This window comes from Micromonospora sp. WMMD734 (assembly GCF_049178975.1).
In the GTDB taxonomy this organism is placed as follows: Bacteria; Actinomycetota; Actinomycetes; order Mycobacteriales; family Micromonosporaceae; genus Micromonospora; species Micromonospora wenchangensis.
The window spans coordinates 628,632-743,245 of sequence record NZ_JBMHMK010000001.1; the positions used below are offsets into that span (position 1 = coordinate 628,632).

At 73.1% G+C, this 114,614-nt stretch carries 102 protein-coding genes (2 of these 102 cut by a window edge); 63 read left to right on the plus strand and 39 right to left on the minus strand.

Annotated features, from left to right (window positions below; all coding sequences use genetic code 11):
• A protein-coding gene (locus tag ACN267_RS02845) for an ATP-grasp domain-containing protein (protein WP_204959141.1) crosses the window boundary here: on the plus strand, positions 1–241 show its end. The gene continues 674 nt to the left of window position 1, outside the view; only the last 241 of its 915 coding nucleotides appear in the window; the start codon falls outside the window, past its left edge; the stop codon is at positions 239–241.
• Positions 242–294: 53 nt separating this feature from the next.
• Here ACN267_RS02845 and ACN267_RS02850 read toward each other — a convergent pair whose 3' ends face one another.
• Positions 295–1,278, minus strand: a complete 984-nt coding sequence (locus ACN267_RS02850) for a COX15/CtaA family protein (RefSeq protein WP_421487844.1) — start codon at positions 1,276–1,278, stop codon at positions 295–297.
• Between the two features lie 196 nt (positions 1,279–1,474).
• Here ACN267_RS02850 and ACN267_RS02855 point away from each other — a divergent pair, with 196 nt between their 5' ends.
• The 10 genes from ACN267_RS02855 to ACN267_RS02900 all read left to right on the plus strand — a co-directional run bounded on the left by ACN267_RS02855 (position 1,475) and on the right by ACN267_RS02900 (position 9,933).
• Complete coding sequence (locus ACN267_RS02855) at positions 1,475–2,218, plus strand: helix-turn-helix transcriptional regulator (RefSeq protein WP_204959616.1); 744 nt, start codon at positions 1,475–1,477, stop codon at positions 2,216–2,218.
• The gene (gene sufB / locus ACN267_RS02860; RefSeq protein WP_204959140.1) at positions 2,215–3,645 is read left to right on the plus strand and encodes a Fe-S cluster assembly protein SufB; all 1,431 of its coding nucleotides are present in this window, start codon (positions 2,215–2,217) and stop codon (positions 3,643–3,645) included. Before ACN267_RS02855 ends, sufB begins: the two co-directional genes overlap by 4 nt.
• A gap of 54 nt (positions 3,646–3,699) precedes the next feature.
• Complete coding sequence (gene sufD, locus ACN267_RS02865; protein ID WP_204959139.1) at positions 3,700–4,842, plus strand: Fe-S cluster assembly protein SufD; 1,143 nt, start codon at positions 3,700–3,702, stop codon at positions 4,840–4,842.
• Position 4,843: 1 nt separating this feature from the next.
• Entirely contained in the window at positions 4,844–5,188 is a 345-nt protein-coding gene (locus tag ACN267_RS02870) for a non-heme iron oxygenase ferredoxin subunit (protein ID WP_204959138.1), read from the plus strand.
• Positions 5,188–5,961 carry a Fe-S cluster assembly ATPase SufC gene (sufC, locus tag ACN267_RS02875; protein ID WP_088645041.1) on the plus strand — a complete coding sequence of 258 codons (774 nt, stop codon included), beginning with the start codon at positions 5,188–5,190 and terminating at the stop codon, positions 5,959–5,961. The genes ACN267_RS02870 and sufC overlap by 1 nt, the downstream gene beginning before the upstream one ends.
• A gap of 25 nt (positions 5,962–5,986) precedes the next feature.
• Entirely contained in the window at positions 5,987–7,291 is a 1,305-nt protein-coding gene (locus tag ACN267_RS02880) for a cysteine desulfurase (RefSeq protein ID WP_204959137.1), read from the plus strand.
• Positions 7,291–7,767 carry a Fe-S cluster assembly sulfur transfer protein SufU gene (gene sufU / locus ACN267_RS02885; RefSeq protein ID WP_204959136.1) on the plus strand — a complete coding sequence of 159 codons (477 nt, stop codon included), beginning with the start codon at positions 7,291–7,293 and terminating at the stop codon, positions 7,765–7,767. Before ACN267_RS02880 ends, sufU begins: the two co-directional genes overlap by 1 nt.
• Entirely contained in the window at positions 7,764–8,252 is a 489-nt protein-coding gene (locus tag ACN267_RS02890) for a metal-sulfur cluster assembly factor (protein ID WP_204959135.1), read from the plus strand. The genes sufU and ACN267_RS02890 overlap by 4 nt, the downstream gene beginning before the upstream one ends.
• Positions 8,253–8,549: 297 nt before the next feature.
• Positions 8,550–9,224, plus strand: a complete 675-nt coding sequence (locus ACN267_RS02895; protein ID WP_421487845.1) for a LysE family transporter — start codon at positions 8,550–8,552, stop codon at positions 9,222–9,224.
• Positions 9,225–9,267: 43 nt separating this feature from the next.
• A complete protein-coding gene (locus tag ACN267_RS02900; RefSeq protein WP_204959134.1) occupies positions 9,268–9,933 on the plus strand; it encodes an acVLRF1 family peptidyl-tRNA hydrolase in 666 nt (221 codons plus the stop codon).
• Between the two features lie 152 nt (positions 9,934–10,085).
• Here ACN267_RS02900 and ACN267_RS02905 read toward each other — a convergent pair whose 3' ends face one another.
• On the minus strand, positions 10,086–11,003 hold the full coding sequence (locus tag ACN267_RS02905; protein ID WP_281902965.1) for a neutral zinc metallopeptidase: 918 nt from the start codon (positions 11,001–11,003) through the stop codon (positions 10,086–10,088).
• 246 nt (positions 11,004–11,249) lie between these two features.
• On the opposite strand from ACN267_RS02905, the gene ACN267_RS02910 reads away from it, so the two are divergent.
• Positions 11,250–12,854, plus strand: a complete 1,605-nt coding sequence (locus tag ACN267_RS02910) for an ABC-F family ATP-binding cassette domain-containing protein (RefSeq protein WP_204959133.1) — start codon at positions 11,250–11,252, stop codon at positions 12,852–12,854.
• Between the two features lie 53 nt (positions 12,855–12,907).
• On the opposite strand, the gene ACN267_RS02915 is transcribed toward ACN267_RS02910, so the two are convergent.
• Positions 12,908–13,510, minus strand: a complete 603-nt coding sequence (locus ACN267_RS02915; protein ID WP_204959132.1) for a cadmium resistance transporter — start codon at positions 13,508–13,510, stop codon at positions 12,908–12,910.
• A 203-nt stretch (positions 13,511–13,713) separates the two neighbouring features.
• On the opposite strand from ACN267_RS02915, the gene ACN267_RS02920 reads away from it, so the two are divergent.
• The 3 genes from ACN267_RS02920 to ACN267_RS02930 all read left to right on the plus strand — a co-directional run bounded on the left by ACN267_RS02920 (position 13,714) and on the right by ACN267_RS02930 (position 16,864).
• Positions 13,714–13,941: a helix-turn-helix domain-containing protein gene (locus ACN267_RS02920; protein ID WP_007072022.1), complete on the plus strand. Its 228-nt coding sequence runs from the start codon at positions 13,714–13,716 to the stop codon at positions 13,939–13,941.
• A gap of 43 nt (positions 13,942–13,984) precedes the next feature.
• Positions 13,985–14,752: an enoyl-CoA hydratase/isomerase family protein gene (locus ACN267_RS02925; RefSeq protein WP_421487846.1), complete on the plus strand. Its 768-nt coding sequence runs from the start codon at positions 13,985–13,987 to the stop codon at positions 14,750–14,752.
• A gap of 126 nt (positions 14,753–14,878) precedes the next feature.
• Positions 14,879–16,864: an ABC transporter ATP-binding protein gene (locus tag ACN267_RS02930; RefSeq protein WP_421490378.1), complete on the plus strand. Its 1,986-nt coding sequence runs from the start codon at positions 14,879–14,881 to the stop codon at positions 16,862–16,864.
• Positions 16,865–17,091: 227 nt separating this feature from the next.
• Here the strand turns inward: ACN267_RS02930 and ACN267_RS02935 are convergent, their stop codons facing one another.
• The 7 genes from ACN267_RS02935 to ACN267_RS02965 all read right to left on the minus strand — a co-directional run bounded on the left by ACN267_RS02935 (position 17,092) and on the right by ACN267_RS02965 (position 22,146).
• Positions 17,092–17,526 carry a hypothetical protein gene (locus ACN267_RS02935; protein WP_421487847.1) on the minus strand — a complete coding sequence of 145 codons (435 nt, stop codon included), beginning with the start codon at positions 17,524–17,526 and terminating at the stop codon, positions 17,092–17,094.
• 215 nt (positions 17,527–17,741) lie between these two features.
• The gene (mug, locus tag ACN267_RS02940; protein WP_281902969.1) at positions 17,742–18,308 is read right to left on the minus strand and encodes a G/U mismatch-specific DNA glycosylase; all 567 of its coding nucleotides are present in this window, start codon (positions 18,306–18,308) and stop codon (positions 17,742–17,744) included.
• Between the two features lie 98 nt (positions 18,309–18,406).
• On the minus strand, positions 18,407–19,159 hold the full coding sequence (locus ACN267_RS02945) for an SDR family oxidoreductase (protein ID WP_204959128.1): 753 nt from the start codon (positions 19,157–19,159) through the stop codon (positions 18,407–18,409).
• 49 nt (positions 19,160–19,208) lie between these two features.
• Entirely contained in the window at positions 19,209–19,700 is a 492-nt protein-coding gene (locus tag ACN267_RS02950; RefSeq protein ID WP_421487848.1) for a hypothetical protein, read from the minus strand.
• On the minus strand, positions 19,697–20,515 hold the full coding sequence (locus ACN267_RS02955) for a DUF692 domain-containing protein (protein ID WP_421487849.1): 819 nt from the start codon (positions 20,513–20,515) through the stop codon (positions 19,697–19,699). Before ACN267_RS02955 ends, ACN267_RS02950 begins: the two co-directional genes overlap by 4 nt.
• Complete coding sequence (locus ACN267_RS02960) at positions 20,512–21,456, minus strand: TIGR04222 domain-containing membrane protein (protein WP_421487850.1); 945 nt, start codon at positions 21,454–21,456, stop codon at positions 20,512–20,514. Before ACN267_RS02960 ends, ACN267_RS02955 begins: the two co-directional genes overlap by 4 nt.
• A 117-nt stretch (positions 21,457–21,573) precedes the next feature.
• The gene (locus ACN267_RS02965; protein WP_204959124.1) at positions 21,574–22,146 is read right to left on the minus strand and encodes a TetR/AcrR family transcriptional regulator; all 573 of its coding nucleotides are present in this window, start codon (positions 22,144–22,146) and stop codon (positions 21,574–21,576) included.
• A 231-nt stretch (positions 22,147–22,377) separates the two neighbouring features.
• Here ACN267_RS02965 and ACN267_RS02970 point away from each other — a divergent pair, with 231 nt between their 5' ends.
• Together ACN267_RS02970 and ACN267_RS02975 are read left to right on the plus strand one after the other, a co-directional pair.
• Positions 22,378–23,025: an HAD family hydrolase gene (locus ACN267_RS02970; protein ID WP_088645027.1), complete on the plus strand. Its 648-nt coding sequence runs from the start codon at positions 22,378–22,380 to the stop codon at positions 23,023–23,025.
• Between the two features lie 155 nt (positions 23,026–23,180).
• The gene (locus ACN267_RS02975) at positions 23,181–24,110 is read left to right on the plus strand and encodes a serine protein kinase RIO (protein WP_421487851.1); all 930 of its coding nucleotides are present in this window, start codon (positions 23,181–23,183) and stop codon (positions 24,108–24,110) included.
• A 47-nt stretch (positions 24,111–24,157) separates the two neighbouring features.
• On the opposite strand, the gene ACN267_RS02980 is transcribed toward ACN267_RS02975, so the two are convergent.
• Complete coding sequence (locus ACN267_RS02980; protein ID WP_088645025.1) at positions 24,158–24,406, minus strand: DUF2630 family protein; 249 nt, start codon at positions 24,404–24,406, stop codon at positions 24,158–24,160.
• Between the two features lie 275 nt (positions 24,407–24,681).
• Here ACN267_RS02980 and ACN267_RS02985 point away from each other — a divergent pair, with 275 nt between their 5' ends.
• The 4 genes from ACN267_RS02985 to ACN267_RS03000 all read left to right on the plus strand — a co-directional run bounded on the left by ACN267_RS02985 (position 24,682) and on the right by ACN267_RS03000 (position 28,860).
• Positions 24,682–27,363 (plus strand): nitrate- and nitrite sensing domain-containing protein, encoded by a 2,682-nt coding sequence (locus ACN267_RS02985; RefSeq protein ID WP_421487852.1) that lies wholly within the window; start codon positions 24,682–24,684, stop codon positions 27,361–27,363.
• Between the two features lie 93 nt (positions 27,364–27,456).
• Complete coding sequence (locus ACN267_RS02990; protein WP_204959121.1) at positions 27,457–27,879, plus strand: roadblock/LC7 domain-containing protein; 423 nt, start codon at positions 27,457–27,459, stop codon at positions 27,877–27,879.
• 5 nt (positions 27,880–27,884) lie between these two features.
• On the plus strand, positions 27,885–28,271 hold the full coding sequence (locus tag ACN267_RS02995) for a DUF742 domain-containing protein (protein ID WP_088645633.1): 387 nt from the start codon (positions 27,885–27,887) through the stop codon (positions 28,269–28,271).
• A complete protein-coding gene (locus tag ACN267_RS03000; protein ID WP_204959120.1) occupies positions 28,252–28,860 on the plus strand; it encodes a GTP-binding protein in 609 nt (202 codons plus the stop codon). The genes ACN267_RS02995 and ACN267_RS03000 overlap by 20 nt, the downstream gene beginning before the upstream one ends.
• Positions 28,861–28,936: 76 nt before the next feature.
• Here ACN267_RS03000 and ACN267_RS03005 read toward each other — a convergent pair whose 3' ends face one another.
• Positions 28,937–31,789, minus strand: a complete 2,853-nt coding sequence (locus tag ACN267_RS03005; RefSeq protein ID WP_204959119.1) for an aconitate hydratase — start codon at positions 31,787–31,789, stop codon at positions 28,937–28,939.
• A 162-nt stretch (positions 31,790–31,951) separates the two neighbouring features.
• On the opposite strand from ACN267_RS03005, the gene ACN267_RS03010 reads away from it, so the two are divergent.
• The 3 genes from ACN267_RS03010 to ACN267_RS03020 are packed head-to-tail and all read left to right on the plus strand — an operon-like array spanning position 31,952 to position 33,333.
• Positions 31,952–32,341, plus strand: coding sequence for a VOC family protein (locus tag ACN267_RS03010; RefSeq protein ID WP_421487853.1), 390 nt, complete (start codon positions 31,952–31,954; stop codon positions 32,339–32,341).
• A gap of 37 nt (positions 32,342–32,378) precedes the next feature.
• Positions 32,379–32,813 (plus strand): VOC family protein, encoded by a 435-nt coding sequence (locus tag ACN267_RS03015; protein WP_421487854.1) that lies wholly within the window; start codon positions 32,379–32,381, stop codon positions 32,811–32,813.
• 34 nt (positions 32,814–32,847) lie between these two features.
• Entirely contained in the window at positions 32,848–33,333 is a 486-nt protein-coding gene (locus ACN267_RS03020; protein ID WP_421487855.1) for a YcxB family protein, read from the plus strand.
• A 204-nt stretch (positions 33,334–33,537) separates the two neighbouring features.
• On the opposite strand, the gene ACN267_RS03025 is transcribed toward ACN267_RS03020, so the two are convergent.
• Entirely contained in the window at positions 33,538–34,356 is an 819-nt protein-coding gene (locus ACN267_RS03025; RefSeq protein WP_421487856.1) for a hypothetical protein, read from the minus strand.
• Between the two features lie 446 nt (positions 34,357–34,802).
• Between ACN267_RS03025 and ACN267_RS03030 the strand changes: the two genes are divergently transcribed.
• The gene (locus ACN267_RS03030; protein WP_281895856.1) at positions 34,803–35,435 is read left to right on the plus strand and encodes a DedA family protein; all 633 of its coding nucleotides are present in this window, start codon (positions 34,803–34,805) and stop codon (positions 35,433–35,435) included.
• Positions 35,436–35,499: 64 nt separating this feature from the next.
• Here the strand turns inward: ACN267_RS03030 and ACN267_RS03035 are convergent, their stop codons facing one another.
• The 3 genes from ACN267_RS03035 to ACN267_RS03045 all read right to left on the minus strand — a co-directional run bounded on the left by ACN267_RS03035 (position 35,500) and on the right by ACN267_RS03045 (position 37,522).
• Positions 35,500–36,156, minus strand: a complete 657-nt coding sequence (locus tag ACN267_RS03035) for a C39 family peptidase (RefSeq protein WP_204959114.1) — start codon at positions 36,154–36,156, stop codon at positions 35,500–35,502.
• A gap of 360 nt (positions 36,157–36,516) precedes the next feature.
• Positions 36,517–37,242, minus strand: a complete 726-nt coding sequence (locus ACN267_RS03040) for an alpha/beta hydrolase (RefSeq protein WP_204959113.1) — start codon at positions 37,240–37,242, stop codon at positions 36,517–36,519.
• Positions 37,243–37,339: 97 nt separating this feature from the next.
• Entirely contained in the window at positions 37,340–37,522 is a 183-nt protein-coding gene (locus ACN267_RS03045) for a hypothetical protein (RefSeq protein ID WP_088645642.1), read from the minus strand.
• A 19-nt stretch (positions 37,523–37,541) separates the two neighbouring features.
• Here ACN267_RS03045 and ACN267_RS03050 point away from each other — a divergent pair, with 19 nt between their 5' ends.
• The 5 genes from ACN267_RS03050 to pulA all read left to right on the plus strand — a co-directional run bounded on the left by ACN267_RS03050 (position 37,542) and on the right by pulA (position 46,030).
• Positions 37,542–38,228, plus strand: a complete 687-nt coding sequence (locus ACN267_RS03050; protein ID WP_421487857.1) for a hypothetical protein — start codon at positions 37,542–37,544, stop codon at positions 38,226–38,228.
• Positions 38,229–38,265: 37 nt separating this feature from the next.
• Complete coding sequence (locus ACN267_RS03055; RefSeq protein ID WP_204959111.1) at positions 38,266–38,655, plus strand: hypothetical protein; 390 nt, start codon at positions 38,266–38,268, stop codon at positions 38,653–38,655.
• An 87-nt stretch (positions 38,656–38,742) separates the two neighbouring features.
• On the plus strand, positions 38,743–39,501 hold the full coding sequence (locus ACN267_RS03060; RefSeq protein ID WP_281895868.1) for a hypothetical protein: 759 nt from the start codon (positions 38,743–38,745) through the stop codon (positions 39,499–39,501).
• Between the two features lie 105 nt (positions 39,502–39,606).
• Entirely contained in the window at positions 39,607–40,380 is a 774-nt protein-coding gene (locus ACN267_RS03065; RefSeq protein ID WP_421487858.1) for a cellulose-binding protein, read from the plus strand.
• A 154-nt stretch (positions 40,381–40,534) separates the two neighbouring features.
• Entirely contained in the window at positions 40,535–46,030 is a 5,496-nt protein-coding gene (gene pulA, locus ACN267_RS03070; RefSeq protein WP_421487859.1) for a pullulanase-type alpha-1,6-glucosidase, read from the plus strand.
• 131 nt (positions 46,031–46,161) lie between these two features.
• On the opposite strand, the gene ACN267_RS03075 is transcribed toward pulA, so the two are convergent.
• Positions 46,162–47,820 (minus strand): right-handed parallel beta-helix repeat-containing protein, encoded by a 1,659-nt coding sequence (locus tag ACN267_RS03075; RefSeq protein WP_421487860.1) that lies wholly within the window; start codon positions 47,818–47,820, stop codon positions 46,162–46,164.
• Positions 47,821–48,526: 706 nt separating this feature from the next.
• Entirely contained in the window at positions 48,527–50,008 is a 1,482-nt protein-coding gene (locus ACN267_RS03080; protein WP_204959106.1) for an aminopeptidase P family protein, read from the minus strand.
• A 221-nt stretch (positions 50,009–50,229) separates the two neighbouring features.
• On the opposite strand from ACN267_RS03080, the gene asnB reads away from it, so the two are divergent.
• Positions 50,230–52,191: an asparagine synthase (glutamine-hydrolyzing) gene (gene asnB, locus ACN267_RS03085; RefSeq protein WP_204959105.1), complete on the plus strand. Its 1,962-nt coding sequence runs from the start codon at positions 50,230–50,232 to the stop codon at positions 52,189–52,191.
• 111 nt (positions 52,192–52,302) lie between these two features.
• On the opposite strand, the gene ACN267_RS03090 is transcribed toward asnB, so the two are convergent.
• A complete protein-coding gene (locus ACN267_RS03090; RefSeq protein WP_421487861.1) occupies positions 52,303–53,436 on the minus strand; it encodes a lytic polysaccharide monooxygenase auxiliary activity family 9 protein in 1,134 nt (377 codons plus the stop codon).
• 342 nt (positions 53,437–53,778) lie between these two features.
• Here ACN267_RS03090 and ACN267_RS03095 point away from each other — a divergent pair, with 342 nt between their 5' ends.
• The gene (locus tag ACN267_RS03095; protein WP_204959103.1) at positions 53,779–54,711 is read left to right on the plus strand and encodes a carbohydrate kinase family protein; all 933 of its coding nucleotides are present in this window, start codon (positions 53,779–53,781) and stop codon (positions 54,709–54,711) included.
• Between the two features lie 79 nt (positions 54,712–54,790).
• On the opposite strand, the gene ACN267_RS03100 is transcribed toward ACN267_RS03095, so the two are convergent.
• Positions 54,791–55,621, minus strand: a complete 831-nt coding sequence (locus tag ACN267_RS03100; protein WP_281895876.1) for an MBL fold metallo-hydrolase — start codon at positions 55,619–55,621, stop codon at positions 54,791–54,793.
• Positions 55,618–56,022, minus strand: coding sequence for a thioesterase family protein (locus ACN267_RS03105; RefSeq protein ID WP_204959101.1), 405 nt, complete (start codon positions 56,020–56,022; stop codon positions 55,618–55,620). Before ACN267_RS03105 ends, ACN267_RS03100 begins: the two co-directional genes overlap by 4 nt.
• 123 nt (positions 56,023–56,145) lie before the next feature.
• On the opposite strand from ACN267_RS03105, the gene ACN267_RS03110 reads away from it, so the two are divergent.
• Positions 56,146–57,183, plus strand: a complete 1,038-nt coding sequence (locus tag ACN267_RS03110; protein ID WP_421487862.1) for a phosphatase PAP2 family protein — start codon at positions 56,146–56,148, stop codon at positions 57,181–57,183.
• On the opposite strand, the gene ACN267_RS03115 is transcribed toward ACN267_RS03110, so the two are convergent.
• The 3 genes from ACN267_RS03115 to ACN267_RS03125 are packed head-to-tail and all read right to left on the minus strand — an operon-like array spanning position 57,184 to position 59,410.
• Entirely contained in the window at positions 57,184–58,680 is a 1,497-nt protein-coding gene (locus tag ACN267_RS03115) for a PH domain-containing protein (protein WP_204959099.1), read from the minus strand. It lies immediately after the preceding gene.
• Complete coding sequence (locus ACN267_RS03120) at positions 58,677–59,195, minus strand: PH domain-containing protein (RefSeq protein WP_281895881.1); 519 nt, start codon at positions 59,193–59,195, stop codon at positions 58,677–58,679. The genes ACN267_RS03115 and ACN267_RS03120 overlap by 4 nt, the downstream gene beginning before the upstream one ends.
• A complete protein-coding gene (locus ACN267_RS03125; RefSeq protein ID WP_204959098.1) occupies positions 59,192–59,410 on the minus strand; it encodes a hypothetical protein in 219 nt (72 codons plus the stop codon). Before ACN267_RS03125 ends, ACN267_RS03120 begins: the two co-directional genes overlap by 4 nt.
• Positions 59,411–59,676: 266 nt before the next feature.
• Between ACN267_RS03125 and ACN267_RS03130 the strand changes: the two genes are divergently transcribed.
• The 7 genes from ACN267_RS03130 to ACN267_RS03160 all read left to right on the plus strand — a co-directional run bounded on the left by ACN267_RS03130 (position 59,677) and on the right by ACN267_RS03160 (position 66,888).
• Positions 59,677–60,786, plus strand: a complete 1,110-nt coding sequence (locus tag ACN267_RS03130; protein ID WP_281895883.1) for an AAA family ATPase — start codon at positions 59,677–59,679, stop codon at positions 60,784–60,786.
• Complete coding sequence (locus tag ACN267_RS03135; RefSeq protein WP_421490379.1) at positions 60,765–61,775, plus strand: DUF58 domain-containing protein; 1,011 nt, start codon at positions 60,765–60,767, stop codon at positions 61,773–61,775. The genes ACN267_RS03130 and ACN267_RS03135 overlap by 22 nt, the downstream gene beginning before the upstream one ends.
• Positions 61,772–62,722 (plus strand): VWA domain-containing protein, encoded by a 951-nt coding sequence (locus tag ACN267_RS03140; protein WP_204959096.1) that lies wholly within the window; start codon positions 61,772–61,774, stop codon positions 62,720–62,722. Before ACN267_RS03135 ends, ACN267_RS03140 begins: the two co-directional genes overlap by 4 nt.
• 721 nt (positions 62,723–63,443) lie before the next feature.
• On the plus strand, positions 63,444–64,148 hold the full coding sequence (gene fabG / locus ACN267_RS03145) for a beta-ketoacyl-ACP reductase (RefSeq protein WP_281895886.1): 705 nt from the start codon (positions 63,444–63,446) through the stop codon (positions 64,146–64,148).
• A 23-nt stretch (positions 64,149–64,171) separates the two neighbouring features.
• Positions 64,172–64,939, plus strand: coding sequence for an enoyl-ACP reductase FabI (fabI, locus tag ACN267_RS03150; RefSeq protein WP_281895888.1), 768 nt, complete (start codon positions 64,172–64,174; stop codon positions 64,937–64,939).
• A 95-nt stretch (positions 64,940–65,034) separates the two neighbouring features.
• Positions 65,035–66,066 (plus strand): ferrochelatase, encoded by a 1,032-nt coding sequence (locus ACN267_RS03155; RefSeq protein ID WP_421487863.1) that lies wholly within the window; start codon positions 65,035–65,037, stop codon positions 66,064–66,066.
• Positions 66,067–66,108: 42 nt separating this feature from the next.
• Complete coding sequence (locus ACN267_RS03160; protein WP_088645665.1) at positions 66,109–66,888, plus strand: HAD-IIA family hydrolase; 780 nt, start codon at positions 66,109–66,111, stop codon at positions 66,886–66,888.
• Between the two features lie 34 nt (positions 66,889–66,922).
• Here ACN267_RS03160 and ACN267_RS03165 read toward each other — a convergent pair whose 3' ends face one another.
• On the minus strand, positions 66,923–67,717 hold the full coding sequence (locus ACN267_RS03165; protein WP_204959092.1) for a hypothetical protein: 795 nt from the start codon (positions 67,715–67,717) through the stop codon (positions 66,923–66,925).
• A gap of 146 nt (positions 67,718–67,863) precedes the next feature.
• Here ACN267_RS03165 and ACN267_RS03170 point away from each other — a divergent pair, with 146 nt between their 5' ends.
• Positions 67,864–68,676 carry a DUF3097 domain-containing protein gene (locus ACN267_RS03170; RefSeq protein ID WP_421487864.1) on the plus strand — a complete coding sequence of 271 codons (813 nt, stop codon included), beginning with the start codon at positions 67,864–67,866 and terminating at the stop codon, positions 68,674–68,676.
• 40 nt (positions 68,677–68,716) lie between these two features.
• Here ACN267_RS03170 and ACN267_RS03175 read toward each other — a convergent pair whose 3' ends face one another.
• A complete protein-coding gene (locus ACN267_RS03175; RefSeq protein WP_421487865.1) occupies positions 68,717–70,030 on the minus strand; it encodes a serine hydrolase domain-containing protein in 1,314 nt (437 codons plus the stop codon).
• 94 nt (positions 70,031–70,124) lie between these two features.
• Between ACN267_RS03175 and ACN267_RS03180 the strand changes: the two genes are divergently transcribed.
• From ACN267_RS03180 to ACN267_RS03195, 4 genes are all read left to right on the plus strand, one after another.
• Positions 70,125–70,598 carry an NfeD family protein gene (locus ACN267_RS03180; protein ID WP_204959089.1) on the plus strand — a complete coding sequence of 158 codons (474 nt, stop codon included), beginning with the start codon at positions 70,125–70,127 and terminating at the stop codon, positions 70,596–70,598.
• Positions 70,599–70,602: 4 nt separating this feature from the next.
• The gene (locus ACN267_RS03185) at positions 70,603–71,709 is read left to right on the plus strand and encodes an SPFH domain-containing protein (protein ID WP_281895897.1); all 1,107 of its coding nucleotides are present in this window, start codon (positions 70,603–70,605) and stop codon (positions 71,707–71,709) included.
• Between the two features lie 206 nt (positions 71,710–71,915).
• Entirely contained in the window at positions 71,916–72,677 is a 762-nt protein-coding gene (locus ACN267_RS03190; RefSeq protein WP_421487866.1) for a hypothetical protein, read from the plus strand.
• A gap of 182 nt (positions 72,678–72,859) precedes the next feature.
• Positions 72,860–75,091 carry a transglycosylase domain-containing protein gene (locus ACN267_RS03195; RefSeq protein WP_421487867.1) on the plus strand — a complete coding sequence of 744 codons (2,232 nt, stop codon included), beginning with the start codon at positions 72,860–72,862 and terminating at the stop codon, positions 75,089–75,091.
• Between the two features lie 166 nt (positions 75,092–75,257).
• Here the strand turns inward: ACN267_RS03195 and ACN267_RS03200 are convergent, their stop codons facing one another.
• Both ACN267_RS03200 and ACN267_RS03205 read right to left on the minus strand, forming a co-directional pair.
• A complete protein-coding gene (locus ACN267_RS03200) occupies positions 75,258–75,863 on the minus strand; it encodes a dTMP kinase (RefSeq protein ID WP_281895903.1) in 606 nt (201 codons plus the stop codon).
• Between the two features lie 273 nt (positions 75,864–76,136).
• Positions 76,137–77,969, minus strand: coding sequence for a thiamine pyrophosphate-requiring protein (locus ACN267_RS03205; protein ID WP_421487868.1), 1,833 nt, complete (start codon positions 77,967–77,969; stop codon positions 76,137–76,139).
• 179 nt (positions 77,970–78,148) lie between these two features.
• On the opposite strand from ACN267_RS03205, the gene ACN267_RS03210 reads away from it, so the two are divergent.
• The 3 genes from ACN267_RS03210 (at position 78,149) to ACN267_RS03220 (ending at position 82,301) form a co-directional block, all read left to right on the plus strand.
• Positions 78,149–78,964, plus strand: a complete 816-nt coding sequence (locus ACN267_RS03210) for a TrmH family RNA methyltransferase (protein ID WP_204959083.1) — start codon at positions 78,149–78,151, stop codon at positions 78,962–78,964.
• Between the two features lie 56 nt (positions 78,965–79,020).
• Entirely contained in the window at positions 79,021–80,472 is a 1,452-nt protein-coding gene (gene argG, locus ACN267_RS03215) for an argininosuccinate synthase (protein WP_204959082.1), read from the plus strand.
• A gap of 152 nt (positions 80,473–80,624) precedes the next feature.
• Positions 80,625–82,301 (plus strand): PucR family transcriptional regulator, encoded by a 1,677-nt coding sequence (locus ACN267_RS03220; protein ID WP_281895908.1) that lies wholly within the window; start codon positions 80,625–80,627, stop codon positions 82,299–82,301.
• Positions 82,302–82,649: 348 nt separating this feature from the next.
• Here ACN267_RS03220 and ACN267_RS03225 read toward each other — a convergent pair whose 3' ends face one another.
• Entirely contained in the window at positions 82,650–83,999 is a 1,350-nt protein-coding gene (locus tag ACN267_RS03225; RefSeq protein ID WP_204959080.1) for a hypothetical protein, read from the minus strand.
• An 87-nt stretch (positions 84,000–84,086) separates the two neighbouring features.
• Here ACN267_RS03225 and murD point away from each other — a divergent pair, with 87 nt between their 5' ends.
• From murD to ACN267_RS03240, 3 genes are all read left to right on the plus strand, one after another.
• A complete protein-coding gene (gene murD / locus ACN267_RS03230) occupies positions 84,087–85,436 on the plus strand; it encodes a UDP-N-acetylmuramoyl-L-alanine--D-glutamate ligase (protein WP_204959079.1) in 1,350 nt (449 codons plus the stop codon).
• Positions 85,437–85,636: 200 nt separating this feature from the next.
• Positions 85,637–86,944: an aspartate aminotransferase family protein gene (locus tag ACN267_RS03235; protein WP_204959078.1), complete on the plus strand. Its 1,308-nt coding sequence runs from the start codon at positions 85,637–85,639 to the stop codon at positions 86,942–86,944.
• 56 nt (positions 86,945–87,000) lie between these two features.
• The gene (locus ACN267_RS03240; RefSeq protein ID WP_421490380.1) at positions 87,001–88,482 is read left to right on the plus strand and encodes a CoA-acylating methylmalonate-semialdehyde dehydrogenase; all 1,482 of its coding nucleotides are present in this window, start codon (positions 87,001–87,003) and stop codon (positions 88,480–88,482) included.
• A 73-nt stretch (positions 88,483–88,555) separates the two neighbouring features.
• Here the strand turns inward: ACN267_RS03240 and ACN267_RS03245 are convergent, their stop codons facing one another.
• On the minus strand, positions 88,556–89,545 hold the full coding sequence (locus tag ACN267_RS03245; protein ID WP_421487869.1) for an N-acetylglucosamine kinase: 990 nt from the start codon (positions 89,543–89,545) through the stop codon (positions 88,556–88,558).
• Between the two features lie 201 nt (positions 89,546–89,746).
• Between ACN267_RS03245 and ACN267_RS03250 the strand changes: the two genes are divergently transcribed.
• From ACN267_RS03250 to ACN267_RS03280, 7 genes are all read left to right on the plus strand, one after another.
• Positions 89,747–90,694 carry a MurR/RpiR family transcriptional regulator gene (locus ACN267_RS03250; protein ID WP_204959076.1) on the plus strand — a complete coding sequence of 316 codons (948 nt, stop codon included), beginning with the start codon at positions 89,747–89,749 and terminating at the stop codon, positions 90,692–90,694.
• Positions 90,691–91,440: an SIS domain-containing protein gene (locus tag ACN267_RS03255; protein ID WP_281895915.1), complete on the plus strand. Its 750-nt coding sequence runs from the start codon at positions 90,691–90,693 to the stop codon at positions 91,438–91,440. Before ACN267_RS03250 ends, ACN267_RS03255 begins: the two co-directional genes overlap by 4 nt.
• Before the next feature lie 25 nt (positions 91,441–91,465).
• On the plus strand, positions 91,466–92,902 hold the full coding sequence (gene ngcE, locus ACN267_RS03260; protein WP_421487870.1) for an N-acetylglucosamine/diacetylchitobiose ABC transporter substrate-binding protein: 1,437 nt from the start codon (positions 91,466–91,468) through the stop codon (positions 92,900–92,902).
• Positions 92,903–92,922: 20 nt separating this feature from the next.
• Entirely contained in the window at positions 92,923–93,831 is a 909-nt protein-coding gene (locus ACN267_RS03265) for a carbohydrate ABC transporter permease (protein WP_204959073.1), read from the plus strand.
• 1 nt (position 93,832) lies between these two features.
• Positions 93,833–94,753, plus strand: coding sequence for a carbohydrate ABC transporter permease (locus ACN267_RS03270; protein WP_421487871.1), 921 nt, complete (start codon positions 93,833–93,835; stop codon positions 94,751–94,753).
• Between the two features lie 86 nt (positions 94,754–94,839).
• Complete coding sequence (locus tag ACN267_RS03275) at positions 94,840–96,534, plus strand: bifunctional 3'-5' exonuclease/DNA polymerase (RefSeq protein ID WP_281895923.1); 1,695 nt, start codon at positions 94,840–94,842, stop codon at positions 96,532–96,534.
• Between the two features lie 434 nt (positions 96,535–96,968).
• Positions 96,969–97,562, plus strand: a complete 594-nt coding sequence (locus ACN267_RS03280) for a nucleotidyltransferase family protein (RefSeq protein ID WP_204959610.1) — start codon at positions 96,969–96,971, stop codon at positions 97,560–97,562.
• Positions 97,563–97,687: 125 nt separating this feature from the next.
• On the opposite strand, the gene ACN267_RS03285 is transcribed toward ACN267_RS03280, so the two are convergent.
• The 6 genes from ACN267_RS03285 to ACN267_RS03310 all read right to left on the minus strand — a co-directional run bounded on the left by ACN267_RS03285 (position 97,688) and on the right by ACN267_RS03310 (position 106,674).
• Entirely contained in the window at positions 97,688–98,338 is a 651-nt protein-coding gene (locus ACN267_RS03285) for a hypothetical protein (protein ID WP_204959070.1), read from the minus strand.
• Between the two features lie 77 nt (positions 98,339–98,415).
• Complete coding sequence (locus tag ACN267_RS03290) at positions 98,416–99,225, minus strand: metal-dependent hydrolase (protein ID WP_145920781.1); 810 nt, start codon at positions 99,223–99,225, stop codon at positions 98,416–98,418.
• A gap of 102 nt (positions 99,226–99,327) precedes the next feature.
• Positions 99,328–100,881: a serine/threonine-protein kinase gene (locus tag ACN267_RS03295; protein ID WP_421490381.1), complete on the minus strand. Its 1,554-nt coding sequence runs from the start codon at positions 100,879–100,881 to the stop codon at positions 99,328–99,330.
• A gap of 172 nt (positions 100,882–101,053) precedes the next feature.
• The gene (locus ACN267_RS03300; RefSeq protein ID WP_421490382.1) at positions 101,054–103,120 is read right to left on the minus strand and encodes a protein kinase domain-containing protein; all 2,067 of its coding nucleotides are present in this window, start codon (positions 103,118–103,120) and stop codon (positions 101,054–101,056) included.
• A gap of 139 nt (positions 103,121–103,259) precedes the next feature.
• A complete protein-coding gene (locus tag ACN267_RS03305) occupies positions 103,260–104,591 on the minus strand; it encodes a glycosyltransferase family 4 protein (protein WP_421487872.1) in 1,332 nt (443 codons plus the stop codon).
• A gap of 142 nt (positions 104,592–104,733) precedes the next feature.
• On the minus strand, positions 104,734–106,674 hold the full coding sequence (locus ACN267_RS03310) for an amylo-alpha-1,6-glucosidase (RefSeq protein ID WP_421487873.1): 1,941 nt from the start codon (positions 106,672–106,674) through the stop codon (positions 104,734–104,736).
• A 45-nt stretch (positions 106,675–106,719) separates the two neighbouring features.
• Between ACN267_RS03310 and ACN267_RS03315 the strand changes: the two genes are divergently transcribed.
• From ACN267_RS03315 to ACN267_RS03325, 3 genes are all read left to right on the plus strand, one after another.
• Positions 106,720–109,458 (plus strand): MGH1-like glycoside hydrolase domain-containing protein, encoded by a 2,739-nt coding sequence (locus ACN267_RS03315; RefSeq protein ID WP_421487874.1) that lies wholly within the window; start codon positions 106,720–106,722, stop codon positions 109,456–109,458.
• Between the two features lie 52 nt (positions 109,459–109,510).
• Positions 109,511–110,251 (plus strand): HAD family hydrolase, encoded by a 741-nt coding sequence (locus ACN267_RS03320; protein WP_281895941.1) that lies wholly within the window; start codon positions 109,511–109,513, stop codon positions 110,249–110,251.
• Between the two features lie 457 nt (positions 110,252–110,708).
• A complete protein-coding gene (locus ACN267_RS03325) occupies positions 110,709–111,413 on the plus strand; it encodes a L,D-transpeptidase family protein (RefSeq protein WP_281895944.1) in 705 nt (234 codons plus the stop codon).
• A 78-nt stretch (positions 111,414–111,491) separates the two neighbouring features.
• Here ACN267_RS03325 and ACN267_RS03330 read toward each other — a convergent pair whose 3' ends face one another.
• From ACN267_RS03330 to ACN267_RS03340, 3 genes are all read right to left on the minus strand, one after another.
• Positions 111,492–111,767, minus strand: a complete 276-nt coding sequence (locus tag ACN267_RS03330) for a hypothetical protein (RefSeq protein WP_281895947.1) — start codon at positions 111,765–111,767, stop codon at positions 111,492–111,494.
• Between the two features lie 47 nt (positions 111,768–111,814).
• Positions 111,815–112,246 (minus strand): hypothetical protein, encoded by a 432-nt coding sequence (locus tag ACN267_RS03335; protein ID WP_088647574.1) that lies wholly within the window; start codon positions 112,244–112,246, stop codon positions 111,815–111,817.
• A gap of 445 nt (positions 112,247–112,691) precedes the next feature.
• Entirely contained in the window at positions 112,692–112,874 is a 183-nt protein-coding gene (locus ACN267_RS03340) for a DUF397 domain-containing protein (RefSeq protein WP_421490383.1), read from the minus strand.
• Positions 112,875–113,234: 360 nt separating this feature from the next.
• Here ACN267_RS03340 and ACN267_RS03345 point away from each other — a divergent pair, with 360 nt between their 5' ends.
• Both ACN267_RS03345 and ACN267_RS03350 read left to right on the plus strand, forming a co-directional pair.
• Positions 113,235–114,524 carry an ABC transporter substrate-binding protein gene (locus ACN267_RS03345; RefSeq protein WP_421487875.1) on the plus strand — a complete coding sequence of 430 codons (1,290 nt, stop codon included), beginning with the start codon at positions 113,235–113,237 and terminating at the stop codon, positions 114,522–114,524.
• Positions 114,521–114,614, plus strand: partial view of a carbohydrate ABC transporter permease gene (locus tag ACN267_RS03350; protein ID WP_067308257.1) — the beginning only. 806 nt of this gene lie beyond the right edge of the window; the window shows 94 of its 900 coding nt (coding positions 1–94); it begins with the start codon at positions 114,521–114,523; its stop codon lies off the right edge, out of view. Before ACN267_RS03345 ends, ACN267_RS03350 begins: the two co-directional genes overlap by 4 nt.

Below are 114,614 nucleotides of genomic sequence, written 5' to 3' on the forward strand. Positions count from 1 at the left end.
GCGGATCGACGCGCGCACCCCCACCGGGGAGCAGTTGGCCGTCGCCGGGCGGGTGCTGGCCGAGGTCCCCGGTGGCGCGCGGCGGCTGCTCTACGCCCGGGTGGACCTGATCCCCGGCCCGGACGGCGCACCCGTGCTGATCGAGCTGGAGCTGACCGAGCCGTCACTGTTCCTCGGCCACGCCGACGGCGCCGCCGAGCGGCTGGCCGACGCGGTGCTGGTCCACCTCGCCCGCCACTGACCCGGCCGGGCCCGGCGCCCGCGCCGCTTCGCCCCGGCCGGCCCCGGGAAGGCTCAGACGGCGGCCGGCACCCGCTGCTCGGCTGGCGGTGCCACCGGGTCGCCGGCGACCGGCCGGCGCTCCCGGGTCGACCAGAGCACCGCCAGGGTGGTCAGCAGCACCAGGCAGGAACCCAGCATGTGTGCGGCGACCAGCACGCCCGGCAGGTGGGTGAAGTACTGCACGAAGCCGATCAGGCCCTGCCCCAGCTCCACCGCGACCAGTACCAGCGCGGCGCGGGCCGGGCCGGCCGCGCCGACCGCCCGCAACGCCAGGACCAGCGCGACGGAGAGGCCGATCAGCAGGAACACCCCGTCGGCGTGGACCTGGGAGATCGTCTCCGGGTCCAGCCCGTTGCGGGCCGCCCCGTGGTCACCGGCGTGCGGCCCGCTGCCGGTCACCCAGGTACCGACCACCAGCACCGCGACGCTGACGGCGGTGGTCAGCCGGGCGAGGGTACGCAGCGGTCCGGGCACCACCGGCACCGCCGGCCCGTCCGGGTCGACGATCCGCCGCCAGAGGGCGTACGCGGCGGCGATGACCGCCATCGAGGCGAGGAAGTGCAGCCCCACCACCCACGGGTTGAGGTCGGTCAGCACGGTGATCCCGCCGAGCACGGCCTGCGCGGGGATGCCGAGGAACACCGCCACCGCCAGCGGACGCAGCCCGGCGCGGCGGGGCCGGTGGGCCAGCACGGCCAGCAGGGTGGCCAGCGCGATCGCCCCGACGGCGAAGGTGAGCAGCCGGTTGCCGAACTCGATCACCCCGTGCACGCCCATCTCGGCCGTCGTGGTGTACGACGCGTCGGTGCACCGGGGCCAGGTCGGGCAGCCCAGCCCGGACGCGGTGAGCCGGACGGCCCCGCCGGTCACCACGATGGCCACGTTGGCCACGATCGAGGCGTACGCGAGGCGGCGCAGCAGGGTGGTCGAGACCGGGCGGCGATCGAGCAGGCGGGCCAGCGCGGCGGGGACCGGAAACCGGACGGATCGCTTCACGCCGCGAATCCTACGCACCGTAGTTGATCCCGATCGGGTGACTCCGCCACCCCGGTGGGCGGAATCACCGGGGTCGGGTTTGCGGGCCCCCGGCGAATTACGTAACGTTGGCGTTGTGAAAAACGCGGCGGCGCTCTCCGGGCATTCGCCGACGGCCACCCCGGCCGTCGGCGTCGGTGTGCGCTCCCGCCGTGCCGTGCTACGGGGTGCGGAGGCCGCGCGGCGTGCCACTGCCGCCCCGGCACCGGAGGCCCCCACCGACCTGTCCACCCGTGACCGGGTGACCCGGCTCCTGCTGGAGCAGGGGGCGGCCACCGCCGGCCAACTCGGCTCGGCGCTCGGTCTCAGCCCGGCCGCGATCCGCCGGCACCTCGACGCGATGCTCGCCGACGGCGACGTGGTCGCCCGGGAGCAGACCGTGCGGGGCAGCCGGGGGCGGGGTCGACCGGCGAAGGTCTTCCTGCTCACCGACGCGGCCCGGGGGCGTTGCGGCACCCACCACTACGACAACATGGCCACCGCCGCGCTGCGCTGGATCGCCCGCAACGGCGGCCCGGACGCGGTCGAGGCGTTCGCCGCCGACCAGGTCGCCGCGCTGGAGGCCCGCTGCCGGGCCGCCATGGAAGACGCCGGCGACGATCCGCTGGCCCGGTCCGAGGCTCTCGCCGGTGCGCTCACCGCCGAGGGCTACGCTGCCAACGCGTCGACGATCGCCTCGGGCGGGCAGCTCTGCCAGCACCACTGCCCGGTGGCGCACGTGGCCGCCGAGTTCCCCCAGCTGTGCGAGGCCGAGACGGCGGTCATCTCCCGTCTGGTCGGCACCCACGTGCAGCGTCTGGCCACCATCGCGCACGGCGACGGGGTGTGCACCACGCACATTCCGGCCCAGCCGCGCGCCCAGTCCGGTAACACCGTCACCACTGTGAGGACAGATAGATGACCGAGCAGATCGTCCAGCCCCTGACCCAGGAAGAGCAGCTCGCCGCCCTCGGTCGCTACGAGTACGGCTGGGCCGACCCCGACGTCGCCGGGGCCGCCGCCCAGCGCGGCCTCAGCGAGGCGGTGGTGCGGGACATCTCGGCCAAGAAGAACGAGCCGGCCTGGATGCTCGACCTGCGGCTCAAGGGTCTGCGGCTGTTCGGCCGCAAGCCGATGCCGTCCTGGGGCGCCGACCTCACCGGGATCGACTTCGACAACATCAAGTACTTCGTGCGTTCCACCGAGAAGCAGGCCACCAGCTGGGAGGACCTGCCGGAGGACATCAAGAACACCTACGACCGGCTGGGCATCCCGGAGGCCGAGAAGCAGCGGCTGGTCGCCGGGGTCGCGGCGCAGTACGAGTCCGAGGTGGTCTACCACAAGATCCGCGAGGACCTGGAGGAGCAGGGTGTCCTCTTCCTGGACACCGACACCGCCCTCAAGGAGCACGAGGACGTCTTCAAGGAGTACTTCGGCACGGTGATCCCGGTCGGCGACAACAAGTTCGCCGCGCTGAACACCTCCGTGTGGTCGGGTGGGTCGTTCATCTACGTGCCGAAGGGCGTGCACGTGGAGATCCCGCTGCAGGCGTACTTCCGGATCAACACCGAGAACATGGGCCAGTTCGAGCGGACGCTGATCATCGTCGACGAGGGCGCGTACGTGCACTACGTCGAGGGCTGCACCGCGCCGCTCTACTCGTCCGACTCGCTGCACAGCGCGGTCGTCGAGATCGTCGTCAAGAAGAACGCGCGCTGCCGCTACACGACCATCCAGAACTGGTCGAACAACGTCTACAACCTGGTCACCAAGCGGGCCGTCTGCCACGAGGGCGCCACCATGGAGTGGGTCGACGGCAACATCGGCTCGAAGGTGACCATGAAGTACCCGGCGGTCTACATGACCGGTGAGCACGCCAAGGGCGAGGTGCTCTCGGTGGCGATGGCCGGTGAGGGCCAGCACCAGGACGCCGGGGCCAAGATGGTGCACGCCGCGCCGCACACCAGCAGCACCATCGTGTCGAAGTCGATCGCCCGGGGCGGCGGCCGTACCTCGTACCGGGGGCTGGTGCAGGTGCTGGAGGGCTCGCACCACAGCCGCAGCACGGTCAAGTGCGACGCGCTGCTGGTCGACACCGTCTCCCGCTCGGACACCTACCCGTACGTCGACATCCGCGAGGACGACGTGTCGATGGGGCACGAGGCGACCGTCTCCAAGATCAGCGACGACCAGCTCTTCTACCTGATGAGTCGGGGGCTGAGCGAGGACGAGGCGATGGCGATGATCGTGCGCGGCTTCATCGAGCCGATCGCCAAGGAACTCCCGATGGAGTACGCCCTGGAGCTCAACCGCCTGATCGAACTCCAGATGGAGGGCGCGGTCGGCTGACGCCGCCCGCCGCCCCACGACACCGTCGTCCCGGACAGACAGACCAAGGAAGAGATGACTATCCAGGCTTCCGCGCCGCCCAGCACCAAGTCGCAGGCGCTCCGCTCGTACGACGTCGCCGACTTCCCGGCCCTGACCGGCCTGGAGGAGGAGTGGCGCTTCACCCCGCTCAAGCGGCTCCGTGGGCTGACCGGCGGGGCGCAGGCCGCCACCGGCACGGTCCGCCACGAGTACGCCGACCTGCCGGCCGGCGTCACCGTCGGGCGGATCGGCCGGGACGACCCCCGGGTGGGCAGCGTGCTCACCCCGGTCGACCGGGTCAGCGCGCTGGCCTACGGCGGTGCCGGTGAGGCGCTGCTGGTCGAGGTCGCGGCCGAGGCCGTGCTCGACGCGCCGGTGAGCCTGCGGGTGGTCGGGGACGACGCCGCCGCGCTGGCCTTCGGGCACACGTTCGTCGACGTGGGCCGGTTCGCCGAGGTGGTGCTGGTGCTGGAGCACGTCGGCGCGACGACGCTCGCCGACAACGTCGAGGTGGCGGTGGCCGACGGGGCGAAGCTGACCCTGGTCACGGTGGCCGACTGGGCCGCCGACGCGGTGCAGGCGCAGCACCTGAAGGTCCGCCTCGGCCGCGACGCCAAGGTGTCGCACATCCAGGTCAGCCTGGGCGGGGATCTGGTCCGCCAGTCCACCACCGTCGAGTACACCGGCCGGGGTGGCGAGGCCGAGCTGTACGGCGTCTACTTCGCCGACGGCGGCCAGCACCTGGAGCACCGCCAGCTCGTCGACCACAACGTGCCGGACTGCCGCTCGTACGTCGGCTACCGGGGCGCGTTGCAGGGCGAGCAGGCGCACACCGTCTGGGTGGGCGACGTGCTGATCCGGGCCGAGGCGACCGGCACCGACACGTACGAGATCAACCGGAACCTGTTGCTCTCCGACGGCGCGCGGGCGGACTCCGTACCCAATCTGGAGATCGAGACCGGCGAGATCGCCGGCGCCGGCCACGCCAGCGCGACCGGCCGGTTCGACGACGAGCAGCTGTTCTACCTGATGGCCCGGGGCATCCCGGCGGACGAGGCGCGTCGCCTGGTGGTCCGGGGCTTCTTCGCCGAGGTGATCAACAAGATCCCGGTCGAGTCGCTGCGCGAGCGGCTGGGGGACGCCATCGAGGCCCGGCTCTCGAAGGCCGGGGCCTGACATGATCCGGATCTGCGCGACGGAGGACGTGCCGAAAGGCACCGTGATCAGCGCCGACGTCGACGGCACCCCGATCGCCGTGGTGCACGGCACCGACGGCGGGTTCTACGCCGTCCACGACGAGTGCTCGCACGCCTCGGTGGCCCTCTCCGAGGGTGAGGTCGAGGGCTGCACGCTGGAGTGCTGGCTGCACGGTTCCCGGTTCGACCTGCGCACGGGCGAGCCCAGCGGGCTGCCCGCCACCGAACCCGTTCCCGTCTACGCCGTCGAGGTCCGCGACGGCGACATCTACCTTCCCGTGGGCGCCGACGGCCGCCCGACGCCGAGCAATGGAGTGACCCGATAATGAGCACCCTGGAGATCCGCGACCTGAAGGTGTCGGTCAAGCTGCCCGAGGGTGAGCTCAAGCCGATCCTGTCCGGTGTCGACCTGACCGTGCGGTCGGGGGAGACCCACGCGATCATGGGCCCGAACGGCTCCGGCAAGTCGACCCTGGCGTACTCGATCGCCGGTCACCCCAAGTACGAGATCACCGGTGGTTCGGTGACCCTCGACGGCGTCGACGTGCTGGAGATGACCGTCGACGAGCGGGCCCGCGCCGGCCTCTTCCTGGCCATGCAGTACCCGGTCGAGGTGCCCGGCGTCTCGGTGGCGAACTTCCTGCGGACCGCCAAGACCGCCATCGACGGCGCGGCCCCGAAGCTGCGTACCTGGGGCGGCGAGCTGCGCGGGGCGATGGAGAAGCTCCAGATGGACCCGGCGTTCGCCCAGCGCAACGTCAACGAGGGCTTCTCCGGCGGCGAGAAGAAGCGGCACGAGATCGTGCAGCTGGAGCTGCTCAAGCCCAAGATCGCCATCCTCGACGAGACCGACTCCGGCCTCGACGTGGACGCGCTGCGGGTGGTCAGCGAGGGGGTCAACCGGGTCCGCGACACCGGCGACACCGGCCTGCTGCTGATCACCCACTACACCCGCATCCTGCGCTACATCAAGCCCGACTTCGTGCACGTCTTCGTGGCCGGCCGGATCGTCGAGCAGGGCGGCCCGGAGCTGGCCGACAAGCTCGAGGACGAGGGCTACGAGCGGTACGTCGCCGGGGCCGGCGCGGCGCGGGCCTGAGCACACACGGACGGGGACCGCTGAGATGACCACCATCGCCATCCCGGACGGGATGCCGCAGTACGACGACGTGCCGCGCTTCGACGTGGCCGCGGTGCGGGCCGACTTCCCGATCCTCGACCGGCAGGTCAACGGGCACCGGCTGGTCTACCTCGACAGCGCCAACACCTCGCACAAGCCCCGGCAGGTGCTCGACGTGCTCGCCGGGCACTACGCGATGCACAACGCCAACGTGTCGCGCTCGGTGCACACCCTGGGCACCGAGGCGACCGAGGCGTACGAGGGGGCGCGGGCGAAGATCGCCGCGTTCGTCAACGCGCCGAGCGTCGACGAGGTGGTGTTCACCAAGAACTCCACCGAGGCGATCAACATCGTGGCGTACGCCTTCTCCAACGCCTCGCTGCGCGCGGACGCCGACGAGCGGTTCCGGCTCGGCCCCGGCGACGAGATCGTGATCTCCGAGATGGAGCACCACTCGAACATCGTCCCGTGGCAGTTGCTGGCCGAGCGGACCGGCGCGACGCTGCGCTGGTTCCCGGTCACCGACACCGGCCGGCTGGACGAGTCGGGGCTGGCGGACCTGGTCACCGAGCGGACGAAGATCGTCGCGCTGGTGCACACCTCCAACATCCTCGGCACGGTCAACGCCACCGCCCGGATCACCGAACGGGTCCGTCAGGTGGGTGCGCTGCTGCTGCTCGACTGCTCGCAGTCGGTGCCGCACCAGCCGATCGACGTGGTCGACCTGGACGCCGACTTCATCGTCTTCACCGGGCACAAGATGTGCGGGCCGACCGGCATCGGCGTGCTGTGGGGCCGGGGCGAGCTGCTCGCCGCGATGCCCCCGGTCATGGGCGGCGGTTCGATGATCGAGACGGTGTCGATGGCCCGGTCCACGTTCGCCGCGCCGCCGGCCCGGTTCGAGGCGGGCACCCCGCCGATCGCCGAGGCGGTCGCGCTGGGCGCGGCGGTCGACTACCTCACCGGCGTCGGGATGCGGGCGATCCAGTGGCACGAGAAGGAGCTGACCGCGTACGCGCTGGACGCCCTCGCGACCGTGCCGGGTCTGCGGATCTTCGGCCCGACGGTGCCGGTCGGCCGGGGCGGCACCATCTCGTTCGCGCTCGGCGACGTGCACCCGCACGACGTCGGGCAGGTCCTCGACTCGCTCGGCGTGCAGGTGCGGGTGGGCCACCACTGCGCCAAGCCGGTCTGCACCCGGTTCGGGGTGCCGGCGATGACCCGGGCGTCGTTCTACCTGTACACCACCACGGAGGAGATCGACGCCCTGGTGGCGGGTCTCGAACAGGTGCGGAGGATCTTCGACTGATGCAGCTGGACCAGCTCTACCAGGAGATCATCCTGGATCACTACAAGCGCCCGCAGGGGCGTGGGCTGCGCGACGCCGACGACCCCGACGCCGAGGTGGGCGAGGCGCACCACGTCAACCCGACCTGCGGCGACGAGGTCACCGTACGGGTGGCCGCCGTCGACGACATCGTGGTCGACATCTCCTACGACGGGGTCGGCTGTTCGATCAGCCAGGCGTCGGCGAGCGTGCTGTACGACCGGCTCTCCGGCCGGTGCGCGGAGGAGATCGCCGCCGTGCACGCGGGATTCGTGGCGTTGATGTCCGGCCGTGGCCAGGTCACGCCGGACGAGGAACTACTCGGTGACGGGGTGGCGTTCGCGGGTGTCGCCCGCTACCCGGCCCGGGTCAAGTGCGCGCTGCTGCCGTGGATGGCGTTCAAGGACGCCGCGGCACGCGCGGGGGTGGGCGTGAGCCCGACGGAGGTGGAGGCATGAGCGAGAACACCGCTACCGCGGCGACGCCGGAGACCGGCGACGCCAGCACGACGACCGACGCGGTGACGCCGCCGGCCACCAACGGTGCCACCGGCCCGGCGGACACCGCCGCGACCCCGGTCGCCGACGGTCCGGTGGAGGCCGCCGCGTCGGCCGGTGCCCGGGCGGCCGTCGCCGACATCGAGGAGGCGATGAAGGACGTCGTCGACCCCGAACTCGGCATCAACGTGGTCGACCTCGGCCTGGTGTACGGCGTGCACGTGGACGACCAGAACGTCGCCACCCTGGACATGACGCTGACCTCGGCGGCCTGCCCGCTCACCGACGTGATCGAGGACCAGGCCCGGCAGGCGTTGACCACCGGCCCCGGTGGGGGACTGGTCGACGACATCCGGATCAACTGGGTCTGGCTGCCGCCGTGGGGGCCGGACAAGATCACCGACGAGGGGCGGGACCAGCTCCGTTCCCTCGGCTTCAACGTCTGACCTCCGGTCCGACTCACGGGCGCGGCACCCACCCGGGTGCCGCGCCCGTGAGTCGGTGGGGTGATCGACTCGCCGGGGCCGATGTCGGGGTGTCCGGCCCCCGTCGCCAGCGCTCTTTCGCCCAGGTGAGTCGATCAACCAGCGGCGGAGGGTAATCCGGTGGCGGGGCGTCGGGCGCGGGGTCGATGATGGGCCGGTGATCGAGACGTACCCGGCGCAGGGGCCTGTCCGCGCGAGCACCACCGCGCGTCGACAGCAGGCCCGTCCGGGGTGCGGCTCGGCCCGTCACCTGCCGTCATGACCGCCGCCCTCCTGGCCGGGCTGGTGGCCGGCTACGGGGTCGCCGTCCCGGTCGGCGCGATCGCGGTGCTCATCCTCGGGCTCAGCGCCCGTACCTCGTTGCGGGTCGGCGCGGGTGCCGCATTCGGCGTCGCCACCGCCGACGGGCTCTACGCCGCCGTGGCGGTGCTCGGCGGTGCGGCGGTGGCCGGCGTGGTGGCCCCGGTCGCCGGGCCGCTGCGGGTGGCGGCGGCGGTGGTGCTGCTGACGCTCGCCGTTCACGGCGGGTGGCGGAGCTGGCGCTCCCGACCGCCGTCGAGCGGGCCGTGGCCGGGTCGTGTGGAGTCGGATCAGCCTGATCTGGCCGTCCGGGGCCGGGCGGGTCGGGGGATGGACACGCCGGGCCGCGCGTTCGCCGGGGTGCTGGCGTTGACCCTGCTCAACCCGGCCACGGTGGTCTACTTCGCGGCGCTGGTCCTCGGCCGTGCCGACGCGGCACGGGCGGCACCGGCAGCCGCCGCGCTGTTCGTCCTGGGGGTCTTCGTCGCGTCGGCGAGTTGGCAGTTGCTGATCGCCGGCAGCGGCACCCTGGTCGGCCGGATGCTGGCCGGCCCGCGTGGTCGACTGGTGACCGGCCTGCTGTCCAGCCTGATCATCGCCGCCCTGGCGGTCTCCATGCTGATCGTGCGGTGAGCCGCCCGCCGGGCGGTCGCCTGTCGTGCCGTACGGTCGGGTGATGAGCAGCCGACCCGCGGCCGGTGGCGGCCGGTGGATCGAGGTCGATCCGACCCGCGTCGCCCGCTGGGTGGAGGGTTTCGCCGACCGGCACGGCCCGCCCGTCGTCTCCCCGCAGGGGTACGGCCTGCTGCTCGCCGCCGCCGACGGGGCGACCGCCGAGCTGCACCTCCCACCGGGCGGCGGCACCGGGGAGGCGGCCCGGCCGGTCGACGACGTGCCGGGGTTCGTCGACGCCGCCGTCGCACCCCGCCGGCTCGGGCTGCTGCTCGCCCGCAAGGGCGCGGTGGCGGTCGGGGTGGCGCTCGGCACCGAACTGCTGGTCTCCAAGGTGGACACCCGATACGTGCAGGGTCGTACCGCCGCCGGGGGCTGGTCGCAGCAGCGGTTCGCCAGGCGGCGGGACAACCAGGCCAGGGCGGCCCTGGGCGACGCGGCGGAACTGGCCGTACGGCTGCTGCTGCCGGAGGCGGCGACGCTGGCGGCGTTGGTCTGCGGCGGCGACCGGCGGGCCGTCGACACGGTCCTGGCCGACCGGCGGCTGGCCCCGCTCGCCGGGTTGCGGGCCGAGCGGTTGCTCGACGTGCCCGAACCCCGGCATGCGGTGCTGGTCGGCGCGATCGCCGCCGCCCGCGCGGTGCACGTCCTGGTCCGCGACCCGGCCTGATCCCGGCCCCCCCGCCCCCGCACCGGCCCACGTCCCGGCCGGCGCACGCCCCCGCGCCGGCCACACCCCGGCCCACCCTCGCCCGGGAACGACGACGGCGGCCGGGGGGCGTTTAGCCCCGCCGACCGCCGTGACCTGCCGACCGGTACCGGTCAGAGGCTGCCGCCGAAGGTGTCGCAGGACTTCGGGTCACCTGTGGTGTAGCCCTTGGTGAACCACTGCTTGCGCTGCTCGGAGGAGCCGTGGGTGAACTCCTCCGGGTTGACCGGGCGGTTGGCCCGCTTGGAGATGGCGTCGTCGCCGATCTTCTCGGCGGTGTCGATCGCCTGCGCGATGTCCTGCTCGGTGATGCTCTTGAAGATCTTCTGGCCCTGCTCGTCGGCGGTGCCGGTGGCGTTCTTGGCCCACGCGCCCGCGTAGCAGTCGGCCTGGAGTTCCAGCTTGACCGAGAGCGCGTTGGCGCTGCCCGGGTCCCGCTGCTGCTGGCGGCGCATCTGCGCCTCGGTGCCGAGCAGGTCCTGTACGTGGTGGCCGTACTCGTGGGCCAGCACGTACGGCTGGGCGAACTCACCCTCCGCGCCGAGCTGGTCGGCGAGGGTCTGGTAGAAGGTCAGGTCGATGTAGACCAGGTCGTCGGCGGGGCAGTAGAACGGCCCGACGCCGGAGTCGGCCTGGCCGCAGCCGGTGTTGACACCCTGGCTGAAGAAGACCGTCTTGGATGGCTGGTACTGCTGGCCGAACCGCTCCGGCAGTGCGGTGCGCCAGTACGCCTGGATCGAGTTGACGTAGAGGGTGTTGCGGCAGTCCAGCTGCTTGAGCGCGTCGTCGGCGGAGCACTTCTGCTCCAGCGCCGTGTTGTCGCCCGTTTCGGACCCGCCACCGGTCATGGCGTTCAGCCCGAAACCGCCGCCCACCAGGGCCACCAGCACGGCGATGATGAGGCCGACGATGCCGCCGCGCCCGCCGCCGCCCGGGAGGGGTATCGGGATGCCCGCCCCGCCGCCCCCGCCGGACCCCCGCCGGTCGTCCACCTGGCCGGTGTCGACCTGCGCGTTCTCGTTCAGCTCCATGTTGACCCCGATCACCGATTCGTCACGTTTGAGGGTTGCGGTACCGGACCGGGTCCGGACGGTGTTTTCGGTACCCGATGATCTTGTGCGGTAATCCGGACGGTGTGCGTCGGGCCGCCCGGTACACTTGTCGGGTGCTGCGCTGCGAAGGCTGAACCGCCCCGCGCCGACGGGAACCACCGACCCGCCGGCGCTTTCGCGTGCCCTGAGTCAGCCCTTCCAGACCCCCGAGAGCGAGTACCGGAAATGATCAGTGTCACCGGCCTGGAACTACGCGCCGGCTCCCGGATCCTCCTGTCCGACACCACCCTGCGGGTGCAGCCCGGTGACCGGATCGGACTGGTCGGGCGCAACGGTGCCGGCAAGACCACGACCCTCAAGGTACTGGCCGGCGAGGGGCAGCCGTACGCCGGGCAGATCGACAGGCGCAGCGCCATCGGGTACCTGCCGCAGGACCCGCGTACGGGCGACCTGGAGGTCACCGGCCGGGACCGGGTGCTCTCCGCCCGGGGGCTGGACGTGCTGATGGCCCAGATGTCGGAGATCGAGCAGCGGCTCGCCGACGGCGCCGACGACAAACTGGTCCGCCGCTACGGCGCGCTGGAGGACCAGTTCGCCTCGCTGGGCGGGTACGCGGCCGAGGCCGAGGCCGCCCGGATCTGCGCCAACCTGGGGCTGCCCGACCGGGCCCTCGCCCAGACCATCGGCACCCTCTCCGGCGGTCAGCGCCGCCGCATCGAGCTGGCCCGCATCCTGTTCCGCGACGCGGGCGAGAACGGCGGCGGCATCCTGCTGCTCGACGAGCCCACCAACCACCTCGACGCCGACTCGATCACCTGGCTGCGCGGTTTCCTCGCCAACCACAAGGGCGGGCTGATCGTGATCTCCCACGACGGTTCGCTGTTGGAGTCGGTGGTCAACAAGGTCTGGTTCCTCGACGCCACCCGTTCCGTGGTCGACGTCTACAACCTGGGCTGGAAGGCGTACCTGGCGGCGCGGGAGACCGACGAGCGTCGCCGCCGCCGGGAGCGGGCCAACGCCGAGAAGAAGGCCGGCGCCCTGATGGCGCAGGCCGACAAGATGCGGGCCAAGGCCACCAAGACCGTCGCCGCGCAGAACATGGCCCGGCGGGCCGAGAAGCTGATCTCGGGCCTGGAGGAGGTACGCGTCTCCGACAGGGTGGCGAAGGTCCGGTTCCCCAACCCCGCGCCGTGCGGCAAGACCCCGCTGACCGCGACCGGCCTGTCCAAGTCGTACGGCTCGCTGGAGATCTTCGCCGACGTGAACGTCGCGGTGGACCGGGGTTCCCGGGTGGCCATCCTCGGGCTCAACGGCGCCGGCAAGACCACGCTGCTGCGGATGCTCGGTGGACTGCTCCCGCCGGACACCGGCGAGGTGCACGCCGGGCACGGCCTGCGGCTGGGCTACTACGCCCAGGAGCACGAGACGCTGGACGTGGAGCGCACGGTCCTGGAGAACATGCGGGCGGCGGCGATCGAGCAGTCCGACACCGACCTGCGCAAGATCCTCGGTGCCTTCCTGTTCTCCGGCGAGGACGTGAACAAGCCCGCCGGGGTGCTCTCCGGTGGCGAGAAGACCCGGCTCGCCCTGTCGACCCTGGTCTGCTCCGGCGCGAACGTGCTGCTGCTGGACGAGCCGACGAACAACCTGGATCCGGTCAGCCGGGAGCAGGTGCTCGACGCCATCGCCAACTATCCCGGCGCGATCGTGCTGGTCACCCACGACCCTGGTGCGGTGCTCGCGCTCAAGCCGGACCGGGCGATCCTGCTCCCCGACGGCGACGAGGACGCCTGGAGCGACGACCTCCTCGAACTGGTCGAACTGGCCTGACCCGACCCCGCCCACGACGACAGGTGTGGTCGACGGGCGGGGCCGGCCGGTGGTCAGTGGGCGTCCGCGGCCAGCCGGCCGAGGACGCCCGAGCTGACCAGGATCACCAGGCCGATGCCCACGAAGATGACGGGGACCAGCCGGTGCCCGGCCCGGCCGACCAGGCGGACCACCCGGGGGTGCCCGCCGAGCAGCGCGGCAGCACCGCACCAGACGGCGACCAGGAGCGCGAAGACCAGCAGGTAGACCAGTCCGGTGGTCGGGTCGAGGGAGCGGAACACCGGGACGTAGACGGCGATGTTGTCCGCGCCGTTGGCGACCGTCACCCCGGCGACCCCGAGCAGACCGCCGACCACGGCCGGCGGCGTGTCGTCGTCGGTGCGGGCCAGCAGCGCACGGACCCCGAGCCCGATCGGCAGCAGCCCGAGCAGGCCGGTCCACGGGTCGGGCACCACCAGCAGGCCGGCGGCGACCACCAGGGCGGCCGCGACGAGGGCGGCGATGCCCAGGTACTGGCCGGTGACGATCTGCCACGGGCGGGGTCGTCCCGTACCGCGGGCGGTCACGAAGAGTACGGTCAGCACCACGATGTCGTCGAGGTTGGTGGCGCCGAAGACGGCCGCCGCCCCGCTCACGTCGCCCAGGAGGTCGGTCACGACCGGGAAGGGTACGGGCCGTTCACCAGGTCCGTCACGGCGTGCTAGCAGCCGCGGGCCGGGATGAGGGTCACTCTATCGGGTTGACGACACTGCATAGCGTGTCGGTTGGCGAAGAGTTGATATCTGGCGCATGATCGTTCGAGACGGTCTAATAGGTGGGACCGTATCGAACCGCACAGTCTGGGACGTGAGGAATCAGCATGGCAGCCACTGGCACAGCCACCAGCACTGAGAAGGGTCGCCGGATCGTCGGAGCCGAGCGTCAGACGCTCGCCAAGGACCTGGTAAAGCGGTACACCGGCGGGGAGAGCATCCGCGCGCTCGCCGCCTCGACCGGGCGATCCTACGGGTTCATCCACCGCGTGCTCACCGAGTCCGGTGTGCAGCTGCGACAGCGCGGCGGCGCCCGGCGTCGCAAGAAGGCGTGACCCGCCCACCAGCGTCGTCCGTCAGCACGCCCCGGGCGGTCCGGTGACCGCCGAGACGACCGGGGTGCTACTGCACTGTGACGGGCCGGTCGCGACGGTCACGTTGTGCCGGCCCGACGTGCTCAACGCCCAGACTCCGGCGATATGGCGCGCGATGAGCGACTTCTCCCGGGATCTCCCCGGCGACGTGCGCGTCGTGGTGGTACGCGGCGAGGGGCGGTCGTTCTCCGCCGGCCTCGACCTGTCGGTGGCCGGTGCCCAGGGGCCTGGTTCCTTCGCCGAGCTGTCCACCCTGCCCGAGCAGGAGTGTGCCGACCGTATCGCCGGTTACCAGCAGGGCTTCACCTGGCTGCACCGCCCCGACGTGATCTCGGTGGCGGCCGTCCAGGGCCATGCCATCGGCGCGGGCTTCCAGCTCGCGCTCGCCTGCGACCTGCGGGTCCTCGCCGAGGACGCCAAGCTGTCGATGGCCGAGGTGACCCTCGGTCTGGTCCCCGACCTGGCCGGCACCAAGCGGCTGGTCGAGTTGGTCGGCTATGCCCGCGCCCTGGAGTTGTGCGCCACCGGCCGGCGGATGGACGCCGCCGAGGCCGACCGGATCGGCCTGGCCAACCTGGTGGTGCCGAACGCCGAGCTGGACGCGGCGGTCCGTGACCTCACCGCCGGCCTGCTCGCCGGCGACCGGGACGCGGTGGTGGAGATCAAGGCGCTGCTCGCCGGTGCCGCCGGCCGCTCCCACACCGAACAGCAGCGGGCCGAGCGTGAGGCGCAGACCCGCCGGCTGCGTGACCTCGCGGGCCGGGGTGAGTAGCCGGCCGGCGGTCGGTAAGGACTGCCCGGGAAGAGCCGGGTTACCACCGAGGTTGTCGTAGGCGTCGGGAGAATCGACCTGACGGCGCGTGCTGCCCCGACCCGGAGGTGACCGATGTCCAACCCGATGACGGGCGGCAACATGGCCGGCTGGAGCATGCTCCGCTCGATCCGCCACGGCGACGAGGTCTCCTCCCACCGGCTCAAGCGCGGCACCGCCAAACGGATCATGGCGTTCGCCCATCCCTACCGGCGGGACATCGTCGTCTTCCTGGTGACCGTGGTGGTCGCCGCCGTGATCGGGGTGGCCACCCCGGTGCTCGCCGGCCACGTGATCAATGCGATCAGCGGCGGCGGGCCGGAGGCCGGTGCCGCGGTCGTGCGGCTCGCCCTGGTCATCGGCGGGCTGGCCGTCGCCGACGCGGTCCTCTCCCTCGTCCAACGCTGGTATTCGGCCCGCATCGGCGAGGGCATCATCCTCGACCTGCGTACGAAGGTCTACGACCACGTGCAGCGGATGCCGTTGCAGTTCTTCACCCGGACCCAGACCGGGGCCCTGGTCAGCCGGCTCAACAACGACGTGATGGGCGCCCAGCGGGCGTTCACCTCCACCCTGTCCGGGGTGGTCAGCAATGTCATCCAGCTGGTGCTCACCGCCGGGGTGATGTTCACCCTCTCCTGGCAGATCACCACGCTCTCGCTGATCCTGCTGCCGATCTTCGTGATCCCGGCCCGGCGGGTGGGCCGGCGGCTGGCCGAGATCACCAGGGAGTCCTACAACCTCGACGCCAAGATGAACGCCACCATGACCGAGCGGTTCGGGGTGGCCGGGGCGCTGCTGGTCAAGCTGTTCGGCTCGCCCGACGTGGAGGCCGGCCGGTTCGCCGCGCGGGCCGAGCGGGTGCGCGACATCGGCATCCAGTCGGCGATGTACTCACGCACCTTCTTCGTGGCGATGCTGCTGGTCGCCTCGCTGGCCCAGGCGCTCACCTACGGCCTCGGCGGTTGGTTGGCGGTCAACGGGGCGGTCAGCGCCGGCACCGTGGTCACGCTCGCCCTGCTGCTGACCCGCCTCTACGGCCCGCTGACCGCGCTGTCCAACGTCCGGGTCGACGTGATGAGCGCGCTGGTCTCGTTCGACCGGGTCTTCGAGGTGCTCGACCTGCGTCCCGGCATCGAGGAGAAGCCCGACGCGGTGCCGGTGCCCCGGGGTGCCGGGCGGGTCGAGTTCCGCGACGTCCGGTTCCGCTACCCGGCCGCCGCCGACGTCTCGTTGGCCTCGCTGGAGGAGGTCGCCACCCTCGACCGGACGGTCGGCGAGCCGGTGCTCAAGGGGGTGTCCTTCCGGGTCGAGGCGGGGCAGATGGTGGCCCTGGTCGGGCCGTCGGGGGCCGGCAAGTCGACCCTGTCCATGCTGATCTCCCGGATCTACGACGTCACCGACGGCGAGGTGCGGGTCGGTGGGGTCGACGTCCGGGACGCCACCCTCGCCTCGCTGCGCGACGAGATCGGCGTGGTCACCCAGGATTCCCACCTGTTCCACGAGACGATCGCGGAGAACCTGCGGTACGCCAAGCCGGACGCCACCGACGACGAGATCTGGGCGGCGCTGGCCGGCGCCCAGGTGGCCGACCTGGTACGTGCCCTGCCCGACGGGTTGGAGACGACCGTCGGTGAGCGCGGCTACCGCTTCTCCGGCGGGGAGAAGCAACGCATCGCCATCGCCCGGCTGCTGCTCAAGGCCCCGTCGATCGTGATCCTCGACGAGGCCACCGCCCACCTCGACTCGGAGAGCGAGGCGGCGGTGCAGCGGGCGCTGGCCGTGGCGCTGACCGGGCGGACGGCGCTGGTGATCGCGCACCGGCTCTCCACGGTCCGCGACGCCGACCAGATCCTCGTCCTCGACGACGGCCGGATCGTCGAGCGGGGCCGGCACGACGAGCTGGTCGCGGTGGGTGGGCTCTACGCCGAGCTGTACCGCACCCAGTTCGCGGTCGCCGAGTCGCCCACGCCATACCTGGAAGCCGCCGAGCCGGCCGAGCCGATCGTCACCACCGTGCCGATGGGCACCTACGTCGCCCAGGAAGCGCGACCCCCGGCCGTGGCCAACTGACGTCCCCGGTCGGGGGCGGTCGGCGGTGTCCGTGCGGACCGTCGGGTGGCGGGTGCGCCGGGCGGCGTGCTGCCGGCGGCGGTACGGGACCGGGCCGAGGGGGAGCGGCCCCGACCCGGTCCCTATTCTGACGCGGTTCCCACGCCGGGCGTCGGAGTGCGGTTCACCGGCTGGCTGAGCCGGTGGTCGTCAATTCGGTGCCCGTTTCGTCATGTCGCGCGTGCAACTCAGAAGTAGATCGTGCGGGCCCTCGTGTACGTCGTGTACTGGTTGCCCGGGTAGAAGGTGGAACCGGACACCGTGACCTCGATGCTGGTAAATCCGTAGGCGGAGACGAGGTCGCCGGTGAACGTCTCGCAGTTCTGGTAGTAGACGGTGTGGTAAGCGGTGGCGGTGCCGCCCTTGATGGTCACCTGGGAACTCGGGTAGGTGCTCTGCCCGCACAGCGTCACCGAGTAGCTCGCCTGGTTGCTGCCCGTCCCGGTGACGGTTCCGGTGGCGGTGCCGAGGGACTGGCTGTTGTTGTAGCCACCCTTGACCGAGACGTTGATCGGTGCGGTGCCCGCCTGGGCGCTGACCGCGGGCAGCGCGGCCACCACGGCGGCCCCGGCGGCACCGGCGGCGAGCAGGCGGATGAAGCGGGAAGAACGGACTTGTGGCATAACTGCTCCCGAGACGAGGGGAAATGCGTTATCGGCGTGTTGCCGATTGCGTGGCCAATGTTAGACCAACGTGAACTCGAAAGCACGCTCGAAATAAATCTGTGTCAATGGTGATGCGATCCGTCGTGCACAATTCATTGCCTTAATGTCGGCATTTACACGACACATCGTGAACGCGCGACGCGACGTACCGTGAGTGCCCGGCGCGACGGCGGTCAGCCGGCGGGGGACGGCGGGAGGCCGGTCACCGCCGTGCGCAGCTCGCCGAAGGCGGCCCCCAGGGTCTGCGGGGTGAAGTGGGCGTTCAGGCCGCTCGGGTTGGGCAGCACCCACAGCCGCGCGCCGGCCAGCGGTTCCGGCTGCGGGCCGAAGCCCGCCCGGGGCCTGGCGAATCCGATCCGGTACGCGGTCACCCCGACCACGGCCACCCAGGCCGGCTGGTACCGGGTCACCTTGTCGACCAGCGTCCGCGCGCCCGCCACCAGCTCCGCCGGGGTCAGCTCGTCGGCCCGGGCACTGGCCCGCGCCACCATGTTGGTGATGCCCAGGCCGTAGCCGGGCAGCGTGTCCTGCTCACTGGGGTGCAGTTGGCGTGGGGTGAAGCCACCCCGGTGCAGGGCCGGCCAGAACCGGTTGCCCGGCCGGGCGAAGTGCCATCCGGTGGCCGCCGACCACAGGCCCGGGTTGATCCCGACGAAGAGCACCGTCAGCCCGGGACCGATCACGTCGGGGATGGTGCGGTCCGCTGCCGCGGCCAGCTCCGCCCGGTCCGGCCGCCGGATCTGGGGCGTGCCCGGCCGGGTCGGGCCGGCGGCGGGGCTGGGCGGTGCTGGTCTCCCCCCGTGACCACCAGCCGCCCCCGCTGAGCGGCGGCGCGGGGTCACAGGCTGCGCAGCGCGCCGCCGTCGACCGGCACGCTGACCCCGGTGACGTAGCCGGCGGCGGGGGAGAGCAGGAACGCGGCGACCCGCCCGAACTCGGCCGGATCGCCGATGCGGCGCAGCGGGATGCCCGCCTCGGCGGCGGCGCGGGCCGTCTCGTCGTCGCCGAGCAGTTCCCGGTTACGGTCGGTCAGGAAGCGACCGGGCAGCAGGCCCAGCACCCGTACGCCGCGCGGGCCGTGCTCGTCGGCCAGGTCCTTGGCCACCCCGGCGAGGCCGGGTCGCAGCCCGTTGGAGATGCCGAGGCCGGTGATCGGGGTCCGGGCCGAGGTGGACAGCACCAGCCCGATCGCACCGCCGTCGGTGAGCGCGGCGGCCACCGTCCGGGCCGTGCGCACGGTGCCCAGGAACACCGTCTCGAAGGACTCCCGCCACTGCGCGTCGCTGACCTGCGCGGCCGTGCCGGCGGGCGGCCCACCCACCGAGACGAGCGCGCCGTCGAGCCGGCCGAAGTGTTCCCGCGCGGCGATCACCAGCCGCTCGGGCAGACTCGGGTCGGCCAGGTCGGCGACGAGGCCGATGGCGTGCCCGGGTCCACCCAGCAGGTCGACCGCCCCGGCTACCCGCTCCGGCGTCCGGGCCGACAGGACCACCCGCGCCCCGTCGGCGACCAGGCACCGTGCGGTCGCGAAGCCGAGCCCGCGGGAAGCGCCGGTCAACACGTACACCCGATCGGTGAGTCCGAGATCCATGCCACCGATCCTGCCGTATCCGGCGGGGGGCGGCGCGGCGGCCCGGTGGTCAGCGGGAGGTGGGGCGCAGCAGGCGTACCCGGCCGGCGAGCTGGAGGGCGACGGCGTCGCCGCTGCGGGCCAGGGCCGGGAACCGGCGGCGGCGGGGCGGGTTCCGTCCGTCGTAGCGGTGGGCGGCCTCGCGGACGGCCAGCTCCTCCGCGCCGAGCGGGGGAAGGGTGCCCCGGTCGCGCAGCGCGCGGGCGAGGTCCCAGCCGTCGCGCAGCGATCCGGCGGTGGGCCGGCCGGCCGCCCAGCCGGCGAAGGTGGCCGGCCAGGCGTCGCCGAGGCCGGCGGCGAGCAGCGGCCAGTGGCGGGCGACCTCCCCGGCCCGTTTGCGCAGCAGTGCCCGCCGGGCGGCGTCGACCCGGTCGGTGGCGAAGCCGGCCGGCAGCGGAGCCCCCGCGACCAGGGCGGCGACCAGCGCGGCCTGTCGGGCGGCCAGCCCCGTCGGCGAGGTGGGGCCGGTCGGGCCAGGCTCGGCGGCGGGCGCGGCGCTCACGTGACGACCGGGTGGCCGGCGACGGAGGCGAGGGCGTCCAGTTCGGCCCGCAGCACGTCGGCGGCCGGGTAGTGGCCGTCGCGTTCCAGCAGCAGCGCGGGTGGGCGGCGGCCGGCGCAGAGCGCGCCGACCAGCTCCAGCACCTCGGTGGGCACCGGATCGGTGTGCGTGTCGTGGTAGAGCCCGCCGTGCTCGGCCCCGCCGGCCACGTGCACGTAGGCGATCCGGTCCAGCGGCAGCCGGTCCAGCAGGGCCTGCGGGTCCTGGCCCCGGTTGCGGGCGTTGGCATAGACGTTGGCCACGTCGAGCAGCAGCTCGGCGTCGGTGGCGTCGAGGATCTCGGTGAGGAAGTCCGCCTCGTCCAGCTCGTCGTCGGGCCAGTCGAACAGCGCGGCGATCGGCTCCAACGCCAGCGGCACCGGCAGCTCCGCCCGGGCCCGGCGGACGTTCGCCGTCACCGCCGCCACCGCCTCCCGGGTGCGGGGCAGCGGCAGCAGGTGCCCGGCCTCCAGCCCACCGGCCCGGACGAACGCGATGTGCTCGCTGACCAGCGGCGCGTCGACCAGTTCGGCGACCCGGGCCAGGTGCGTCACCCGGGCCGGGTCGACGGGCTCCGCGCCGCCGAGGGAGAGCCGCACCCCGTGCGGTACGACGGTGACGTCGCGCCCCCGCAGCGCGGCCAGCCCCGGTGGGAGGGGACCGTCGGGGGCGAGCGACTCCGCCACCACCTCGACGAAGCGCAGGCCGGGCAGCGCGCCGACGAAACCGGCGATCTCCGGCCGCCAGCCGATGCCCACCCCCTGCGGCCGGGTCATCCGCCGCACCCGCCACCGCCGCATCCGCCGCCACCGCCGCAGGAGCTGCCACCGCCGCACGACGACCCGCTGTCGCCCGACGAGGTGCCGCCGCCGCACGTGACCCCCGAGGAACCGGTGTAGCCACTGCCGCTGCTCGCGTTCAACGCCTGCCGCTGGATCTCCGCCTGCGCGGCGAAGCCAGGGTCGAGCGCGTAGAGGGAGACGGTGCCGAACAGGGCCACCCCCATCGCCGCGCCGGCCGGACCGTAGGTCGCGTAGGCCGGGGAGGCGTCGGGGGCGAGGTGGTGGTTGTCGCTGCGCAGGCGGCCCATCATCACGTTCGCCGTCCTGGTCCGTCGGGGCGTACGGGCCACCAGGGCGAACGCCACCCCGAGTCCGGCCAGGGCGAGCAGCAGCCAGCCGACCGGCCGGCCGTTGATCAGGCCGGAGGCCAGCCGCACCACGCCCAGGGCCAGCAGCACCAGCAGCAGGTTCCGTCCGCGCCGCAGGGCCCGTACCCCGTCGGCGTCGATCAGCAGGCCGCGCTGCTCCAACCCCTGCCGCAGCTCCTCCAGAGCGCGGGTCACCCCGCCGTTGCGGCGCAGCTCGCGGGCGGCGACCGACCGGCGGGCGGCGTGCCGGATCGCGTGGTCGAGCGGAGTGAGCCCGCTGGGTGCCGACTCGGTGGCGACCAACCGGCCGTTCGACTTGACGTCGATCGCGCCGGCGCCGCGCAGCCCACCCAGCGCCGCCCAGATGGCGAGCTGGTCGCCGCCGTTGAGGTAGGCGACCTGCTGCGGACCGAGCTGTTCGGCACCGGTCGCGTCGGGGCCGGCGGTCGTGCGCCGCCGGTGCACCAGTACGCCGACCACGGCGACGACGGCCACCAGAAGGTAGAGCTTCAGGAAGAGCGGGCCGGGGATGCCCCAGGTGTCGCCCGCTGCGGCAAGGGTGTTCATGGGCTGCTCCTGTCGCGCGAGGGGGGATCGCGGCCCCATTGTGGGACAGCCCCGCCACGCCGGCACGGCGGCGGTGGGTGAGTTACCGAGCCGAGACCTGCCGAGCCACGGGCAAGGTCAGCGGCGGCGGACGGCCTCCTCGACCAGGTCCAGCACCGGACCGAGATCGCCGGCGGGCCGGCCCATCGCCAGGTGCAGCACCAGCCCGTCGTACGCCAGCTCCAGGAACTGGGCCAGCACGTCGATGTCGATGTCCTCGCGGAGCACTCCGGCCTCGCGTTGCCGCACGAGCCGGTCCCGGGTCGCCTCGGCGATGGCGGCCGACCGTTGCGCCCACCGGCTGGCGAACGCCGGGTCGGTGCGGAGCCGGCGGGACACCTCCAGTTGGCTGCCCAGCCAGCCGGTGGTGTCCGGGGAGACCGCGCGGGCCAGCAGGTCCCGCATCACCTGGACGAGGCCGTTGCGGGCCACCGTGGAGACCATCACGGCGGCGTCGTCCTCGGCGACGGCGAGGAAGAGGGAGTCCTTGTCGCGGAAGTGGTGGAAGATGGCGCCCCGGGACAGCCCGGTGGCCTCCTCCAGCCGGCGCACGGTGGCGCCCTCGTAGCCGTGCCTGGCGAAACAGGCCCGGGCCGCGCCGAGGATCTCCTGGCGGCGCGCGTCGAGCTGGTCCTGACTTACTCTGGGCACGGGTTGATCGTTGCAGGTGACCGTGCGCAAGGCAAACCGTACGTACGGCTTGCTATTGATCCGTCACCTCGGCCTGCCGGACGCGCGTCCGGTTAGGATCGGCAGGTGGCGACAGCCCCGGTCACCTCCCCCCACCCGTGCACCGCCCCCGCCCGCCCCCGGCTGCCCGACGGTCGACGAGGGGCGGCTCGACCCTGTCGGCGGCGGTCCCCTCTCCCGTAAGGTGCCTCAGTGCCGTTGCTCCTGCTCGACCTGGACAACACCCTGCTCGACCGGGCCGGGCCGTTCCGCGCCTGGGCCGAGGGTTTCCTGGCCGAGATCGGCGCGCCGGCCGCCGACATCGACTGGCTGCTGTCCATCGACGCCGACGGCCTGACCGACAGGTGGGACATCGCCGACGCCATCCGGGACCGGTACGCGCTGCGCATCCCCTCCATCGACCTGGTCGAGGAACTGCACGACGGGGTGGTCGGCTACACCCGGCTCGACCCGCTGGTGGCCTGCGCGCTGCGGATCGCCGACGACGCCGGATGGCTGCCGGTGGTGGTCACCAACGGCTCGGTGCGGCTGGAGGACGCCAAGATCCGGCAGACCGGCCTGGACCGCTACGTCGCCGACTGGGTGATCTCCGAGGAGGCCGGCGTCAGCAAGCCCAACCCCCGGATCTTCGCGCTGGCCGCCCAGCGGGCCCGGCTGCCGCTACGCGGCGCGTGGGTGGTGGGGGACAGCCCGGAGGCGGACATCGGCGGGGCCGCCGCGGTCGGCCTGCCCAGCGTCTGGCTGCACCGGGGCCGGAGCTGGACCGACACCCGGTTCGCCCCCACCCGAACCGTCGACTCGTTGATCGCGGCGGTCTCGGTGGTGCTCGCCGGCGGGTAAATCGGTTGTGCCCCGGTCGGGGCGTCGGCCAGCATGGGCCGGCGCGCACGCGCAGCCGGGCGGGGCCCGGTCGAGGAAGGGGGGTCGGTCATGGCCGTCTTCGCAGGGTCGTACCACCTGCCTCCATCAGCCTCGATCAAGGGATCACCAGCACCGTGCGCGAACACGACCTCCCGGCGCCGCAGCGCCGTGGCCGCGGCAGGAGCCGCTTCGACGACGACGAGACACCCTTCCTGACGTACGGCCGGCAGCCGGCCCGTACCGCACCCGAGGACGAACCCGGACCCGAGCCGGAGGACGACTGGTCCTCCTGGGACCAGGCCGTGCACGGACCCGAGCCGCACCCGCGGTGGCTGGTCACCGAGCTGGCCGCCCGGGACACCGACCTCGGCGTGCTCAAGACCGGCAAGGAGGCGGACGTCCACCTCGTCCGCCGGGCGGTGCCCGACACCGACCGGTCCTGCCTGCTGGCCGCCAAGCGGTACCGCGACGCCCAGCACCGGCTCTTCCACCGCGACGCCGGCTACCTGGAGGGACGCCGGGTGCGCCGGTCCCGGGAGAACCGGGCGATGGCCGGCCGGACGGCGTTCGGCCGGCAGATGATCGCCGGACAGTGGGCGGCGGCCGAGTTCGCCGCGCTGTCCCGGCTCTGGGAGATCGGGACGGAATCCGGACGGATCGCCGTGCCGTACCCGGTGCAGCTGCTCGGCACCGAGCTGATGCTGGAGTTCGTCGGCGACCCCGACGAGGGGACCGCCGCGCCCCGGCTGGCCCAGCTGCGCCCCGACCCGGCCCCGCTGCGCTCCCTGTGGGAGCAACTGGTGGACGCCCTGGTGGTGCTGGCCCGGGCCGGCTACGCCCACGGCGACCTGTCGCCGTACAACCTGCTGGTGCACGCGGGGCGGCTCGTCATGATCGATCTCCCGCAGGTGATCGACGTGGTGGCCAACCCGCAGGGGCCGGAGTTCCTCGCCCGCGACGTGCGGGTGATGGCCACCTGGTTCACCGCCCGGGGGCTCCCCGCCGCCGACACCGACCCGGCCACCCTCACCGGGCTGCTGCTGCGGGAGGCGGGGGTGCGCTGACGCGGCGACGCCCCGGGCGGCTGCCGGCCGTCCGGGGCGTCGGGCGTTCACTGGAGGTAACGCTCGACCTCCGACACCGGTCGGGCGCCCTGCGCCTCCGGGTCGCCGTGCGCCTCCCGGGCCGCCCGGCGGCGACGCAGCAGGTCCCAGCACTGGTCCAGGGACTCCTCCAGCGCGCGCAGTTGTTCCTTGGCCTCGTCGTCGGTGCCGGATTCGTGGGCCTGGGCCGCCGACCGGAGCCGGTGCTCCTCGTCGACCAGTTCCGAGATCCGGTGCAGGATGCTCTTGTCGTCCATGCCCCTGAGCCTGGCACAGCGGGGTCGGTCGCGCCCGCGATCGGGGCCGGCCGCAGCGGCGACCGACCCGTCCGTTGTGCCGGCGGGCCCGCCCCCACCGTCGGTCGGTACCATCCATGGTGGTCACCATCGCCTCCGACCTGCGGCACCGGCCCCGCCTCCATGATCAGCATGGCTTGAGCGATGGTGGTGCCGACTGCTAGCGTGCGCCGGGTTCAGGTGTGTCGTGACGCGTCGGGCGTCCGGCGGCCACGGTCCGGCCCGGGGGCGGTGTGATGGGTTCCGGCAGCACGCGTCTGCGTACCAAAATCGTCGCCCTGCTCACCTCGCTCGTCGCGCTCTGGTCCTTCGCGGCCTGGGTGACCGTCCGTGACGGCTTCACCCTGCTGTTCGTCCAGACGCTCAACAGCCGGGTGGCCGACCCGGGCCAGTCGTTGCTCACCGCGTTGCAGGACGAGCGTCGGCTCGCCAACGCCTACCTGGGCGAACGCGGCCAGCCGCAGCTCGACGCGCTGACCGCCCAGTGGCAGCGCACCGACCGGGTGTCGGAGGACTTCGGCACGTCGGTGGGCAGTTGGCAGGCCGAACTGGCCACCGGGGAGGACACCCGCCGCCGGGTGGACGAGGTGCTGACCGGGCTCAGTGGCCTCACCGGCGTCCGGGAGTCGGTGCGCGACGCCGGGGTGAACCGGGTCGAGGCGTCGGCCGCGTACACCGCCATCCTCGCCGCGGTGCTGCGGATGTACGGCTCGCTCGGCCAGCTCGACGACCCGCGGATCGCCGCGGAGAGCGAGACCCTGGTCGACCTCTACCAGGTTCGCGAGCTCATCTCCCAGCAGGACGCGCTGATCACCGGGGTGCTCGCGGCGGGCCGGATGACCGGCGACGAGTACGCCCGCTTCGCCCAACTGGTCGGCGCCCAGCGCTACCAGACCGCGGAGGCGGCCGGCGAACTGTCCCCGGCCGACCGGGTCCGCTACGACCAGCTCGCCGGCTCCGACGCGGTGACCCGGTTCCGGGTCCTGGAGGACCGGGTGATCCAGCAGTCCCGGTCGGGGAGCACCCTGCCGTTGACCGCGCAGGAGTGGCAGTCGACCGTCGGGCCGGCGATGCAGGCCCAGGTGGACTTCGGGGTGATCATCGGCGACGCGTTGATCGACCGGGCCACTCCGGTCGCGGTGGGCGTCATCGTCCGGCTGGTGCTCGCCGCCGGCCTCGGCCTGATCGCCGTGATCGCCTCCATCGTGGTGTCGATCAGCACCGCCCGGCACCTGGTCCGCCAGGTGGCCCGGCTACGTGACGCCGCGCTGCGGCTGGCCCACGAGCGGCTGCCCGGGGTGGTGGACCGGCTCGGCCGTGGCGAGGACGTCGACGTGGCCCGCGAGGCCCCACCCCTGGACTTCGGCGACGACGAGATCGGCCAGCTCGGGCGGGCGTTCAACGCCGTGCAGGAGACCGCCGTCCGGACGGCCGTGGAGCAGGCCGAGCTGCGGCGCAACGTACGCGGGGTGTTCCTCAGCCTGGCCCGGCGCACCCAGGCGCTGGTGCACCGCCAGCTCACCCTGCTCGACGCGATGGAACGGCGCGAACACGACGCCGGGGAGCTTGAAGACCTGTTCCGGGTGGACCATCTGGCCACCCGGATGCGACGCAACGCGGAGAACCTGATCGTGCTCTCCGGCGCCACCCCGGGCCGGGCGTGGCGGCGCAACGTGCCCATGGTGGACGTGGTGCGTGGCGCGGTCGCCGAGGTCGAGGACTACACCCGGGTGGACGTGCTGCCGCTCGGGCCGGTCGCGCTAGCCGGCCGGGCGGTCGGTGACGTGATCCACCTGCTCGCCGAGCTGATAGAGAACGGACTGTCCTTCTCGCCGCCGACCACCACGGTGGAGGTGCGGGGTCAACTCGTGACCGCCGGGTACGCCATCGAGATCGAGGACCGTGGCCTGGGGCTGACCGGTGAGGAACTGGCCGCGGCGAACCGCCGGATCGGCGACCGTTCCGAGTTGAACCTGGCCGACGCCGCCCGCCTCGGCCTGTACGTGGTGAGCCGGCTGACCGAGCGGCACGGGGTGAAGGTACAGCTCAAGGAGTCCGCGTACGGGGGCACGACCGCCGTGGTGCTGATCCCGTCGGAGCTGGTCGTGCCCGGTGATCCGAGCCCGTCCGGCGCCCAGCCGGTCCTCGCCGCCGGCCCGGCCACCCCCGCCGCCCCGTCGGCCGGTGAGGCCCCGTCGCAGGTCACCCCGTCGCCGGTCACCGTGGCAGCGCCGGTCACCCCGTCGCTGGGCGTGGAGGTTCCGTCACCGGCCGGCGGGACCACGTCGTCGACGGCCCCGTGGGCCGTCCCGCCGTCGGGCGCGCTGACCCCGGCCGGGCTGCCGGCCCGCTCCCGCAAGCGGCCGCCGCGCCAGCCGGACGGTCCGACCTCCGCGCCGCCGGTCAGTGACGCGCTGCACGGGCCGACCGTCCCGACCGGCCTGCCGATCACCGGCGTCCGACCGTCCACCCCGGACCCTGCGGCCACCGGCCCGGCCCGACCCGGCGACCCGTGGCCGGCGGCCCCCGGACCCGTCCCCGCGGCTGCCGGGCCGGTCGGCACCGGGCCGGCCACGGACCGGTCGGGCAGTCCCGACCCGGCCGACCGGGCGACCGGGGACGGGCGGACGGCGGACGACGGCGTCGACCCGCCGTCGCCTACTGTGGAGGGGCCGGTGACCGACGCGGGCCTGCCGGTGCGGGTGCGTCAGGCGAGCCTGGCACCCGAGCTGCGGGCCGCCCCGAGCACCGGGGAGACCGCGGCCGCGGGTGCCCCGCGGCGCGCCCCCGAGCAGGTACGCCAACTGATGAGCGCCTACCAGTCGGGTACCCGACGCGGCCGCAGCGACGCGGCCCGGCTGTCGGAGGGCACCCGTTCCGGCGAGCGGCCGGACGACGCGGACAACCCGGCGGGCTGACGGCGTCGCGACGGCTGCGACACCGCCGACGGGACGGCAACGGGCACGGGACGGCAACGAGCACGGCGTACGCGCCGGGGAAGAGGACGACGAGTGGGCCAGACGACGGCATCCGGTGCCGACCTGACGTGGTTGCTCGACGATCTGGTCAGCCGGGTCAAGCAGGCCGAGCACGCCGTCGCGCTCTCCACGGACGGCCTGCTGATGGCCGCGTCCGAGGGGATGGGGCGGGACGACGGCGAACACCTCGCCGCAATGGCCGCCGGCATCCAGAGCCTGGCCCGGGGTGCCGGGAAACGGTTCGGCGGCGGGCAGGTCCAGCAGACCATCATCGAGATGGAGTCCTCGTTCCTGTTCGTCACCGCGGCCGGGCCGAACGCGTGCCTGGCGGTGCTGGCCGGCACGGACGCCGACGTCGGCCTGATCGCGTACGAGATGGCGATGCTCGTCGCCCGGGTGGGCAAGTACGTGGCGTCGCCGGCCCGGGGCATCGATCAGCCGTCCGGTGGGAACTGACCGCGATGGCCGGTGACGGCGACCCCGCAGACGAACAGTGGGTCGACGAGCACGCGGGCCCGGTGGTCCGCCCGTACGCGGTCACCCGGGGTCGGGCCCGCCCGGTGACCGGCTCGTTCGACCTGATCTCGCTGGTCACGGCGACCCGGACGAACGCGGTCGAGGAGGCCGGGCTGGGCCCGGAGCACGTGGCGATCGTGGCGCTGACCCAACGCATGCAGTCGGTGGCCGAGATCGCCGCCCGACTGGACCTGCCGGTGGGCACCGTACGGGTGCTCCTCGGTGACCTGGTGGCGCGGGACCTGGTCCGGGTACAGGAACCCCGGGAGCCGGCCGGTGTCAACGACGAGAGCATCTACGAGGCGGTGATCAATGGACTACGGGCACTCTGAACGTCCGGCGGGGGCGCGGGTGCTGCCCACCGCGCTCAAGGTTCTGGTGGCGGGCGGTTTCGGGGCCGGCAAGACGACGTTGGTCGGGGCGGTCAGCGAGAGCCGTCCACTGCGTACCGAGGAGGTGCTGACCGAGACCGGGATCGGCGTCGACGACCTGTCCGGTGTGGAACGTAAGAGCACCACCACGGTGGCGATGGACTTCGGCCGGATCACCATCAGCAACGACCTGGTCCTCTACGTCTTCGGCACCCCCGGGCAGGACCGGTTCTGGTTCCTGTGGGACGAGTTGGCGGTGGGGGCGCTGGGCGCGGTGGTGCTGGCCGACACCAGGCGGTTGGCCGACTGCTTCCCGTCCATCGACTACTTCGAGGGGCGGGGCACCCCGTTCGTGGTGGCGGTGAACTGCTTCGAGGGCGCGCGCCGGTTCGGCCTCGACGAGATCCGCGCGGCGCTGGACCTGGACCCGGAGGTGCCGCTGCTGCTCTGCGACGCCCGGCAGCGGGAGTCCGGCCGTGGCGTGCTGATCACCCTGCTGGAGCACGCGATGAAGACCCGCGAGTCCCGCCGGCGCGCGGGTGGCGGCTGAGCACGGACCGCACCGCGCGCCGACGCGACGGGCCCCCTCCGCGACCGGAGGGGGCCCGTTCCGTGCAGGGGGTACGTCAGCTGGCGATCATGCGGCGCAGCACGTACTGGAGGATGCCGCCGTGGCGGTAGTAGTCCGCCTCGCCCGGGGTGTCGATCCGGACCACCGCGTCGAACTCCACGCCGGTGTCGGTGCTGACCCGCACCGTACGCGGGGTGTCGCCGTCGTTGAGCGCGGTCACTCCGGTGATGGAGAAGGTCTCCGTGCCGGTGAGGCCGAGCGACTCGGCGGTGGTGTCCACCGGGAACTGCAACGGCAGCACACCCATCCCGATCAGGTTGGACCGGTGGATGCGCTCGTAGGACTCGGCGATGACCGCCCGGACGCCGAGCAGCATGGTGCCCTTGGCCGCCCAGTCCCGCGACGAGCCGGAGCCGTACTCCTTGCCGGCCAGGATGACCAGCGGGACGCCGGCGGCCTGGTAGGCGGTGGAGGCGTCGTAGATGGTGGTCTGCTCGCCGGTCAGGTGGTTGACGGTGAAGCCACCCTCCACACCCGGGACGAGCTGGTTCCGCAGCCGGATGTTGGCGAAGGTGCCCCGGATCATCACCTCGTGGTTGCCCCGGCGGGAGCCGTACGAGTTGAACTCGTGGCGCGGCACGCCGTGCTCGGCGAGGTACCGGCCGGCGGGGGAGTCGGCCTTGATCGCGCCGGCCGGGGAGATGTGGTCGGTGGTCACCGAGTCGCCCAGCTTGGCCAGCACCCGGGCGTCGGCGATGTCGACCACCGGGCTCGGCTCCTGCCGCATGCCCTCGAAGTACGGGGGCTTGCGCACGTAGGTGGAGTCGTCGGCCCAGGCGAACGTGTCGCCGGTCGGGGTGGGCAGCGACTGCCAGCGCTCGTCCCCGGCGAACACGTCGGCGTACGCGGCGCTGAACCCGGTCGCGCCGATCGCCTGGGCGATGACGTCCTGGATCTCGGCGGTGTTGGGCCAGATGTCGCGCAGGAACACCGGGTTGCCCTCGGTGTCCTCGCCGAGCGGCTCGTTGGCCAGGTCGATGTCCATCGTGCCGGCCAGCGCGTACGCCACCACCAGCGGCGGAGACGCCAGGTAGTTCATCTTGACGTCCGGGTTGATCCGGCCCTCGAAGTTCCGGTTGCCGGACAGCACCGACACGACGGCCAGGTCGCCGGAGTTGACGGCGGCGGAGACCTCCTCCGGCAGCGGGCCGGAGTTGCCGATGCAGGTGGTGCAGCCGTAGCCGACCAGGTTGAAGCCGAGCTTGTCGAGGTACGGCGTGAGGCCGGCCCGCTCGTAGTAGTCCATGACGACCTTGGAGCCGGGCGCGAGCGTGGTCTTGACCCATGGCTTGCGGCTCAGGCCCTTGTCGACGGCGTTGCGGGCCAGCAGCGCGGCACCGATCATCACCTGCGGGTTGGAGGTGTTGGTGCACGAGGTGATCGCGGCGATGACCACCGCGCCGTGGTCCAGCTCGTATTCCACGCCGTCGCTGCCGGTGACCCGGACCGGGTTGCTGGCCCGGCCCCCGGCGCCGACGGCGGCGGTCTCCAGGTCGCGCGGCTCGTCGGCGGGGTCGCTGAAGTCGTTGGCCGGCGGGTCGCTGGCCGGGAACGACTCGGCGCTGGCCTGGTCGGCCGGGCCGTTCGCGCCCCGGGGCAGCTGCTCGCGGGCGACGCCGGGCTTGAGGTCGCGCTCGCCGGCGGAGTCGTCGGCGACGTAGTCGGTCAGCGCCGAGCGGAACAGCGTCTTGGCGGTCCCGAGCGGCACCCGGTCCTGCGGGCGCTTGGGCCCGGCCAGGGACGGCTCGATGGTGCCCAGGTCCAGCTCCAGGCGCTCGGAGTACGCCGGCTCGTGGTCCGGGTCGTGCCAGAGGCCCTGCTCCTTGGCGTACGCCTCGACCAGCGCCACCTGGGACGCGTCCCGGCCGGTCAGCTCCAGGTAGCGGACGGTCTCGGCGTCGATCGGGAAGATCGCGACGGTGGAGCCGTACTCGGGGGACATGTTGCCGATGGTGGCCCGGTTGGCCAGTGGTACGGCGCTGACGCCGGGGCCGTAGAACTCGACGAACTTGCCGACCACGCCGTGCTTGCGCAGCATCTCGGTGATGGTGAGCACCAGGTCGGTGGCGGTGGTGCCGGCCGGCATCTCGCCGGACAGCTTGAAGCCGACGACCCGGGGGATCAGCATGCTGACCGGCTGGCCGAGCATCGCGGCCTCGGCCTCGATGCCGCCGACGCCCCAGCCCAGCACGCCCAGGCCGTTGACCATGGTGGTGTGCGAGTCGGTGCCGACGACGGTGTCCGGGTAGGCCTGGCCGTTGCGCTCCATGATCGTCCGGGCCAGGTACTCGATGTTGACCTGGTGCACGATGCCGGTGCCGGGCGGGACGACCTTGAACTCGTTGAACGCGGTCTGGCCCCAGCGCAGGAACTGGTAGCGCTCCCTGTTGCGCTCGTACTCCAGCTCGACGTTGCGGGCGAAGGCGTCCTCCCGGCCGAACAGGTCGGCGATGACCGAGTGGTCGATGACCAGCTCGGCCGGGGCCAGCGGGTTGACCTTGGTGGCGTCGCCGCCGAGTTCGCGGACCGCCTCACGCATGGTGGCCAGGTCGACCACGCAGGGTACGCCGGTGAAGTCCTGCATCAGCACCCGCGCCGGGGTGAACTGGATTTCCACGCTCGGGTCGGCGGTGGGGTCCCAGGAGCCGAGCTGGGAGATGTGGTCGGCGGTGATGTTCGCGCCGTCCTCGGTCCGCAGCAGGTTCTCCAGCAGGATCTTCAAGCTGTAGGGCAGTCTGTCGTGCCCCGGCACCTGGCTGATCCTGAAAATCTCGTAGCTCGCGTCTCCGACGCGTAGCTGGGTCTTCGCACCGAAGGTGTCGAGGCTCGCCACGTCGTACTCCTTCACACCAGCGACCGTGAGTAGTCCTGAGCAGTCTGTCGCACCGGGCGGAGGGCCGCCCAGGTTAGGTGACACTTACTGCCGATTCGTCGTCTTCCAACAAAACCGTACGTCCGTCTTGCTATTCGTGCAACCTCGTGCCAGGGTTCGGGACGAGGAGGTGCCACCATGATCCATCATGTGTTGCTCGCCTGTCCGCCCGGTTCCGAGGATTCCTCCCGGGCCTTCTACGTGGGCATCCTCGGTCTGACCGAGAAACCCAAACCGCCGGCCCTCGCCGCCCGTGGCGGCTGCTGGTTCACCGGGTACGACGCCGAACTGCACCTCGGCGTCGAGGTCGACTTCCGGCCGGCCCGCAAGGCGCACCCCGCCCTGCTGCGTCCCGACCTCGACGCGCTCGCCGACCGGTTGGCCCGCGCCGGCCACCCGGTCACCTGGGGTGACGACGAACTGCCCGGGATGCGCCGCTTCCACACCGCCGACCCGCACGGCAACCGGCTGGAGTTCGTCGCCCCGCTGCCCGACCGGACGGCGCGTCAGGCGGCCCCCGGTCGCTGAGCGCCACCGTGTCGGACCCGGCCACTACGGTGTGCCGATGGTGTCGGTCAGGCAGGTCCAGATCACCTTCGACTGCGCGCAGCCCGAGCGGGTCGCCCGCTTCTGGTGCGCGGTGCTCGGTTACGTGGTCCCCCCACCCCCGCCGGGGTTCGCCGACTGGGGCGCGTTCGACAGTGCCCTGCCGCCCGAGCGGCAGGGCTCCGCGTTCGCCTGCGTCGACCCCACCGGCGCGGGCCCACGCCTGTTCTTCCAGCGGGTGCCCGAGGGCAAGGTGGTCAAGAACCGGCTGCACCTCGACGTGCGGGTCGGCCCCGGCCTGGTCGGTGAACAGCGGTTGGCCGCGCTGGAGGCGGAGTGCGCCCGGCTGGTCGCCCTCGGCGCGACCCGGATACGCCTGCTGACCGCCGACGGGCACAACGAGTCGTGCCTGGTGATGCAGGATGTCGAGGGCAACGAGTTCTGCCTCGACTGAGCCACCGCCGTCGCGCCGCACTATCGTTTCCGCCGTGCACATCCGTTTCGACGTACCCGCCGACCCCGCCTACCCGGGCCGGGTGGCCGCCGCGCTCAGCAGCGTCCGGCTGCGCCGGTTCACCCTCATCGGCGCGGCGCTGGCGGCGGCCGGGGCGGCCGGCCTGCTCGTCTCCCGGGGCGGCCGGTTCTCGTCGCTGTGGCTGGTGCTGCTCGTGGGCGGGCTGCTGTCGATGCTCTACGCGCCCTGGGTGCGTTGGCGGGCCCGCCGCCGTTCCGACGACTACGCGGTCGAGGGCGGCTACGACATCACCGACGACAACATCATGATGCGCAGCGGCTCGGAGTCCGGCGGCATCGCCTGGGACGGGGTGGCCCAGGTGCGGGAGGCCGGCGACTTCTGGATCGTGTACGTCGGCCGGATGCCGGCGACGGTGATCCCCCGCTGGCTGATGTCCGCCGAGGACGCCGCGACGTTGCACGCCTTCATGACCGCCCGGGGCCTGCTCGCACCCCGCTGACCGCACCGCACCGTGTCGCCGAGGGGGACGGCGCCGAGGACGTGACCCCGTCGCGTCCAGGGCGGCGTAGCGCGTCTCGTCGTCCAGGTCGACATGGGCGGCGACGGGCCACGGTTCGCCACGCGATGGCGATCCGCTCGGTCAGGAGGTGGTCGAGGCGCTGGCGCGCAGTGCCCACACCCTGTGCCAACCAAGGGATTGTCCCTAACCGCGCAGGTCGGCGAGCGCAGACCGGATCGCTGCGGCCTTGCGGGTGCCGAGCAGGTCGAGTACCTCGGTCACGAGCGGCGTCGGGTGTGCGGACAGCGCCTTTGCGGCATCGGCGGCGGATAAGCGATCCACTCTTTCGGCGAGCTGCTCGGCGGGCGACGGCTCGGCCGGTGAGGACGGGGCGACGGCGATCGCTGGCCGTGCCTTCGGCGTACTTCCGACGGCCTTCTGCTCCGCCGGTGCCGCTGACAGGAACGCCGGCGGGTTGTGTCCGGGCGGCCAGGCCGCCCGGTGGACCAGCTTCGATGTCATTATGCACAGCCACGGTGCCCATGGTCCGGCGAACGCCAGCGGCACGCCGCCGGTGAAAGCGAGCACCACGGACAAGCCGTCTGGTGCCGGTGTGACCGAGACCAGGTGTTCCAGCCAGTACACCTCGACGCCGCTACCGAAAAAGAGCACCAGGCGTTGGTTCGTGAGCACGACCCGTATGTCGCCTTCGGCGCGCCACTGGGCGGCGGCCATCCGTTCGGCCTCACGGCGCGCCCTGCTGTTGTTCAGCTCGCCACGGAGGATGCCGAACACGGTGAATAACGGACCACCCTGCACGGCGTATCCACTCGCCCACGAGACCTCCGCCCCGTAATAGGCGAAGGTGGTGACGACGATGTCGGTGTACGCGACCTCGTCATCCCGCGTCACCAGCGGCGGCGCGATCGGAATCAGTTGCCCGCCGGTACGCAGATGATCGATGAGCCGGCGGGTGCTCGCCGCCGGGGAGTCGACACGGTCGCGCTTGTTGAGCCAGGCCATCACCTGATGATGTCTTTACCCGGGCCGCCTCGGTAGCACCCGACCCTCCGGCAACCTAAGGCCGTTCCACCGATGTCAGAACCCTCTTCCGTGCTATGCCGACACTCGGCGGACTGAGATTTGCCGTGACGATATCAATCGGCGGTCGAATAGCCGACAAAAGCAATCCCGCCCTGTTCCGGAGAATCTGCGTGTCCACGCTTGTTGCCACAGCTGAACCGCCTTCCTGCACCCGCCGCTCAATCCACGGGAGCGGGTGGTCCCGGTGAGGCGTAACCCGACACCGGGTGGGGAGGCGCAGGCGTGTCCGCGTCGCAGGTCGGGTGCTCGGTGCCCGTCCGGAGCTGACGCCACCACGTGTGCCCCGTCCCGGCCCATCCGGCGCGGGTAGGGTTCGAGGTCGGGTCGGAAGGGGTGCGGCAGTGGTCGACGTTCAGCACTGGCTCGTGGCACTTCCCCCGGGGGTGGTCTACCTGATCGTCGCCGGGGTGATCGGCGTCGAGAGCATGGGTGTCCCGTTGCCGGGCGAGATCGTGCTGGTCAGCGCAGCCCTGCTGGCGGCGACCGGGGTGGTCGAGCCGCACTGGGTCGCTACCGCGGCGGCGTTCGGCGCGATCGTCGGCGACTCCGTCGGCTACGCGGTGGGCCGCCGGGGCGGTCGTCCGCTGCTGGCCCGGCTGGGTCGGCGCTTCCCGAAGCACCTGGGGCCCGCACAACTCGCCCGCGCCGAGCAGAGCTTCGCCCGGCACGGCGTCTGGGCGGTGTTCTTCGGCCGGTTCGTCGCCCTGCTGCGCATCCTGGCCGGGCCGCTGGCCGGCGCGCTGCACGTGCCGTACCGGCGGTTCCTGGTGGCCAACGCGGCCGGCGGCCTGGTCTGGGCCTTCGGCACGACCTACCTGCTCTACACCCTGGGCCGGGCAGCCGAGCACTGGCTCAAGGACATCTCCTGGGCCGGCCTGGTCCTGGCCGTGCTCGGCGGGGTGGCCAGCACCTGGTGGCTGCGCCGCCGCGCCCGCCGGCTGGAGTCGACGACGACCACCGACGAGGCCGAACCGGTGGCGGCCGGCACCGACCGCTAACCGCGCGGGTGCCGACGACGATCGGGCCGCCCCCGGGTGGGGGCGGCCCGATCGGTGTACGGGGTCAGGACGAGTAGCCGCGGGTGGCGATCCAGTCGGCGAGGTTGTCCACGCTCATCCGGTAGGAAGCGGTGTCCGGGTTGGCCGAGTCACCGATGGTGACGGTCTTCCCACCGTCGCGGTAGCCGATGACGCTGATGTAGTGGCCACCCTCGAAGGAGTGGGTGTTGCCGTCGGTGTCCACGGCGGTGCCGGCGATGTTGGCCACCACGGCCCGGCCGTCGTCGACGGCACGCACGATGTCGGCGCGCAGTTCGTCGGTCTGCCTGTCGTCGGCCTTGGCGCTGCGGATCTCGGTGCTCTCGTACACCTTGCGGCCGGTCTCCTTGTTCAGCACGGGGGTGATGTCGTTGATGCTGTCGGTGCCGGCCTCGGTGGTGCGCATCTCCTTGGCCATGGCGTCGACGTCGATCTTCTTGCCCTGGACGGACAGGGCGTTGCGGGTCGCGGCGGGGCCGCAGTAGTAGAAGTTCGGCTGCGCCTGGTAGTCCATCGTCAGCTCACGCTCACCGGCGGGCCGGCGCTCGGCCTGCACCGAGGCGGGTGCGCCGGTGCGGGCCTCGGCGGCGTAGGCGGCGGTCAGCGGGCCGGCGATGGCGCCGGTGGTGAAGGCGAGGCCGGCAGCGGTCAGGGCGGTCCTGCGGATCAGATCGGTACGCATGGTCGCGTGCTCCTCTGCATCGGGGGTGTTGACGCACGCCCACCGGGGGTGGGGCGTCGCCGGAAGTCCAGGGGATCGCCGGGCGATCACTGGGACCTGCTCGGGCGTCCGGGGATTGTCAACCGACCCGGTGGCGACCGCATTCCGCGATCGGGGTTCCGGGGCCGTCCCGCCGGGGGCGGGGGAGTGGCGGTGGTATGCCGGGTACAACGCCCCGCCCCCGGCAGCGATTCCGCCGTGCGGGTGGCCCCGGCCACGGGACGATCGGGGACGAACGGGTCTGTCCGGTGCGGGACCTCCCGCCCCGAACCGGACATCCGGCCCGGGACCGGACCCGGCGCGGTGGGCGGTCGACCTGGTTCAGTCGGCGCGGATCAGGTCGATCACCGCGTCCCGGGCCGCCCGGACGGCGTCGCGGGACCGCTCGGTGTGGTCCAGGATGTCGAAGGCGTGCTGGCCGTCCGGCACCTCCACCAGGCGCACCTGTCGACCGACCCGGGCGGCGGCGTCGAGGAATGCCGCGATGCCGGCCAGCAGGCCGGGGAGCTTGTCCTGCCCGGCCCGGGTCAGCACCACCGGCGTCGTCGAGCCGGCACCGAGGGCGTCGATCGGCAGGAACCGTGCCGGCACCTCCCAGCCGGGCAGCGGGACGAGCAGCGGATAGGTCAACGCGATCCCCCGCACCCAGTCCGGTGCGGCGCGCAGCCAGTCGGCCGACAGCAGGCTCCCGCCGGAGAAGAACCAGAGCACCACCCGCTGCGGGTCGACCCGGGGATCGGCCCGGACGGACTCGACCAGGCCGGCGATCTCGTCGGCGGTGGCGGGCAGCCCGGCGAGGTCGGTCACCCGGTAGCTGATGACGGCGGCGACCAGGCCCTGCTCGGCGAGGAGCGCCCCGTATCCCCGGTAGAGCAGCCAGTCCCGGGGGTCCGGCGCGCCCGGTGGAAGCGGGGCGCCGTGCACCACGACCACCACGGGGTGGGGGCCGGGGCCGGCCGGCAGGTGCAGGTCGACCTGGCCGTGCCGCTCCACCGGCGCGGCGGGCGGTGCCAACACGAAGGGCTGCTGCTCGACCGCGTCGTCCATGCCGGGGAGCCTAGCCGTCGGCGGCCCGTCCGGCCGCCCCTCGGGGCCACCGTGGACCCCGCCGGTGGCCGACCGTCGGTGGTCGGACGCGGGTAGGTCAGGCCGGCTCGTCGCCGGACGTCGCGGCCTGGGCGTGCCGCTCCCGCAGCCGGTCCCGGATCTCCTCCGGGGTGTACGCGCGACGCCGCCGCTCGGCCCGGGCGACGACCACCCCGGTCGCGGCGACCCCCGCGAGACCCGCCAGGCCGAGGACCTTCCACCACTGCATCCGTTGCCGCATCGGCCTAGGGTAGACGCTCATGAGCATCAGCCTGGACGAGGCCGTCGACCTGACCCGCACCGGTGACGTCTGGGTGTTCCGGGGGCGCAGCGTGCCGGACCGGGCCATCCAGTTCACCACCAACAGTCCCGTCAACCACGTCGGCATGGCGGTGGTGCTGGACGACATGCCCCCGCTGATGTGGCACGCCGAACTGGGCCGGTCGCTGCGGGACATGTGGACCGGCACCCCCCACCGCGGCGTCCAACTGCACGACCTGCGGGACGCGGTCTGCGTCTGGGCCAACCGGTACGGCCAGCGGGCCTGGCTGCGTCAGCTCGAACCGTCGGCCGGTCCGACGATGGAGCAGGCGGTGCTGCGGACGGTGGCCCGGCTCGACGGCACCCCGTTCCCGTCCACCGCCCAGCTGGCCTGGCGGTGGGCCCGGGGCCGGGTGCCCCAGCTGCGCCTGCCGCTGCCGCTGCCCTTGCCGGGTCGGCGGGACCGGGACGACGAGCCGGCCGGTCGGGCGGACGGGGACCGTGCGCTGGAGACCGCGTACTGCGCCGAGGTGGTGGCGGTGACCTACGAGGCGATGGGCCTGTTGCCGGCCGGCCGGCGGCCCAACTGGTACGACCCGGGTCGGTTCTGGAGCGGCGACGACCTGGACCTGGCCGGCGACGCGCGGCTGGGCGCGGAGATCGAGGTGCGTATCCCGCCCCGGTGAGGTTTGCCGGTGGCCGGGGACGGCAATTGGTGACGCCGTGAGAGCTTCCACCGACCTCGACACGTTGAGCGACTTCTTCGACCGGTACGGGGTGGCGCTCACCACCGGCGACGTGCCCGCCATCGCCGGCTGCTACGCCCTGCCGGGGCTGGTGGTCGCCGACACCTACAGTTTCTCGTTCAGCACGATGGCGGCGGTCGCGCTGTCCTTCGTGGGTGCCGCGCCCGACTACCGGGAACGGGAACTGGTCGCGGCCCACGCGCTGATCGAGGAGGTGGAACCGGTGTCCGCCCTGCTGACCATGGTCGCCGTGCGCTGGGAGTTCCTGGACAGCCAGGGCCGGGCGGTGCCCGGGGAACGCTACCGCTACCTGCTGCGCGGCACCGAGGACGGCCCGGCGATCTGCACCGTCGTCCGGACGGGCTGACCGTTCGGCCGCCCCTGCCACGCCCCCGGTGATCATCCCTACCGGACGGTCGCTAATCTCTGCGTACAGGGTCGACCGAGGAGGGCCATGCCTGGCACGCGTGGGACGCGGTGGACGTCCCGACTGCCCCAGGCGGTCGCCGCGACGCCCTGGCTGCTCGCCTCGATCGGGGTGATCGTGCTGCTCCTGCTGCTGGTCAAGGCGTTGGTAGCGGTGCTGGGCCACGATCGTTACGCCACGCACGATGCCGGGTCACGCAGCGAGGCCGTGATGGTGCCCGGGGTGCCGGCGGTGACCGAGTCGGCGTCGGCGTCGGCCTCACCGTCGCCCACCCCCACCCGGCGGGCCACCGGCGGCGGGACCGGCGTGGCCCCACCGGCGATAGTCCGGACGCCCGCCGCGTCCCGGTCGGCCAGCCCGTCGGCGTCCGTGTCGCCGTCGCCCCTGGCCCTTCCGCCGTCGCCGGCCACGCTGCTCAACGACGACGCCCCGGGCATCACCTACCGGGGGCGGTGGGCGGTCTCGCGGAACCGGCCGTTCGGCGACCACCGCGACGACGTGCACTACACCATCCATGACGGGGACTCGTTCAGCTTCACGTTCACCGGCACCGGCCTGGACTACATCACGTCGCGCGACCCCGAGTACGGTGACGCCGACGTGTGGATCGTCGACTCCGGTGGGCGACCGGTGAAGCAGCAGCGGGTGAGCGCGCGGGCGCAGCGTTACCAACCGCAGCAGACCGTGTTCAGCGTGCAGGACCTGCCGGTCGGGCGCTACACCATCCGGGCGGTCAAGCGCAGCGGGGTCTACTTCCAGGTGGACGCGCTGCGGGTGCGCGGCTGACGGGACAAACAAACTGTCCGGTTAGGACAAACTCCGGACGTTGGGCACTTTCCGACAATCGCCTGAATCGTTACTCTTCTCGGACGGGGCCGACCAGGGAGGGTCATGTCCGGCATGCGTCGCGCGCAACCGCGGGCACACGGAGCGGGTGCGCTGGCGTCGTCGCCATGGGTCGTGGTCGCCACCGGTGTGCTGGTGATGGTGGTGCTCCTGATCGTCGCGTTGGCGTCGTACCGCAGCCGGGGGCCGGCGTTCGAGGCCCGGCCGGCCGATCCGCTGCCGACCTACTCGCTGCCCGGATCGGGGGCGACCAACCCGGCCCGGGTGGCGGCGAACCTCCCTGAGCCGGTCGTCCCCGGGCTGACGCCCCGCCGTACCGATCCGCCCCCGGTCGAGGTGCCCGTGGTGGTCGTCCCGGGCGGGCCGTCGGCCGATGGCGGCGTGCCCGAACCGCCGGCCGGCGGGGTCGTGCCACCGCCAGGCGAGCCGGCCGGCGGGCAGCCCCGGCCGACCACGCAGCCACCGCCACCTCCGCCGCCGGCCACGCCGTCGTCGCCGGTGAGCGGCCGGTTCAGCGTGCGGGACAGCTGGAACAACGAGGCGTTCATCGGTGAGGTGCTGCTCTACAACCGCGACCGGGTGTCCCGGCCGTGGACGGTGCGGTTGGTGCCGCCGCCGGGCAGCCGGCTGGTCACCTCGTGGGTCGAGGGTGCCCCGCAGGGCACCCCCCGGATGTCCGGCGGGGTGTTCACGTACACCAGCGGGGTGAACGTCGGGCCCGGCGCCTCGGTGCCGTTGCGGTTCCACTTCGAGAACACCGGCGGCAGCATCCGGCCGTCGCGGTGCACCGTCGACGGGGTGCCCTGCTCCGGTCTCTGACCCACCGGCCGGGTCACCGGTCGCCGCCCGGGCCATCGGTCATGCCGCGTTCTGCAAGATTGCTGCCGTATTGCCGCAGTGTTTGCAAGGTATTGCAGAATGTTTCGGCAAGGGCTAGCGTGCGGGCGAATCAGCGACCATAGGAAGGCCGTCGATGAAACCCCCGCTGCCGCGCAAGGCGCTGCTCGCCCTGGTCTCCACCCTCACCCTCGCCCTCGTCGGCGTCCCGGTCGCCGTCCACCACCTCGGCGCCGACGCCACCGACCGACCGTCCACCATCGACGCCCTCGCCGCGGCCGGCGCCGCCCAGTGGGACGCCGAACCCGCCACCGAGGCGCTGCTCGCCGCCGGCACCGGCCGGGGACGGGCCGAACAGTTCTACTTCGTCCTGCCCGACCGGTTCGCCAACGGCGACCGCCGCAACGACACCGGCGGTCTCACCGGGGACCGGCTGCGCACCGGCCTCGACCCGACCGACAAGGGCTTCTACCACGGCGGCGACCTCAAGGGCGTGATCGACAAGCTCGACTACATCCAGGGTCTCGGCACCACCGCCATCTGGCTCGCGCCGATCTTCAAGAACCGTCCCGTGCAGGGCAGCGGCGCGGACGTCTCCGCCGGCTACCACGGCTACTGGATCACCGACTTCACCCAGGTCGACCCGCACTTCGGCACCAACGAGGAGATGAAGCGGCTGGTCAAGCTGGCCCACCAGCGGGGGATCAAGGTCTACCTCGACGTCATCGTCAACCACACCGCCGACGTCATCTCCTACGCCGAGGGCAGGTACGCCTACATCGACAAGAAGACGTCGCCGTACACCGACGCGCAGGGACGGGAGTTCGAGGACCGCAACTACGCCGACGGCACCCGGGCCTTCCCGACGGTGAACCGGGACTCCGGGGCGTACACGCCCACCTTCGCCAGCCCCGCCGACGCGAAGGTCAAGGTGCCGGCCTGGCTGAACGACCCGACGATGTACCACAACCGGGGCGACTCCACCTTCACCGGCGAGAACAGCGAGTACGGCGACTTCTACGGCCTCGACGACCTGTGGACCGAGCGGCCCGAGGTGGTCCGGGGTCTGACCAAGGCGTACGGCGACTGGATCGCCAGCACCGACGTCGACGGGTTCCGGCTGGACACCGTCAAGCACGTCAACCTCGACTTCTGGCCGCAGTTCAGCCAGGGCATCAAGCGCGCCGCCGACAAGGCGGGGAAGAAGGACTTCTTCATGTTCGGCGAGGTCTACAGCGCCGATCAGGAGGTCACCTCCACCTACGTGCGGCGCGGCGGGCTGCCGGCCACCCTCGACTTCTCCTTCCAGGAGGCGGCCCGCGCCTACACCGCCGCCGACGGGCCGGCGAAGGCGCTGGCCGACGTCTACGCCAAGGATTCGCTGTACGCCGCGCGGGACACCGACGCCGGCCGGCTGACCACCTTCCTCGGCAACCACGACATGGGCCGGATCGGCTCGTTCGTCGCCGCCGCCGGTGGTGACGACGCCCGCCAGCTCGGCCGGGACCGGCTCGCCCACCAGCTGATGTTCCTCACCCGGGGGCAGCCGGTCGTCTACTCCGGCGACGAGCAGGGCTTCACCGGGCCGGGCGGGGACAAGGACGCCCGGCAGGACATGTTCGCCAGCCGCACGGCGGACTACCTCGACGACGACCTGATCGGCACCACCCGCACCCACGCCAGCGACCAGTACGACACCACCCACCCGCTCTACCGCACCATCGCCGAGCTGGGCCGGCTGCGGGCCGCGCACCCCGGCCTGCGCGACGGCGTGCAGGTCACCCGGTACGCCGCCGACGGGCCGGGTGTCTTCGCCTTCTCCCGGATCTCCCCGGCCGACCGCACCGAGTACCTCGCCGCGGTGAACAACGCCGGCACCCCGCAGACTGTCACCGTGCAGACCTGGTCACCCGGCACCACCTTTACCGGCATCTACGGCGGCACGGCCACCCCGGCCGCCGGCTCCGACGGAAAGCTGAGCCTGACCGTGCCCGCCGGGTCGGCCGTGGTGTTCCGGGCCGGTCGGCCCGTGCCGCAGGCCACCGCCAAGCCGGCCGTCACCCTCACCGAGCCGGGCGTCGACCCGGTCGCCACCCGGGCCGCCGTCACCGCGCAGGTGACAGGTGACCCGCTGGCCACCGTCACCGTCGCCGCCCGGGTCGCGGGTGGGAAGTGGACCCTGCTGGGCAGCGCGCACACCGCGCCGTACACCGTGCACCACGACCTGACCGGGCTGGCCGGGGGCACCCGGGTCGAGTACAAGGCGGTCGTCCGCGACGGGAAGGGACGCACCGCCGCCACCCGGTCGACCGGGGTGGTCGGCACCCCGGCGCAGGGCGCGTCCCGGGACTGGGTGGTGGTGCACTACCAGCGCCCCGCCGGGGACTACGCCGACTGGGGGCTCTACGCCTGGGGTGACCTCGACCCGGCGTACGTCACGCAGTGGCCCGCCGGGCAGCCGTTCGCCGGCGAGGACTCGTACGGCCGGTTCGCCTGGGTGAAGCTCAAGCCCGGCGCGAAGTCCGTCGGGTTCCTCGTGGTCGACAAGACGGGCACCAAGGACGTCGCCAACGACCGCACCGTCGACGTGACCACCACCGGCGAGGTCTGGGTCAAGCAGGGCGACCCGGCGCTCTATCCCACCCGGCAGGCCGCCACCGGCGAACCCGACCCGCCCGCCGACCCGAACACGGCGGTCATCCACTGGCGCAAGGCCGACAACGACTACGCCGGCTGGGGCCTGCACCTGTGGGACGGGGCGGCCACCCCGACCGACTGGTCGAGCCCGCTCCTGCCCGAGAAGATCGACTCCTTCGGCGCGCTGTTCCGGGTGCCGCTGGCGGCCGGCGCGACCGGGCTCAACTACATCATCCACCGGGGCGACACCAAGGACCAGCCCGACGACCAGCGACTCGACCTGACCGGGGTCGGCCACGAGGTCTGGCTGCTGGGCGGGGTGCCCGGCCGGCTGCTGCCCGCCACCGCCACCGGGACGACCAAGGACCTCGACATCACGAAACAGCAGGCACAGTGGATCGACAGGTCCACCCTCACCTGGGCCGTCGGTGCGACCGACGGCAAGGCGTACGCCCTGGTGGCGGCATCGGCGGGTGGGCTGGGTGTGGTCGACGGGGAGCTGTCCGGGACGTACACCTCGCTGCCGTTGCGGGCGCAGCGCAACGGGCTCACCGAGACCCAGCGGGCGGCCTTCCCGCACCTGTGGGCCCACCAGGCGTTCCACCTCGACCGGGCCGACCTGGCGAAGGTGCCGGCGGCGCTGCGCGGGCAGCTCGTGGTCACCGAGCGGGACGCCAAGGGCGCGCTGCTGCGCGCGACCGGGGTGCAGATCCCCGGGGTGCTCGACGACGTCTACCGGGCCGCCACCGACGCCACGCTGGGTGTCAGCTTCGCCGGCAAGGTGCCCACCCTCGCGGTCTGGGCGCCCACCGCCCGCACCGTCACCCTCGAACTGTCCGACACCCCGTCGGCGCAGCCGCGCACGGTGGCGATGCGCCGCGACGACCGCACCGGCGTCTGGTCGGCACGCGGCAGCCGCGACTGGACCGGCCGGTACTACCGCTACCGGGTGCAAGCCTGGCAGCCGGCCGCCCAGAAGATCGTCACCGCCTCGGTCACCGACCCCTACTCGGTGGCGCTCGCGGCCGACTCCACGCACAGCCAGATCGTCGACCTGGCCGACCCGGCGCTCGCCCCGCCCGGCTGGTCCGGGCTGCGCAAGCCGGCCGCGCCGCCCGCGTCGCAGGCGCAGATCTCCGAGCTGTCGGTACGCGACTTCTCCATCGCCGACACCACCGTGCCGGCCGACCGGCGGGGCACCTACCTGGCCTTCACCGACCCGGACACGGCCGGCATGCGACACCTCAAGGCGCTCGGCGACGCCGGGGTCAACTACCTGCACCTGCTGCCGGTGTTCGACTTCGCCACCATCCCGGAGAAGCGGGCCGACCAGCGGCAGCCCGACTGCGACCTGGCGGCGCTGCCGCCGGACTCCGACCGGCAGCAGGCGTGCGTCGCGGCGGTCGCCGACACCGACGGCTACAACTGGGGGTACGACCCGCTGCACTACACCGTCCCCGAGGGCGGCTACGCCGTCGACCCGGACGGGGCGCGGCGGACCGCCGAGTTCCGCCGGATGGTCGCCGGGGTCAACGGCGCCGGCCTGCGGGTGGTGCTGGACGTGGTCTACAACCACACCTCCGCCGCCGGCACCGACGAGAAGTCGGTGCTGGACCAGGTGGTGCCCGGCTACTACCACCGGCTGCTCGACGACGGCACCGTCGCCAACTCGACCTGCTGCGCCAACACCGCCCCCGAGCACGCCATGATGGGCAAGCTGGTGGTCGACTCGCTGGTCACCTGGGCGAAGCAGTACAAGGTGGACGGCTTCCGGTTCGACCTGATGGGCCACCACCCGAAGGCGAACATCCTGGCCGTCCGGGCCGCGCTGGACAAGCTGACCCTCGCCCGCGACGGTGTCGACGGGAAGAAGATCCTGCTCTACGGCGAGGGCTGGAACTTCGGCGAGGTCGCCGACGACGCCCGGTTCGTGCAGGCCACCCAGGCCAACATGGCCGGCACCGGGATCGGCACCTTCAACGACCGGCTCCGCGACGCGGTCCGCGGTGGCGGCCCGTTCGACGGCAACCCGCGCGTGCAGGGCTTCGCCTCCGGCCTGTACACCGACCCCAACGGCGACGACGTCAACGGCACCGCCGCCGAGCAGCAGGCCCGGCTGCTGCGCCACCAGGACCTGATCAAGGTCGGGTTGACCGGCAACCTGCGCGACTACCGGTTCACCGACTCCGCCGGCCGGCAGGTCACCGGGGCGCAGGTCGACTACAACGGCTCCCCGGCCGGCTACACCGCCGCCCCCGGCGAGGCGGTCACCTACGTCGACGCGCACGACAACGAGATCCTGTACGACGCGCTGGCGTACAAGCTGCCCACCGGCACCTCGGCGACGGACCGGGCCCGGATGCAGGTGCTGGCCCTGGCCACCACCGCGCTCGGGCAGGGCACCGGGTTCGTGGCGGCCGGGTCCGAGCGGCTGCGCTCGAAGTCGCTGGACCGCAACTCCTACAACTCCGGTGACTGGTTCAACCAGATCCGCTGGGACTGCGCCCGGGGCAACGGGTTCGGTGCCGGGCTGCCCCCGGCGGCCGACAACCAGGACAAGTGGCCGTACGCCAAGCCGCTGCTGGCCGACCCGGCCCTGGTGCCCGGCTGCGCCGCGATCGACCTGGCCGACGCCCGGTACGCGGAACTGCTGGAGATCCGGCGGTCCTCGCCGGTGTTCGGGCTGACCACCGCCGCGCAGGTGCAGCAGCGGGTCGCGTTCCCGCTGTCCGGGGCGAAGGAGACCCCGGGGGTGCTCACCATGACCCTCGACGCCCGGGGGCTCGATGGCCGGTGGAAGACGGTGACCGTGGTCTTCAACGCCACCCCGACGACGGCGAAGCAGACGGTGGCCGGGCTGCGGGGCACGGACACCACCCTGCACCCGGTGCTTGCCGACTCGGCCGACCCGGTGCTGCGGACCGCCTCGTTCGACCGGGCGGCGGGCACCTTCACCGTTCCGGCGCGCAGCGTGGCGGTCTTCGTCCGACGCTGACCCGGCCGGGCGTGGTCCGGCGGTGTGGACGGCACGACGACGACCGGCCCCCCTCCGCGTGTCGCGGAGGGGGGCCGGTGCGTGTCCTGCCCGGTGTGCCGCCGTCACCGGCCGCACGTCACCCGGGGTGCTCAGCCGAAGCAGTTCGGGATGGTGTCACCCGGGATGGCCAGGCAGTTGGTCGGACGGTTCGCGACGATCGCGGACTTGTCGTCCACGTTCACCACGCCCTCGAAGGTGAACACACCGCCGGGGGCGAGGGTGGCGAAGTTGTTGGCGACCTTCGTCCGGCTGAGGTTGACCTCGCCGAAGATGTTGAAGATGCCGCCGCCGACACCGATCGGACCGAGGGCCCGGTTGGCGACGACCTCGGACTCGCGCACCGTGGTGACGCTGTCCGCGTTGAACAGCCCGCCGCCGAAGAAGCCGGCGGTGTTCTCCTTCAGGTAGCTCTTCTCGATGGTGACCGCGCTGTCGAACGCGACGGCCACGCCGCCGCCGACGCCCGCGGTGCTGTTCTTGGCCACCGTCGAGTGGTGCACGTTGACCTGGGCGTCCGCCGCCGCGAGACCGCCACCGGCGAGCACCGCGGTGTTCGACAGCAGTTCGGAGTAGCGCACGGTGGTGTTGCCGCCGATGTCGAGCACGCCACCGCCGAAGCCGAGCGTCTCGTTGTCGGTGATCTTGGACTTGTCGATCAGGACGGTGCCACCGTCGACGTCCTCGGTGAAGATCTCCGCGGCGCCGTTGGCGACACCGCCACCACCGACGATGGCGGTGTTGTCGGTGATCGTGGACTCCTCGACCTGGAGCAGGCCGGCGTTGAAGACGCCTCCGCCGAAGAAGAAGGCGGTGTTGTGGGCAACCTCGGTGTGCCGCAGCGACGTGGTGCCGAAGTTGGCCAGCCCGCCGCCGTTGCCGCCGGACTGGTTCAGCACCACCGAGGTGTCGAACAGGTTGGCGGTACCGCCGGGCTGCACCAGGATCCCCGCGCCGTCGTTGACGCCCGGCTCCTCGACCAGCGTGCCGACCTTGCCCGGCTTCGCCTTCGGCGCGGCCTTCACCGCGGCCTTGCGGGCGGCCTTCGGCGCGGCCTTCAGGCCGGCCTTCGGGTTCGCCTTACGGGCGGCGAGCGCCTGGGCCAGCGGGGTGCCGGCCTTGACCTGGGCGGCGATCGCCTGCGAGTCCGAGTAGGCCCCCCACACCGCGGCCGGCGAGACCGGCTGCAACGCCTCGATGGTCTGCCCACCCTTGATGGTCAGGCCCTTGAGGCTCAGGTGACCGCCGGGACCCACGTTGAGGATCCGGAAGTAGTCGGCGGTGGCGTCCCGGGTGATCGTGGTGTGCTCACCCCGCAGGGTGATGTCCTGGGTGATCACCGGCAGGCCGTTGCCGTCCTGGTTGCGGGTCAGGTTGTAGGTGCAGCCCTTGGCCAGGTCCAGCACACCGCCGTCGCGGCTGTTGGCGAAGACGATGGCCTGGATGAGCCGGTCGGTGTCGCAGGGCACCTCCTTCCCGCGCTCGCGGTCCTTACCGTCGTAGTCGTCCTTGCCGCCACGGTCCGGGCCCTCGTCGCCACGACCCTCGCCGCCGTCCTTGGTGACCTGCTGAGTGGTGTTCCACTTCAGTCCGCTCACCCCGACCGCCCCGGCGCTGCCGGCGACGCCCACCGCGGCGAGACTGACCACACCTGTCAACCCGGCGACGCCACTGGCGAGCCAGAGCTTGCGACGGCTCCTGCTCCCCGTCGCCCGCGCGGAGGCTTCGTTGTTCGTTAGGTAGTTGGACATCGGAGCTCTCTGCCCTCTCCTCGTACCAGACAGGGTCGCCGCGCCTGAGCGGACGTCCCCTGCTACAAATCGGTTGTAGCTCCCGAAACCCACGGTATGAGAAGGTTCCTCGCTATGAGGTCAAAAACGAAGAAAGCCCGCTTTGGGGACGTGGCGCTTCGGTCAGGCGCTTTCCCGGACGGCCGGGCGTCGCATGCCACCGCCACCCACCACCGCAGGATCGTGCTGAAAGCACGAAGTAGTGGCCTCGGTAGTTCCGAAGGCCACTACTTCGTGGTTCGAGCGTGATCGTGACGGTGTGCGCCCGACGTGACGACGCGGGGCAACCTGGAGGTGATCAGCTCGTGATCATGTGCGCGCGGGTGACTCGGCGCGCCGTGCGGTCGTCTCGGTGTCGTGTCGCGCCTGTCGGGTGGTGGGTCGGGTGTCGTGTCGCCGCTGGCCGGCGATGTGCCCGCCGATGTGAGCCGGGAGCGGGGTGGCCCGCTTGGCGATCATGGAGTTGTGGTGCCGATTTTGGGGCTTTGTAGGCGTTTTGTTGCCCACTGCAACTCCATGATCGACGAGGCAGCGCTGGTGGGCGCGAACAGCCGTGCCAGGTGAGGCAACGGTGTTGCCCATGATGTAGTCGGCCCCGCCGCCGGTGCGCGTCACCCGATCGGGGAACGCGTCCGGCGGTGGGGCCGTCGGCGGTGGGTGCGGAAGATCAGCCGGGCAGGCGGGGGCCTGCCTCACGCTGCTCGGCCAGCCAGGTCTCCACCTCGTCCGAGCGGCGGGGCAGACCCGCCGACAGGTTCACCGAGCCGGTCGCGGTGACCAGGATGTCGTCCTCGATCCGGACGCCGATGCCGCGCAGCTCCTCGGGGACCAGCTCGTCCTCCGGCTGGAAGTACAGCCCCGGCTCGACGGTGAGCACGTAGCCCTCGCCCAGCGCGCCGTCGCGGTACTTCTCCTTGCGGGCGTTCGAGCAGTCGTGCACGTCGATGCCGAGCATGTGGCTGGTGCCGTGCAGGGTCCACCGCCGGTAGACCGTGGAGGCCGGGTCCATCGCCTCGTCGACGCTCACCGGGAGCAGACCGAGATCCTTCAACGCCTCGGCGAGCACCCGCATCGAGGTCAGGTGCACCTCACGGAAGCCGACCCCCGGGCGGATCGCGTCGATGCCGGCCTGCTGGGCGGCGTACACCGCGTCGTAGACCTGGCGTTGCAGCGGGGTGAACCGGCCGTCGACCGGCAGCACCCGGGTCACGTCGGCGGTGTAGAGGTTGCGGTTCTCCACACCCATGTCCATCAGCAGCAGCTCACCCGGGCGGGTCGCGCCGTGGTTGTGCACCCAGTGCAGGATCGTCGCGTGCTCGCCCGCGCCGACGATCGAGCCGTAGCCGACGTCGTTGCCGTCGTGCCGGGCCCGCAGCGCGAAGATCCCCTCCAACAGCCGCTCGGAGACGCCCCGGTCGGCCGGCAGCGCGCGGGCCACGTCCTCGAAACCGCGGACGGTGGCGTCGACCGCCTCCTGGAGCTGAGCGACCTCCCACTCGTCCTTGACCAGCTTCAACTCGGCGATCGTGATCGCCAGCTCCCGGTCCCGGCCCGGCTGCCCCTCCTCGCGGGCGCCGTCCCACGGGCGCACCGCGGCGTCGACCCGTTGGTCGAAGCCGCGCAGCACCCGGGTCCGCCCCGGCGCCATCCGGGCCAGCGCCCCGTCCAGCGCGGACAGGTCCTCGGTGGCCAGGCCCAGCTCGGTGGACTTCTCGGCCAGCGTGTGCCGCCGCCCCACCCACAGCTCGCCGTGCCGGCTGCGGAAGAACTCGTCGGTCTCCCGCGAGGACCGGGGACGCATGTACAACGTCGCGTCGTGCCCCGAGCCGTTGGGCCGCAGCACCAGGACGCTGTCCGGGTCGTGGTCACCGGTCAGGTAGGCGAAGTCGCTGCCCGGCCGGAACGGGTGGTCGGTGTCGTTGGCGCGTACCTTCTCGGTGCCGGTGGGGATGACCAGCGTCTCGCCCGGGAAGGCGGCGGACAGGGCTTCCCGCCGCTTGGCGTGGTGCGGGACCTCCGGCCGGGGGCCGACCGGCAGGCTGGTGTCCCGCCAGCCCTGCCGCATGAAGGACAGGAACGCCTCCGGAAAGTCCGGATCGTGCGATTCGGTGCCGTCCGCCGGCTTGCCGTCCGTCCGTTCCTCGGCCATGTCGGCTCCCTTCGCCTCGTCGCTCGTCCAGACGGTACTCCGGCTCCGCCCGGACGGGGTGCCTGCGGTCCCGCACCCGACGTCCCGCCGGCCCGACCCCGTCCGGGTGACTCGATGCTGTCCGGGGCCCGGGGCCGGGCCCGGCGGATCGTGTCGTGGGGAGGGGGACAGAGCCTGCGGTGCCGCGCGGGCGGATTGCGCCGCGTGGAAAGATGTCGGCCATGTGCGGACTCCTGGCCTTCTTCAGCGCGAACGGCAACGCCGCCGCCCACCGCGACAACATCGCGGGGGCGTTGGAATGCCTGCACCACCGCGGACCGGACGAGACAGGGGTCGAGGTGGTCGGTGACGCCACCGGCCACTACGCCGACGGGGTGTTCGCGCACAAGCGGCTGGCCATCATCGACGTGGCGTCCAGCCACGAGCCGCTGCCCTACGCGGGCGGTCGCTACCTGCTGACCTTCAACGGCGAGATCTACAACTACATCGAGCTGCGCGAGGAGCTGGTCCGCACCTTCGGCGCCCAGTTCGCCACCGCCGGGGACGGCGAGGTGATCGTCGCCGGCTACCACTACTGGGGCGAGCAGGTGCTCACCCGGCTGCGCGGCATGTTCGCCTTCGTCATCTGGGACCGGCAGGAGCGCCGGGCGTTCGGCGCGCGGGACTACTTCGGCATCAAGCCGCTGCACTACCTGGAGACCGCCGACGGGCTCTACCTCGCCTCCGAGAAGAAGGCGCTGCTGCCCTTCGCGCACTCCTACTACCAGGGCGACGCCGGCATCGACACCGCCAACCTCAGCCACTACCTGACCCTCCAGTACGTCCCCGAGCCCGGCACCCTGCACCAGGGCATCAGCCGGATCGGTTCCGGGGAGTACCTGACCTGGTCGCCGGGGGGCCGGCTGGACGTGCGGCGCTGGTACCGGCCGGTGTTCCGGCCCGCCCCGGTCGCCGACGAACAGCGGCTGTACCACGAGATCCGGGAGACGCTGCGGGAGAGCGTCCGGATGCACATGCGCTCCGACGTGCCGGTCGGCTCGTTCCTGTCCAGCGGCATCGACTCCACCGCCGTGGTGGCCCTGGCCCGCGAGTTCAACCCCAACATCCTCACCTTCACCGTCGGCTACGACGTGCCCGGCTACTCCGAGATCGACGTGGCCCAGGACTCGGCCCGGCACCTCGACGTGACCACCATCGCCACCAAGATCGGGCCGCAGGACATGATCGAGGCGCTGCCGAAGATCGTCTGGCACCTGGACGACCCGGTGGCCGACCCGGCGCTGGTCCCGCTGTACTTCGTGGCCAAGAAGGCCGCCGAGCACGTCACGGTGGTGCTCTCCGGCGAGGGGGCCGACGAGTTCTTCGGCGGCTACACCATCTACCGCGAGCCGCTCTCCCTGGGCACCGTCAACGGCCTGCCCGGCGGGGTGCAGAAGGGCCTGCGGGCGGTCTCCAAGGCGATCCCGCAGGGGGTCAAGGGCAAGAGCTTCCTGGAGCGCGGCACCACCCCGATCGAGCAGCGCTACTACGGCAACGCCCGGATGTTCACCGAGGAGGAGAAGCGGCACCTGCTGCGCCGCTACGACCCGTCGGTGCGCTACACCGACGTCACCGCCCCGATCTACGCCGAGTGCACCGAACTCGACGACGTCACCAAGATGCAGTACGTCGACCTCTACACCTGGCTGCGCGGCGACATCCTGGTCAAGGCGGACCGGATCTCGATGTCGCACTCGCTGGAGGTCCGGGTGCCGTTCCTGGACCGGATGGTGTTCGACGTGGCCTCCACCATCCCGGTCGACCTGAAGCTGCCGCCCCGCTCCGACGCCACCAAGTACGCCATGCGCCAGGCGTTGCAGGGGGTCGTGCCGCCGGCCATCGTCAACCGCAGGAAGCTGGGCTTTCCCACCCCGACCCGGGTCTGGCTGCGCGGCGAGATGTACGAGTGGGCCCGGCACGTGCTGTCCACCTCCGGTGCCGGCGACCTGATCGACCTGTCGTACGCGATGCGGCTGCTGGAGGAGCACAAGCGCGAGGAGGCGGACAACTCCCGCAAGGTGTGGACGGTGCTGATCTTCTGCATCTGGCACGCCATCTTCGTGGCCAAGACCCTCGACCCGGGCATCCAGCGCAACCAGTCGGCGCTGCTCACCAAGCCGGTGGTCGGCAGCATGGTCCGCTGACCCCGGCCCGGTCCCCGTCGGCACGTCGCGGCGGACACCGGGCCCCGGACAGGCCGGAGGCCCCCGCCCGATCGGGCGGGGGCCTCCGGTGTGTGCGCGTTCAGCGTCGGGTCACCGGCCGGAGCAGGAGACCGTCGGCAGCCCGTTGGTGCCGGTGCTGCTGGCCGTGAAGCCGAACGTGGTCGTCTTCTCCGGCGCGATCGAGCCGTTGTACGCGGCGTTGGTGACGGTCACCGTCGACCCGCTGGTGCTCAACGTGCCGTTCCAGACCTGCGAGATCACCTGCCCGTTGGGCCAGGTCCAGCTCGCCGTCCAGCCCCCGTAGGTGCGGGTGCTGTGGTTCATGATGGTGACCTCACCCTGGAACCCACCGGACCAGGCGCTGACCACCTTGTAGACCGCCATGCAGTCGCTGTTGCCCGGCGGCGGGGTCGTGGTCGGCGGCGGCGGAGTGGTGGTCGGCGGCGGGGTCGTGGTCGGCGGCGGGGTGGTGGTCGGCGGCGGCGTCGTGGTCGGCGGGGGCGTGGTGGGGTTGTTGCCACTGCCGACCCCGGTCACCTGACCGTTGCCACCGTCGAAGGTGACGTCCGAGCAGCCGAAGAAGTTCTCCTGGCTGTCCGAGCGCACCCAGCGGGAGTAGATGATGTGCCGGCCGGACTTGCCCGACGGCAGGTTCCCGCTGAAGTAGTAGTGCCCGTCGTTGGTGCCCGACGCGCCCCGCTGGGGCGGGTTGGTCACCGTGAGGAAGGGCTCCTCCAGGTCGCTCCAGGCCAGCGGCCGGGTCGGGCTCCAGCTGTCCTTCGTCACATAGAAGTAGAAGGTGCCCGGGTGGTGCGCCCAGTTGCTGTACTTGAAGTCGAGCCGCGCGCCGGACGTCAGGTGGGTCAGCGGCCAGTCGGTGCGGGCCAGGTCGTACCCGGCGAAACCGGTGTTGCCGCCGCTGCACAGCTTGCCGTCGGGGATGAACCCGACGGTGCGGCCCCCGGCGTCCGAGCGGAGCACGCTGAACCAGTTGTAGAGGGAGTTGGTGCCGCTCTGGGCGACCGCGGCGGAGCAGGCCGGGTTGTTCGGCCTGATCTCGCCGGTGGTGGTCAGGCCGTCCTGCCAGCACAGGTACGTCCGGCTACCCGGCACGATCGGCGTGCCGTGGGCGGCAGCCGGTTCGGCCTGCACTGTCAGGGCCACGGCCCCGAAGGCGAGGGTGGCGGCCGCGGTGAACAACGCGGCCGTACGGGAACGGAGCACGAGCTTCTCCTGATCTGCGGGGTGGCGCGAGCGCGCCCGCCCCGCACGAGGGTGGGGGATGCGTCGATCGCGGCTCGGGCCGGCGGCCCCGCGGGGCCGACAGGCGCGTGCCGTCGACGGTCCGTGCCCACGGACCGGTGCCTCTCGCGTCGAGCCCCCAGCTGATCACCGGACGGGTGCGGCAGCCCTCCGCGCCGGCCCGGCACCCCAATACCATCACGTCCGGACGAACCCTGCAATAGCCGCTGCTCGATGGATGTGGCCGGGATGCCTGGCCGGCCCCGATCGGCGGGGGCCGTTGTGCCAGCCTGGTAGCCGGACGACGAGGTGCCGGGAGGCGACATGGGATACGCGGTGGTGCTCGGCGAGGCGCTGATCGACCTGCTGGACGCCGAGTCCGGCGGCGGGCCGGTGTTCCGGCAGGCGATCGGCGGCGGCCCGCTCAACGTCGCCGTCGGGGTGGCCCGGCTCGGCGGCACGGCCGAGTTCGTCGGCTCCCTCGGCGACGACGTGCTCGCCGGCCGCATCCGGACCTTCCTCGCCGCCGCCGGGGTCGGGCTGACCGGCGTGGTCACCGTGCCCGCACCCACCACGCTGGCGGTCACCACCCACACCGGGGCGGAGCCGGACTTCCGGTTCTACGGCGAACCACCGTCGTACGGCCTGCTCGCCGCCGACGACCTGGACGTGGCGCTGGTCGAGGGCGCGGACGTGCTCTACTGCGGTTCGATCGTGCTGCTGCGCCCACCGACGCTCGCCGCCGCCCGGCGGGCCTGGTCGCTCGCGCCCGGCCTGCGGGTCTTCGACCCCAACGTCCGACCCCGCCTGCTGTCCGGCCCGGCGGAGCTGGCCGCCCTGCGCCAGGTGGTGGTGGAGTTCGCCGCCGGGGCGCACCTGGTGAAGCTCAGCGGCGCCGACGCCGCCCTGCTCTGGCCCGACGAGCCGGCCGAGGGGGTCGCGGCGTACCTGCGGGAGGTGGGCGCGGGCACGGTGGTGGTGACCCTCGGCGCGGACGGCGCGCTGGTCGCCGCCGGCCCCGACCCGGTCCGGGTGCCCGCCCCGACGGTGCACGCGGTGGACGCCACCGGCGCGGGCGACTCGGTGATGGCCGCGCTCGTCGCCGAACTGCTGGCCGACGGCGAGCCGGGCACGCCTGACGACTGGCACCGACGGGTCGCGTTCGCCCTGCGGGTCGCCGGTCTGGTCTGCGAGTCGCCCGGCGGCGCGGTCGCCATGCCCACCCGGGACGCGGTCCGCCGCCGCTTCGCCGACTGAGCGCCACCCGGTCGCCGGGCCGCCCGGCCGTGCCCGGCGCGGTGCCGGCCCGTCCGGGCCGCCCGCGACGGCCGGCGACTCAGGGCGTGCCGTCGAGTTCCCGGTAGCCCCGGCGGGCGGCGACGAGACCGGGGCGGGCACCGAACGGAGAGTCGGCGGCCACCCGCTCCGGCGGGGCCCCGCCGGTGTGCGCAGCCCGGATCAACCAGGCCAGCTCCACCAGCCGGGCGTGCTGGGCCCGGACGAACCCCACGTCCACCGGCGTGCCGTGACCCGGCACGACCACCGTGTCGGGCGTGGCCATCCGCAGCAGGTCGGCCACCGCGTCCGGCCACTGCAACGGGTACGACTCCTCGAACGCCGGCGGCCCGGACTGCTCCACCAGGTCCCCGGCGACCAGCACGTCGGCGTCCGGCACGTGCACCACCAGATCCGCGTCGGTGTGCCCGTGGCCCGGGTGTCGCAGCACGACCCGCCGGCCACCGACGTCCAGCACCGTCTCGGTGTGCACGGTGTGGGTCGGGGCCAGCAGGGTCGTCCCGGCCAACTCGTCGGCGAGCGCCGGCTGGGCCGACCGCATCTCCTCGTACGCCGCCCGGCGCAGCCGGTCCGGCCGGTCACGCATGGCGGCGGCGGCCACCTCGTGGGCGTACACCGGGCGGGGCGGGTCGGCGGCGAGCGTCGCGTTGCCGAAGCAGTGGTCGAAGTGGTGGTGGGTGTTGACAAGCGTCCACGGATACGGGGTGACCGCCCGCGCGGCGTCGGCCAGCGCGGCGGCCTGCCCGGCGGTGGACAGGGTGTCCACCAGCAGCGCCGCGCCGTCACCGACCACCAGTGTGACGTTGACGTCGAGCAGCGGCTCGCGCAGCACGTGGACCCCGTCGGCGACCGCCGTGAACCGGAACGTCACGACGCCCGCTCCGCCCGTGCCACGAAACGCTGCCTGTCGACCAGGGCCCGTTCCACCCGGCCCGAGGCCACGGTGGTGTCGCCGTCGGTCACCGTCACCTCGAACAGCAGCCGTCGGCCGTCGGCCCCGACCAGCCGGGCGTCGGCCACCACCGTCCGCCCGACGGGGGTGGCGGCCAGGTGTGCCAGCTCCACCCGGACCCCGACCGTGGTGCTCCCGGCGGGCATCCCGGGGGCCGTCGCGGCCACCGTGGCCGCCTCGGCAAGGGCCAACACCCGGGGGGTGGCCAGCACCGGCACGTCACCGGAGCCGACGGCCGCCGCGGTGTCGGCCTCGGTGACGGTCAGCTCGACCCGGGCGGTCAGCCCCGGCGGGAACGGGTCGTCCGGTTGTTCCTGCATGCGCTCAGCCTAGTGGGGGGTCACCGGGGCCGACCGGACGACGGGCCGGCCGGGACACCCACCCGTCGGTGCACCGGTGGTCGGCGGTGGTCGATGCGTCGCCCACCGTTAACCTTGACCGCGATGGCCGTTGTGACTGAGCCCCCGCCCCCCGTCCCGACCGACACCCCCGACCCGTCCGTCGGTGGGCGACGGCGGGTGACAGCGATGTCCGTCTGGGGCGTCGCCTTCGTCGTGACCTGGCTGGCCATCGGCCTGCCGACCGACCCGGCGTACGCCTTCCTGTGGATCTGGGCCGGTACCGTCGCCTGGAACTGGGGCCGGCCGTGGCGCAGTCACCTGCGCTTCGCCCGGGACTGGATCCCGGTCGTGCTGCTGCTCGCCGTCTATAACCTGTCCCGGGGCTTCGCCGACAACGGCCGTACCCCGTACGCCTACGAGCTGATCGTCGCCGACCGGCTGATGTTCGGCTGGGCGACCGGGGGCGAGGTGCCGACGGTCTGGCTCCAGCAGCACCTCTACCAGCCCGACGTGCGCTGGTGGGACGTGCTGGTGAGCTGGGTCTACTTCTCCCACTTCGTGGTGACGCTGGCCGCCGCCGCCGTGCTCTGGCTGCGTAGCCGTGAGCGCTGGGGGGCGTACATGCGGCGCTGGGGCTTCCTGTGCGCGGCGGGCCTGGTCACCTACTTCGCCTACCCGGCCGCGCCGCCGTGGTGGGCGGCGCAGAACGGCCTGCTCAGCGAGGTGGCCCGGATCTCCACCCGGGGGTGGAAGGAGTTCGGCATGCACGGCGCGGGCAACCTGCTCAACGCCGGGCAGATCGCCTCGAACCCGGTCGCCGCGATGCCGTCGCTGCACACCGCCTGGGCGTTGTTCGTGGTGCTGTTCTTCCTGCGGTCGACCCGTCGCCGCTGGTGGCCGCTGCTGCTGGCGTATCCGCTGGCGATGACCTTCACGCTGGTCTACAGCGGCGAGCACTACGTCATCGACGTCCTGGTCGGCTGGGCGTACGTGGGGATGACGTTCCTGGTGGTCGGGCTGGCCGAGCGGGCCTGGCGGGCCCACCGCGCCCGGCGCGGTGCCCCCGCCGACGGTCCGCCGCCCGGCGGACCCGCCCCCACCCCGGCCACCGTCACCCCGGCGGGCGGCGTCGGACGCTGATCAGCGGGCCCGGCGGGCGGCGTGCGCCCGCGCGGTCAGTTCGGCGGCGAGCGCCCACGCCTGCGTCAGGTCACGGTCGTGCGCGGCGGCCCCCGAACCGCCGGCCGTGTCGACGTGCACGGTGGCCAGCCGCAGCCGGCGCTGCGCCGGCCCCTGCACCACCCGGACGCTCTGCATCCGGGCGTACGGCACCAGCGTCAACTGCCGGGTGAGCAGGCCGGAGCGGACGGCGAAGACCCGCTCGTGCAGCCCCGCCCCGAGCACCCGGGCGCTGAGCGGGTGCAACCAGCGGGCCCGGGTCGGCGGGGGCGTCAGCGGCAGCGCGGTCAGCGTCACCCCGGGCAGCACCTCGTCGACGATCGCCGCCCCGACGGCCAGGTCACCGACGGGCAGCAGCCGGTCGGGCCGGTTGCGGTCGTCAGCCTCGCCGCCCGAGTAGCCGGCGACCTCCAGCCGCAGCCGCAGCCATCCCTTCATCCGCCAGAGCAGCGGCCAGGTCACCCCGACGGTCTGCACCCGCTCCAGCGGCACGGTCTGCATCCGCGTCTCCAGCAGGCCGTTGTGGATGCGCAGCCGGTCGGACTCGCGGGCCAGCCGGAAGTTCCAGTCGTCGAGGACCCGGCGGACCGGTTGCAGCAGCACGCCGGCCATCGCGGTCAGGGTGCTGGCCACCGCGATGAACGACCAGGAGCCCTCGGAGAGGAACTGCGCCACCACGAAGGCCACCCCGAACGGCAGCAGGAACGCCTGCGGGGTGAGTAACTGGCTGACCAGCAGGTCGGTGTTCGGCACCGCGTGCAACGACCGGCCGGCCGGCTCCCGGTCGTCGGCCGGCGCGGCGACGTCCCCGCCCGGCTGGGGGAGGCCCGCCGGCTGCGCGGCGGGGCCGGTGGTCGCGCCGTCGGGCAGGCCGGCGGCCACGGCGAGCAGCCGTTGCCGCAGCCGGGCCGCGTCGGCGACCGACAGGTACGCCAGCGGCGCTTCGGTCTTGCCGCCGCCGACCACCTCCAGACGCAGCTCGGCCAGGCCGGTGAGCTGCGCCAGCAGGGGGCGCACCACCTCCACCGCCTGCAACCGCTCCAGCGGGATCGCCCGGGTCCGCCGCCACAGCAACCCCTCGTGCACCCGCAGTTCCCGCCCGACGATGTGGTAGCCGGTGTTGTACCAGCTCACCACCGCCAGCACCGTCGCACCCAGGGCGAGCACCGCCACCAGCACCGCGAACCAGCCGAAGCCGACCCGGGACAGCGTCGACCAGGAGAGCCCGGCGATCACCACGACCAGGGACTTCGCCCCCTGCAACACCGGGCTCAGCGGGTGCAGCCGCTGCCGCGGCTCGGCACCGGTCGGCCCGCCCGTCCCCACCGGTGCAGCCTCCGGGGCCGCCGGGACGTCCGTGGCCACCGGCGGATGCGACGCCTGCGGCGTGCCGGGAACCGCCGGAACCTCAGGGGCCGCCGGGTGGGGGGCGGCGGGGCCGGGCGAATCGTCGGTCACAGCCCCTCCGCCCGGTCCTCACCGAGGGCGGTGAGCCGGTCGCGGAGCCGGGCCGCCTCGGCCGGCCGCAGGCCGGGCACCCGGGCGTCGCTGGCCGCCGCGGCGGTGTGCAGCTGCACGGTGGCGAGGTCGAAGGCGCGTTCCAGCGGGCCCGCGCTGACGTCGACGAACTGCATCCGCGAGTACGGCACGATGGACAACCGGCGGACCAGCAGCCCGTGCCGGACCAGCAGGTCGTCGGCGCGTTCGGCGTACCCCCAGGCGTGGACGGCGCGGACGATCGTCGCCACCCGCCAGCCGCCGCCGAGCAGCACCACGGCGCAGCCGGCACCGAACAGCCAGTGCCCGGTGAACGCCCAGCCCAGCGCCAGCCCGACCAGCAGCACCGCCAGGCCCATTGCCAGGCGGAGCAGTTCGACCCAGATCAGGTCGGTCGAGATGCGCTGCCAGTGGACCGTGTCCGGCCAGGGTTCCAGGGCGCTCACCGGGGACTGGGGTGGCTCGGCAGCGTTCACGCTTCGAGGGTATGCGATTCGGGGAGCGCGGTGACCTCACGGAGGAACCCGCGGGCGTCGAGGAAGTCGCCGAGGCTGCCCCGGTGGGCCGGGCAGGCGAGCCAGGTCTTGCGCCGCTCGGGGTCGTGCAACCGGGGATTGTTCCAGCGCAGCGCCCACACGGCTGGCGCACGGCAGCCCCGGGACGAACAGACGGCGGGGGTGGGATCGGTCACCAGGGGAGTCTAGGCGCGCACCGGGACCGGAGAGTGCGCACCGGGACCGGAGGAGAGATGAGCGCCGGGCGGCCACGGGGGGAGCCGCCCGGCGACGGGGTGAATCGTACACGCGGCAGACCCCTTCGTGTCCAGCCTCGTTCAGCGATTCGGTGATCCGGACGGCGTACCCGAAATCGGGTTCTCCCCGCCTCGGCTCTCAGCCGGGCATGCGAGTCTTGTTACCGCACCACGCCACGACGACCCGATCATGCTGTGGAGGACCGGTGGCCCAGCCGACCACGCCCGACGCCCCGACCCCGAACGGGACGGCCCCCGAGACACCCGCGGCGGTGACCACCCCCGCCCAGGACGCCACGCTGTTGGAGCGGGCCCTGTTCGAGATCAAACGGGTGATCGTCGGTCAGGACCGGATGGTGGAGCGGATGTTCGTGGCGCTCCTGGCCCGGGGACACTGCCTGCTGGAGGGGGTGCCCGGGGTGGCGAAGACCCTCGCGGTGGAGACGATGGCCCGGGTGGTGGGCGGGCAGTTCGCCCGGGTGCAGTTCACCCCGGACCTGGTGCCGGCCGACATCATGGGCACCCGGATCTACCGGCAGTCGAGTGAGAAGTTCGACGTCGAGCTGGGCCCGGTCTTCGTGAACTTCCTGCTCGCCGACGAGATCAACCGGGCTCCGGCCAAGGTGCAGTCGGCGCTGCTGGAGGTGATGAGCGAGCGGCAGGTCTCGATCGGCGGCCAGAGCCACCGGGTGCCCGACCCGTTCCTGGTGATGGCGACCCAGAACCCGATCGAGCAGGAGGGCGTCTATCCGCTGCCGGAGGCGCAACGGGACCGTTTCCTGATGAAGATCGTCGTCGGGTATCCGACCGACGCCGAGGAACGGGAGATCGTCTACCGGATGGGGGTCGCCGCGCCCGAGCCGGCGCAGGTGTTCAGCACCGACGACCTGCTCGCCCTGCAACGCAAGGCCGACCAGGTCTTCGTGCACAACGCCCTGGTCGACTACGCCGTACGGCTGGTGCTGGCCACCCGCAGTCCCGCCGAGCACGGGATGCCCGACGTGGCCCGGCTGATCCAGTACGGGGCCAGCCCGCGTGCCTCGCTCGGCCTGGTCCGGGCCACCCGGGCGCTGGCCCTGCTGCGCGGCCGGGACTACGCGCTGCCCCAGGACGTCCAGGACATCGCGCCGGACATCCTGCGCCACCGGTTGGTGCTCAGCTATGACGCGCTCGCCGACGACGTGCCCGCCGACCACGTGGTGCACCGGGTGATGTCGACCATCCCGCCGCCCTCGGTCGCACCCCGGCAACAGGCGTCCGGGCCGCCGCCGGTCAGCGGCCCGCCGGCCGCCGGCTGGCCCGGGCAGCACCCGTGACCGCACCGGTACGCCCGGCCGACGCCGGTGGGGAGCGGACCGAGGCGGTGCTGTCCCGCCTGCAACTGCTGGTGACCCGCAAACTCGACGGGCTGCTCCAGGGCGACTACGCGGGTCTGCTGCCCGGTCCGGGCAGCGAGGCGGGGGAGTCCCGCGAGTACCGACCCGGCGACGACGTACGCCGGATGGACTGGCCGGTGACCGCCCGCACCACCACCCCGCACGTGCGGCGTACGGTGGCCGACCGGGAGCTGGAGACCTGGCTGGCGGTGGACCTGTCGGCGAGCCTGGACTTCGGCACCGGCCGGTGGCTCAAGCGGGACGTGGTGGTCGCCGCGACCGCCGCGCTGACCCACCTGACGGTGCGCGGCGGCAACCGGATCGGCGCGGTGATCGGCACCGGGGAGCAACCACCGCCCGCGCCCGCGCGTCGGTGGCGGTCCGCGCCGCCGGTGCCGCCCGCCGGGCCGGGGGTGCTGACCCGGGTGCCGGCCCGCTCCGGCCGGCGGGAGGCGCAGGCGCTGCTACGCGCCGTGGCGCACGCCCCGCTGCGCCCCGGGCGCGGCGACCTGGGCGCGCTGATCGACCTGCTCAACCGGCCGCCGCGTAGGCGGGGCCTGGCGGTGGTGATCTCGGACTTCCTCGCGTCGCCCGAACAGTGGGGCCGGCCGCTGCGTAAGCTGCGGGTCCGGCACGACGTGCTGGCCATCGAGGTGGTCGACCCGCGCGAGCTGGAGTTGCCCGACGTGGGGGTGCTGCCGGTGGTGGACCCGGAGACCGGGGAACTGCACGAGGTGCAGACCGCCGACCCGCGGCTGCGTCGCCGCTACGCCGAGGCGGCCGCCGCCCAGCGCGGCGCGATCGCCGCCGAGCTGCGGGCCGCCGGCGCCGGGCACCTGATGCTGCGTACCGACCGAGACTGGCTGCTGGACATGGTGCGATTCGTGGCCGCCCAGCGGCACGCCCGCACCCGGGGGACGACGCGATGATCCGTTTCATGCAACCGTGGTGGCTGCTGACGCTGGTGCCGGTGCTGGCCCTGGCCGCCGCCTACGTCTGGCGGCAGCGCCACCGCCGGGCGTACGCGATGCGGTTCACCAACGTGGACCTGCTGCGTACCCTCGCGCCGAAGGGGTTGGGGTGGCGGCGGCACGCCGCGGCGACCGCGCTGCTGCTGGCGATGGTGGCGCTGGCCACCGGGATGGCCCGCCCGGCGATCGACACCCAGGAGCCGCTGGAGCGGGCGACCGTGATGCTCGCCATCGACGTGTCGTTGTCGATGCAGGCCGACGACGTGTCGCCGAACCGGTTGGAGGCGGCCCAGGAGGCGGCGAAGCAGTTCGTCGGCGAGCTGCCGGCCAGCTACAACCTGGGGCTGGTCTCCTTCGCCAAGGCGGCGAACGTGCTGGTGGCGCCCACCAAGGACCGGGCCGCGGTGACGGCGGCGATCGACGGGCTGACCCTGGCCGAGGCGACCGCCACCGGCGAGGCGGTCTTCACCTGCCTGGAGGCGATCCGGTCGGTGCCGGCCGACGGCGCGGCCGGTATCCCGCCGGCCCGGATCGTGCTGCTCTCCGACGGGTTCCGCACGTCGGGCCGGTCGGTGGAGGAGGCCGCGGCGGCGGCGCAGGCGGCGAACGTGCCGGTCTCCACGATCGCGTTCGGCACCGACTCGGGGCAGGTCGACATCGGTGGTCAGTTGCAGCGGGTGCCGGTGGACCGGCTGGCGCTGGCCCAGCTTGCCGAGACCACCGAGGGTTACTTCTACGAGGCGGCCTCGGTGGCCGAGCTGAAGCAGGTCTACCAGGACATGGGCTCGTCGATCGGGTTCCGCACCGAGCCCCGCGAGATCACCCAGTGGTACGCGGGGGTGGCGCTGCTGCTGGCGCTCTGCGCGGGCGGGCTGAGCCTGCTCTGGACGTCCCGGATGCTCTGAGGCCGGCCCGGACGTCCCGGGTGTGGTGACTCGTACCCCGGACGTCCCGGGTGCGGTGATCCGGGGCCGGGGCCGGGGCGGGGTGCGCGGGTCGGCGCGGCGGCCGGTGGCGGTCTCAGTGACCGCCGCCGGCCAGGACGAACACGACGGCCACCCAGACGGCGGCGAGGGTGAAGCCCAGCGGGGCGACGTAGCGGCTCATGAATGGCTCCGGTGGCGACTGGACGGTCCGCGGGGCGGGCGGAACCGCAGGGATGGGTCAGGGCGCGCACACGAAGTCGTGACCGGGCTGCTCCACCGGGGCGTCCCGGCGCGGGACGGCAGCACCGACCGGTCCGCCGGCCGGGGCCGGGAACGGGTGGTGACGGGGGAGCGGGAGCTGGGTCAGCTCGACCGACTGAGTCGTGGCTCAGCGGGGCTGACGGACGGCCCGGCCACGACTGGGAGGATCGCTATCTCGCACAGCGATCACCTCCTGCGGTCGGCGGGGCCAAAACGCGAGTCGCATTCGGCTCGCGGACGCCGATCATCGTACAACGGGGACACCCGCACCGCGCATTCGGCCGTCCCGCCCCGGACGGTGTCCGGCCGCTCCCGGAGGGTGGTCGCACCGCGATTCCTCCCGGCCGCCGCGCCGGGTCCGGTGGCGCACCGTTAGCGGTTACCTGTCGGTAACGCCTAGGCTCCGACCGGAATGATCAGCGGAACCGAAGGGGGACCCGTGGCCCGTACCGTGCTGGTGACCGGCGGCAACCGGGGAATCGGACTGGCCATCGCGCAGGCCTTCGCCCGGCAGGGCGACCGGGTTGCGGTCACCCACCGCAGTGGCGACGCGCCGGAGGGGCTGTTCGGGGTCCGCTGCGACGTCACCGACTCGGCCTCCGTCGACGCCGCCTTCGCCGCGGTCGAGGCCGAGCTGGGGCCGGTCGAGGTGCTGGTCGCCAACGCCGGTATCACCGACGACACGCTGCTGATGCGGATGTCCGAGGAGCAGTTCACCGGGGTGCTCGACACCAACCTGACCGGTGCCTTCCGCTGCGCCAAGCGGGCCTCGTCCAAGATGCTCCGGGCCAAGTGGGGCCGGATGATCTTCATCTCGTCGGTGATCGGCCTCTACGGCGGCGCCGGCCAGGTCAACTACGCGGCCAGCAAGGCCGGCCTGGTCGGGGTGGCCCGGTCGATCACCCGGGAACTGGGCAGCCGCAACATCACCGCGAACGTGGTCGCCCCGGGCTTCATCGACACCGAGATGACCGCCGCGCTGCCCGAGGAGCGCCGCACCGAGTACCGCAAGGTCATCCCGGCCGGACGGTTCGCCGCGCCGGACGAGGTCGCCGGGGTGGTCACCTGGCTCGCCTCGGACGCCGCCGGCTACATCTCCGGCGCCGTCATCCCGGTCGACGGCGGCCTCGGCATGGGTCACTGAGAACGTACGGAGGAAGCCAACACATGTCAGGACTGCTCGCCGGTAAGCGGCTGCTCGTCACCGGCGTCATCACCGACGCCTCGATCGCCTTCTCGGTGGCGAAGCTCGCCCAGGACAACGGCGCCCAGGTCGTGCTCACCGGCTACGGCCGGCTCTCGCTGGTCGAGCGGATCGCGCGGCGGCTGCCCCAGCCGGCGCCGGTCATCGAGCTGGACGTGACCAGCCCGGAGCAGCTCGCCGGCCTGGCCGACAAGGTACGCGAGCACGTCGACGGCCTCGACGGGGTGGTCCACTCGATCGGCTTCGCCCCGCAGAGCTGCCTCGGCGGCGGCTTCCTCGACGCCCCCTGGGAGGACGTGGCGACCGCGCTGCAGGTCTCCACGTACTCCTACAAGTCGCTGGCCATGGCGGCGCTGCCGCTGATGTCGCCGGGCGGCTCGGTGGTCGGGCTGACCTTCGACGCCACCAAGGCGTGGCCGGTCTACGACTGGATGGGGGTGGCCAAGGCCGGGCTGGAGTCCGCCTCCCGCTACCTCGCGCTGCACCTGGGCAAGCAGGGCATCCGCAGCAACCTGGTGGCCGCCGGGCCGCTGCGCACCATGGCCGCGAAGTCGATCCCCGGCTTCGAGCAGTTCGAGCAGGCGTGGACCGAGCGCGCCCCGCTGGGCTGGAGCCTCACCGACCAGGAGCCGGCCGCCCGTGCCTGCCTGGCCCTGATGTCGGACTGGTTCCCGGCCACCACCGGCGAGATCGTCCACGTCGACGGCGGCTACCACGCCCTGGGCGCCTGAGCCGCACGTGGGGGCCCCGGCGCGGGGCCCCCACGTAACCCGCATGACCAGGGGCCGTCGTCAGGCCGTCGCCGACCGCGGGGGAGAATGACCCCATGTCGTACGACGCATTGGTGCTGGTCTCCTTCGGTGGCCCGGAGCGGCCCGAGGACGTGCTGCCCTTCCTGGAGAACGTGACCCGGGGGCGGGGGGTGCCGCCCGAGCGGCTGGCCGAGGTCGCCGAGCACTACCTGCACTTCGGCGGGGTCTCCCCGATCAACCAGCAGTGCCGCGAGCTGCTCGCCGCGATCCGGGCGGACCTCGCCGCGCACGACGTCGACCTGCCCGTCTACTGGGGCAACCGGAACTGGGACCCGATGCTCGCCGACACCGTGGCGCAGATGCGCGACGACGGGGTCACCCGGGCGCTGGCGTTCGTCACCAGCGCGTACGGCGGCTACTCGTCGTGCCGGCAGTACCAGGAGGACATCGCCGCCGCGCGGGCCGCCGTCGGCCCGGACGCCCCGGTGATCGACAAGCTGCGCCAGTTCTGGGACCATCCGGGCTTCGTCGAGCCGCACGCCGACGCGGTGCGTTCGGCGCTGGCCCAGCTCGATCCGGCCCGGCGGGACACCACCCGGCTGGTCTTCACCGCGCACTCCATCCCCACCTCGGCGGCGGCCACCGCCGGCCCGCACGGCGGCCGGTACACCGCGCAGCTGGCGGAGACCGCCCGCCTGGTGCACGCCGCCGCCGCGCCCGACCTGCCCTACGACCTGGTCTGGCAGAGCCGCTCCGGCCCACCGCAGGTGCCGTGGCTGGAGCCGGACGTCAACGACCACCTGACCGCCCTCGCCGGGCAGGGTGTCACCGGGGTGGTGGTCAGCCCGATCGGGTTCGTCTCGGATCACCTGGAGGTGGTCTGGGATCTCGACACCGAGGCGTTGGAGACGGCCAAGCAGCTCGGCCTGGACTTCGTCCGGGCCGGCACCCCCGGCACCGACCCGAGGTTCGTGGCCATGGTGCGTGAACTGGTGGCCGAACGCACCACGCCCGACGGGCCGGCGACCCGCCGCCGCCTCGGTGAGCTGCCGATGTGGGACACCTGCCCGACCCCGTGCTGCGTGCCGGCCGCGCGCCGCCCCTGATGCCGACCACCCGCCCTCCCCGACACCCCCTTGGGACGACAGATGCTTGACCGCAAGCCGGTGCAGAGCTGGCTCACCGACATGGACGGCGTGCTGGTGCACGAGGGCCAGCCGGTGCCCGGCGCACCGGAGTTCGTCAACCGGCTCCGGTCCTCCGGCAAACCCTTCCTGGTGCTCACCAACAACTCCATCTACACCCCGCGCGACCTGCAGGCCCGGCTCACCCGGATGGGCTTCGAGGTGCCCGAGGAGGCGATCTGGACGGCGGCGCTGGCCACCGCCCAGTTCCTCGCCGACCAGCGGCCGGGCGGCACCGCGTACGTGATCGGGGAGGCGGGGCTGACCACCGCGCTGCACGCCGTCGGTTACGTGCTGACCGACTTCGCCCCGGACTACGTGGTGCTGGGGGAGACCCGCACCTACAGCTTCGAGGCGATCACCAAGGCGGTCCGGCTGATCAACGACGGGGCCCGCTTCATCTGCACCAACCCGGACGTCACCGGCCCGTCGGTGGAGGGCGCGCTGCCCGCCGCCGGATCGGTCGCCGCGATGATCTCGAAGGCGACCGGGGTGGAGCCGTACTTCGTCGGCAAGCCCAACCCGATGATGATGCGTTCGGCGCTGAACACCATCAACGCGCACTCCGAGAGCACCGCGATGATCGGCGACCGGATGGACACCGACATCCTGTGCGGGCTGGAGGCGGGGCTGGAGACGATCCTGGTGCTCACCGGGATCAGCACCCGGGCCGAGACGGAACGCTACCCGTACCGGCCGTCGCGCATCGTCGACTCGGTGCTCGACCTGATCGACGAGATCTGACCCGTACCGGACCGGCGGGCCCGGCCGGGTGCGGTCAGGGACGCAGCGGGGCGTTGCAGGCGGCCACCAGCGCCTGCCGGCAGGCGGTGGTCAGTGGGCGCAGCGCGGCGTCGCGCTGCTGCGCCTCGTGGTTGTTGATCGCCCCGCCGGGCGCGCTCTCCCCGGCCAGCGCGAGCACCCGGTCGAGCACCGCGGCGCGGGCGAACAGCCGCCGGGAACGCGGGTCGAACCCGGGCGGCAGGTCGGTCGCGCCGTCCGGGCGACGTAGTGCGGCCAGCGCCCCGGCCAGTTCGGGCCGCCACTGGGCCACGTCGAGCCGGGTCAGCGCGGCGGTCGACTCGGCCAGCGCGGTGGCCAGTTCGGCCTCCGCCTCGGCGGCCCCCGGCGCGGTCAGCGACGCCTTCGGCGCGTCGGCCGGCAGCGGATAGACCCGCCACAGCACCGTTTCCCAGGTCATCCCGGAGCCGGAGGTGTGGGTGCGCACCTCGGGGATCAACCCGAGCCCACCGGCCACCACGGCCTCCCCGGCCAGCAGCGCGGCCCCGGCGAAGTCGCCCGGACCGGGCAGTCCCCGGGGGTCGCCCGGCGCGGGCAGCACCAGCCGGATCTCGTCCGGGGAGAGCTTGGCCAGCGCCGGCAGGGCCTCGCGCAGCGGCACGTCCCGCCAGGTGCCCGGCGCGTCGGCGACCAGGTGCTCCTCGTCGCCGGCGACCGACTCGGCGACCTCGTCGAAGGGGACCAGGCCGGCCCGCCAGGCGCGTACCCAGGCCACGAAACGGCTCGACCGGCGCGCGGCCAGGGTGGCCGCGCCCGTTGCGGGGGAGGACATGCCGAAAGGGTACGTGCTCCCCGCCGTCCCTGTCTCGACTGCCGCATCGAAGGCCGGTCGGGTGGCCCACCGGGCCGGCGGCGCGTGGCGGATCGGGTGGGCGCGTCGGGAGGTGCCGGGGCGCAGCGGGGGATAGCGTGATCGACATGGCGGGGCGATACGGCGAGGACGTGCTGGCGGGCGACTGGCGACGACGGAAGGTCACCGCCGAGGTCGACGCCGAGCCGGAACTCGTGGTGGAGGACGCCGACTCCGGGTTCTGCGGCGCGGTGGTCGGCTTCGAGTCGGGGGCGGTGGTGCTGGAGGACCGGCACGGCCGGCGGCGGGTCTTCCCGCTGCTGCCCGCCGCGTTCCTGCTCGACGGGGAGCCGGTGACCCTGCGCCGGCCGGTACGCCCCGTGGTGCCCGCCGCCCGTCGCCGGACCGCCTCCGGGTCGATCGCCGTGGCCGACGTGCGGGCGCGGGTGGCCAAGGCCAGCCGGATCTGGGTCGAGGGCGTGCACGACGCCGCCCTGGTGGAGCGGATCTGGGGTGACGACCTGCGGGTCGAGGGCGTGGTGGTGGAGCCGTTGGACGGTATCGACGCCCTCGACGCCGAGGTGCGCGGCTTCGCCCCCGGCCCCGGCCGCCGGTTGGGGGTGCTCGTCGACCACCTGGTGCCCGGCTCCAAGGAGAGCCGGATCGTGGCCCGGGTGAACTCCCCGTACGTGCTGGTCACCGGGCACCCGTACGTCGACGTGTGGCAGGCGGTGAAGCCGGCCGCGCTGGGTATCCGGGCCTGGCCGGTGGTGCCGCCCGGCCGGCCGTGGAAGGAGGGCGTCTGTGCGGCCCTCGGGGTGGCCGAGCCGGCCGAGATGTGGCGGCGCATCCTGTCCCGGGTGGACAGTTTCGCCGACGTCGAGACGCCGCTGATCAACGCGATGGAACGCCTGATCGACTTCGTCACCGAACCCGACTGACACCCGCCGGCCGACCCACCGGTCCCGATGGGCGGCCCGGTCAGGGCTCCTGGTCGGGGGTGCGGGTGAAGACGAAGGTGCCGATGTCCAGGCCCACCGCCCGCCCGTCCGGGTCGCGGAGCACGGCCAGGACCTCGCCGTCCTCCTCACCGGAACGGCCCCGCCAGCGGTCCGGTCCGGTCGGGGTAAACCGCAGCGTCGGGTCGCCGGGTCGGCCGGCCCACAGCTCGCCGGCCGGGTCGGCCCGGACCTCGTACTCGATGCCCATCCACCACCAGCGGCCGGTCAGCTCGGCCAGTTCCGCCGCCGGTGGCGCGGCGGCCGGACGCCAGGGCGTGACCGGCGTCGGCTCGGCGTCCAGGACCAGGGTGAGCAGTTGCCGGGACAACCCACCGATGTGGCCGGTGCGGAACCCGTACGAGTTGGCGAAGCCGACCACGGCGGTCCGGCTGGGCCGGTGCACGGTCAGCGCGGCGACGTAGCCGGGCATCGAGCCGCCGTGCCCCACGTACACCCGGTCGCCCTCGCGGTACAGCTCCAGCCCCAGGCCGTGGCCGCCGCGCCAGGAGTCCAGGTCGCTGAGTATCACCGGGGCGCACATCTCGGTGAGGGTGTCGGCGGCGAGCACCTCGGGGTCGGGGTCGGCGAGGAACGCCGCCCACCGGGCGAGGTCGGTCACCGTCGACCAGAGCTGCCCGGCGGGGGCCATCGCCCCGGTGTCGGTGCGCGGCTCCTCCCGCAGCGTGTCGTGCCACGGGTGCACCACGTATCCCGGCGCGTACGGCGCGGTGGGATGGTAGGTGGTGCGGCGCAGGCCCAGCGGGTCGAGGATCCGGGTGGTCAGCAGCTCCGCCCAGGGCGTCCCGGTGATCCGCTCCAGCACCCCGCCGAGCAGCCCGTACGCCAGGTTGGAGTAGTGGTAGCCGCGCCAGGCGGGGTAGCCGACCTTGTCCGTGCTCACGCCGGCGACCAGGGTGGCCAGGTCGGTGCCCTCGGTGCGTTCCCACCACGGGCCGTCGGGCTCGCGGAGCAGGCCGCTGGCGTGGCCGAGGAGCTGGCGCAGGGTGAGCCCGCCGACGGCGGTGCCCGGCAGGTGCCGCTCCAGCGGGTCGTCCAGGGTGAGCCGGCCGGCGTCGCGTTCCCGCATGACCAGCGTGGCGGTCATCGTCTTGGTGATCGAGCCCACCCGGTACTGGAGGTCGGCGTGGGGGCGCGGGTGGTCGCCGGCGGCAGCCAGGTGCACCAGGGTCCCGTCCCGTACGACGCCCAGCGCCAACGACGGCGTACGCCCGGTGGCCTGGGTCTGTGCCACCAGGGTGTCGATCCGACGGACGGTCTCGGCGAGCAGGGTCACGATCGGCTCCTTGGCGGCGGTCGGAACGGGCCTGAACTGAGCTTACTGATCATCAGAAGTGGGTGGATTCGCGTGGACGTGTCACGATCGGGGGGTGGACGCCGTGGTGTGGATCGTGCTGGGTGTGCTGTTGGCCGTCGCCGAGATCTTCACGACGACGCTGTTTCTGATCATGTTCGCGGTCGGTGCGTTCGCCGCCGCCGGGGCCGCCGCGCTGGGTGCGCCCGTCGCCGTGCAGGCGGTGGTCTTCGCCGTGGTGTCGGCGCTGACGGTGGCGCTCGCCCGGCCGACCATCCGCCGGCACATGCGGCCGTCGCTCGACAGCGGCGAGCAGCCGTTCGGGGTGCAGGCGCTGGAGGGCGCCACCGCCCTGGTGATCGAGCAGGTCGATGCCGAACAGGGCATGGTGAAGATCGACGGCGAGTTGTGGACGGCACGTCCGTACGACGCGACGCAGACCTTCGCCCCCGGTGCGCGGGTGCAGGTGATAAAGGTCCAGGGCGCGACCGCCCTGGTGTGGCAGGACGACATTTCCTCAGCCGGCGAGCTGCCGGAAGCGAAAAGGTGACGGTATGGAATTTGTAGCGGTCCTGTTGGTGGCCGTAGCGTTGATCATAGTGGTGACGCTGGCCAAGGCGGTGCGGATCGTGCCGCAGCAGCGTCAGGACGTGGTGGAGCGGCTCGGCAAGTACAAGAGCACCCTGAACCCGGGCCTGAACCTGCTGGTCCCGTTCGTCGACGCGGTGCGTACCAAGGTCGACATGCGGGAGCAGGTGGTCAGTTTCCCGCCGCAGCCGGTGATCACCTCCGACAACCTGGTGGTGTCGATCGACACCGTCCTCTACTACAAGGTGGTCGACTCGGTCCGGGCGACCTACGAGATCGCCAACTTCATTCAGGCGATCGAGCAGTTGACCGTCACGACGCTGCGTAACGTGATCGGTTCGCTTGACCTGGAGCGGGCGCTGACCAGCCGGGAGGAGATCAACAGGCACCTCTCCGGCGTGCTCGACGAGACCACCGGCCGGTGGGGCATCAAGGTGACCCGGGTGGAGATCAAGGCGATCGAGCCGCCGCCGAGCATCCGCGACTCGATGGAGAAGCAGATGCGCGCCGAGCGGGACCGCCGGGCCGCCATCCTCAACGCCGAGGGGCACAAGCAGTCGCAGATCCTCACCGCCGAGGGTGAGAAGCAGGCCGCGGTGCTGCGCGCCGACGGTGACCGGCAGGCCCGCATCCTGCAGGCCGAGGGTCAGGCGAAGGCGATCCGGACGGTCTTCGACGCGATCCACACCGCCAACCCGAGCCAGAAGGTGCTTGCCTACCAGTACCTCCAGGCGCTGCCGCAGATCGCCAACGGCACGGCCAACAAGGTCTGGATCGTCCCGGCCGAGCTGACCAAGGCACTGGAGGGCATGGGCGGCGCGCTGGGCGGGCTGAGCAAGATGGTCGGCGACGAGCCGGCCCCCGAGGCGAAGCGCACCGCCAGCGAGGTCGAGCGGGAGGCCGCCGAGGCGGCCGAGGCGGCGGCGAGCGCCGCCCAGCAGATCCACGACGAGGTACGCGTCGCCGAGGCGCAGGCCACCGGCGGCAACGTGCCGAAGGGGCTGCCGGCACCCGAGCCGGTCTCCCCGGCCAGCCTGGTCACCGACCCGGCCGACCAGCGCGAACGGGCCTGACCCCGCCGCCGCTCACCCCGGGCGGCAAATGTGAAAAACGCTCATCCGGCGCCCCGGCGCCTGCCACGATCGGTCCTGAGGGACGGGTGGTGGTCAGGCCCGGGGCGTCGACGCGTTCCGTGCCACCCGTCACCGCAGACGGGTCGGCCGGGTGGCCCGCCCGTGCAGGCAGCCGGCGAAGCCCGGCGGAGCGGACGAGGTGAGGCATGAAGGACCCGGCGCAGCGGCTGTTCTCCCGTACCCCCGTTCCCGGCGCGCACGACCCGGCGGGACCGCTGGGCACCCGGCGCACCGGCGGCGGCTTCGGGGTGCTGCCCTTCGTCGGCGACCCCGGGCCGGCCGCGCCGGCCACCGACGCCAGTTGGGCCTGGTCGCTGCGCCGGCTGGCCCGCGCCGCAGTCTGGCTGCTGCCCGCCTACGCGGTGCTGACCGGCACGGTGGCGACGGCCGGCGACGGCGGGGTCGGCAACGCCCCCTACCCGGCCGACGGCCAGCCGCTCTACCTGCTCGGCTGGGTGGCGGCGATCTGGCTGGGCCTGCTCGCCCTGCTCGCGCTCACCGGCCTGCTCGCGGCCACCCGCAGCCGGCGGGGCGCGGTGGCCGGGCTGCTGAGCAGCATCGGCGGTACGGTGCTGATGCTGCCCTTCGCCGGCCTCGCCGCGCAGACTCCCGTCTTCGGCACCACCGCCCGGACGCTGGTGCTGCTCGGTGCCACCTGCTACACCGCCGGCTGGCTGCTCACCGGCTGGGCGGTGGCCCGGTCCGGGGCGTTCGCGATCGGTGACGGGGTGATGTTGATGATCGCCGCCCCGCTGCTCGGCCTCGGTGGCGCGCTGTTCGGCCCGGTGCAGACCTTCGGGGCGATCTTCGTGCTGGTCGCCGGGATCGGCATCGGCTACCGCTCCGGCCGCCTCGTCCCGGCCACCATCGCCCGCGACGCCGCCACCGCCAGCGTCACCACCCCCTGACCCTCCCTCCCCGCTCCCGCCCGGCCCCGCCCGGCCCGCCCCGGTGATCAAGAGGTTCGGGTCAGGAATCCGGACGGGACGCACCCAAACCTCTTGATCACCGAGCCGGGGGGAGAGACGGGATGGACCGGACGGACCGGGACGGCAGGGCCGCGGGACGGGGAAGTCGCTGGCAGGTCACGGTGAGTTACCTGACAATCGGCTGCCGGAGTGGGCCGCTGGCCCGTGCGGTGGCAATGCTTACCCGCATGTCCTCACCCCGGACGCCGCTGACGCGGCTGCTCACCGTGCTGCTCGCCGGCCTGCTGGCCGGCCTGGTCCTCGCGGTCGCCGCGCTGCCGGGCAACCTGCTCGCGGGGCTCGCGACCAGGGCGGTGCTCGGGGCGTTCGACGACCTGCCGGCGGCGCTGCGCACCCCGGCCACCCCGCAGCGTTCCTACCTCTACGCCAACGACGGTAAGACGCTGCTCACCACGTTCTACGACGTCAACCGCACCGACGTGCCGCTGGCCGAGATCGCCCCGACGCTGCGGCAGGCGATCGTCGCCGCCGAGGACCGCCGCTTCTACTCCCACGGTGGGGCCGACCTGCGCGGGATGGCCCGCGCCCTGGTCGCCAACGTCACCGGCGGCGGAACCGCCCAGGGTGGCTCCACGCTGACCATGCAGTACGTGCGCAACGTGCTCAAGAGCGACCCCAGCCGGACCGCCGAGGAGCGGCAGGCGGCCACCGACCAGACCGTCGGGCGCAAACTCCAGGAGATCCGGTACGCCACCGAGCTGGAGAAGACCCTCAGCAAGGACGAGATCCTCAACCGCTACCTCAACATCGCCTACTTCGGCTCCGGGGCGTACGGGGTCGCCGCCGCCAGCCAGCGCTACTTCGGCAAGTCGCCGGCCGACCTGACGCTCGCCGAGTCGGCGCTGCTCGCCGGCCTGGTCCAGTCGCCCGACGCGTACAGCCCGATCGACGGGGACCGGGAGGCGGCCCTGGAACGACGCGGGTACGTGCTCGACTCGATGGTCGCCACCGGCGCGATCACCGCCGCCCAGGCCGACGAGGCCCGCGCCGAGAAGCTCACCCTGCACCCCACCGCCCAGCCCAACGGCTGCACCGCCGCGGTGACCGCCGACGCCGGGTTCTTCTGCGACTACCTGCGCCGCTGGTGGCTGGAGCAGCCCGCCTTCGGCGCGACCGAACAGGAGCGGGAGCAGGCGCTGCGCCGGGGCGGCTACACCGTGGTCACCTCCCTCGACCCGGACGTCCAGGCCACCGCCGCCGCCGAGGCCCGCAAGGTCTACCCCGCCGACGACGCCCGTGCCCTGCCGATCGCCGCCGTCGAACCCGGCACCGGCCGGGTGCTCGCCCTGGCCGTGAACCGGGAGTACGGGGTGGGCGACGGGCAGACCGTCAACCCGCTGGTCTCCGGCGGCGGCAGCATCACCGGCTACCAGGCCGGCTCGACGTTCAAGCTGTTCACCATGCTCGCCGCGCTGGAGAACGGTCGCACCCTGTCCACCGGCTTCGACTCGCCGAGCCGGCTGACCACCCGGTTCCCCGCCGAGGGCGAGGCCTCCTGCGGCGGCAGGTGGTGCCCGGCGAACGCCAACCCGGCGCGGATGGACGGCTACCGGATGATGTGGGACGGCTTCGGCCGCTCGGTGAACACCTACTTCGTCTGGCTGGAGGAGCAGGTCGGCCCGGCCAAGGTGGTGGAGATGGCGCAGCGCCTCGGGATCACCTTCCGGGCCGGGACCGACGCCGACCTCGCCGCACACGACGCCGACAACTGGGGGGCGTTCACCCTCGGGGTGTCCGCGACCACCCCGCTCGACCTGGCCAACGCCTATGCGACGGTGGCCGCCGAGGGGACGTACTGCGCGCCGACGCCCGTGGTGTCGGTGACCGGCCCGGACGGCTCGACCGTTCCCGTCGGCACGCCGTCCTGCAGGCAGGTGCTGACGCCGGACGTGGCGCGGGCGGCCACCGATGCGGCCCGCTGCCCGGTCGGCCAGCAGTCGGCGTACGGGCAGTGCAACGGCAGCACCGCCGGTGGGGTGGACCGGATCGTGGGCCGCCCGGTGGCCGGCAAGACCGGCAGTTCGGAGAAGAACGCCACCGAGACGTTCGTCGGGTTCACCCCGCAGGTGGCGGTCGCCGGTATCGCCGCCAACCCCGACGACCCGAGCGACGCGGTCGGCGCGGCGGTGCAGGGTGAGGTGATCACCGCGGTCGCCCGGACCATCCGCACCGCGGTCGACGGCCTGCCGGTGCGGGACTTCACCGCACCCAGCCGGGAACTCGCCGGCAACCCGCAGCGCCCCACGCCCCGCCCGTCGCCCCGGACCCCGGAGCCGGAGGACCAGAACTTCCCGTCCGACCTGCTCCGCTGGCTCCAGAACCGCCGGGGCTGACCGGCTGTCGCCCGGCCCCGGCCGGGCTGCGATTGACGCGACATCGCCGCAACAGCGGTGTCCGTCCCGCTGGATACCGCTGTTGCGCTCCACCGCCGGCCGGGCGTGCCTCCCGGCCGGGCCCGCCTCCCGCCCCGGGCGGGCCTACCCGTCGGGCGGGCCTGGCCTACCTTCGGGTGATGGCGGTGGCGACCGCCCGGTCCAGGGCGGCGGCCACCGTCGCCGGGTCGGCATCGCCGTCGATCACGGTGAAGTCGGCGAACCCGGCCAGCGCACGGTAGCCGGCGTCCAGCGCGGTCAGGTGCGCCAACTCCTCGGTGTCGATGCCCCGGGCCAGCACCCGCCGCCGGGCCAACTCCGGGGTGACCGCCAGGAAGCAGACCAGGTCGGGTTCCGGGAAGACGGCGTACGCGGCGCGGACCAGGCGGACGCCCCGGTCACCCCGGGCCCGCATGATCACGTACTGGCACCAGGTCCAGCGGTCCATCACCCCGACCCGCCCGGTCAGCCGGGTGACCGCCACCGCGCGGGCCAGCGCCAGCCAGCGCACCGTCGCCTCCAGCAGCGGATAGCAGCGCCGGCCGAACAGGTGCACGCCGTCGCGGCGGCCCACCGCCTGTGCCAGCCGGTTCCACAGCGGCCGGCCGCCGGCGTTCTCCAGGTAGACCGCCGGCACGCCCGCCGAGTTCAGTCGCCGGGCCAGGGCGGTGGCCTGGGTGGACTTGCCGGAGCCGTCCACGCCCACCAGCGCCACCATCGTCGATCGTCGCACCCCGGGCACACTAGCCACCCCGGACAACGGACCCCTGTCGCCTGCCCCCACCCGGGCAACCGGCTCGGTCCCGCCGTGGCCGGGTCCCACGCGTGACTCGGCCCTGCCCGGGCAACCGGCTCGTCCGTCGCCCCGATCCCGACTCGGCACTCCATGATCGACTCAGTGTCGCCGCAACAGGGGTGTCCCTGCCGCTTGATACCGCTGTTCGGGCGACATTGCGAGCAGCATCCGGCCTGCGGGCCCCGGCCTGCGGGTCGGACCGGGTGGGTGTCAGCGGCGGCGGGGGCGGTAGGTGGCCAGGGTGGCCGGGATGCCCCGGCGGACGATGCCGGCCCGGTCGGTGTCGCCGCGCAGCAGGGCCGCCGCCGTCTTGCGGGCCTGGTCGAGGGTGAAGTGCGGGGGCAGCATCAGCTCCGCCGGGTCGACCACCGCGTTCACCACCACCGGACGGTCGGCGGTCAGTGCCCGCCGCCACAGGCCGTCGACCTGGTCGGGGGAGTCGACCAGCACACCGTCCAGGCCCAGCACCTCGGCCCACCTGTGGTACGCCACGTCGGGCAGGTCCTGACTGGCCGGATAGCGCGGGGTGCCCTCGGTGGACCGTTGTTCCCAACTGACGAACGCCAGATCCCGGTTGTTGAGCACCAGCACCACGAAACGCGGGTCGGCCCACTGCCGCCAGTTCTTCGCCACGGTGATCAACTCGTTGACCCCGTTCATCTGCATCGCCCCGTCGCCGATCAGCGCCACCACCGGCCGGTCCGGGTGGGCGAACTTCGCCGCCAGCGCGTACGGCATGGCCCCGCCCATCGACAGCAGGGTGCCGGAGAGGCTGGCCAGCATGCCGGGGCGGACCTGGAGGTGGCGGGCGTACCAGGCGGTGGCGGTGCCGCAGTCCACCGCGATCATCGCGTCGTCGGGCAGCGCATCGTTGAGGGTGTGGAAGAGCAACTGCGGGTTCACCGGGTGCGCCGGCTGCCCGGCCAGTTCCGCCTGGGCCTGCCGCCACCCCGAGGTGGCGTCCGCGACCGTCGCCCGCCAGGCGGTCGGCGTCGGCCCGTCACCCAGCTCCCGCAGCAGCGCCCGCAGGGTGGGGCCGGCGTCGCCGGTCAGGTTGACCTCCGTCGGGTAGCGCAGCCCCATCCGGGTGCCGTCCAGGTCGATCTGCACCGCACGGGCCTGCCCCTGCGGCGGATAGAACTCCGAGTACGGCATGTTGCTGCCGACGATCAGCAGCCGGTCGCACTCCTGCATGAGCTGCCAGCTCGGCCGGGTGCCGAGCAGCCCGATCGCCCCGGTCACCCACGGCTCACGGTGGTCGACGGCGGTGAAGCCGAGCAGCGCGGTGGCCACCCCGGCACCCAGCCGGTCGGCGATCAGCCGTACCTCCGCCTCGGCGCCCAGCGCCCCCTGCCCGACCAGCATCGCCACCTTCTCGCCGCCGCGCAGCACCTCGGCGGCGCGGCGCAGGTCCGCCTCCGGGGGCACGGTCGGCATGCTGCTGGGGGCCGCGCTGGTGTGGTAGTAGCCGTGCGCGTGCGGCGGGTCCGGGACCGCCGGCTCGTCCTGCACGTCCAACGGGAGCACCAGCGCGGTCACCGTCCGGCGGGACAGCGCGGTCCGGCAGGCCCGGTCCACCAGGTGCCGCACCTGGGACGGATCGTCGAGCTGGGCCAGGAAGTCCGAGGCCACGTCCTTGTAGAGGGCGAGCAGATCGACCTCCTGGTAGTAGCCGCCGCCCTCGGCGGTGAGGGCGGTGTTGCCGACCAGGGCCACCACCGGCTGGTGGTCGAGCTTGGCGTCGTAGAGGCCGTTGAGCAGGTGGATCGCGCCGGGGCCGCTGGTCGCCAGGGCGCAGCCGAGCGGGCCGCCGCCGTACTTGACGTGGGCGCTCGCGGCGAAGCCGGCGGTCTCCTCGTGGCGTACCTGGACGAACTCCACCCGGTCGCCGGCCCGTTGCAGGGCGGAGGTCATCCCGTTGATGCCGTCGCCCGGGTAGCCGAAGTAGCGGTGCACCCCCCACTCGGCGAGGCGGGCCACGATGTGGTCGGCGACCGTGGCGTTCTTCGGCAACCGGCCGTCGGTGGTGCCCGCTGCGCTCATCGTGGTGGTCCCTCCGGTCGTGTCCGCTTCCCGCCCCCTTCCCGCGTCAGGCCCTGGGAAACCCGGTCGCCCCGGGAGAACCCGACCGGGTCCCGGAGCCCGACCGACCGGTTCGGGCCGGCGCGCACCGTGGGGACCGCCCTGCGGGCGCGCACCGTGGGGACGGGCAGAATCGGGCGGTGCCCGTACACGAGATCACCGACCCCGACGACGTCCGGATCGCCGACTACCGGGCGTTGACCGACGTCGAGCTGCGTACCCGCTGGGAGCCCCCGCACGGGTTGTTCATCGCCGAGGGGGAACTGGTGCTGCGCCGGGCGTTGCGGGCCGGCTACCCGGCCCGGTCGTACCTGGTCGACGCGAAGCGGGTCGACCAGCTCGCCGACCTGGACACCGGGGACGCCCCGGTCTACGCGGCCACCCCCGACGTGCTGGAGAAGGCGACCGGCTTCCACGTGCACCGGGGGGTGCTCGCCTCGTTCCACCGCAAGCCCCTGCCCGCCGCCGCCGAGGTGCTGGCCGCCGCCCGCCGGGTGGTGATCCTGGAGGACATCAACAACCACACCAACCTCGGGGCGATCTTCCGGGGGGCCGCCGCGCTCGGCATCGACGCGGTGCTGCTCTCGCCGTCCTGCGCCGATCCGCTCTACCGACGCAGCGTGCGGGTCAGCATGGGGGAGGTGTTCGCGGTGCCGTACGCGAAGCTGGAGCGCTGGCCGGTCGGCCTGGACGAGGTACGCGCGGCGGGGTTCACCGTGCTCGCGATGACGCCGGCGGCGGACGCCGTACCCATGCAGCGGTTGACCCCGGCGCAGCGGGCGCGGGCGGCGTTGCTGCTGGGGGCGGAGGGCCCCGGCCTGACCGGGGCGGCGCAGGCGGCCAGCGACGTGCGGGTGGTGATCCCGATGCGGCGTGGCGTGGACTCGTTGAACGTGGCCGCCGCGGCGGCGGTGGCGTTCTGGGAGCTGGGCCGGGACGACCCGGTCGACGGGTAGTCACCACGACCCCCGGCTATTTGCATGAGAATGCGGGCAGGTGCATAATCTTCCCTGTGTCCAAGGTTCTCACCTCCCTGCCCATCGGCGAACGTGTCGGCATCGCTTTCTCCGGCGGCCTCGACACCTCGGTCGCGGTCGCGTGGATGCGCGACAAGGGCGCCGTCCCGTGCGCCTACACCGCCGACATCGGCCAGTACGACGAGCCCGACATCGACTCGGTGCCCGGACGTGCGCTCAGCTACGGCGCCGAGGTCGCCCGCCTGGTCGACTGCCGCGCCGCCTTGGTCGAGGAGGGGCTGGCCGCGCTGACCTGCGGCGCCTTCCACATCCGCTCCGGTGGCCGGGCCTACTTCAACACCACCCCGCTGGGTCGGGCGGTGACCGGGACCCTGCTGGTCCGGGCGATGATCTCCGACGACGTGCAGATCTGGGGCGACGGCTCGACCTTCAAGGGCAACGACATCGAGCGGTTCTACCGCTACGGCCTGCTGGCCAACCCGCAGCTGCGGATCTACAAGCCGTGGCTGGACACCGACTTCGTCACCGAACTCGGCGGGCGCAAGGAGATGTCGGAGTGGCTGCTGGAACGCGGCCTGCCCTACCGGGACAGCACCGAGAAGGCGTACTCCACCGACGCCAACATCTGGGGCGCCACCCACGAGGCGAAGACCCTGGAACACCTCGACACCGGCATCGAGACGGTCAGCCCGATCATGGGGGTCCGGTTCTGGGACCCGTCCGTGGAGATCCCCACCGAGGACGTCACCATCGGCTTCGACCAGGGCCGCCCGGTGACGATCAACGGCAAGGAGTTCGGCAGCCCCGTCGACCTGGTGCTGGAGGCCAACGCCATCGGCGGCCGGCACGGCCTGGGCATGTCCGACCAGATCGAGAACCGGATCATCGAGGCCAAGAGCCGGGGCATCTACGAGGCCCCCGGCATGGCACTGCTGCACGCCGCGTACGAGCGGCTGGTCAACGCCATCCACAACGAGGACACCCTGGCCAACTACCACCACGAGGGCCGTCGCCTCGGCCGGCTCATGTACGAGGGCCGCTGGCTCGACCCGCAGGCGCTGATGCTGCGCGAGTCGTTGCAGCGCTGGGTGGGCACCGCTGTCACCGGCGAGGTGACCCTGCGGCTGCGCCGGGGCGAGGACTACTCGATCCTGGACACCACCGGCCCGGCGTTCAGCTACCACCCGGACAAGCTGTCCATGGAGCGCACCGAGGACTCGGCGTTCGGCCCGTCCGACCGGATCGGCCAGCTCACCATGCGTAACCTCGACATCGCCGACTCCCGGGCCAAGCTGGAGCAGTACGCCACCCTCGGCCTGGTCGGCGGCGGAACCCCCCAGCGGGCGATCGGCGCGGCCCAGGCCGCCTCGACCGGGCTGATCGGGGCGATGCCGCAGGGCGGCGCGGAGGCCATCGCCTCCCGGGGCGTCGCCACCGCCGACGACGAGGCCCTCGACCGGGCCGCGATGGAGTTCGGCGTCGACTGACCGTCGCATCGCCGGCCGGGACCGGTCCCCGCCCCCGGCCGGCGGAGCCGCCCTCACCGTCCCGGCCGGCGGAGCCGCCCTCGTGGTCGGTCGGGGGCGGTGACGGACGGTGGATGGCGGGGCCCGGGGTCACCGGGGGTAGGTTGTCGCCCGTGTTCCCTACCGTCCGTGAGGTGCTCGCGCTGGACCCGGTCCGCCGCGGCGCGCCCCGGCTGGTAGCCGGGGAGACCGGCCTGGACCGGCCGGTGCGCTGGGTGCACGTGACGGAGGTGCCGGACATCGCCACCCTGCTCGGCGGCGGTGAACTCGTGCTCACCACCGGCATCGGGCTGCCCGCCGACGACGTCGGACTACGCGCCTTCATCGGCGACCTGGTCGCGGTGGGCGTCTCCGGGCTCGTGGTCGAACTGGGCCGCCGCTACCCGACCGAGGTGCCCCGGGTGATGGCCGTGGCCGCCGCCCGGCGCGGGCTGCCCCTGGTCGAGTTGCGCCGGCCCACCCCGTTCGTGCGGATCACCGAGGCGGTGCACGCCCTGATCGTCGACGCCCAACTGCACGAACTGCGGGCCGCCGAGGAGATCCACCAACGCTTCACCGAACTGTCCGTCGAGGGCGCCGGGACCGCCGAGGTGGTCCGGCAGGCCGCCGCGCTGGCCGGCTGCCCGGTGGTGCTGGAGAACCTGTCCCGGCAGGTGCTCGCCTACGACCCGGCGGGGGAGAACGCCGAGCTGCTGCTGGACGGCTGGGAGCAGCACTCCCGACGGCTGCGTCCCGCCGGACGCACGGCGTACGACAGTGACAGCGGCTGGCTGGTCACGACCGTCGGCGCGCGCGGACAGGACTGGGGTCGGCTGCTGCTGCGCTGGCCGGCGCGGGCGGGCCTCGGCGACGGCCGGCCCGTCGGTGCGCCGCCCACCCGGCTGACCATCCTGGTGGAGCGGGCCGCCTCCACCCTGGCGCTGGGCCGGCTGATCCGCCGCGACGCCGAAGGGCTGGAACGGCAACTGCACCACACGCTGCTCACCGCCCTGCTCGACCACTCCCGGCCGGTGGACGAGATCGCCTTGCGGGCGCGGGCGTTGGGGGTGCCCCTGGAGCGTCGGCACCTGATCGGCGTCATGGTCCGGCTCCGCCGCGACACCCCGGCCGAATCCGGCGCACCGGGTGAGGGCGGCCCGGCCGAGGCCGGCCCGGCCCGGCTGCGTGACCTCGCCGAAGCGGTCGGCCAGGCGCTACGGGAGGCGAAACTGACCGGGCTGACCAGCCCCGTCGACGACCAGGCGGTGGGGGTCCTGCTCGCCCTGCCGGAGGCCGCCGCCGAGGACCGCGCGCTGGCCGCGTTCGCCGCCGCGCTGCGCCGCCGCCACCCCGACCAGCCGGCGCGCGTGCTCGTCGCCGCCGGTTCCGGGGTGGCGAGCCTACGGGAGGTACGCCGCTCGCTGGTCGAGGCGCGCCAGGTCGCCGAGGCCGCCCGCCGGGACAGCCGTGACCTGCCGGTCTTCCGGCTGCCGCACGTCGGACTGGCCGGCCTGCTGCACCTGCTACGCGACGAGCCCCGGTTGCAGACCTTCGTCGAACGGGAACTGGGCGCGCTGTTGGCCCACGACGCCCAACACCCCCGGGAACAACTGCTCGGCACCCTGCGTGCCTACCTGGAGCAGGGCCGCAACAAGTCGGCGGGCGCGGTCGCCGCACACCTGTCCCGACCGGCCTTCTACGAACGGCTGGCCCGGATCGGCCGGATCCTCGGCGTCGATCTCGACTCGGTCGAAGCCTGCCTCTCCCTGCACGTCGCCCTGCTGGCCCTCGACGCCATCCGCACCCCCTGACGCGCCTCCCCCCGCTCCCACCCTTCCGCCCCGCCACCCTTCCGCCCCGTGCCCGCCCGTGCCCGCCCGGCAGGTCTCCGATGATCAAGAGAAATACGTCAGATTCCGTCGGCGGGGTGACGCGAACCTCTTGATCACCGCCCGCGCGGCCTGCCCGTCGACCGCGATCAAGAGGTTTGCGTCAGATTTCGCTGGCCGGGTGACGCATTCCTCTTGATCACCGACCGTCCGGCCGGCAGGTTCGCCGTGATCAAGAGGAATGCGTCGGAATTCGCCGCCCCGGTGACGCGAACCTCTTGATCACCGGGGCGATGAGGGCCGGGTGGGGAAAGGGCGCGGGGGAGCGGGTCAGGTCAGGGTGTCCAGGGTTTTGGCGTAGGCGGCGGGGACGTGGTGGGGGCCGGCCGGGGTGAAGACGTCGGAGGTGGCCGCCGTCGACCAGGCGGCGGCGGGCACCGCGTCGACCAGGGCGCGGACCACCGGGGCGTCACGCCACTGGTCCTGGGCGGCGAGCAGGCTCAACGCCACCACCGACTCCTCCACCTCGCCGACGCACTCGAACGGCTTGTGCCCGTCCACGCCGAGCAGTTCCCGGTAGCCGGGGATCTGCGTCCCGTCGGCCAGCAGGTCGCCGCCGAAGATGCCGACCACCCGTTCCCGGGGCATGAACGGGGCCATGGCCAGGAAGACGAACCGGCACTTCGGGCAGTCGCGGCACCAGCGGGCGCTGGCGTCGCGCAGCTTGAACGCGGCGTTGCAGCTGGTCACCACCGCGTCGTAGCGGTCGATGGTGGCGAACAGCCGGGCGATGTGCAGCTCCGACAGCGGGCGCAGCAGCGAGAAGTACGGCTCGGTGAGCCCCGCGTGCCCGGCCAGCGCCGCCCGCAGCAGCCCCTCGGCCTCGACCCCCTTGGACCACTGGTGGTTGATCTCGTGACCGTTCCAGATCAGGTTCGGGTCGGACGCGGACCGCTCGTTGGACATCACCACCGGCCCGAGCCCGTGCAGCACGGCGGTGGCGACCGCGATCAGCGAGTTGATCGCGGTGACCGGGATGTGCCCGTTGCGCGCCCCGGCGGCGTTCAGGTCGAACAGCACCGGGTCGAGCCGCCGCCGGGCGGCCAGCGCGGGCAACCCGGACGCCTCGTTCACCGCGACGATCACGTGGTTGGGGTTGACCGAGAACGGCACCGGGTCGAAGCCGCCCCGGCGCAGCGCCTCCAGGCTGACGATGGAGTCCTTGCCCCCGCCGACGGCCGACAGCGGACGCCGGTCGGAGTCGTCGTACACCCGGGGTGGCGGGACCTCGCCGGCCGGCACCTCGGGGCGCAGCTCCAGCACGTGCGGGAGCCGGTTGCGGTAGGCGTACTCGGCGAGGCCCTTGGTGTAGACGGCGGTGACCAGCGCGGTGGCCGCCGCGCCCAGCGGCGTCGGCAGCACCAGGCGCGGCGGGGCGGCGGCCTTGTAGTAGCTGACCCCGGCCACCACGTGCAGCAGCTCCAGGACCCGGCCCAGGGTGGCCAGCGTCTGCGCCGACGGCGGCGTGGCCGGCACCGGCAGCGTGATCGTCTCGGTGAACCGCTGCTCGCCGTCGGGGCCGGTCAGGGCGTAGTCGAACGACGCCGCGCCGGTGGCGGGGTCGAACGCGTACGACGGGAAGGTGAAGGCGTCCATCCGCCGGAGCTGCTCGTTGGGCACACGCCATACTAGGCCCTGGTCCGTCCGGCCGGGTCCGCTGCGCCGGACCGGGCCGCCGCACCGCCGTCGACACCTCAGGGAGAGTTCGTGCGCCTGTCCGATCTGCGCGGCCGTACCGTCGCCGTCTGGGGGGCCGGCCGGGAGGGCCGCGCCGCCGTGACCGCCATCGCCGCGCACGGCCCGGCCGACCTGGTCGCCGTCGACGACAGCGCCAACTTCCTCACGGTGGCCTGGGAGGGTCCGCTCGCCGAGGCCGCGCCGCTGGTCACCGGCGAGCAGGGGTACGCCCGGCTGGCCGCAGCCGAGGTCGTCGTCCGCTCCCCGGGGGTGCCCAACACCCACCCGTGGCTGGTCGAGTTGCGGGCGAACGGGGCGACCGTCACCCAGGGCACCGCGCTGTGGATGGCCGACCATGCCGACCGGACGATCGGGGTCACCGGCAGCAAGGGCAAGTCGACCACGTCCAGCCTGATCAGCCACCTGCTCGCCGCGGTGGACCGGCCCAACGTGCTGGGCGGCAACATCGGCGTGCCCACCCTCGACCTGCCCGAGGCCGGGCAGTACGTGCTGGAGCTGTCCAGCTACCAGTGCAGCGACCTGACCGACTCGCCCCGGGTGGCGGTGGTCACCTCGCTGTTCCCGGAACACCTGGACGCGCACGGCGGTGAGGCCGAGTACTACCGCGACAAGCTGAACCTGATCGCGTACGGCCCCCGCACGGTGGTGGTCAACGGCAACGACCCCCGCCTCGCCCTGGAGCTGGGCGACCGGACGGCGATCCGGGCCGGCCTGCCCGACAGCGTGCACGTCGCCACCGGCCCGGACGGCACCGACTGGTTCCACCTCGGCGACCGGCCGCTGTTCGCCCGGGGGGTGCTGCCGCTGGTCGGCCGGCACAACGCGGGCAACCTCTGCGTGGCGCTCGCCGTGCTCGACGCGTTGGGCGTGGACGTGGTCGCCGACAAGGACACTCTGGCGGTGGCGGTCGCCGGGTTCCACGGGCTGGCCCACCGGCTCACCGAGATCGTCGACCCGTCCGGCCTGACCTTCGTCGACGACACCCTCGCCACCAGCCCGTACGCGGCGATGCACGCGATCGACGCGTACGACGGGCGGCCGTTGACGGTGATCGTCGGGGGTACCGACCGGGGGTTGGACTACACGCCGCTGGCCGAGCACCTGGCCGAGCGGGAGCTGACCGTGATCGGGATTCCGGACAGCGGCCCCCGGATCGTGGCGGCGCTGGCCGGGTTGCCGAAGGTGCGTACCGAGGTGGTGGACGACCTGACGGACGCGGTCCGGTTGTCGCGGGCGGTGACCCCGCCCGACGGGGTGGTGCTGTTGTCCCCGGCGGCGCCCAGCTACGGCCGGTTCCGCAACTTCGAGCACCGGTCCGAGGTGTTCGCCGAGGCGATCCGGGCCACTGCCGCCGGCTGAGCCCGCGCCCGGCCGCCCCGCCCGCGCTGGCCGCCCCGCCCGCGCTGGCCGTGCCGCCCGCCCCGCCCGCGCCAGCCGTGCCGGTCGGGTGACGGCGTGTCAGGCGGGGCGGCGGTCGGGCGACACAGTGGCAGTTGTCGGCGGCGGGCCGGGGTGGCAGCGTGCGGGGCACGCGAACCCCGCCGCGGAAGGGTGTGCCGATGACCGCCGACGACCTGCTGGCCCGACACCGGGCCGTGCTCCCGTCCTGGATGCCGCTCTACTACGCCGAACCGATCGAGCTGGTCGCCGGCTCCGGCCGCCGGGTGACCGACGCCCGGGGCCGCAGCTACCTGGACTTCTTCGGCGGCGTGCTGACCAACATGATCGGCTACGACATCCCGGAGATCCGCGAGGCGGTGCAGCGTCAACTGGACACCGGCCTGGTGCACACCTCCACCCTCTACCTGATCCGGCAGCAGGTGGAGTTGGCCGAGAAGATCGTGCAGGTCGCCGGCATCCCGGACGCGCGGGTCTTCTTCACCAACTCCGGCACCGAGGCGAACGAGGCGGCGCTGCTGGCCGCCACCAGCTACCGCCGCTCGCACCAGATCCTCGCCGTCCGCAACAGCTACCACGGCCGGTCGTACGCGGCGATGGGCGTCACCGGCAACCGGGGCTGGACGGCCAGCGCGCACAGCCCGCTCCAGGTGGCCTGGCTGCACTCCGGGGAGCGGCTGCGCGGGCTGCTCGCCCGGCTGCCCGCCGACGACCGGATCGACGCCGCCGTGGAGGACCTGCGCGAGGTGCTCGCCACCCAGACCAGCGGTGACGTGGCGTGCCTGATCGCCGAGCCGGTGCAGGGGGTCGGCGGTTTCGTCGCCCCGCCCGACGGGTTGTTCGCCGGCTGGCGCAAGGTGCTCGACGAGCACGGCATCCTGCTGATCTCCGACGAGGTGCAGACCGGTTGGGGGCGTACCGGTGCGCACTTCTGGGGCTACCAGGCGCACGGGGTCATCCCGGACCTGCTCACCTTCGCCAAGGGCATCGGCAACGGCTTCGCCCTGGCCGGGGTGGTCGGCCGGGCCGAGATCATGGAGTCGGTGCCGGCGGTCAGTTTCTCCACCTTCGGCGGGAACCCGCTCGCCACCGCCGCCGGCAACGCCGTCCTGGACTACCTGCGGGACCACGACCTGCAGGCCAACGCCGCCCGGGTCGGCGCGATCCTCGTCGACGGGTTGCGGGCCGCCGTCGCCGACCTCGACGGGGTGGCCGAGATCCGGGGCCGGGGGTTGATGCTCGCCGTGGAGTTCGTCCAGCCGGGTGGCATGGAGCCCGATCCGGCGCTGACCGGCCGGGTCGTCGAGGCGTGCCGGGCGGGCGGCCTGCTGGTCGGCAAGGGCGGCCTGCACGGCAACGTGGTGCGGATGGGTCCACCGTTGACCCTCACCGAGGCCGAGGCCCGCGAGGGCCTGGCGATCCTGGTCGAGGCGATCCGTTCGACGGTGGCGGCGGAGGCGGCGCGGTGACCGGGGCGACCCGGTCACCCGGCCCGCAGGCCGCGCCCACGGTGGACGCTGCCCGGATCGGGCACTTCGTCGACGGTAGGCGGATCGACGGGACGTCCGGCCGGCACGGGGACGTCTTCGACCCGGCGACCGGTCGGCGTACCGGCCTCGTGGCGCTGGCCGACGCGGCGGACGTCGCGGTGGCGGTCGGGGCGGCCGGACGGGCCGCCCGGAGTTGGCGGGACGCCTCGCTGGCCCGGCGCACGGCGGTGCTGTTCGCCTTCCGGGAGCTGGTCCACGCCCGCCGGGACCGGCTCGCCGAGGTGATCACCGCCGAGCACGGCAAGGTGCTCGCCGACGCCGCCGGCGAGGTGCAGCGCGGCCTCGAAGTGATCGAGTACGCCTGCGGCATCGCCTCGGTATTGCGCGGGCGGTTCAGCGAGAACGTCTCCACCGGGGTCGACTCGTACAGCCTGCGGCAGCCGCTGGGGGTGGTGGCGGTGATCTCGCCGTTCAACTTCCCGGTGATGGTGCCGCTGTGGTTCGTGCCGGTCGCGGTGGCCTGTGGCAACGCGGTGGTGCTCAAGCCGAGCGAGAAGGACCCGGGTGCGGCGCTGCTGCTGGCCGAGTGGTTCGTCGAGGCGGGCCTGCCGGCCGGGGTGCTCAACGTGGTCAACGGCGACGCCGAGGCGGTCGACGTGCTGCTGGACCACCCCGACGTGCGGGCGGTGTCGTTCGTCGGTTCCACACCGGTCGCCCGGCACGTGCACCGGCGCGCGACGCTCACCGGCAAGCGGGTGCAGGCCCTCGGCGGGGCGAAGAACCACCTGGTGGTGCTCCCGGACGCCGATCTGGACCTGGCCGCCGACGCGGCGGTCAACGCCGGGTTCGGCTCGGCGGGCGAGCGGTGCATGGCGATCTCCGCGCTGGTGGCCGTGGAGCCGGTCGCCGACGCCCTGGTGGCGCGGATCGCCGCGCGGGTGACCGGGCTGCGTACCGGCGACGGGCGGCGCGGCTGCGACATGGGTCCGTTGGTGACCGCCGCGCACGCGGCCCGGGTACGCGGGTACGTGGCGGCCGGGGTGGCCGCCGGGGCGGTGCCGGTGGTGGACGGTCGGGACGTCACCCCGGACGGGGACCCGAACGGGTTCTGGCTGGGGCCGACGCTGTTCGACCGGGTCACCCCGGACATGTCGATCTACACCGACGAGATCTTCGGCCCGGTGCTCGGTGTCGTCCGGGTCGACTCGTACGACGCGGCGTTGGCCCTGGTGAACGCCAATCCGTACGGCAACGGCACGGCGGTCTTCACCAACGACGGCGGGGCGGCCCGGCGCTTCCAGCACGAGGTGGAGGTGGGCATGGTGGGGATCAACGTGCCGATCCCGGTGCCGATGGCGTACTACTCGTTCGGCGGGTGGAAGGCGTCGCTCTTCGGTGACCTGCACGCCCATGGTGAGGACGGGGTACGGTTCTTCACCCGGGGCAAGGTGGTCACCAGCCGCTGGCCGGATCCGCGCCACGGCGGGGTGAACCTCGGCTTCCCCACCCAGACCTGACCCACCAGACCTGACCCGGTCGGGGCACGCGGTCTGACCGACAACGATCACGCGGCGGCCGGTACTCGGCCGGTCAGCCGCTCGGCGGGACCAGCAACGCGTGCAGGGTCACCGGGTCGGTGATCTCGGGCAGGGTGCGGGCGGCCAGCCAGGCCGCCGCCGCCGCGCCGTCCCCAGCCGAGTGGACCGGGGCGTCCGGCCAGCGACGGCCCGCCTCGGCCCGGACCGCCGCGCCGAGCGGGGTGTCGCCGGTGAGCAGCCCACCGCCGAGCACCAGCGGCGTCGTCACGCCGTCCGGGCGAATCCGACCGGCGCTGGTGACCAGGTGCGCGGCGGCCCGGTGGAGCAGTTCGGCCGCGCCCGGGTCACCGGCGACGGCGGCGTCGACGACCAGCGGGGCGAACCGGGCCAGTTCCACGGGTGGTCGACGGGTGACCGCCTGGACCACCGCATCGACGGTGTCCCGGGGGCGGGCGGCCACCCCGGTCGTGCCGGTCAGCTCGGCGAGCAGCCGCCGGCCGAGCGGGCCGGGCGCGGTGCCGGTGTCCAGGTCGGCCAGGAGTGCCCGGACCGCCTCCCGGCCCAGCCAGAAGCCGGAGCCGGCGTCGCCGAGCAGCCAGCCGTGCCCGTCGGCGATCCGGTCCAGCCGCAGGTCGCATACCTGGGCGGCGATCGCCCCGGTGCCGGCGATCAGGATCGTGCCGTCGGGCGCGGCGGTGCCGGAGGCGTACCCGACGAGGGCGTCGCTGTGCACCGCGTACGGGCAGCGCAGGCCGGCGTCCGACCAGGCCCGGTCGAAGGCGGCCCGACCGGCCGGGTCGGCGCGTAACCGGCCGGCCCCGGCGAGCCCGATCGCCCCGGCGTGGACCCGGGCCGGATCGACCCCGCGTAGCGCCTCCCGCAGTGCGGTGGACAGTTCGACGGCGGCACGTTCGGCACCGTGGCTGGTGGGGTTGCCGCCGCCGGCCCGGCCGGTGCCGAGGCGTTCGCCGGTGAGGGTCAGGGCGGTGGCCCGGGTGGCCGTACCCCCGATGTCGAGGCCGACCACGACGGTGTCGGACATCCTCGCGGGCCTCCCGGGGGTGCGCTGGTCCAGGGGTGTCCATGCTGTTCGGTGCGGTGCCGCAGGGCAAGACCGGGGGTTCGGAGCGGGCCGCGCGGCAGGTAACAGTTTGAAAACTTCGCCCATGGTCTTGACAGGAAGGGGCCTTCAGTAAGAACTTTTACCACTAACAGTTAACACTCTTTTCCGAAAGGCGCGTCGATGGCCGAGCACGAGGCGGACACCACCGCGGCAACCGCGGTGGTCGATGCCGAACCGGTCGACCGGCGCAGCGCGGACGGGGTGCTGGCCAGGGTCCGGGCCGGCGCGGGAGAGTTGACGGGAGCGTTGCGCCGGGTCGCCGAGCAGGTGCTCAGCGACCCGGAGGCAGCGGCCCGCGCCACCATCGTCGAGCTGGCCGAACGCAGCGGCACCTCACCGGCCACCATCACCCGGTTCTGCCGGGCGATGGGCTTCGACGGCTACGCCGACCTGCGCCTCGGCATCGCCTCCGAGACCGGCCGGGCGCGTTCGGCCGGCTGGACCGTCGACATCGGCCGGGAGATCCAACCCGGCGACCCGCTGGAGCGGGTGCTCGACCAGATCATGGCCGCCGACACCCGGGCCATGCACGACACCGCCACCCTGCTCGACCTCGCCGAGGTCGAACGGGCCGCCGTCGCCATCGCCGGCGCCGCCCGGGTCAACATCTTCGGGGCCAGCGGCAGCGCGCTGGTCGGCGAGGAGATGCAGTTCAGCCTGCACCGCATCGGGGTCGCTGCCTGGGCTTGGAGCGACGTGCACGAGGGGCTGGCCAGCGCCGCGCTGCTCGGCCCCGGCGACGTGGCGCTGGGCATCTCGCACACCGGGCAGACCCGGGAGACCATCGAGATGCTCGCCGAGGCGGACAGCCGGGGGGCCACCACCGTGGCGCTGACCGGGTTCCCGCGCTCGCCGCTGGCCGAACTGGCCGACATCGTCCTGCTCACCGCCAGCCAGGCCACCACCTTCCGGCCGGACGCGCTGTCCGCCCGGCACCCCCAACTCGTCGTGCTCGACCTGCTCTACATCGCCGTGGCGCAGCGCACCCACGACCGCGCCCACGCGGCCTTCCGGCGTACCGCCCAGGCCGTGCAGGGGCACAAGGCCGCGAAGGGGACCACCTCATGATCAGTGCCCAGGGGTACGCGCGGGCCGTCCGGCCCGTCCTCGACCGGCTGCTCGACACCCAGGCCGACGCGATCGGCCGGGCCGCCGACCTGATCGCCACCAGCCTGCGGGCCGGCGGGGTGCTCCAGGCGTTCGGGGCCGGCCACTCCGAGGCGTTCGCCGCCGAACTGGTGGCCCGCGCCGGCGGCCTGGTCCCCACCAACCGGATCGGCCTGCACGACCTGGTGCTGCACGGCGACGCCCCGCGCGACGTGCTCACCGACCCCAAGCTGGAACGCGACCCGGCCGTGGCCCACCAGCTCTACCCGCTGGCCCGGTCGCAGCCGGCCGACGTCTTCCTGATCGCCTCGCAGTCCGGCATCAACGGCTCGGTCGTCGAGCTGGCGACGCTGGTCACCGGGCACGGCCATCCGCTGATCGCGGTCACCTCGGTCGCGCACACCGCACGGGTCGCACCCCGCCACCCGTCCGGGCGTCGACTCGCCGAACTCGCCGACGTGGTGCTGGACAACGGCGCCCCGTACGGCGACGCACTGCTGCCGCTGGAGGGCGGCGGCGCGGTCTGTGCGGTCTCCTCGGTCACCTCCGCGCTGCTGGCGCAACTGGTGACCGCGGAGGTCGTCCGACGGTTCCACCAGGCCGGAGAGGTACCCCCTATCTACCTCTCCGCCAACGTCCCCGGTGGGGACGCGCACAACCTCGCCCTCGAGTCGCGGTACGCCGGGCGTCTCCGGCGCACCGCCTGACCCGGACACCCAAGGAGAGACGACGATGTCGAATACCCCCGAGACCCCCGCCGCGCTGAACCGGCGCACCCTGCTGGGCCGCACCGCCGCGGCGGGCCTGCTCGCCACGCCGGTGGTCAGCCTGCTGGGCGCCTGCGCCACCAGCGGCTCCGACGAGACCACCACCAAGGCCGAGGAGGGCACCAAGAGCGCCGCCAACCCGCTGGGGGTCGCCGAGGACGCCCCGCTGGAGGTGGTCATCTTCAACGGCGGCTACGGCGAGAAGTACGCCACCGACGTGCACGAGCCGCTGTACAAGAAGGCGTTCCCCAAGGCGGAGATCAAGCACCAGTCCACCCAGGCGGTCTCCACCGTGCTCCAGCCCCGGTTCGCCTCGGGCAACCCGCCGGAGTTCGTCAACAACTCGGGCGAGAAGCTGATCGACTTCGGCTCGCTGGTGGCCGACGGGCAGCTGATGGACCTCACCGAGCTGTGGGACGCCCCGTCGGTCGACGACCCGAGCAAGAAGGTCCGCGACACGGTCGTGCCCGGCACGGTCGAGGCGGGCTCCTTCAACGGCAAGCCGTACGTCCTGTACTACGTCTCCACCGTCTTCGGCATCTGGTACTCGGGCAAGCTGTTCAAGGACAACGGCTGGGCACCGGCGAAGACCTGGTCGGAGTTCACCGCCCTGCTCGACGGCATCAAGTCCAAGGGCATCACCCCGTACGGCTACGCCGGGGCGAACGCGGCCTACTACCAGTGGAACGTGATCCTGACCCACGCCGCGAAGATCGGCGGCACCGACGTGCTCAAGAACATCGACAACCTGGAGGACGGCGCCTGGCAGCAGGACGCGGTCAAGCAGGCGGCGCAGGCGTGGGAGGAGATCGGCGCCAAGTACGTCGACAAGAGCTTCGAGGGGCTCAAGCACACCGACGTGCAGCTGCGGCAGAACCAGTACAAGCTGGCCCTCTACCCCAGCGGCGACTGGCTGGAGGGCGAGCAGAAGAAGGACACCCCGGCCGGCTTCGAGTACCAGCTCATGCCGGTGCCGAGCCTGTCCGGTTCGGACAAGCTGCCGGCGACCGCGGTGCGGGCGACCGCCGGTGAGGGCTACTTCGTCTCGGCCAAGAGCAAGAACCCGCGCGGTGGTCTGGAGTACATGCGCCAGATGCTCTCCGTCGCCGGGGCGAAGGGCTTCACCGAGGTGGTCAAGGCCCCGACCGTGGTCACCGCCGGCAGCACCGGCTTCGCCTTCCCGCCCGGCGTGGCCAGCTCCCAGGCCGCCCTCGCCGCCGCCGGCAAGGACGTGTTCAACCTGTACTTCGACGGTTGGTACAAGGAGCTGGACACCGAGGCGCGGACCGCCACCAACGAGCTGATGTTCGGCCGGATCAAGGCCGACGCCTTCGTGGAGCGGATCCAGAAGCGGGCCGACGCCATCAAGAAGGACAGCTCCGTCGCCAAGTTCACGCGCTGACCGATCGGAGAAGCGGGATCATGCGGCACGGCAAGTATCCGTTCGTGATCGGGTTCCTGTTCGCCCCGGTCACGCTGTACGTGGTCTTCGTCATCGCACCGTACGCGCAGGCGTTCCAGATCTCGATGACCAACTGGCGGGGGCTGTCCGCCCCGCAGTGGGTGGGCTTCGACAACTACCGGCGGCTGCTCGACGACGGGCGCTTCTGGCAGGCGGTCCAGCACCACGGCGTACTGCTGCTTGCCCTGCCGCTGATCACGATCGCCATCGCGTTGTTCTTCGCCTTCCTGCTCAACGTGGGTGGGCGCAGCGTGGGCGGCCAGCGGCAGGGGGTCCGGGGGTCGAAGTTCTACCGGGTGGTGTTCTTCTTCCCCCAGGTCCTGGCGGTGGCCATCATCGCGGTGCTGTTCCAGATGGTGTACCGGCCCAACGAGTCCGGCCTGATCAACGGCGTGCTGATGAAGCTCGGGCTGGACCCGGTGCTGTTCCTGGTCCGGCCGAACCTGGCCCTGTGGTCGATCATCGCGGTGCTGGTCTGGCAGGCCGTCGGCTTCTACGTGGTGCTCTTCTCGGCCGGGATGGCCTCCATTCCGGGGGAGATCTACGAGGCGGCCGAGATGGACGGGGCGAGCAAGGTGATGCTGTTCTTCCGGGTCACCCTGCCGCTGCTCTGGGACACCCTCCAGGTGGCCTGGGTCTACCTCGGCATCGCCGCGTTCGACGCGTTCGCCATCGTCGCGGTGCTCTCGGTGGACAGCGGCGGCCCGGACGGCGCGACGACGGTGCTGGCGGTGGAGATCTACCGCAACGCCTTCGTCTACTCGAAGTACGGCTACGCCTCGGCGATGGGTGTGGCGCTGTTCTTCCTCACCCTCACGTTCGCGGCGCTGACGCTGCGGTTGACCAAGCGGGAAAGCGTGGAGTACTGAGATGGCCGCACAGACGACGCTGCCGCCGGCCGCGGCGGACACCCCGCCCGGCCGGCCCGCCGCCCGCACCCGTAGGGGCCGGGGCGAACACCGCGAGGTACGACTGTTCAGCGGGCTCGGTCAGCTGGCGCTCGCCGTCTGGGCGGTGATCGTCATCGTGCCGATCCTCTGGACGTTCCTGGCCGCGTTCAAGAACACCGGCGAGATCTTCAGCAGCCCGTGGACGCTGCCGGCGGAGCTGCGCTGGGAGAACTTCGGCCGGGCCTGGACCAAGGCGCACGTCGGCCGCTACTTCCTCAACAGCGTCTTCGTGGTGTCGTGCAGCACCTTCGGCACCATGCTGTTCGGTTCGATGGCCGCGTACGTGCTGGCCCGGTACAAGTTCCGGGGCAACCGGGCGATCTACTACCTGTTCGTCTCCGGGTTGGCCTTCCCGGTCTTCCTGGCGCTGGTGCCGCTGTTCTTCGTGGTCCGCAACCTGGGGCTGCTGGACACCCACACCGGGGTGATCCTGGTCTACATCGCCTACTCGCTGCCGTTCACCATCTTCTTCCTGGCCGCGTTCTTCCGGACGCTGCCGAACTCGGTGGCCGAGGCCGGCATGATCGACGGCTGTTCGCACACCCGGCTGTTCTTCCAGGTGATGCTGCCGATGGCCAAGCCGGGCCTGATCAGCGTGGCGATCTTCAACATCATCGGGCAGTGGGCGCAGTACCAGTTGCCCCTGGTGCTGCTCTCCAACGCCAAGGACAAGTGGGTGCTCACCCAGGGCATCGCCGACATCTCGGTCAACGCCGGCTACGAGGCCGACTGGTCCGGCCTGTTCGCCGCGCTGACCATCGCCATCCTGCCGATGATCATCGTGTACGCGATCTTCCAGCGGCAGATCCAGTCCGGCCTGACCTCCGGCGCGGTCAAGTGACCGGTCGGGATGGCGGGGTCGCCTCACCCCGCCATCCCGACCGCTGACCCGGAGCGGGTGACCCGGGCCGGGGTGTCACAGGGGCGGTGCAGAATCGGGCCGTGGCGGTGCTGGCGGTGGCGGCGGGGGAGCGGGGCGGTGGCGCCCTCCAGCCGTTGGACGCCGCCGGTCACCCGGCCGGTCCCGTCGAGCCGGTCGACGACCTGCCCGCCGCCGTGGCCGCCCGCGAGGCGGCCGAGCATCCCCGCTGGGTGTGGGCTTCGGGTGCGACGCTCTACCCGGTCCTGCTGCGCGCCGGGGTGCGGGTCGAGCGCTGCCACGACATCGAGCTGACCGAAGGGCTGCTGCTGGGGCACGCGGGCCGGTGGGGTGAGCCCCGCTCGCTGGCCGCCGCGTACGCCCGGCTCACCGGGGCCGCCGTCCCACCCGACCCGCCGCCCCGGCCGGCCGCGCCGCCGGGGCACGGGCAGGCCGCGCTCTTCGAGGCCGTCACCGGCCCGCCGGCCCCCGGCATCGACGCCCTGACCCGGGTGTACGCCGACCAGCTCGCCCGGGTCGCCGCCACCGCCCTTCCCGGCCGGTTCCGGCTGCTGGTGGCCGCCGAGTCGGCAGGCGCGCTGATCGCGGTGGAGATGGCCGCCGTCGGGCTGCCCTGGCGTGCCGACGTGCACGACGAGATCCTCGCCGAGCTGCTGGGTGAGGCGTCCCCGGTGGGTGGGCCGCCGCGGCGGCTGGCCGAGCTGGCCGCCCGGGTCGCCGAGGCGTTCGGCGTCCGGCAGGTGCACGTCGACTCCTCGGCGGAGCTGCTACGCGCCTTCGCCCGGGTCGGTGTGCAGCTGCCCAACACCCGGGCCTGGGTGTTGCGCGGCGTCGACCATCCGGCCGTCCCGTTGGTGCTCGAATACAAGGAGCTGTACCGGATCTGGACGGCGCACGGCTGGGCCTGGCGGGACGCGTGGGTCCGCGACGGCCGGTTCCGCCCGGAGTACGTCCCCGCCGGGGTGGTCTCCGGCCGGTGGGCCACCCGGGGCGGCGGCGCGTTGCAGATCCCCAAGGTGATCAGGCGGGCGGTGGTGGCCGATCCGGGCTGGCGACTGGTGGTGGCCGACGCCGGTCAGTTGGAGCCCCGGGTGCTCGCCGCGGTCTCCGGTGATGCCCGGCTGGCCTCCGCCGGAGCGGCCGGGGACCTCTACGCGGCGCTGGCCCAGGACTCCTTCGGCGGGGACCGGGCCCGCGCCAAGCTCGCCCTGCTCGGCGCGATGTACGGGCAGACCGGCGGTGGGGCGCTGCCGGCGCTGGCCGTGCTCAAACGCAGCTATCCGACCGCCTTCGGTTACCTGGAGGCGGCGGCGCGTACCGGGGAGTCCGGTGGCCTGGTCCGGTCCTGGCTGGGCCGGACCTGCCCGCCGGGCACGGTCGGCTCCGGTGACGCCGACGACGCCCCGGTGGACCCGGACGCCGGGGCGGACCCGCGCTCGCCCCGGGCGCGGGCAGCCCGCTCCCGGGGTCGGTTCACCCGTAACTTCGTCATCCAGGCCACCGCCGCCGAGTGGGCCTCGACGCTGCTCGCCTCGCTGCGGGCAGAGCTGGCCGGGGTCGGTGGGGAGCTGGTCTTCTTCCAGCACGACGAGGTGATCGTGCACTGTCCGGCCGAGCTGGCCGACCCGGTGGCCGAGGCGGTCCGTCGCGCCGGGCAGCGCGCCTCGGCCCTGCTGTTCGGCCCCACCCCCGTACGCTTCCCCCTCGACCTCTCCACCGTCACCACCTACGCCCAAGCCTGACTGTGCGGCCCCAGCCCCCTCAGCCGGCCCCGTTGCGATGTCAGCCCCCGGTGATCAAGAGATTCGCGTCAGATTCGCTGCCCGCGCTGACGCAAACCTCGTGATCGCCGAGTTCGGCGGGGCGGGCTCGGCTGGGCGGTGATCAAGAGGAAAAGGTCAGCCAGCGGGGTGGGGGTGACGTAAAGCTCTTGATCACCGAGGCCGGCGGGGTGGCGAGGCGGTGATCAAGAGGAAAAGGTCAGCTGGCGGGGGTGGGATGGCGTAAACCTCTTGATCACCAGGGCGGGGCGGGTGGCGGCGGGGCGGGGGCAGGGGTGGGTCGGGAGCAGGGGTGGGGTGGGGAGGGGTGGTTCAGGGTATACGCGTGAAATATCCGTTTCGTGCCGACACTGATCCCTCGGGGGCTCGTTGCACCCGGTGTGCGTATCGCAGGAATGATCATCGCGGCGGGTGGGGGGCGTCGGCTCGGCAGCCCCGAGGCGTTGCTGCGCCAGGGGGACCGGCTGCTGGTCAGCTGCATGATCGACACGATGGTGGCGGCCGGCTGTGAGCAGCTGGTGGTCGTGCTGGGGGCGGCGGCCGACGAGGTTCGGGCGGCGGCCGACCTGAGTCCCGCCACGGTGGTGGTCAACCGGGCGTCGGGGGCCGGGGTCGGCTCGTCCATCCGGGCCGGCCTGGCCGCGTTGGCCGACGAACGGGTCGAGGCGGTGGTGGTGGTACCCGTCGACATGCCCGGTCTCACCCCGGAGGCGGTCCGACGGGTGGCCGCGCTGCCGTACCCGGACGTGTTGGCCTGCGCCACCTACGACGGGCTGCGCGGGTACCCGATGCTGTTCGGCCGACGACACTGGGCCGGCATCGCGACCCTGGCCGGTGCCGACATCGGTGCCCGACCGTACCTGCTGGCGCACAAGGACCAGATCGTCGATATCGCCTGCGACTCGGTGGCCGACGGCAACCGGGTGGACACTCCGGAACTGATGGCGCTCTACGGCCTCACCGTGCCACCCCAGCGGGTCGGCGTCTGAGCGCCACCCGGCCGACGGCGTCGGATCAACCGCGCCGCTGGCGGGGTCGGATCGGCCGGGCCGGCCGGTGGCGTCGGGCCGGCGGCGACGTCGGGCCGGCCGGTCAACCAGCGCGCCGCCGGCGGTCAGCCGTCGGGTGGGCGGCAGATGTCGACGGTGTGCCGGGGGCGCAGCCGTCCGTCGAACGCGACGGTGACCGCCGGCCGGTCGACCAACGCGACCCGGACCGTCCGTTCCCCGACGAACTCGGCGTCGATCCGCCCCCGGGGGCGCTCGTAGCGGCAGGTGACCAGTTCCCGGTCGGCGTCGTGGCTGAGCAGCCCGGCGCGGGTACGTACCCGTAGTTCGGTGTGCGGCAGGTCCTTCCAGTCGCGGGTGTCCAGCCGGACCACCGCGTACCGGCCGTCGGGGGAGACGGCCAGCGTGGAGTCCCGTTCGACGGTCGAGGCGAAACCGGTGCGGTACATGCCCCAGGCGCCGGTGCCCACGCCGAGCAGTACCGCGCAGCCGAGCGTGACCGACCGCAGCACGGTCCTGGCGGGCGGTTGCCTGGCGGCCAGCCAGCCGGCGAGCACCAGTGTCAGCGCGGCCAGCATGGCGAGCCCGAGCAGGGGCAGTGGCCGGTGCAGGAAGCGTGCCGCCGGATAGAGCCGGGCGTATCCGGCGTCCCAGAGCACGCCCGCGAAGAGGGCCGACGACAGCAGCGTCAGCAGGCCGGCGAGGAGCCGTCCGCGACCGGAGCCGGCGAGGGGGCGGTTCCCGGGGCCGGCGGACATGCTACGCATCGTAGGCGTGCGGAGCACTCCCGGACCGTCCCACGTTCGGCTGGTCCCAGGGGTGGAACGCCGGTCGGTCAGACCTCGATGTTGAACCGTTGCAGCACCGAGGGGGCGACCAGGCCGACGGCTGCGAGCACGGAGAGCACCGTCAGCGCGGTCCGCAGCACCACCACCTCGGCCTTGCTGCCGGTACGCAACGCGATGCTGTTGGGTAGCCCGATCATCGTCCACATCCGGCGCTTGATCGGGATCGGCCAGAGGATCGGGACCCCGGCCTTGGTGATCATGTCGCCGAGGATGTGCACGAAACAGCCCACCCCGACGGCCAGCCCGATCATCGGATAGCCGCGGTCACCTGGCAGGTTGGCGAAGGTGAACCAGGCGGCGGCGGCCGAGACGAGGGTGACGATCACCCAGCCGGCCCGCTCGGCCCACTCGTCGAAGAGCCCGCGCAGCGCCAGCCCGATCATGAAGAACAGGATGCTGACCACCGCCCACTTGCCGTACGCGGTGCACAGCGCGGTGGTGCCCCAACCGACCAGCACGGTGAACGGGATGGTGTGGGTCAGGGTGCGGTGACCGTTGTTGCGGCGCGGGTCGCGGCTGAGCTTGGTGGCGTAGTAGACGCCGAGCGAGATCTTCTCCATCACCTCGGCGACGAACAGCGAGAACACCCCGAAGGTACGGGCCACCGTCGCGCCGCCCTGGTTACGGGTGACCTTGCCGGAGAGGTCGAGGTCGGGAAAGAGCGCCCCACCGGCGCAGACGGCGGTGCCGACGGCCAGGGCCAACGGCGACTGGTGGTAGTCGGCGAACTGGTCCAGCGCCCACGACCCGGTCAGCCACACCGCCGCGCCCGACAGCGCGTGGGACGGTCCCATCATGTCGCCTCGCCCCTCCCCGTTTTCTTGATCGACAACGCTACGCCACTGTGTCAGAACCGCCGCCCACAGGGCAACAACCTGGTCGGTCCACAGGGGAGGGTGTCAGGCGGCGGCAGGGCGGAAACTCTGCCGGATCATCAGGAAGTATGTCGCGTTGACCTGCCAGTCGAACTGCTCTGTCAACCATGAGACGGTGTAGGCCCGCTGCGGGGCGACCCGGACCAGCAGCCGGGCGGTGTGCAGCCGGGCACCTGTCGGGCCGGTCCACTCGCACTCCCACAGCGCGCCGCCCCGATACATGTCCAGCGCAGAGATGTCCACCCGCCGGTAGCCGGTGAGCCGACCGTCGTCGGTGAGCCGGCGTTCCTCGGCCCGCCAGTGGGCGACCGGGTCGGCCGGGGCGACGCCGGGGGCGATGCTGAGCACCCGGGGGCCACCGGGTTCACGCAGGCAGGTCACCGGTCCGTCGGTGTAGCGCAGCCAGCCGGCCGGCGCGGCGATCCGGAAGCCGTCCGGGTCGGCGTACCAGGTCCAACCCGCCACCAGGCCGAACCGTTCACCCGGCGGCGGTGGCGCGGACCGGACCGGGGCGGCGTCCGCCGGCGCGGGCGCGGCGCACGGGAAGGCCGCCGGCCGGGCCGCCGCGGTGCCCACGCCACCGCCAGGCGTCGACGGGCCGGTGCCGTCCCGCAGCGCGACCGTCGTCCCGACCCCGGCGACCAGCGTGCCCACGACGGCCACCGCGACCAGGACGATCCGCCGCCACCGCCACCGCGATCCACCGACCGGCAGCGGCGAAGCCTCCCCGCCGGCCCGCCCACCGGCCGGTACGGCCGCCCGCGGCGCGGCGGGGGTGGCCACCTGCGGCGCGGCCGGCATGGACGCCTGCGGTGCGGCCGGCGTCGCCGCGAGCGCGGCGCTCAGCCGGGTCTGCGTCTCGGCGGCGGTGAGCCGTCGTTCCGGTTCGCGCCGCAACAGTCCCTCCAGCACCGGGCGCAGCGCCCCGGCCCGCCGCGCCGGGTCGGGCGGCTCGATGGCCAGCGCGCTCAGCGTCGCCATCGCGCTGCCCCGGGCGTACGGCGAATGCCCCTCCACCGCCGCGTAGAGGGTGGCCCCCAGCGACCACAGGTCGGTACGCGGGTTGGAAACCCCGTCGCGGGCGCGTTCGGGGGCGACGAACTGCGGTGAGCCGAGCACCATCCCCGGGCCGGTCATCGCCCCGTCACCGCCGTCGAAGGTGGCCAGTCCGAAGTCGGTGAGGACCACCCGCCCGTCGTCGGCGACCAGGACGTTGTGTGGTTTGACGTCGCGGTGCAGCACCCCTGCGGCGTGTGCGGCGCGCAGGGCGGCCAGCACCGCCAACCCGATCCGGGCGACCCGGTGCGGGTCCAGCGGCCCCTCCTCGGTGAGTATCTGTTGCAGCGAGCGGGAGGGGACGTACTCCATCACGATCCAGGGATTGTCCCCGTCGTGCACCACGTCGTAGATCCGTACCACGTTGGGGTGGTTCAGCCGGGCCGCGGTGCGGGCCTCACGCAACGTGCGCAGCCGTAGCTCCTCGCGTTCGTGCGCGGCGAGCCAGTGCGGCGGGACGACCTCCTTGACCGCGACGTCCCGGTGCAGCATCTCGTCGCGGGCCAACCAGACCCGGCCCATCCCGCCGGCGCCGACCAGAGCGAGCAGCCGGTACCGCCCGGCCACCCGCTGCTCGTGCACGACGTATCCCCCTCGCTGCCCCCGCCACCAGGATATCCACGGTTACCTGGGTGTTCCGCAGCGGCGGACGCGGCCCGGGGCGGGCCGGCCCTGGGCCGAGGGGCGGGGCGGGTCAGGTGGGCGAGGTCAGCTCCGTCGACCGGCCCCGGAAGCTCTCCTGGACCACCGCCAACTCGTCGGCCGCGTCGTCCCAGTCCTCGTCCGCCGACGACCAGCTCAGCATGTATCCGGACAGGTCCCGACCGGGGATCAGCCGGATTCCGTGCTCCCGGCCGCCGAACGGGGTGTCCCAGCGGCACTCCCACTGGGCGCCGTCGCCGTCGAACGCCGCCAGCTTGATCTTGTCGTACCCGGGCAGGGCACCGAAGCCGAGCTGGGCGCGTTCCTCGGCCTGGAGCCGGTCCAGCGCCCCGCCGCCGCCACCGGTCAGCGGTTCCACGCTCAGCGTCCGTCGGCTGCCCGGGTCCCGGAAGCAGGTCACCTGCCCGTCCTGGGTACGCAGCCAGCCGATCGGCACGGCGAGCCGGTAGCCGGTGCCGTCGTACCAGGTCCAGCCGGACGGGGGACGGAAACCGTCGTCCACGGTCGCCGGTCGGCCGGTGACCTTCGTGCCGACCGGGTCGGGACGCAGGCACGGCAGCGGAGGCGGGGCGAGGTCCTGGGCGCCGGGTGGCGGACCCGGCCGGCCCGGACCACCGGCCGGCGGGGCGTACGGGCGGGTCGAGGGGGTGCTGCTGCTGGCCGGCCCGTCGGTGTGCCGTGGTGCGGCCCGGTGCTCCTCGTCGTTGATCGCGACGGTGGTGCCGATGCCGGCCGTCGCCCCCACCGCGAGGGTCACCCCGGCCAGGATCCAGCCCCGGGCGCTGCGGGGCAGCCGGGCGAGCATCCCGGCCGGTCCGCCCGTGCCGGTCGCCCGCCGTGACCCCGCGCCCGTGCCGGCCCGGCCCGGCCCGCGTCCGCCAGGCGTGCCTGCGCCCGGTCCGGGGCCGGGCACCTGCGGTCCGGCCGTTCCCGGCCCGGAACCGGTCGGGTCGCCGGCCGCCGCGCCGTCGCGTCCGTCGGTGTCGCCCGGCCCCGGCGGGTAGCCGGCTGGGTCACCCGACCCGACGACGGTCCGGCCGGGCCCTCCCGACGTCACCTCGGCCGGCTCCCGGCCGGCCCCGCCGGGCGAGAACGCCCCCGCCGCCGCCGGTGGGTGGCCGGTCGGGTCGAGGCCGGCGGCACCGCCAGCCGCGGGGGAGACGGGCCGTTCGGGCGCGTCGGCGGTGATCCGGCGACCGGGTGGTCCCCAGTCCCGCTCGGCGTCGAGGTCCGCGCGGGTACGCGGTGCCACCGGCTCGTCGGTGACCGGTGGCGGCGTCGGCCGGGCCACCCCCATCGGACGGGGGACCTGGAGCACCACAGTGGGCGGCTCGGGCCGGGGCGCCACCCGGGCCACCTCCTCCAGGCGGCGGGCGGCCTCGTCGTGGCGGATGCGCTGCCGGGGGTCGCGTACCAGCAGCCCGTCCAGCACGGGGCGCAGCGCCCCGGCGTGCGGGGCCGGGTCCGGTGGGGAGGTGGCCAGGGCGGCCAGGGTGGCCATCGCGGTGCTGCGGGCGTACGGGGAGCGGCCCTCGACGGCGGCGTGCAGGGTGGCGCCGAGCGACCACAGGTCGGCCTCCACGCTGGACACCCCGTCGGCGGCACGCTCGGGGGCGACGAACTGCGGGGAACCGAGCACCATGCCGGGACGGGTCATCAGCCCGTCACCGCCGTCGAAGGTGGCCAGCCCGAAGTCGGTGAGCATCACCCGACCGTCGTCGGCGACCAGGACGTTCTGCGGCTTCACGTCCCGGTGCAGCACCCCGGCGGAGTGCGCGGCGCGCAACGCGGACAACAGCGCCAGCCCGATCTCGGCGGCGCGGGCCGGGTCGACCGGGCCGGTGGTGTCCAGCACCGTCTGCAACGACCGGGACAGGACATACTCCATCACGATCCACGGTCGTTCCTCGACCTGCACCACGTCGTAGACCCGGACCACGTTGGGGTGGTTGAGCCGGGCCGCCGTGCGGGCCTCGCGCAGCGTCCGCAGCCGCACCTCGTCGCGTTCGTCGTCGGCCAGCCAGGCGGGGGGCACCACCTCCTTGACCGCCACCTCGCGGTGCAACACCTCGTCGCGGGCCAGCCAGACCCGGCCCATGCCACCCCGGCCCACCAAGTTCAACAGGCGGTACCGGCCGGCGATCACTACCTGCTGCACCGTTCTCCTCACCATCGGCCGAGGTACACCGTAGCCAATGGATCGGGACGGACCTATCGGTTGTCTGGTCTCGATCCGGTCAGCAGGCCGCGCCGTCCCATTGCAGCAGGTTGCCCTCGGGGATGGTGATCCGCTGCCGGCCGCCGGCCAGCAGACTCGCCGCCCGCCGGGCCTGGAAACCGCCGTGGTCGCGGCGGGCGGTGGCGTAGCTGCCCGCGGTACGCGCGGCGATGGCCGCCCAGCCGTACCGCTCGCCGACCATGGTGCGGGCCCGCCGCGCCACCCGACGGGCGAAGACCTCGTCGCCGACGAGCCGGTCGACCGCGCCGGCCAGCGCACCCGGGTCGCTGTGCGGGAAGGTGACCCCGGTGACCCCGGACTCGACGATCTCGGCCAGCCCGCCGGTGCTCGCCACCGCCAGCGGGGCACCGGCCGCCGCCGCCTCCAGGGCGATCATGCCGAACGGCTCGTAGAGGCTCGGTACGACCGTCGCGTCGGTGGCGGCGAGCATCGCCGGGAGTTGCCCGGCGTCGAGGAAGCCGGTGAACCGGACGCTGTCGTCGACGTGCAGCCGGCGTACCTGGTCGACCAGTTCGTCCTTGTACGGGCCGTCTCCGGCGATCACCACCCGCAGCCCCGGGTGCCGGTCGCGCAGGTGGGGCACGGCGTCGACGAGGTGCTGGACGCCCTTCTCGTAGACCAGCCGACCGGCGTAGCCGACCAGCGGGCCGTCCCCGGCGAACCGGGCGCGGGCCGAGGCGACCGCCCGGGGCCGGGCCCGGAAGGCCCGGTCGTCGACCCCGTTGGGCACCACGTCGACCCGCCCGGCCGGTACGTCGAACAGCTGGCTGACCTGGGCACGCATGTAGCCGGAGCAGGCGATCACCCGGGTCGAGGCGTTGCTGATCCAGTGCTCGACGCCGTGGATGGTGCGGTTGAGCTCCCCGGGCAGCCAGCCCTGGTGCCGGCCGGCCTCGGTGGCGTGGATGGTGGTGACCAGCGGCAGGTCGAGGTGCTCGGCCAGGGTGACGGCGGTGTGCCCGACCAGCCAGTCATGGGCGTGGATCACGTCGTAGCCGGCGGAGTCGGTGGCCCGCAGGGCGGTCCGGGTCAGGGTGTGGTTGAACGCCATCGTCCAGGCCAGCAGCGACCCGGTGGCCAAGGGGAAGGTCACCGGATCCTCGGGGGCGCGCAGGACGCGTACGCCGTCGGCGTACTCCTCCAGGGGCGCCCCCTCGGCGTGCCGGGTGACCACGGTGACCTCGTGCCCGGCGGCGGCCAGGGCGGTGGCCAGCGCGTGCACGTGCCGGCCGAGGCCGCCGACCAGCACCGGCGGGTACTCCCAGGACAGCATGAGCACCCGCTGGTGCCGGGCGGGGTGGATGTCGATCACGTCGGCGTCTGGTGACATGCGGCCCCCTTCGGGTGGTGTCCTGGGCGCGCGCCGGTAGGACACCATGAGGGTGTCCTGCGCTGGCCCGGGTTCGGGGCCAATCCTGCCGACGGCCGGATAACCAGCGGAGACGCCACCGTTGCCGGTGTGTAACGGGTGCCTATCGGGCCCGTCGGACGCGGAGCAGTTCGGCCACCGACCACGCCTGGAACGGGCATCCGGTGGCGGCGTGCGGGGCGGTGGCGTCCGCCGTCTCGCTCACCGAGCCCAGGCCGAACTCCCCCAGATGTCCGACCAGACCGACCAGCAGGTCGTCGGTGGGCAGCCCGGCCTTGCGGTACGCCTCGACGAACGGCCCGACCAGCCACGGCCAGACCGTCCCCTGGTGGTAGGCGCCGTCCCGCTCGGCCGGCCCGCCCCGGTGCCGGGGTGCGAACTCCGGCGCGTCGGCGGCGAGGCTGCGCGGCCCCAACGGGGTGAACAGCCCGGCCGCCACCCGACGCAGCGCCACCGGGTCCGGCTCCAACGGCGCGTACGGCAGCGACCAGGCGAGCAGCTGGTTGGGGCGCAGCAGGTCGTCGTCGTGGTGCGCCGCCCCACCCAGCGGGTACGCCGGTGCGGGCGCGTCCACCACGTCGTGCAGCCAGCCCGCCGGGGTGGGGAACCGCTTGCCGAACGCCTCCCGGGCCCGGTCGTGCAGCCGCCACAGCTCGTCCGGGTCCTGCCCGGCCAGCTCGGTCAGCTCCGCCAACCCGGCCAACCCGTTGATCCACAACGCGTTCACCTCGACCGGCTTGCCGACCCGGGGGGTCACCGGCACCCCGTACACCCGGGCGTCCATCCAGGTCAGCGCGGTGCCCGGGGTGCCGCCCTGGGTGATCAGCCCGTCGTCCGGGTCGACGGCGATGCCGTACCGGGTGCCGGCCAGGTGCGCCCGCACCACCCCGTGCAGCGCCGGCAGCAGTTCGTCGCCCAGGTCGGTGTCGCCGGTGACGGTGACGTGCCGGCCCACCGCGTGCAGGAACCACAGCGTCGCGTCGACCGTGTTGTACTCCACCCGACCGGTGTCGGCGGTGTTCGCCAGCATCCCCTCCGACAGCGTCGCCGCGTACGACCGCAGCAGCTCCCGCCCCTCGTCGGCCCGCCCGGTGCACAGGAACAACCCCTCGTAGGAGGTCATCGTGTCCCGCGACCAGGCGCCGAACCACGGGTAACCGGCGACCACGTCCGGCCCGGCGGCGGTGCGTACCACGAAGGCGTCGGCGGCCAGCGCCAGGGTGGCGTCCACCGCGTCGGCCGGTTTCGCCGCCGCCGCGACCGCCCGGTTCCGCTGCCGGGCCGCCGCCACCACCTGCGTCGCCGGGGGCGGCTCCTCGGCCAGGTCACCGGCCCAGGCCAGCACCGACACGGTGTCCCCGGGCCGGTCCAGCGCGCCGGAGAACCGCCCGGCGCACCACAGGTCCTCGTCGGGGTGCAGCCCCCGGGCGGCCTCCTCACGGTGGTGCACGCCCAGCCACCACTGCCCCTCGGGCGTCCAGTCCGGGCCGGCGAGGCGGTAAGCGCCCTCGACCACCGCGCCGCCGTCGGCCGGCTCCACCCGGGGCGTCGGGCCGTCGGCCCGCCGCTCGCCGTGCGCGTCGCGCCAGGTGCAGGCGGCCGAGAGGTCCAGCCGGACCGGGCCGCCGGCCACCAGCCGGTGCACCACCGCCACGGCGGAGCGGCCGTACGTCATGGCCAGCTCCCGTTCGATCACCACGTCGCCGATCCGCCACCGCCACCGGGGCAGCCCGTCGACCAGGTCGAAACGTTCCAGGTACTCGAAGCCGCGCGGGTCGACCACCCCGGAGTTCCACTCGTGCGCGCCGAGCCGGACCCGGGCCCCGGACGGCAGGACCACCGCCGGGTCCAGGCTGACCAGTCCCACCCGGCGGGCGGCCGGAGTTTCCCCGGCGACCACCAGCAGACCGTGGTAGCGGCGGGTCCGCAGCCCGCTCACCGTGCCCATGGCGTATCCGCCGAGACCGTCGGTGACCAGCCATTCCCGGGTCGCCCCGTCGGCCAGTTCACCGCAGACCCCCGGCCCGAAACCGAACTCGATCAACTTCTTTCCTCCTGTGGCGGCGAGGTGTAACACGCCACGACGACAATGACCGCTGTGGTCAAGTACCCCGGCGGCGTCGAAAATGTGCAGGTGTTCACCGACAGATCGCCCTCCGACACCCCGTCCCCCGACGCCGAGCGGCTCCGGCTCGCCCAGGCCGACGCCGGGGAGCAGGACTGGCGCGCATGGGGTCCCTATCTGTCCGAGCGGGCGTGGGGGACGGTACGGGAGGACTACAGCGAGCACGGTACGGCGTGGGACTACTTCCCCCACGACCACGCGCGGTCCAGAGCCTACCGGTGGAACGAGGACGGCATGGCGGGCGTCTGCGACGACCGGCAGACGTTCTGCTTCGCGCTGGCGCTGTGGAACGGCGTCGACCCGATCCTCAAGGAGCGGATGTTCGGCCTCGGCGGCGACGGCGGCAACCACGGCGAGGACGCGAAAGAGTACTGGTGGTACCTCGACAGCACCCCGACCCACTCGTGGATGCGCTGGCGCTACCACTACCCGCAGGCCGCCTTCCCGTACGACGAACTGGTCGCCGTGAACGCCCTGCGTGGCCGGGACGAGACCGAGTACGAGCTGGTCGACACCGGCATCTTCGACGACGACAGGTACTGGGCGGTCACCGTCGACTACGCCAAGGCGTCCCCGACCGACCTGTGCATCCTGGTCACCGTCGCCAACCGGGGCGACGAGGCGGCCACCCTGCACGTGCTGCCCACGCTGTGGTTCCGCAACACCTGGGCCTGGGGTCCGCCCGGCGCGGACCGGGTGCCCCGGTTGGCCGGCGAGGGCAGTCGGCTGGTCGGCGAGCACTGGGTGCTGGGGCAGCTCCTGCTGGAGGGCGACGGTGAGCCGACCCCGCTGCTGTGCGACAACGACACCAACGCCGAGCGGCTGTGGGGGCTGGCCGGCCGCTCGCCGTACCCGAAGGACGGGATCAACGACCACGTGGTGGCCGGCGCGGCCACCGTCAACCCGGACCGGGAGGGGACCAAGGGCGCCCTGCACTACGTGCTCGAGGTGCCGGCCGGCGGGCAGCGGCAGATCCGGCTGCGGCTGACCCGCACCGCGCCGCCGCCCGGGGCCGCCGCGCCGCCCCCGGCGGAGCTGGGTGCCGGCTTCGACGCGGTGGTGTGGGCCCGGCGGGCCGAGGCGAACCGCTTCTTCGCCGGGGTGATCCCGGCCGCGGCCAGCGCCGACGAGGCGCTGGTCGCCCGGCAGGCGATCGCCGGGCTGATGTGGGGCAAGCAGTTCTACCACTTCGACGTCAAGCGGTGGCTGGAGGGCGATCCGGGCTCGACGCCGCCGGCCGGCCGCCGGCACGGGCGCAACAGCGCCTGGTGGCACATGACCAGCTTCGACGTGATCTCCATGCCGGACCCGTGGGAGTACCCCTGGTACGCCGCCTGGGACCTGGCCTTCCACTGCGTCACCATCGCCCGGGTCGACCCGGGCTTCGCCAAGGCCCAGGTGCTGCTCCTGCTCCGCGAGTGGTACCTGCACCCCAACGGCCAGATCCCGGCGTACGAGTGGGCGTTCGGCGACGTGAACCCGCCGGTGCACGCCTGGGCGGCGCTCAAGGTGTTCGAGATCGACGGCGGGCGCGACCACGAGTTCCTCGCCCGGGTGATGCACAAGCTGCTGCTCAACTTCACCTGGTGGGTCAACCGCAAGGACACCGGCGGCAACAACCTGTTCGAGGGCGGTTTCCTCGGGCTGGACAACGTCGGCCCGTTCGACCGCTCGGCGGCGCTGCCGGTGGCCGGGGTGCTGGAGCAGTCCGACGGCACCGGCTGGATGGCGATGTACGCCCTCAACCTGCTGGACATGGCGATCGTGCTGGCCGAGCACGACCGGGCGTACGTGGACACCGCGACGAAGTTCTTCGAGCACTTCGCCTACATCGCCGCCGCCGGCTACTCGCAGGGGCTGTGGGACGCCGAGGACGCGTTCTTCTACGACGTGCTGCGCCTCGCCGACGGCAGCCAGGTGCCGTTGAAGGTGCGCTCGGTGGTGGGGCTGCTGCCGCTGGCGGCCACCACCCGGCTGAGCGCCCGTACCCTGCACCGCCTGCCCGAGTTGGGTGCCCGGCTGCGCTGGTTCCTCACCCAACGCCCCGAGTACGCCGACGTGATCGGGTCCCGTCGGCTCGGCCCGGACGGCCGCCAGCAACGGCTGCTGTCCATGGTCGGCCCGGAACAGGTGGTCCGGCTGCTGGCCCGGATGCTCGACCCCGACGAGTTCCTCTCCGACTACGGCCTGCGCACGCTGAGCCGGGCGCACCTGGACAAGCCGTTCGCGGTCGACCTGGGCGGGCAGGAGTTCTGCGTCGGCTACGAGCCGGCCGAGTCGACGAGCGGGTTGTTCGGCGGCAACTCCAACTGGCGCGGCCCGATCTGGATGCCGACGAACTTCCTGCTGATCAGCGCGTTGCGCGACTACGCGGCGTTCTTCGGCGACGATCTCCAGGTGGAGTACCCGACCCGGTCGGGGCGCAAGTGCACCCTGGACGAGATCGCCGACGACCTCTCCGTCCGGTTGATCTCCCTGTTCACCAGGGACGGCTGGGGTCGTCGACCGATCTACGGTGCGTGTCAGCTCTTCCAGACCCATCCCGACTGGCGGGACCTGATCGCGTTCCCCGAGTACTTCCACGGCGACAACGGCGCGGGCCTCGGGGCCTGGCACCAGACCGGGTGGACGGCGCTGGTGGCCGACCTGATCCTGACCCTGCGCCGGGACAACCCGGATGTGCCGGGCGGGCCGGGCCGCTAGCGTGTCCGTCGGCCGCCCGGCCGGGCGGCCGACGGATCGGGGAGGAGCCGGGATGGGTGCGGATGTGACCGGGGCGACGTCGGACGGGGCCGGCACGGTCGCCGGTGGGCGCGCGACGACGCTGATCTTCGACGCGGACGACACACTGTGGGAGAACAACGTCCTGTTCGAGCGGGTGATCGACGACTTCCTGGACTGGGTCGACCACCCCACCCTCGACCGGGCCCAGATCCGTACCGTGCTCGACGACATCGAGCGGGCCAACGCGGTGGCCCACGGCTACGGCAGCAAGGTGTTCCTGCGCAGCCTCGGCGAGTGCCTGGAGCGGCTGCGGGAGCGCCCGGCCACCGACCGGGAACGCGCGGACATCGACCGGCTGGCCACCGCGCTGGTCAACCATGAGGTCGAGCTGATGCCCGGGGTCGCCGACACCCTCGACGCCCTGGCCGCCCGCTACGACCTGCTGCTGCTGACCAAGGGGGACCGGGAGGAGCAGCAGCGCAAGCTGGACGCCTGCGGCCTGCTGCACCACTTCGGCGCGGCGCACATCGTGGCCGAGAAGAACACCGGCACCTACCGGTGGCTGGCCCGGGAGCACGGCTTCGCCCCGGCCGACGCCTGGATGATCGGCAACTCCCCGAAGTCGGACATCCTGCCGGCGCGGGCGGCGGGGATGCGGGCGGTCTTCATCCCCAACGAGAACACCTGGGTGCTGGAGGACGACGACCTCGACCCGGCCGACACCGGGGTGATGCGGCTGGCCGCCTTCCCCGATCTGCTCGCCCACTTCTGAGAGCCAACAGCGTCCGGCCGGCTGGCCGTGTCACGTCGGGATGCCGCAATTGCGCCCCGGCGGCAATCACCTCAGCGACCCCGTCGGCCTGCTTGCCCGGCCCTCCGGCGGCTGCCTAACCTGGGCCGGCGTTCACGACCGATCGGGGTGGTCGGGAGCGCGCCGAAGTCCGGAACCGGGGCACCGGGGAGCTGAGTGCCGGCGGGCCTGGTCCGCGTGCCGGGCCCGACGCAACGGCCTGACCCGCCCGTCGCGCCCGCACCGGCGCGACCCGCTGCCGGGCCGGACGGCTGGCGGTCAGGGTCGGGGAGTTGCGGACCCGACCCTGACCCAACCATCCGCCCCACCCACCCCCGGGCTGAACACCGGCTCCGGGCGGCTCGGTACCGGCTCCGGGCGGCGTGGCGTCGTGCCCTCGGGGCGTCGCAGAACCGCCGGCGGTGCGATCATGGGCGGAATGCAGACCACACCCGGGACGGACGGGCGCGACACGGACCCGGCGACGGGCCGGGAGCGGCCGGTCCCGCCACCGAACCGGGCCTCCCGGTTGACCACCCTGCCCGCCGCGACCCGGCAGGTCGTCATCGTCACCGGCACCGGCTATTCGACCACCTACGCCACCCTGGAGACGTTCCACCGGGCGGGCGGCCACTGGGTGCCGGTCTCCGTCCCGCTGCCCGCCCGGCTGGGCGCGAAGGGCTTCAGCGACCACCACACCGAGGGGGTGGCGACCACCCCGACCGGGGTGTATTCGTTCGGCCCCACCATGTACGGCATCGCCGCCGACCCGGGCGTCCGGTTCCCGTACCACCGGGTGGTCACGAACGACTGGTGGAACGAGAACCCCGACTCGCCGGCCTACAACACCTTCCAGCACAGCAGCACGAACCCCGGCGGCTACAGCGAGGCGCTGTGGCGGGAGGTGCCGGCGTACACCCACTTCGCGGTGATCACCTACAACATGCCGCCGAACGTGGCGAAGCCGGTGCCGGACGCGGGCAGCGGCATCTTCCTGCACGAGTTCAGCACCCCGGCCGGCGGTCCGACCGCCGGCTGCGTCAGCCTGTCCCACGCCGACCTGGTGTCGGTGCTGCGCTGGCTGGACCCACGGCATGCGCCACGCATCGTGATCTGCCCGGCCGCCAACCTCGGCCGCTACTGACCAACTGGGGTGCGGCCTCCGGCGGGGGCGGATGTCTCCGGTGGCGGCGGGGCCGGCGGACGCCGACCCCGCCGGGGGTCAGGAGATCTCGTCGCGGACGATCGCCACCGCGACCCGGCAGAACTCGTCCATGTCGGGGCGGAAACCGGCGGCGATGTCCGGGTGCAGCCCGGAGCGGGTCTCGTCGAGCAGCCGTTGGCAGACCTGCTCGACCGGTTCGCCCGCGTAACTGGCGCGGACCCGGTCGGTGGCGGCCTGCAGCGCCGAGGTCAGCTGGTCCTCCAACGGGCCGCGCAGCTTCTGCTGCACCGGGTCGAGCCCGCGCGGGTCGAGCGTGACATGTGGCTCCGACATCGGTGCTCCCTTCGTCGGCGTCCGCGGTACCCCACCGCGGGCGTCGGTCAAACCACGGCTGGCGCGGCGGCCACCCGGACCTGGTACGAGAGGTTCTCCGCCGGTTCCTCCCGGTACGACAACCGGCGGATCTGCCGGTCGTCGGTGTAGAGCGCGACGTCGACCAGGACCCCGAGGTGGGCCAACCCGATGTTGGCCACCCGCTTCTTGTCCTGGAGCACCGCGCACACCCCGCCCAGCAGGGTGCTGGCGTCGGAGGTGCGGTGCCCGGGTGGGCACCGCAGGATCAGGTCGACCTCGACCGGCCCGGCCAGCGGCGTCCAGCCGGTCTGCTGGGCCGCGGCACAGGCCGCTTCGAGCAGGGCGCGGACCCTCGTCGCCTGCCGATGGCCGGCGGCGAAGATGGACAGCGCCTCGGTTTTCACCGGTGGCAGGCCGCTCACCTCGAACGTCAGGGCGAGAGCGCGGGTGTCCTGCACCACGGGGCACCTCCTCGTTGAGGACGATCCTGCCCGGAGCGGGGGCGCGCAGTGGGAGTTCGCGGGAGAACCCACCGAACGGGCAGGCTGATGTCGGCCGGAGGCGTATCGACTACGACGGCGACGCGCTGGCTTGGTGGAGTGAGTGCATCAACGCTAGTGCACACGGCACGCCCGGGACAGCCCACCGCGCCCGCCATCCGGACAGTCGTCGACAAGCCGACGGGACGCGCGATGCCGGTCGGGACGCGCGATGCCGGCCGGGACGGGGCGGCGCGGTTGATCGACTCCTTGGGGTCGATGTTGCGGTGTCCGCCACACCTCGATACCGCTGTACCGCTCCAACAGAGTCGATCTCGCCGGCCGGGGCGGGCGACCAGGAGCGGGGCGAGCCGGGGCCGACCAGGCTCCCGGCGGTGCGGGGGAGCCTGGTCGGCCGACCTGGTCAGTGCCGCTTGGCGTAGCCGACGAACGCGGTCCAGGCCGTACGGTCGACCTGGAGGGTGCCGCCCTCGCGGTCCTTGGTGTCGCGCACCAGCACCCGGCCGGGCAGGTTGTCGGCGACCTCGACGCACGATCCGCCGTTGCCGCCGGACCTGGTCGACTTCCGCCACTGCGGGGTCATCATGTCCATGACTTCGCCACTTCCTCGACTGCCGTTCGAGCCGGGACGCCACGATCCGGTCGACGTCGTCCGGGGCGAACCGGCCACCGGCCAGCGTCGCGCGGATGACCGAACGTTTCCTGTCCTGGGCGAGAGTCCGGCACTGAAACCGCTCGGACGGGCACGACCCGGACGCCGGTGACGCTCCCGCAGCGGGCCCGGCCCGTCCGCCCCGACTTCGGTTACCGACAGGTTTCATGACTTCGCAGGTCGGGCAGTGTAGGCCCACGGAACACCCCGGGGCGGCGCGTTTCCGCACTTCACCGGCCTGATGGCAGGGCGCGGGTGACCTCCCCGGTTTTCGCCGAAGAGAGGGGAGGGGCGATGACGGACCCCGGAACGGCCCGACACCGGCGTCGGCCGGTGCTCCGGGCCGGGGCGGCCGCCGCCGCGCTGGCGCTGGTCGCGCCGCTGGCCGCGTGCGGCGCCGACGACGGTGGCGGTGGTACGCCCACGATCAACCTGTACTACCCGCCCGAGCAGAACCTGCAGAAGGTCGTCGACGACTGCAACACCCGCGCCGAGGGGCGCTACAAGATCGCCTACCGGGTGCTGCCCCGGCAGGCCGACGACCAGCGGGTGCAGCTCGTCCGCCGGCTGGCCGCCGAGGACACCGGGATGGACGTGCTCGGCCTCGACGTCACCTGGACCCAGGAGTTCGCCAGCGCCAAGTGGATCCGCGAGTGGACCGGGCAGGACAAGAGCGAGGTTGAGCAGGGCACCCTGGCGGGCCCGCTGGACACCGCCCGCTACGAGGACAAGCTCTACGGGGCGCCGAAGAACACCAACGTGCAACTGCTCTGGTACCGCAGCGACCTCGTCCCGCAGGCCCCGACCACCTGGGACGACATGATCACCGCCGCCAAGGACCTCAAGGGGCAGGGCAAGCCGTACCGGGTGCTCACCATGGGCGCGCAGTACGAGGGCCTGGTGGTGCTCTACAACACGCTCGCCGAGAGTGCCGGCGGCAAGATCCTCAGCGACGACGGCAAGAAGGCCGTGATGGACGACGGCACCGTGAAGGCCCTCGACCAGCTCCAGCGGTTCGCCACGTCGGGCGTGACGTCGCCGTCGTTCAGCAACTCCACCGAGGATCCGGTCCGGCTCGACTTCCAGTCCGGCAACGGCGCGTTCCAGGTCAACTGGCCGTTCGTCTACCCGGCGTTGCAGGAGGCCGACCCGGAGCTGGCCAAGAAGGTCAAGTGGGCCCGGGTGCCCGGCATCGACGCGAACACCCCCAGCAAGGTCACCATCGGCGGGATCAACATGGCGGTCAGCGCCTACTCCAAGCACCCGACGGAGTCCTTCGAGGCCGCGAAGTGCATCCGGGACGCCAAGAACCAGAAGTTCTCCGCGGTCAACGACGGGGTGCCGCCGACCATCGAGGCGGTCTACGACGACCCGGAGATGGATGAGGCGTACCCGATGAAGGAGACCATCCTGGAGGAGCTGAAGGAGCCGGCGGTCCGCCCGCTGACCCCCGCGTACCAGAGCATCTCCACGGTGATGTCGGCGATCCTGTCGCCGCCGTCGGCGATCCGGCCGGAGCAGACCGCCAAGGAGCTACGCGAGGCGATCTCCGACGCGCTCCAGTCCAAGGGGGTCCTGCCGTGAGCCGGCGTGCCCCGTTGAGCGAGAACAAGAAGGCCGAACGGAAGCTGGGCTGGCTGCTCTGCGCCCCGGCCGCGCTGGTCATGGTGCTGG

What these genes read in the sequence shown, in the direction of transcription:
- sufB (WP_204959140.1), top strand. Translation starts at nt 2,215, where the DNA reads ATGACCGAGCAGATCGTCCAGCCCCTGACCCAGGAAGAGCAGCTCGCC.
- sufD (WP_204959139.1), top strand. Translation starts at nt 3,700, where the DNA reads ATGACTATCCAGGCTTCCGCGCCGCCCAGCACCAAGTCGCAGGCGCTC.
- ACN267_RS02870 (WP_204959138.1), top strand. Translation starts at nt 4,844, where the DNA reads ATGATCCGGATCTGCGCGACGGAGGACGTGCCGAAAGGCACCGTGATC.
- sufC (WP_088645041.1), top strand. Translation starts at nt 5,188, where the DNA reads ATGAGCACCCTGGAGATCCGCGACCTGAAGGTGTCGGTCAAGCTGCCC.
- ACN267_RS02880 (WP_204959137.1), top strand. Translation starts at nt 5,987, where the DNA reads ATGACCACCATCGCCATCCCGGACGGGATGCCGCAGTACGACGACGTG.
- sufU (WP_204959136.1), top strand. Translation starts at nt 7,291, where the DNA reads ATGCAGCTGGACCAGCTCTACCAGGAGATCATCCTGGATCACTACAAG.
- ACN267_RS02890 (WP_204959135.1), top strand. Translation starts at nt 7,764, where the DNA reads ATGAGCGAGAACACCGCTACCGCGGCGACGCCGGAGACCGGCGACGCC.
- ACN267_RS02895 (WP_421487845.1), top strand. Translation starts at nt 8,550, where the DNA reads ATGACCGCCGCCCTCCTGGCCGGGCTGGTGGCCGGCTACGGGGTCGCC.
- ACN267_RS02900 (WP_204959134.1), top strand. Translation starts at nt 9,268, where the DNA reads ATGAGCAGCCGACCCGCGGCCGGTGGCGGCCGGTGGATCGAGGTCGAT.
- ACN267_RS02905 (WP_281902965.1), bottom strand. Translation starts at nt 11,003, where the DNA reads ATGGAGCTGAACGAGAACGCGCAGGTCGACACCGGCCAGGTGGACGAC.
- ACN267_RS02910 (WP_204959133.1), top strand. Translation starts at nt 11,250, where the DNA reads ATGATCAGTGTCACCGGCCTGGAACTACGCGCCGGCTCCCGGATCCTC.
- ACN267_RS02920 (WP_007072022.1), top strand. Translation starts at nt 13,714, where the DNA reads ATGGCAGCCACTGGCACAGCCACCAGCACTGAGAAGGGTCGCCGGATC.
- ACN267_RS02930 (WP_421490378.1), top strand. Translation starts at nt 14,879, where the DNA reads ATGACGGGCGGCAACATGGCCGGCTGGAGCATGCTCCGCTCGATCCGC.
- ACN267_RS02935 (WP_421487847.1), bottom strand. Translation starts at nt 17,526, where the DNA reads ATGCCACAAGTCCGTTCTTCCCGCTTCATCCGCCTGCTCGCCGCCGGT.
- ACN267_RS02945 (WP_204959128.1), bottom strand. Translation starts at nt 19,159, where the DNA reads ATGGATCTCGGACTCACCGATCGGGTGTACGTGTTGACCGGCGCTTCC.
- ACN267_RS02955 (WP_421487849.1), bottom strand. Translation starts at nt 20,515, where the DNA reads ATGACCCGGCCGCAGGGGGTGGGCATCGGCTGGCGGCCGGAGATCGCC.
- ACN267_RS02960 (WP_421487850.1), bottom strand. Translation starts at nt 21,456, where the DNA reads ATGAACACCCTTGCCGCAGCGGGCGACACCTGGGGCATCCCCGGCCCG.
- ACN267_RS02980 (WP_088645025.1), bottom strand. Translation starts at nt 24,406, where the DNA reads ATGGACGACAAGAGCATCCTGCACCGGATCTCGGAACTGGTCGACGAG.
- ACN267_RS02985 (WP_421487852.1), top strand. Translation starts at nt 24,682, where the DNA reads ATGGGTTCCGGCAGCACGCGTCTGCGTACCAAAATCGTCGCCCTGCTC.
- ACN267_RS02995 (WP_088645633.1), top strand. Translation starts at nt 27,885, where the DNA reads ATGGCCGGTGACGGCGACCCCGCAGACGAACAGTGGGTCGACGAGCAC.
- ACN267_RS03000 (WP_204959120.1), top strand. Translation starts at nt 28,252, where the DNA reads ATGGACTACGGGCACTCTGAACGTCCGGCGGGGGCGCGGGTGCTGCCC.
- ACN267_RS03010 (WP_421487853.1), top strand. Translation starts at nt 31,952, where the DNA reads ATGATCCATCATGTGTTGCTCGCCTGTCCGCCCGGTTCCGAGGATTCC.
- ACN267_RS03015 (WP_421487854.1), top strand. Translation starts at nt 32,379, where the DNA reads ATGGTGTCGGTCAGGCAGGTCCAGATCACCTTCGACTGCGCGCAGCCC.
- ACN267_RS03025 (WP_421487856.1), bottom strand. Translation starts at nt 34,356, where the DNA reads ATGGCCTGGCTCAACAAGCGCGACCGTGTCGACTCCCCGGCGGCGAGC.
- ACN267_RS03035 (WP_204959114.1), bottom strand. Translation starts at nt 36,156, where the DNA reads ATGCGTACCGATCTGATCCGCAGGACCGCCCTGACCGCTGCCGGCCTC.
- ACN267_RS03040 (WP_204959113.1), bottom strand. Translation starts at nt 37,242, where the DNA reads ATGGACGACGCGGTCGAGCAGCAGCCCTTCGTGTTGGCACCGCCCGCC.
- ACN267_RS03045 (WP_088645642.1), bottom strand. Translation starts at nt 37,522, where the DNA reads ATGCGGCAACGGATGCAGTGGTGGAAGGTCCTCGGCCTGGCGGGTCTC.
- ACN267_RS03050 (WP_421487857.1), top strand. Translation starts at nt 37,542, where the DNA reads ATGAGCATCAGCCTGGACGAGGCCGTCGACCTGACCCGCACCGGTGAC.
- ACN267_RS03060 (WP_281895868.1), top strand. Translation starts at nt 38,743, where the DNA reads ATGCCTGGCACGCGTGGGACGCGGTGGACGTCCCGACTGCCCCAGGCG.
- ACN267_RS03065 (WP_421487858.1), top strand. Translation starts at nt 39,607, where the DNA reads ATGTCCGGCATGCGTCGCGCGCAACCGCGGGCACACGGAGCGGGTGCG.
- pulA (WP_421487859.1), top strand. Translation starts at nt 40,535, where the DNA reads ATGAAACCCCCGCTGCCGCGCAAGGCGCTGCTCGCCCTGGTCTCCACC.
- ACN267_RS03075 (WP_421487860.1), bottom strand. Translation starts at nt 47,820, where the DNA reads ATGTCCAACTACCTAACGAACAACGAAGCCTCCGCGCGGGCGACGGGG.
- ACN267_RS03080 (WP_204959106.1), bottom strand. Translation starts at nt 50,008, where the DNA reads ATGGCCGAGGAACGGACGGACGGCAAGCCGGCGGACGGCACCGAATCG.
- asnB (WP_204959105.1), top strand. Translation starts at nt 50,230, where the DNA reads ATGTGCGGACTCCTGGCCTTCTTCAGCGCGAACGGCAACGCCGCCGCC.
- ACN267_RS03095 (WP_204959103.1), top strand. Translation starts at nt 53,779, where the DNA reads ATGGGATACGCGGTGGTGCTCGGCGAGGCGCTGATCGACCTGCTGGAC.
- ACN267_RS03105 (WP_204959101.1), bottom strand. Translation starts at nt 56,022, where the DNA reads ATGCAGGAACAACCGGACGACCCGTTCCCGCCGGGGCTGACCGCCCGG.
- ACN267_RS03110 (WP_421487862.1), top strand. Translation starts at nt 56,146, where the DNA reads ATGGCCGTTGTGACTGAGCCCCCGCCCCCCGTCCCGACCGACACCCCC.
- ACN267_RS03140 (WP_204959096.1), top strand. Translation starts at nt 61,772, where the DNA reads ATGATCCGTTTCATGCAACCGTGGTGGCTGCTGACGCTGGTGCCGGTG.
- fabI (WP_281895888.1), top strand. Translation starts at nt 64,172, where the DNA reads ATGTCAGGACTGCTCGCCGGTAAGCGGCTGCTCGTCACCGGCGTCATC.
- ACN267_RS03155 (WP_421487863.1), top strand. Translation starts at nt 65,035, where the DNA reads ATGTCGTACGACGCATTGGTGCTGGTCTCCTTCGGTGGCCCGGAGCGG.
- ACN267_RS03160 (WP_088645665.1), top strand. Translation starts at nt 66,109, where the DNA reads ATGCTTGACCGCAAGCCGGTGCAGAGCTGGCTCACCGACATGGACGGC.
- ACN267_RS03165 (WP_204959092.1), bottom strand. Translation starts at nt 67,717, where the DNA reads ATGTCCTCCCCCGCAACGGGCGCGGCCACCCTGGCCGCGCGCCGGTCG.
- ACN267_RS03170 (WP_421487864.1), top strand. Translation starts at nt 67,864, where the DNA reads ATGGCGGGGCGATACGGCGAGGACGTGCTGGCGGGCGACTGGCGACGA.
- ACN267_RS03185 (WP_281895897.1), top strand. Translation starts at nt 70,603, where the DNA reads ATGGAATTTGTAGCGGTCCTGTTGGTGGCCGTAGCGTTGATCATAGTG.
- ACN267_RS03190 (WP_421487866.1), top strand. Translation starts at nt 71,916, where the DNA reads ATGAAGGACCCGGCGCAGCGGCTGTTCTCCCGTACCCCCGTTCCCGGC.
- ACN267_RS03205 (WP_421487868.1), bottom strand. Translation starts at nt 77,969, where the DNA reads ATGAGCGCAGCGGGCACCACCGACGGCCGGTTGCCGAAGAACGCCACG.
- ACN267_RS03235 (WP_204959078.1), top strand. Translation starts at nt 85,637, where the DNA reads ATGACCGCCGACGACCTGCTGGCCCGACACCGGGCCGTGCTCCCGTCC.
- ACN267_RS03245 (WP_421487869.1), bottom strand. Translation starts at nt 89,545, where the DNA reads ATGTCCGACACCGTCGTGGTCGGCCTCGACATCGGGGGTACGGCCACC.
- ACN267_RS03250 (WP_204959076.1), top strand. Translation starts at nt 89,747, where the DNA reads ATGGCCGAGCACGAGGCGGACACCACCGCGGCAACCGCGGTGGTCGAT.
- ACN267_RS03255 (WP_281895915.1), top strand. Translation starts at nt 90,691, where the DNA reads ATGATCAGTGCCCAGGGGTACGCGCGGGCCGTCCGGCCCGTCCTCGAC.
- ngcE (WP_421487870.1), top strand. Translation starts at nt 91,466, where the DNA reads ATGTCGAATACCCCCGAGACCCCCGCCGCGCTGAACCGGCGCACCCTG.
- ACN267_RS03265 (WP_204959073.1), top strand. Translation starts at nt 92,923, where the DNA reads ATGCGGCACGGCAAGTATCCGTTCGTGATCGGGTTCCTGTTCGCCCCG.
- ACN267_RS03270 (WP_421487871.1), top strand. Translation starts at nt 93,833, where the DNA reads ATGGCCGCACAGACGACGCTGCCGCCGGCCGCGGCGGACACCCCGCCC.
- ACN267_RS03280 (WP_204959610.1), top strand. Translation starts at nt 96,969, where the DNA reads ATGATCATCGCGGCGGGTGGGGGGCGTCGGCTCGGCAGCCCCGAGGCG.
- ACN267_RS03285 (WP_204959070.1), bottom strand. Translation starts at nt 98,338, where the DNA reads ATGTCCGCCGGCCCCGGGAACCGCCCCCTCGCCGGCTCCGGTCGCGGA.
- ACN267_RS03290 (WP_145920781.1), bottom strand. Translation starts at nt 99,225, where the DNA reads ATGATGGGACCGTCCCACGCGCTGTCGGGCGCGGCGGTGTGGCTGACC.
- ACN267_RS03295 (WP_421490381.1), bottom strand. Translation starts at nt 100,881, where the DNA reads ATGGGCCGGGTCTGGTTGGCCCGCGACGAGATGCTGCACCGGGACGTC.
- ACN267_RS03300 (WP_421490382.1), bottom strand. Translation starts at nt 103,120, where the DNA reads ATGGGCCGGGTCTGGCTGGCCCGCGACGAGGTGTTGCACCGCGAGGTG.
- ACN267_RS03305 (WP_421487872.1), bottom strand. Translation starts at nt 104,591, where the DNA reads ATGTCACCAGACGCCGACGTGATCGACATCCACCCCGCCCGGCACCAG.
- ACN267_RS03315 (WP_421487874.1), top strand. Translation starts at nt 106,720, where the DNA reads ATGACCGCTGTGGTCAAGTACCCCGGCGGCGTCGAAAATGTGCAGGTG.
- ACN267_RS03320 (WP_281895941.1), top strand. Translation starts at nt 109,511, where the DNA reads ATGGGTGCGGATGTGACCGGGGCGACGTCGGACGGGGCCGGCACGGTC.
- ACN267_RS03325 (WP_281895944.1), top strand. Translation starts at nt 110,709, where the DNA reads ATGCAGACCACACCCGGGACGGACGGGCGCGACACGGACCCGGCGACG.
- ACN267_RS03330 (WP_281895947.1), bottom strand. Translation starts at nt 111,767, where the DNA reads ATGTCGGAGCCACATGTCACGCTCGACCCGCGCGGGCTCGACCCGGTG.
- ACN267_RS03340 (WP_421490383.1), bottom strand. Translation starts at nt 112,874, where the DNA reads ATGATGACCCCGCAGTGGCGGAAGTCGACCAGGTCCGGCGGCAACGGC.
- ACN267_RS03345 (WP_421487875.1), top strand. Translation starts at nt 113,235, where the DNA reads ATGACGGACCCCGGAACGGCCCGACACCGGCGTCGGCCGGTGCTCCGG.